We start from the raw sequence: 113,599 nt of genomic DNA on the forward strand, positions 1-113,599 counted from the left end.
GGTTCTTCTCCAAGTTCGCCCGTTCAGTCCTGCGCCATATCCGGGTGGCCTCAAAACACGAACTCAAGGAGCGCATCATGGCTGGCATCGACGACATCAATCGCCATCCCGTCATCCATACCTGGTCCTACAAACTCGCCGACGCCGCCTGATATGATTCGAACCAAGAAAACGCTGAACTAGGCGACCGTGATTTTCAAAGTAAGCCACTGAGACTGACCGCGCATGTGAACGTTTCGTGAAACCAGAACGATGCCCCCACAACGATGAACCGCCTCTACCCGTAGTCTGCCCAACTGGAGCGGCGAGGAACGAAGGCCAACAGATCGGCTTGAGAGTCTTGCCAGCGCGCTGCCGAGCTGGCGGAGCGGCCCCGGCCCTGGCCCAAAAGTCTTCTGAAGCCGCGGCCGTCTCTCCGCCATCCGTGGTCTGAGGATGACTATGACCGTCTTCGTCTACGTGAACACCGCCAAACAGGTCGGCGACGTCGACCACATTAAGGTCTTCTCCACGATCGATGCCGCGGAAACGTGTTTCGAGGAGAACGATCCTGAGGGCGTGGCGTTCGAGTACGACGTGATAGGCACGCCAGTCTGACCACCCGTAAATTTCCCAGCTGGACCGGCGAGGAACGCAGGCCAGCAGATCGGCTTGAGAGTGTTGCCAGCCCGTGCAGAGCTGGCAGAGCGGCCCCGGCCATGCCCCCCAGCCCCCTGAAGCCGGGGCCGTCTCTCTCAGCCTTTGTGTTCGGAATAGCTCATGCGGTCCTCGCCCTCGATTGTACCGGCTGATCGCCTCGATCGTGACGTCTATTTGGTGTTGGAGGACTTTGGAGCGCGCGCCGGCTGCGCTTGGCGGGAGACCGACGAGGAAGATACGGACTTGGAGACCATCGTCCGCGATCTGATCTCTGGACAATACACCTATCCCGTGCGGATCGTGGCCTTTAAGCTATTGAGGGCTGGTCGAGGGACGCGACGTCTGAGGTTGCCACGGCGCTTGCGCAACTCGCAATCGATGAGGCCTTGGAGATCACACCTGCGCTGGATACCTTCATCGCCGCCAATGCGAGCGAAACAAGGCTGCAGTTGGTACTGCCGCTACGCTAATGTCTGAAAGCCCACGAGGTGCTCCACGTCGCGCCAACTAGAGCGACGCGTCGATCGCCACCCGATGTCCGTCGACCATCGCGGCGGCCTTGACCTTGGCTTCTTACTCTGTTGCGCAGTCGCGCTAAGTCTAAACTCAGCGCATTACCAAGTTCGTCGAGCACGCAATTCTATAGATCATCATGATTTCAACCTGCCGAGTTCCAAACGAAAACTAACATAAGCTGGGAATTCGCATTCTTTCCCGGCATTCATCGGATTTACATTGGCAGAAGCAAATCACCTTGGCATAATTTTAGGGCCGGGGCTGGAACGTTCATCTCGCATCTATTTACACCCGGGGCCTGACGTAGCAACAAGGCTACGTCGGCGCTTTCAGCACGATTTTAGATCAGCATAGCGAACAACCTGAGGCCGTCCGAAGGGCGGCCTTTTCTTGTGACGTGCGACGAAAGTTTTGCTGGATTTTCCTGCACTGGACAATCAAGATCGTCCCATTGAGCAGTCAATTTTTCCGGGGACATTGCAATGGCAAAACCGGCCGTTTCCCGTGATGCTTTTCGTGGACTATTCGCTTTCTATGCGGCGAAAGCTCATCACGACCACAAAGCCGAAGGTGAGGAATGCCTTCTGAAGCTGTTCGGGTCCGCGGAAGACATTCCTGATCGTCTATTGCAGCAGTGGTCTGAAAGAGCTGATTTACTCGGCCGCGAAACCGTTGGCAGTATAGTGGAGCCGCGCGCGCATGATATCGCCGGCGGCGGCGCGCGATATGATTGCGCGAGCGACTTTCTCCACACGCTCCTAAGAGATCTTGAGAGAAAAATGCAGTGATCAAGATACGCGCAGATTTTCCGCGCTGCTCTTGCCCCGCCTCTGATCGACTTTGACCTCGTAAGAGACCTTCTGTCCCTCACGCAGGTCCGAGAGACCAGCGCGCTCGACGGCGCTTATGTGCACAAAAACATCTTGGCCGCCATCATCGGGTTGAATGAAGCCGAAACCTTTGGTCGCATTGAACCATTTTACCACGCCGGTTGCCACGTTAGTCTCCTCGCTACGCAATTCCGAAAGAATAAATCAGGTTTGCTGAGCTTTCCACCTTGAACTTACGGCGCAGCTCCCAAAACTCCTCCGGCGGAAGTAGCTCGCGCACCTTGTGTTCGTATACCCGTCAAAATCATCTTCGGCGAGATGCGCGCGATGGGCAGCGCCGGCGGAGGCTCGTTCGGTGCAATCCGCGTCGAGCGCGCAATCACAATTGGCTGCGCAGCCGGGCACGCCGGGCAATTGGTCTATATGCGCGGCGGCCATGGACCACGCTCCGAGGAGGCAACGCCGATCGGCGTCGCATGTCGCGTCTGCCGCCGCCCGAGATGCGCGGCTCGGTCAGCGCTTCCAATTGGTCGCGAACTCCTTCCCGACGACTTCAGGACGTCAAGCGTACCGTTTGGGTTCTCCGGTGACTGATTATACGGGCACCTTCAAAAACACGCCTAGATATCGCGAGCCGATCGCTGGATTACTTTCAGATCCGGCGGGCGTTGGGTGAGCCGACGTATGTTCGACAGCGCGGTCCACTTCGGGAGCCAAGCGAGTATAGCCAGTATCTGAAGAGGTCCGCGCGCGCTTTACGGCTTCTCGCTGCGCGATATAATTGCGCCTCGTAACCCAAAAATTGTACAAATGGCGGGGACACCATGGTTGCCACTCTCAGCAGCGATTTTTCCGTTTTTTCCGTTGGCGCGGCCGGCGGAATCTCGGCGGAGGTTCTTCATTGGTATGGACTTCGACGCGGTGGTCGTGTGCCGATCTACGCAAAGTCGGTTTTTTACTGGATTGTGACGATTGCGATGGTCTTGGTGGGCGCGTTTCTCGCGTGGGTTCGATTCGGCTCTGACGGAGTTCCATTTGACGTCTACTTCGTTGGTCTGGCCGCACCAATAATACTGCAGAAGCTGATTGCCCACGCTCCCGCAGGCGTTAAGGGATCGAGAGGCTCATCGACCGGCATCCGAGATTTTTTCGTTTGGTAGCCGATGGCCCAAGCCCGTTTTGCCTCCCTCGCGATTGGAATCGACGAGTACCCCCAAGGGTTCTACCAAGGGGATGAATTGCCCCTGAAATGTGCTAGCGCAGACGCCCGCCGTGTCCACGCGTGGGTTTCCGACACCTTCCCGCGCGAGCAGTCGAGACATTTCGCATTTTTCAACGCGCAGGCGACTCACCTTACAATTAAATCCTCGCTCGAGACACTCGCGACCCTGCAAAACCTTGATTTCGTGCTGATCTATCTTGCCGGTCACGGTCGTCGTACGGCAAACGGCGCCAACTTCTGCGCGTACGACCATCCGCAGGTTGGCCAAGGCGTCGATGCCCAATTTATCGACGATGCGCTCCGTAGAATGCAAGCAAAGAACGTCCTGATCTTTGTGGATTGCTGCCACGCGGAGGCGGTATTCTGGGGCAGCGAGTTCTTCAGCCGGTTGGAAGGCTCTCGTTGCAGGTTGTTCGTCGCTTCGTGTCAAGCGGATCAACTAGCCTACGAAGACGATCTCCTAAAATCTGCAACTGACGCCAGTGGGTCAAGTTTGCTTGCGCTGGCGTTGTTCGAGAAAATCGACGAAGCGGCGCGGCTTCGCTCGGAGCACGTTAGCCTGGATGAGGCCTTGTTTCCCTACCTAAAGAGAAGAGTACCTGCGCTCGCGTTCAATCTCAAAGGGAGAGCCCCGCAGGAGCCGGTTTCCGGCGGACTGTCACGCGATAGTATCTACCTGCCGATCGCCCCCTCAACTCGCCCACCGCCTGGAACGTTCACCGCGCTATTGGCGCGGTGGCGTTCAGTAGTCACCACTATCTGTGTAATTGCCGCGTTCTCGATCGTGACCATCTATGCCGCGACCTGGCATCTTGAATTCAGCTCCAAGGGCTATTTGGCACTGTTTGCAGGTCCATCCTGGTTACCATCACTGCCGGGAGATCTCCTGCTACGAAGCGAGCTCCCATTTACAGTAGCTGACATCACCGAAGAGCCGTCCCTTAGGGCAGCGGCGTTGAGCCGGAAGATCGAGGGTGTGTGGTGGCAGACCGATCGTTTCGGCCAGCGCCGCTGGCTACAGGTCATAGAAGGCGCTCTGCGACCTGGCATCCGCGCTTACACTAGGGCACTCAATGGCATGCCCGAGGAAGCAGCTCCAGACTTGAACCTTATCAATCCGGAAAGCTTCGATTTCAAGAGGCGCGGAGCTGGCGTATCCAGATACTCAAGCATGCTGTTTGGCCCCCGGCCGATGGACATAGATCATTTAATCGCCATTGGCGCGTCGGCTGTCCTCGATCATCCTACTGACATGGACGGCTTGATTAGACCGGTCGTCCAGCACAAGGATTTGGCTACATTTAATTCCAACGCATGTGCGACAACAATAAGCTACGAGTACCTCGAGTGGGATAAGGGCGATTTTTGGCAATCGTTGTCTCTCTCGGCGGCCAGAGCCGACGCACCCGAGTTTTTTGACTTTCTGATCTTCCAAGCCCGAGTTCTGGATCTCATCCTACGAGCGGAGCCGCCACGACCGGAATCTCCTGAATCCGATCCACTTGACTACATAGTGATTAGCGCCGCCAAACTTCGCCACCTGATTAGATCCTACGCACTTGGACGACGATTGAGAAATGAGACGGCGTTAGCGAAAGGAGATGCCGACAAAGTTTCCGAACTGAAAACGTCGGGATGCGGCACGATGGCGGATATTCTCCTTGCTTGGCTGGAGGAGGAGAAAGCTGATCCAGAGCTGCCAGCGAGGATCCTCGCTGATCTCACGACGCCCCCGGTCAAGTACGGAAAACGTAGCGATACCGTGGTCAAACTGCTTCTCGGAGCTTTCGAGGAAATTTGCCACCGTGAGGCGATCAAAGACACGTCTAAAGGGTGGTCTTTGTTATCGCAGGTGCCACAATCGGTGAGCGCCAAGGACAGGCTCCGAATGGCTGTGCGCTTGGCGGCGGATCGCGGGTTTCCGGGAGAGTTGGAAGACGCCCTTTTTCAAACAGTCGAAAGATGGCCGAATAGAATTGCCGCAGACAAAGTGCCGCCTATGTGGGCGCAACTGTTCTCAGAGGCGCTGTCGCGTCCCGATCGCGCCCTGCAGACTCTGAGTGTTGGCGTTGCAAAGATGTCCTCCGAGTCAAAGCAGCGCTTCCTGCGTCTGGATGAACCAATCGAGAGAATAGCTAAGACAAATGGCATGGAATCTATTGCCCCCGGGCTCGATGCCTATGCGGAAGGTCTATCGTGGCTCGGTCCGCTTAGAAAAGACATATCGGACTATATTTTTCACGGTGAAACGACTGAAGGACGCGACCAAATCAAATCACTTGTCGACCTCAAGCTCGGGATGCTCGCACGCATGGCGTCTCGCGGCTATCAAGACCCCCGAATGAAGGAAGAGCTTTTCGATCTGCCTAATCCAATTCCAGGAATAAACCTCTCTGACTGGCGCGGATTTCTCGCACCGCGCGCATACGTCGATTGGATGTTGGCTGCGCGAGCGGAAATTAGATATCGGCAAGATCCGCCCACCCCGGAAGGCTTGTTAAGATTGGTGTCGAGCCTCCGAGGTGATGCGCGCCGTCGCAGATCCGAGGTCTTGATTGTGCAGGAGTACCTGCGTGATCGCCCTGTTGCGGAAAAAAAGAGGTGGGTCACGGAGCTAAGCGCGCTCGCTGCTACTGAAATCGAACCAGAATTGCGTGCGGACATCGCAAGCTTGGCGGTGAGAGTGTTTGCTTCGATCGAATTGGAGGACCTGAATGAGAAGCGCTGAAGCGCAACGCCCCCCGCCGACGCGCGACGCTGAATCAAGGCGCGATAGGTTGCACAGCCGGCAACGGCTATGATCCGACCGTCTTGCCTGCCGCAGCATCTGCTTTCGGCGCATCCGCAAGGCCGCGCACGAAGTTTATGGCTCGCTCCTGAAGTTCGGCCTCAAGCTTCGTCGCCTTGATGCGCTCGACAACGAGCTCGCGATCGAACGGTCGCGCCTGGTGGTAGCCTTCCACGAACTCCTTGTCCTTGTCGGACAAGCGAGCGAGTTTGGATACGATGATGTCCTCAGGACATGGGGCAACGGCTAGGACCTTTCGATCGTCGACATCGACCGTCTTGGTGATCGCCCGCTTGTTCCAATCTTCAGGAAGCCGCGCGGTGTTCTCGTCGACACCGTCGATATAGAAGCCGTGCTCGCGATGGAATTTAGAGCCCTCGCCATAGAGGGCATTGATCTCTTCTGAAGCCTCTGGATCGTCTTCGGGATCCAGTTCCTTCTGCTGGATCTCCCAAATCTTCGCGTTTTCCGGATAAGCGTCGATTTCGCCAGAGGTGCGTAGGACGATTGGTGCGTCTGGCCATGAAAGCAAGATGCTTTGGCTGCCGATGATGAAGACCTTGTCGGTTTTAAATAGCCGGGCGATCACCCTGACTGTCTCGACAAGGTCTTCAATAGTGCGAACAAACGAGTTTTGTGTCACGCAGCCATCCGCGGAAGTCCCGCGGTCTGATGGATCGCAGATCTCTCGGCAATCCGCTTCGCCGCCTTCCAGATACGACGGCGCAGAGTGTCGTCCTCGAAATTGATGCCTTCCGCCAAAACGAAAGGTGAGGACAGACGCAGACGCGTCATCTCTTCGTCGCGGCTCGTCAGACGGCGGCGGACCGTAGAAGGAGGAAAGCCAAGCATGTCCGACCACTCGCGAACGAAAGCGTAGCCTTCGAAACGCTGGTAGTTATGGGCCAAAGAATCCTTAGCCCTTTCGACCAGCGACGGGTCGCGACCGATCTGCCGCGCAATAAGCCGATGCATGATCAGCTTCGCGGTGTCGTTCACGTATTCCCGGTTGATCCGGACGCTCATGGCTCTCGACCAGTGCCTATCTCAGGGTGGAAAATAGGGCATCGACCCTTAAAAATCCAGCTACCCACCAATCCTCTTGGACGGCGGATGTTCCCTGTCCGTTCAAACTAGCAGTTCCGATAAGCTCGGGCAACGGGGCAAAAACCCGGAAAATCGCCAAGGTCTAAGGAACCTGACCTCCGACCAGCAAGCGTCTTACTCAACTAAATATGGGGATATTGATAAGACAAATCAATATCTTAGCTCGATCTATCGCCTCAAGAGCGATAATCCTCCTTTCAGGCCCAAAACGGGAATGGAGGCCATGCCGGCGATACGAACTGAGATCTTCCAGAGAACCTTTACCCCTCCCCGCGGGAGATCTCCGAGCCCATCCTGGCCCTTTGCCGCGAACTCAGCCCAGACCGACAGCCTGTCTGGATCTCAGTCTTGCCTGAGCCCGGCGCCGTTGCCAGCGAGTGCTTCAGCAACGTTCCCGCAAAGGTTGCGAGAGACGGAGGGACACTGCTTTACGGATGGACGATTTGGGAATGGCCACGAATTTTCGTTGAAGCCGAACATCACGCCATTTGGGAATGCGATGATTCAGAGTCCTCGATCGTCCAATTTGTACTCGGAAGTCGCCGATTGCCGCACCGGCCAAGGCATCAAGCTTCACGAAGGGCAGATTTTGCTTACACGTTGATCAGAACAGCGGAAGCAAAGGTCCCGGGTCCAACACATGCCCAAGCGAAATGCCGACAAGCTTGCGCGCGCGAAAGCACGACCGGATCCCTCCCAATGGAACGAGGATGAAGCGATGACCTTTAGCGAGGCTGTCGCCGTGTTTTTTCCGCAAGGTCCACTGACATTATCATCACTGCGCAGGGCAGCGGCAGTTGGGACTCTTGAAATCGCCAAAGTGGCAGGTAAAGATTTGACGACGCCTCGTGCTATCCGCAAATTGGTAAAGCCATCATGCCGGGCCGCAAAGCCAAGCCGCCGCGACTCTGGTTCCGAGAAGACGACGGATGCTGGGTCATCCTCGATCGATCGGAGGGAAAGCGACGGCAGATCCGCACAGGTTGCAGCCGCGACGACATTGACGGCGCTGCGAAAGCGCTCGAAACCTACATCGGCGGACGGCACCCAACCACAATCGGGGCAAGTGACCCTGGGGTCCTCGCCATAGCCGACGTCCTTACTGCCTACGAGGTATCCAAACGGCCAAAGGATAAGAGTGACGAGCGAGCCTGGGCGCAGCATGATCTACTGCTCATCCGGCTCCTCGATCTGAATGGCTTCTTCGGTGACAAGACAGTGAGCAAGCTCAAGGCCCAGCTGTGCCGCGACTTCGTGGACTGGTCCACGAACACGCCGAATGAAAACAACAGGCAGGCCGGGTTTAAGCCACGTCAAGGCAAAGTTTCCGAGCAAACCGCTAGGCGCCGGCTTGAGGATTTACGTGCTGCCATCAACGCGTACCATGCGGAGCACACGCTGAGCGTCGTTCCGAAGATTACCCTACCTCCCAAGGCGGAAGGCCGCCACCGCTGGCTGACGCGCAACGAAGCCGCGCGCCTGCTCGGTGCCGCGATCGGCTACGTGTGGGATAACGAGCGAAAATCCTGGAAACGAAAGGAAGATGGCAAGCTGTTGCGCCGGGAGCGGTGGATCATCCGGCGACGCTATCCGGCCGCCCGCTTTTGTCTGATTGGCGTTTACAGCGCGCGGCGCGAGGAAACGATTCGGCGCACACAATGGCTCGCCACCACCACGCATCCATGGATGAACCTCGACGGCATGGTCTATCAGGGCAAAGGCGCCCTGGAACGGTCAACTAAGAAACGGCGCCCTCCGGCAAAGATCGCTAGCCGCCTGCGCCCTCACTTGGTCCGCTGGCGCAAGATCGACCAAATGCGATCGAGCGAACTGCGCGCGGCCGGCATTCTGGAGAACGGCGAACAAATCAGATTCGTCGTGAACCGCATTCACGATGGCCAGCCGCTTGCCGGCAAGATCAGGTCAGCTTGGGAAGGTATTCTGCAGGACGCGGGGCTTGGCGAGGATGTTGTCCGGCATTCGCTACGCCATACAGCAGCGACGTGGCTGATGCAGGCCGGCGTCGATATGTGGGAGGCTGCTGGCTGGCTTGGAATGACGGTAGAGCAGCTTGAGGCAAACTACGGTCATCACCATCCTGAATTCCAGGAAGAAGCCGCTGAGGCGTTTGGCGGCCAACGCTAGTCCCGCGCGGGGAACTTGGGATCGATTTCGTTCGCTGCAGCGTCGAGCTCAGATTGAGCGGCCTTCGCCCAAGCCCCGGACTTCTCAGGATCCCTCGGCGAAATCTGCAGAAACCGATCGTTGGCTGTGACAAGCGCGTGCACGGCCTTACTCCAACGCTCGTATGCAGAATCGAGCTCTACAGCCACCACACTGCTCCGATCGAGCCATTTCGTTGCGCATTTCGTTGCGCGCAAAAATCATCGAAAGTATAAGTATTTGAAATAATGGTCGGAGTGGCAGGATTCGAACCTGCGACCCCTGCGTCCCGAACGCAGTGCTCTACCGGGCTGAGCCACACTCCGACAAGAAGGCGGCTTATAGCGTCGGGTTTCACGCACCGCAAGCGGCCGAGCTGAGGAATTTTGTCCCTGTGAAAATGCGTCTTGAAACGTCGATTTTACCAGCCGGCCAGGCCGGCGCGGAAGCCGCCGCCCGGACCTTGGCCGCCGGCGGACTGGTCGCGTTTCCGACCGAGACGGTCTACGGGCTCGGCGCGGACGCGGCGAACGCGACCGCGATCGCCCATCTCTACGCCGCCAAGGGGCGGCCGGCCTTCAATCCGCTGATCGCCCACGTCGCGGACCTCGCGGCTGCACGGCGCATCGGGAGGTTCGATGCGCGCGCCCTGAAGCTCGCCGAGGCGTTCTGGCCGGGGCCGCTGACGCTGGTGGTGCCGAAGACGGATGGTTGTCCGGTCGCCGATCTAGCCACTGCGGGCCTCGACACCGTCGCGATCCGCATTCCCGCCCACCCGGTGGCCGAAGCCATTTTACGCGCCTTTGGCGGGGCCGTGGTGGCGCCGTCGGCAAATATCTCCGGCCATGTCTCCCCGACGCTGGCCGCCCATGTCGAGAGTGACCTTGCGGGGCGGATCGACCTGATCGTGGACGGCGGACCGGTTGCGGTGGGCGTGGAATCGACCATTGTCGGCTGCTTCGAGGCGCCGCTGCTGCTGCGGCCGGGCGGGCTGTCGCGCGAACGGATCGAGGCCGTCCTGGGCGCAGCCCTGGTGCGGCCGCCGGTGGAGGCCGGGAGCGACGACAGCCAGCCGCTGGCGCCGGGCATGATGGCCTCGCATTACGCGCCGCGCGCGGCCGTGCGGCTCGATGCGCGCGAGGTGGCGCCGGGTGAAGCGCTGCTGGCATTCGGCCCCGCGCGCCTGCCCGGCCTTGACGCCGCGTCAGCCGTCATGAATTTGTCGCCCGCCGGCGATCTCGATGAAGCCGCCGCCAATCTGTTCGGCTATCTTCGCGCCCTCGATGCGAAGAGGCCGCGGGCGATTGCCGTGATGACGATCCCCGAAGACGATCTGGGAGAGGCGATCAACGACCGGCTGCGCCGGGCTGCCGTGGCGAGATAAGAGCGAAGCAAGAGACGAAACAATGAACATCAATAAATCGGCCACTCCTCCGCTTGCGCCCGAGCTGATCGAACAATTCCGCAAGATCGTCGGCGAGCGCCACGCGATCACCGATGCGGTCGACATCGAGGCCTACGTCACCGAGGAGCGTAACCTGTTCCACGGTCGTTCGCCGCTGGTGCTGCGGCCAGGTTCGACCGCGGAAGTGTCCGCGATCTGCAAGCTGGCCTCCGAGCATAAAATCGCGCTGGTGCCGCAGGGCGGCAACACCGGGCTCGTCGGCGGGCAGACGCCGCACAACGGCGAGGTGGTGGTGTCGCTGCGCCGGCTCGACAAGATCCGCGAGGTCGACACCGCCTCCAACACCATGACCTGCGAGGCCGGCGTAGTGCTGCAGGTCGCGCAGCAGAAGGCTGCCGACGTGGACCGGCTGTTTCCGTTGTCGCTCGGCGCGGAAGGCAGCTGCACCATCGGCGGCAATCTGTCGACCAATGCCGGCGGCACCGCCGCACTCGCCTATGGCGTGGCGCGCGAGATGGCGCTGGGGCTGGAAGTGGTGCTCGCCGATGGACGCGTGCTCAACGTGCTGTCGAAGCTGAAGAAGGACAACACCGGCTACAATCTGCACAACCTCTTCATCGGCGCGGAAGGCACGCTCGGCATCATCACGGCGGCGACATTAAAACTGTTTCCCAAGCCGCGGGCGGTCGAGACGGCCTATGTCGGGCTGAAATCGCCGGCGGCGGCGCTGAAGCTGCTGACGATCTCGCAGAGCGAGGCCGCCAATGCTTTGACGAGCTTCGAGCTGCTCTCGGAGATGGCGGTGGATTTCTCGGTCCGCCACGGCATCGACGTGCGCGATCCGCTTGCGGAGAAGCATCCCTGGTACGTGCTGATGGAATTGTCCTCTCCCGGCGACGACGCCCGCACGCCGCTGGAGACAATCCTCGCCCGCGCCATGGAGGAGGAAATCGTCGACGATGCCGTGATCGCGGCCAATCTCAGCCAGCGCAGCAACTTCTGGAAGTTGCGCGAGGAGATGTCGTCGGCGCAGAAGCCCGAGGGCGGCTCGATCAAGCACGACATCTCCGTTCCCGTCGCCGCCGTGCCCGCCTTCATCGAGGAGGCCAACGCCGCCGTGGTGAAGCTGATCCCCGGCGCGCGGCCGGTGCCGTTCGGCCATCTCGGCGACGGCAATCTGCACTACAATGTCAGCCAGCCGATCGGCGCCAACACCGCGGACTACCTGGCGTGCTGGCACGAGATGAACGCTGTTGTGTTCGAGATCGTGCTGCGGATGGGCGGCTCGATCTCGGCCGAGCACGGCATCGGCGTGCTCAAGCGCGACGAGCTGCCAGAGGTGAAGGACAAGACCGCGATCGAGCTGATGCGCGCAATCAAGGCGATGCTCGATCCGCACGGCATCATGAACCCGGGGAAAGTGCTGTGAGCGTGTCCGCCCTTACGATCGACGCCATCCAGGATGCCGATGTCGAGCCGGTGGTCGCGCTGTGGCAGCGCTGCGGCCTGACGCGGCCGTGGAACGATCCGCATGCCGATATCGCGCTGGCGCGGCGGCGCGACAACTCGACGATCCTGATCGGCCGCGATGGCGGCGCGATCGTTGCGACCGTCATGGTCGGCCATGATGGCCATCGCGGCTGGGTCTATTACGTCGCGGTCGATCCGGATGGACGCAAGCGCGGCCATGGCCGCGTCATCATGGCGGCGGCCGAGGACTGGCTGCGGCAGGCCGGGATTGTCAAGCTCCAGCTCCTGGTCCGGCGCGAGAATGCGCAGGCGAATGCGTTCTATCAATCGCTCGGCTTCGAGGAATCGACGTCGGTGATGTTCCAGAAGTGGCTCGACGGCCGCGCTCCCACCTAGCTCCTAGCCGGAAGACAGCAATGACCATTTCCGACCGCGTCCGTATCAAGGACGTCCGCGTGCTCTCGGACGGCTGGACGCCCCTGAAGAACACCACGTTCGACTACCGGCGCGCCGATGGCGAGTGGCAGACCCAGCACCGGGAAACCTATGAGCGCGACAATGCCGCCGCCGTGCTGCCCTACAATCGCGCCCGGCGCAGCGTGATCCTGGTGCGCCAGTTCCGCCTGCCGGCGTTCATCCGCGGCTACGACGATCTCCTGATCGAGGCGGCCGCCGGCGTGCTGGACGACGCCTCGCCTGAGGTGCGGATCCGCGCCGAAGCCGAGGAGGAAACCGGCTATCGCCTGCACGACGTCCACAAGGTGTTCGAGGCCTTCATGAGCCCGGGCGCGGTGACCGAAAAATTGCATTTCTTCGTCGCCGAATATGAGCCGGAAATGCGCGTCAGCGATGGCGGCGGCCTCGAGCACGAGGGCGAGGACATCGAGGTGCTGGAGCTTGGCATCGACGAGGCGCTGGCGATGATCGCCAATGGGCGGATCATCGACGCCAAGGCGATCATGCTGCTGCAATACGCCGCGCTGCATATTTTCAGGTAGGTGACGCGGGCTTTCTTCACCTCGCCCCGCTTGCGGGGAGAGGTCGGAATTCAAGCGCAGCTTGAATTCCGGGTGAGGGGGAGCCTCCGCGAATCCCACTGTCGCCGTCCTCGCGGAGACTCCCCCTCACCCCAACCCTCTCCCCGCAAGCGGGGCGAGGGAGCGCAGCTGCCTCGCGGCGAGCCATTGCGCATTGCAATTCTGGCCTGCACAGCCGTGGCGCCTGTTGAGCAAACCGCGGACTATCTCTAGTCTGGCTTCAACAAGAACCAGGAGACGCGCCCATGTCTGCCCCGCGCGACGATGAATTCGGCTTTGCGCCCGACTATGATTCCCCCGTTCCATATATGCAGCGGACGCGCGACTATTACAACGCGATCGGCTACGTCACGCCGTATCGCTGGGCGCACTATACCGAGGCGCCGTTCCAGAAGCTGAAGAAGCCGCTCGCGCAATCGCGCGTCACCATCATCACGACCGCGGCGCCCTACGATCCGGCCAAAGGCGATCAGGGGCCGGGCGCGGCGTATAATGGCAGCGCGAAGTTTTACCAGGTCTATGACGGCGACACCTCAAAGCAGCACGATTTGCGCATCTCGCATATCGGCTACGACCGCAAGCACACCGCGGCGACCGACAACGGCACCTGGTTTCCGCTGCCGCAGCTTTTGAAGGCCAGTGCCGCCGGCCGCATCGGCGAGGTGAGCCGGCGCTTCTTCGGCGCGCCGACCAATCGCAGCCATCGCGTCACGCTGGACACCGATGCGCCGGAGATTTTGGCGCGCTGCATTGCCGACAAGGTCGACGCCGCCGTGCTGGTGCCGAACTGCCCGGTCTGCCACCAGACCACCGCGCTGGTGGCGCGGCATCTCGAGGCAGGCGGCATTCCGACCGTGATCATGGGCTGCGCGAAGGACATCATCGAGCACGCCGCTGTGCCGCGCTTTTTGTTCTCGGACTTCCCGCTCGGCAATTCCGCCGGCAAGCCGCACGACATTGCTTCGCAAGCGCAGACGCTGGAGCTGGCGTTGAAAGTACTGGAGACCGCGAGCGGGCCGCAGACCACGATGCAATCGCCGCTGCGCTGGAGTGAGGACGCCTCCTGGAAGCTCGACTACAACAACGTCGCGCAAATGAGCCCCGAAGAGCTGGCACGCCGCCGCGCCGAGTTCGACAAGCAGAAGGAGATCGCGCGCGGCAATCGCGCCGCCTGACGTCCTCCGACAAAATAGAACAACGAGGGGAGAGAGACGTGACGCGACCGTTCGAGGGCGTGAAGATCCTGGACTTCACGCAAGTGCTGGCCGGCCCCTATGCGAGCTACCAGCTCGCGCTACTGGGCGCCGACGTCATCAAGGTCGAGCGGCGCGAGGGGGAGGACATGCGCCGCACGCCGCTCGCGCGCGAATGGGCGGGGCGCGGGCTGGCGCCGGCCTTCCAGGCCATCAACGGCAACAAGCGCAGCCTGACGCTGGATCTGCAAAAGCCCGACGCCGTCGCGATCGTGAAGAAGCTCGCCGCGACCGTCGACGTCGTCATGGAAAACTTCCGCCCCGGCGTGATGGACAAGCTCGGCATCGGCTACGAGGCGCTCTCGGCGATCAATCCGAAGCTGATCTATTGCGCGGTGTCAGGATTTGGCCAGACCGGCCCGGATCGCCTGCGGCCCGGCTATGACGGCAAGATGCAGGCGCTCTCGGGCATCATGGCGATCACGGGGCATCCGGAAACAGGGCCGACTCGCGCCGGCTTTGCGGTGTGCGACGTTCTCTCGGGCGCAACGGCCGCCTTTGGCGTATCGAGCGCGCTCTACCAGCGCGACCGCACCGGCAAGGGACAGTTCATCGACGTCTCCATGCTGGAGGCGACGATGGCGTTTCTCTCCGGCCAGATCGCGGACTGGTCGGTCGCCGGCCATCGCCAGCAGCTCTCGGGCAACCAGGCGGTGAGCCGCAAGACCACCGCCAATCTGTTCAAGGCGGGCGACGGTTACATCCTGCTCGCCGTCAACAACGAAAAACAATACCGCGCGCTCATGTCTGCACTCGGCCGCGAGGACACGCTGTCCGATCCGCGTTTCGCCGACTGGTTTTCGCGCAACGAGAACGAGCCCGCGCTGCGCGCCATCATCGAGGAGGCGCTTGCCGCAAAGCCTGCGCGCGAATGGGAGACGATCCTGGAGGACGCCGGCGCGCCCTGCGCCAGCATCTGGAAGATCGAGGAGGTCATCGACCATCCGCAGATCAAGGCGCGCGGCGCGATCCAGGAGCTCGACACGCCCTATGGCCGCCTGCGCTTTGCCGGCAGCGGCTTCAAGCTCGCGCACGGCGGCGGCAGACTGGACCGGATGGCGCCGGAATTGGGTGCGGATACGGATTCGGTGCTGGGCGAATTGGGGTTCGATGCGGCGGAGATCGCGGCGTTACGGGCGCGGGAGATTGTGTAGAGGGGGACCGCCTAAAACAACGACCCCTGCCCCTCGTCGGAGGACGCAGCAGCAACCTTCCGCGCGATCTTCCTCGGCTTCGCGGCCTCGGCTTCCATCTCTTCCGCGCTGATCGGCAAGAGCAGCTGTTCGTCGTCATTGGCGACACGGTTGACGCGGGTGGAGACCGGGTGCCAGGCGAATTCGCCGCGGCGCGGGGCCGTCATCAGCGGCAGGATCGCATCGACCTCGTCACTGCTGCAATCGAGCCAGCGTTCGAAATCGCGCGGACTGATGGTGACAGGCACGCGGTCATGCAGCGCGGCCAGATCCTCGCCAGCCGCCGCCGTGACGATCGCCACCGTATCGAGCTCCTCGCCGTTCGGCCCGACCCAGGTCTCGAACACCGCGGCAAAACCGAGCGGCGCACCGTCGGCGTGACGGATGAAGAACGGCTGCTTGCGGCCGTCGATGGACTTCCATTCGTAATAGCCGTCGGCCGGGATCAGCCCGCGCCGCCGGCGTATAGCTCTCTTGAACGCGGGCTTCTCCAGCGCCGTCTCGGAGCGAGCATTAATCAGGAGCGTAAAGCCCTTGGGATCCCTGACCCAGCCCGGCAGCAGACCCCAGCGCATCAGGCGGAAATGGCGCGCGCCATTCTCGACCAGGACGACCGGTACCGGTTGCGTCGGCGCGACATTGTACCGGGGCGGGAAATTCGGCTGCTCGATATAGCCGAACAGCTGCCGCAAAGCCGCGGGGGCCGAAGTTATGACGAAGCGTCCACACATCTTGGGGCGTCCATATAGGGTCCGTTCAGGTCCTTTTAACCCCGAACGTTAACACTGCGGCGGATGAGCTCAACGGCCTCCCAACCCGCGACGCGCGCACAGACGGGCCCCGAAGCCGCGGCCTGGGCCGACCGGCTGCGCGTGGCCAACATCAACCCGCGGACCGGGCTTGCCACAGACTATCTCAACCATTTCAATGAAGCCGTGATGCTGCTCGAGATGGTCCCGGACATGCCGGAATGCGCGGAAGATTTTTTGACCTGGACGCCGCTGTCCTATGCCGAGCATTTCACCGCCTCGAACTTCAAGGCGCGGGATCTTGCGATCGAAGCCTATGAGAAGGCCGAGCCATCCGTACGCGCCCAGTTCGACCACATCACCGACACCATGACCTCGATTCTATCAGCGGTCGGCTCGGCCATGCGCGAGGTCGAGAAGGACACAATCCGCGTCCGGCTCGCCGAGCAGGCCACCCTCTGGGTCAAGCCGCTGATCGCGGCCTGCGGCGGCATCATCAATGGCGGCGCGGAAGCCGACGTCGACACCATCATGGCGATTTGAGCCAAGTAGCTGAAGACAAGTACCTGAAGACAAGTAGCTGAAGACAGGTAGCTGAAGAAATGGCCTCGGTCGCCCAGCCCACCCACCCCCAGATCGCGGTCAGTGCGGCCATCTTCCGCGACGGCAAGGTGCTGCTGACCCGCCGCGCCCGCTCGCCCGCCAAGGGGTTCTATTCGTTGCCTGGCGGCCGGGTCGAATTCGGCGAATCGCTGCACCAGGCGCTGAGCCGCGAGGTCGGCGAGGAGACCGGGCTGGAGATCGAGATCGTCAGCCTTGCCGGCTGGCGCGAGGTGCTGCCGGCCGCACCCGGTGCCGGCCATTATTTGATCATGTCATTTGCCGCCCGCTGGGTGGCCAGGGAACCTGCCCTGAACGACGAGCTCGACGATTACCGCTGGATTGCCCCGGACGCTTTGGGGAGCCTTGGCGGCCTCAAGCTGACCGGGGGGCTGGAGGAGATCATCCAGTCCGCCCACCGGCTGATCGGTCCCTGAGCGCCCCGCCTTGCGTCATCAGCCTTGAGGGGGCATACAGCCCGCCGATGTCGACGCGATTTCTGGCCATTTTTGTCCTGATTCTCGCCTGCGCTTCCGCGCCCGCCCGGGCCCAGGACGTGGCGGCGCCGTTCGACGCCGATTTGCAGCGGCTGGCCGAGATCCTCGGTGGCCTGCACTATCTGCGCGGCATCTGCGGCACCAACGAGGGCAACAAATGGCGCAGCGAGATGCAGGCGTTGATCGATGCCGAAACCCCCGCCGGCGAGCGCCGCACCCGCATGATCGCCGGCTTCAACCGCGGCTATAACGGCTTTCAGCAGACCTACCGGAGCTGCACGCCGGCGGCGACGGTGGCGATCCGCCGCTATATCGAGGAAGGCTCGAATATCTCGCGGAATCTCACGGCGCGTTACGCGAACTGAGTTCGCGGGAACCGTGTCATCGACTTTGTTCACAGCCGTTAACCGTTCCTAAAGATGTGGCCTAGCGGTCGTTAATGCGCGTGCTACACCACTTGCACCAGCGCATCGCCGTGGATCGCGCCCCAGCCCTGATTGAGATTCATGAGCCAGCCGATTTCCTACGCCCCCGCCCGCGCGCCGCTGCCCGATCACGAGCAGAAACAAGCCGCACTGAGCTATCTCAACGAGGCCTGGGCCGAAGCGCGCCATGATGGCGTCGACGGCGATTGCCTGGCGCAGGCGAGCCTGTTTGCGGCGCTTGCCGAGCTCGTCGGCACCTATGGCGAGGACGCGGTGGCGAAATTCGTCGAGGGCTTTCCTGCGCGCATCCGCAACGGCGAATTTTCGGTCTGCCTCGCAAGGCAGTAAAGACCGCCAGCAACGCCCTGCCACACAAGCGCGCCCTCCCTTACGGCTCGATCTTGAGCGTCGCTCTCATGTTGGGATGGTAGCGGCAGTAATAATCGACGGTTCCTGCCTTCTTCAGAACTGACGTCGCCGACTTCCCCGGCGGCAGCGTGACGTCGAAATCACCGTTCTTCGCGGTGGCGGTGTGGGCGAAGACGTCCTTGTTGATCCATGCGATGGTGTCGCCAACCTTCGCTGACACCTTAGCCGGTGAGATCACGAGATTCTCCATCGTGATCTCTATCGTCGCGGCGCGCGCCGGAACGACCATCGCCGCGAAGACAAGCGCCACAGCGATCGAAGACAGCCGTCCCGACATCAACGCAAGCTCCCTATTTCAGCTCGGCCGCGACGTGCTCGGCATGCTGCTGATGGCCCTGAAAGATCTTCAGGCCGGTCTGGAGCAGGCTCTTCAGCTCGGCATTGCTCGCGGACGGAATGAGCTGGGTCTCCAGCGCGCCGTTGACCGTCTTGTGATAGGCGACCTCGTTCGCGACATAGGCCTTGTCGAACGCAGCGCCGTCGAGCTTGTCGAGCTCGGCCAGCTTGTCGCTCGCCTGCTTCGACAGCGCCTTGCTAGTGTCGTTATCCTCCGGCGTGACGTTCAGCTTCTTGACCAGCGCGAGCGCCTGCTTGTTGACCGCCTCGTGGTCGCGCAGCATGTCCTCGGCAAACGCCTTGACGTCCTTGTTCCTGGCTTTTTTCTCCGCCTGCTTGGCAGCGTTGATGTCGATCACGCCGGCGGTGTAGGCGATGTGGGCGATCTGCGGATCGGTGAGCTTGTCGGCAGCGCTCGCGCCTTGCAGCAGCACGGGGCTGGACAACAGAATGGCTGCGGCGATCGCCGCGCTCCAACGAACGAACATGGTTTGACACTCCTGTGCTGCCGGACGTTTTTCCGGCGTTGCTTCACAGGAATTGGATGGGAGTTTCGCGCAAACGTTCCCGAAAAAATTCAGCCGCCGATCCCGAGACGCTTCAGCACCGACACGGTCAGGCGCTCGCAACGCCAGCCGGCAAACGGGAAAGCGTCCATCATCACCGGGCCGATCTCCTTCTCGACATTTTCGCGCAGCATGGTGCGGGCGCGGTGCAATCGCGTCTTCACCGTCTCGGGTTTGACGCCGAGCAGATCGGCGGTCTCCTCGATGTTCATGCCCTCCATGACGCGTGCGACGAACACCATGCGGAAGACGTCCGGCAACTCGTCGATGGCGCGTTCGACGACGCGCTGGATTTCACGTTGGGCCATGGTCCTTTCCGGATCGCCTGCGGGAGAAACGGGAAATTTGATGATCTGCGCCTCGAGCGCGGCTTCGGGCACCGAACCGAGCTCGACATGCGGCCTGGCGCTGCGCGCCCGGCCAAGCGCCTCGTTGATGGCGATGCGGGACAGCCAGGTCGACAATCCGGACTCGCCCCTGAAGCCGTCGAGATGGGTGAAGGCGCGGACATAGGTTTCCTGCACCACGTCCTCGGCTTCGCTGTCGTTGCGCAGGATGCCGCGCGCGAGCCGGTAAAGCCTGCGGTTGTTGGCCTGCATGATCTCGCGGAGCGCGGCCTCGTCACGGCCCCGCGCGCGGTCGATCAGCTCGGCTTCCGATGATCTGGCGCCGGCGGACAGGCCGGCTGCAGTCCGTTGCATGGCGGTCACCTGCTCGTTTCCGTTAGTTCCAGACATTGGATGCAGGCTGGCAGGGAAGGTTCCCAATTTTCTTACCCTGGAGGGCAAGATTCGCCGCCTAATCCGTCTCGATCGGCAGCGCCGGGTCCCTCGCCCACTCGCCCATGGAGGCATCGTAGAGCGTCAGCTTGTTGTAGCCGAGCTGCGTCAGCAGAAACAGGTCGATCGTCGCCGAGATGCCGCCGCCGCAATACAGGATCACGTTCTTGTCGCGCGTGACGCCCTGGGCGGCGAATTTCGCCTCGGCATCAGCGAGCGTCGTCAGGGTCTTGTCAGCATTCACGAGCGTTGCAGCCGACACGTTGACGCTGCCCGGCACGCGGCCGGGCCGGCCGTAGCGGCTCGGCTCAAGACCTTTATGAAACTGCGGCCCGAGTGCGTTGACGGTGACGGCCGAGGGATCGCCGATACGCGCCTTCACGGTCGTCTTGTCGACGAAGAATCCGGCGCGCGGCGCGGCCTTGAAGATCGTCGCCGGATAGCCCTTCGGTGCGCCTGTCACGACAGGCCGCCCCTCTTGCTTCCATTTGTCGAAGCCGCCGTCGAGCACCTGTGCGTCGACGCCGAGCGAGCGCAGCATCCACCAGAACCGCGTCGACCACATCACGGTGCCGATGCTGTAGAGCACGATGGTCTTGCTTGCATCTGCGCCGTGGCGACCGAACGCAGCTTCGAGCTGGGCCACGCCAGGCATCATGAAGAATTGTTGCGCGGAGGTGTCTGAGAACTCGCCCTGCAGGTCGAGGAAATCGGCGCCCGGGATGTGGCCGGCCGCGAACGTCTTGTCACCGGCGACGGCGCGATACGGCACGTCGCTGCCGGGTGGGACAGGTTCGTTGTAGGTCGTGCAGTCGTAGAGGCGGAGGTTCGGATCGCTGAGAATGACGGCGAGCTGCTCGGTGGTGATGAGGGCGTTTGGCTGGGACATTGTGTGCTCTCCCAATTTGAGCTTGCGCTTCGAGGCACACTGTCATTGCCCGCGAAAGCGGGCAATCCAGTATTCCAGAGGCTGCAGTCGTATCAGCCAACTCTCTCCGCGGCGTACTGGATGCCCCGGTCAAGCCGTGGCATGACAGCGGAGCGAGAAGCCCCTACTGCTTCAGCGTCTCCAGGAATCGCACCGGCTCGCCCTGCGAGGCCGTCACCAGCTCGCCCTGCCACATCACGCGGCGGCCGCGGATGAAGGTGCCGACGGGCCAACCCGTGACGCGGACGCCATCATAGGGTGTCCAGCCGGCCTTGGATGCCACCCATTTGTTGGTGATGGTCTCGTTGCGCTTTAGATCGACAATCGTGAAGTCGGCATCGTAACCGGCGGCGATGCGGCCCTTGCAGGCCATGTTGTAGAGGCGCGCGGGACCGGCGCTGGTGAGATCGACGAACCTTGCGAGCGACAGCCGGCCGGCGTTGACATGGTCGAGCATCAGCGGCACCAGCGTCTGCACGCCGGTCATGCCGGAGGGCGACGCCGGATAGGTCTTCTGCTTCTCCTCCAGCGTATGCGGGGCGTGGTCGGAGCCGAGCACGTCGATGATGCCCTGCTCGATGCCGCGCCAGATGCCGGCGCGGTGATCGGCGCCGCGCACCGGCGGGTTCATCTGCGCCAGCGTGCCGAGCCGCTCGTAGCATTCGGGTGCAACCAGCGTGAGATGATGCGGCGTCGCCTCGCAGGAGGCGACATCCTTGTGGTCGCGCAAATATTCGATCTCTTCCTTGGTCGAGATGTGCAGCACGTGGATGCGTTTGCCGGTCTCGTGCGCGAGCTTGACGAGGCGCTGCGTCGCCATCAGCGCCGCGGTCTCGTCGCGCCAGACCGGATGCGAACGCGGATCGCCCTCGATGCGGAGCGCCTTGCGATCGTTGAGGCGATACTCGTCCTCGGCATGGAACGCCGCGCGGCGGCGGATCACCTGAAAGATGCGGCGCAGGCTCTCGTCGTCCTCCACCAGCAGCGCGCCGGTCGAGGAGCCGATGAACACTTTCACGCCGGCACAGCCGGGCGCGCGCTCGAGCACAGGCAGATCCTGCACGTTCTCGCGGGTGCCGCCGATGAAGAAGGCGAAATCGCAATGCATGCGGTGATGGGCGCGCTTCACCTTGTCGCTGAAAGCCGCCTCCGTCACAGTGAGCGGCGAGGTGTTCGGCATCTCGAACACGGCGGTGACGCCGCCCATCACGGCGCTGCGCGAGCCGGTCTCGAGGTCTTCCTTCTGCTCCAGCCCGGGCTCGCGGAAATGCACCTGCGTGTCCATCACGCCGGGCAGGATGTGCAGGCCCTTGCAGTCGATCACCTCGGCGGCGGAGCCTTGCGACAGCGGGCCAAGCTCGGCGATGCGACCGCCTGCGATGCCGATATCGCGAACAGCCTCGCCGTCCTGGTTGACGACGGTGCCGCCCTTGAGGATCACATCGAAACGCTGGGTCATGGCTGGAGACCTCTCTCATCCCCAAGCGCAGGGCTCGAGGTCTTGTCGTTTATGCCTTGCGGGCTTACGTTCCGGAGGACCATGTCGCAAGAGATTTTCGCATGAAATCAGCGTTTCTTCCGGACCGGGGCGTGATCAAGGTCGCGGGCGAGGATGCGCGCAACTTCCTCAACGGCCTCATCACGACCGATATCGACAAGCTCAAGCCGGGCCTGGGGCGATTCGGCGCGCTGCTGACGCCGCAGGGCAAGATCATCGTGGACTTCCTGATCACGGAAGTCCCCGCCGGCCATGGCGGCGGGTTCCTGATCGACTGCCCGAAGGCGCTGGCCGACGGCCTCGCCACCAAGCTGAAATTCTACAAGCTGCGCGCCAAGGTGACGGTGGACATCCTCTCCGACGATCTCGGCGTGCTCGCGGCCTGGGACGGCCAGCTGGCGGCTCAGCCTGATCTCGCCTTTGCCGATCCACGCAACGAGCATCTCGGCACTCGCATCCTGATCCCCGAGGATCTCAAGCAGAAACTCTCAGACCTGATCGGCGCCGAGCTGGTCGATGCCGCCGACTACGAGGCGCATCGCATCGCACTCGGCGTGCCGCGCGGCGGGCTCGATTTCATGTACAGCGATGCGTTCCCGCACGAGACCAATATGGACCGCCTCGCCGGTGTCGATTTCGACAAGGGCTGCTATGTCGGCCAGGAGGTCGTCTCGCGCATGCAGCATCGCGGCACCGCGCGCACCCGCAGCGTGAAGGTACTGCTCGAGGGCTCCTCGCCCGAGGCTGGTGTCAGTGTCATGGCCGGCGACAAGTCCGTCGGCACCATGGGCTCGTCGGCGCAAGGCAAGGGCATTGCGCTGGTGCGCATCGACCGCGTTGCGGACGCGCTCGACGCCGGGCAGCCGCTGACCGCTGGCGGCCTCGCGTTGAAGCTGGCAGAACCTGATGTCGTCCGCATTCCTGCAAAGCAGCCCACCGCATGAGCCGTGCTCCCCGCCTGCATCCCGACGGAAAGACCCGCTGCCCATGGCCCGGCGAAGATCCGCTCTATGTCGCCTATCACGACATCGAATGGGGCGTGCCCGAGTATGACGACCGCGCGCTCTATGAAAAGCTGATCCTCGACGGCTTTCAGGCCGGCCTCTCCTGGATCACGATTTTGCGCAAGCGCGACAATTTCCGCAAAGCGTTCGACGATTTCAAGCCGGAGAAGATCGCGCGCTACAACGACAAGAAGGTGCACGCGTTGATGAACGACGTCGGCATCGTGCGCAACCGCGCCAAGATCGACGGCGCGATCCTCAGCGCAAAATCCTATCTCGACATCATGGAGAAGGGTCCCGGCTTTTCGAAGCTGTTGTGGAATTTCATGGACGGCCGGCCCAAGGTCAACAATTTCAAGACCACGGCAAGCGTGCCGGCCTCGACACCTTTGTCGGTGCAGGTCTCCAAGGAGCTGTCCTCGCGCGGCTTCAAGTTCGTCGGGCCGACCATCGTCTATGCCTTCATGGAGGCGACAGGCATGGTCAACGACCATCTCGTCGACTGCCACTGCCACGCGACCTGCAGCAAGATGCAGCGCAAGCCGCGCCTCAAGGCCAAATGACGGCCGGGAAGACTTCACGCGACGTGGCTTCCCGCGCCTGGCAGCGCATGCTGTCGGGCCGGCGGCTCGATCTGCTCGATCCCTCTCCGCTCGATGTCGAGATCGGCGACATCGCGCATGGGCTCGCGCGCGTCGCCCGCTGGAACGGGCAGACCATTGGCGCACATATCTTCTCGGTGGCGCAGCACACACTGCTGGTGGAGACCGTGCTGCGGCACGAGATGCCGCGCGTCGATCAGCGCATGCGCCTCGCCGCGCTGCTGCACGACGCGCCCGAGTACGTGATCGGCGACATGATCTCGCCGTTCAAGGCGGTGCTCGACGGCCATTACAAGGCCGTGGAGAAGCGCCTGCTCGGCGCCATCCACGTCCGCTTCGGCCTGCCGCCCGTTCTCGCGGACGAGATCACGCTGGCGATCAAGGCCGCCGATCGCGGCGCGGCCTATCTGGAGGCGACCGAGCTCGCCGGCTTCAGCGAGAGCGAGGCGAAGCGCCTGTTCGGGAGGGATCCGGGCCTCTCCGACAACGTCCGACGCGACTATCTGACGCCCTGGACGGCGGCGCGGGCCGAGAAGCAGTTTCTGGAGCGGTTTGGCGCCGTGTTTGCGTAGGTGCTGTCATGGGTCGATGGCGCTACTAATTCCGTCGTCGTCCCGGCGAAGGCCGGGATCCATAACCCAAGGGAGAAGTTGCGGTGCGAAACTGACAACCACGAGTCTTCGCAAAACCCGATCCTGTGGTTATGGGTCCCGGACTGCACTCCGCTTCGCTGCGTTTGTCCGGGACGACGGTGAGGCTTTGCCCACTCTACGGTCGCGGCTATAATCAAGAAAAAGGTCCCCCCATGATCCACGTCTGTTCGCTCGCCGCACTTCCCGAAACCGTCCGCCGCACCGGGGCCAGCCATGTGCTGACGGTGATGGCGAATGTCGAGCAGGTGGCGCGGCCGGTGTCGGTGCTCCCTGCCAACCATCTCAAGGTGTCGATGGACGACATCACCGAGGAGATGGACGGTTTCGTCGCGCCCTCGGAGACGCATGTCGAGCAGGTGCTGAATTTCGTTCGCGGCTGGGACCGCAGCGCACCGCTGGTGGTGCATTGCTATGCCGGCATCAGCCGCTCCACCGCAAGCGCGTTCGCCACGGCGTGCGCGCTCAATCCGAATCGCGACGAGATCGAGATCGCCAAGAAAATCCGCGCGGCCTCCCCGATCGCCTCGCCGAACCGGCGCATCGTCAGCCTGGCTGACCGCGCGCTGGGGCGCAACGGCCGCATGTTGCGCGCGCTCGACGAGATGGGCCCGGGCGCCATGATGGTCGAGGGCCACCCCTTCGTGATCGAGCTCGAATGACATCAGCGATCGTCACCGAATGAGCGACAAGCTGCTGACGCCGATCGAGATCGGCCTGACCGCCGCGATCGTCGCGATCGAGGAGCATGAGCCGCTGGTGCTGACCGCGCGCGGCGGCGACGGCTTGACCGGACTGCCGTTCGGTCCGTTCGATGCGCCGAGCCATCGCACCTTCGAGATCGGCCTGCGCGCCTGGGTCGAGGAACAGGCGGGCTTGCGGCTGGGCTATGTCGAGCAGCTCTACACTTTTGGAGATCGCGGCCGCCATGCGGAGACAGGCGACACCGGCGCGCATATGGTGTCGATCGGCTATCTCGCGCTGACGCGCGCCGCCGAAGGCACTGCGAACGCGGCGAGCTTCGAGCCCTGGTATCGTTTCTTCCCCTGGGAAGACTGGCGCGAGGCGCCGCCTGCGATCATTGCCCGCGACATCATCCCGGCGCTGACCGCATGGGCCGAGGAAGAAACGCCGGAAACCACACGCGCGCTGCCGCGAAAACATCGCGTACGCTTCTATTTCGGCCTCGAGGGTGCTTCTTGGGACGAGGAGCGCGTGCTCGATCGCTATGAACTCCTGTACGAGGCAGGCTTGGTCGAGGAGGCGCGGCGCGACGGCCGGCCGGCGGCATTGGCGCGCAGGACGCTCCCCGCGCTCGGCACCTCCATGCGGTTCGACCACCGCAGAATCCTCGCCACGGGAATCGCGCGGCTGCGCGCGAAGTTGAAGTATCGTCCTGTGGTATTTGAACTTTTGCCCGCCGAGTTCACACTCACTGAGTTGCAGTATACGGTGGAGGCGATCTCCGGCCGGCACCTGCACAAGCAGAATTTCCGCCGTCTGGTCGAAACCGAAGCCCTGGTCGAACCGACCGGCGTGATGTCGACACAGACCGGCGGGAGACCGGCGGCGCTCTATCGCTTCCGCCGCGACGTGCTCCAGGAGCGGCCGGCGCCCGGCTTGCGCGTGCGCTCCCGGCGCTAGATCCAAGATTTGCGATCGGCCCCCGCCCGCCGATTGCCTGGAGGCCTTAATGTTCGACGCCCCGTTCGACGACTTTGCGATTCTCATTGCGATCGTCGCCTTCCTGATCGCGATCAAGGCCACCAGCCAGGCGACTGAACTGCGCCGGCGGATGAACTCGCTCGAGGCAATGCTGTACGCGCAACGGCAGGTGCAGCCGCCACCGCTGATGCCCACGCCGGCGCCCGAAGCGCCCGCGACAATTGCCGCGGAGCCACCGCCGCTCGCGCCCGAAACCGAGCTGGCGCCGCCGGTCACCGAACAAGTTACGCCGCCTCCGTTCGAGGCGAGCACCGACAATATCGCGCCTCCCGTGCCCGCCGCAGAACCGGGCTTCGAAGAACGGCTCGGCACCCGCTGGGTAGTGTGGATCGGCGGACTTGCGCTCGCACTCGGCGGCTTCTTCATGGTGCGCTATTCGATCGAGGCCGGCCTGGTCGGCCCCGGCGTGCGCGTGTTCCTCGGCGGCCTGTTCGCGCTCGCTTTGCTGGGCGCCGGCGAATGGACGCGGCGCAGGGAGAGCATCTCGACGATCGCGGCGTTGCCGATCGCCAACATCCCCGCGATCCTCACCGCGGCCGGAACCGCGGTCGCGTTCGCAACGGTGTATGCGGCCTACGCGCTCTATGACTTCCTGGTGCCCGCCACGGCCTTCGTGCTGCTCGGCCTCGTCGCGCTCGGCACGCTCGCGGCAGCCCTGCTGCACGGGCCGGCGCTCGCGGGCCTCGGCGTGGTCGGCGCCTTCGCGACGCCGGTGCTCGTCTCTAGCGGCAAGCCGGACTATTGGGAGCTCTACATCTATCTGGCCATCGTCACCGCCGCGAGCTTTGGCCTCGCTCGTATCAGGCTGTGGCGCTGGCTCGCGGTCACCACCATTGTCTTCGCCGTGCTCTGGATATTCCCGGGACTCGAAGCGAGCGATTTGCAGGTCGCGCCGCATGCGTTCCATGTGATCGCCGGCTTCGTGCTCGCCGCGCTGCTCGTCGTCTGCGGCTTCATATTCGGCCCTACCATCGAGGACGGGCAGATCGAGCCGGTCTCGTCGAGCGCTCTCGGCGCCTATCTGTTCGGCGCGATGCTGATCGTGCTGTCGAGCGCGCATGCCGATCTCGCGCTGATCGCCTTCACGTTGCTCGTTGCGGCGACGTTCTTCGTCGCCTGGCGGGCAGAGGCTGCCGTCGGCGCGCTGGGTGCAGCCGCTGCGACCGTGTTCATCGTGTTCGCCGAATGGGCCGTGCGCGCCAATCCCGACATGTTGGTGCTGCCGGGCGGCCCCATGCCCGGCATCACGCCGACCGCCACCGACAGCGCAGTGACGCTGCACCTCGTGATGGCCGCGATCTTCGCCGCCGGCTTCGGCATCGCGGGCTTCTTCGCGCAGGGGCGCTCGAGCTCAGCGATCATTCCCGTAGTGTGGTCGGCGGCGGGTGTCGCCACGCCGATCGCGATCCTGGTCGCGCTCTATGCCCGCATCGCCCATCTCGACCGCTCGATCCCGTTTGCGATCCTCGCGGTGCTGCTCGCTGCTGCCTTCGCGGCGGCGACCGAAACGCTCACGCGCCGCGAGACCCGGCCGGGCGTTGCGATCTCCACTGCGCTGTTTGCGACCGGCACGCTCGGCGCACTGGCGCTGGCGCTGACCTTCGCGCTGGAGAAGGGCTGGCTCACCATCGCGCTGGCGCTGATGTCGCTCGGCACCGCCTGGATTGCGATGCAGCGACCGATCCCGTTCCTGCGCTGGCTCGCCGCCATCTTCGCCAGCATCGTCACCGCGCGCATCCTTTACGACCCCCGCATCGTCGGCGATGCCGTCGGCACCACGCCGATCTTCAACTGGCTGCTGTGGGGCTATGGCCTGCCGGCCGCCTCGTTCTGGGCTGCGAGCATCTTCCTGCGACGACGCGGTGACGACGCGCCGCTGCGCATGGTGGAGGCGGCCGCGATCCTGTTCACCGCGCTGCTCGCCTTCATGGAGGTTCGCCATCTCGCAACCAGCGGCGACATGATCGCAGCGCCGTCACTGCTCGAAGCAGGCCTCCAGGTCTGCGTGTCATTGGCCATGGCGATCGGGCTGGAGCGATTGCGGCTGCGCAGCCACAGCATCGTGCACAACGTCGGCGCGGTCGTGCTCACGGCAATCGCCGGCTTCATCAGCGTGTTCGGCTTGCTGTTCCTGGAGAACCCGCTGCTGTGGCGCATCGATGTCGGCGGCGCCGTGTTCAACCTGCTGCTGCTTTGCTACGCGCTGCCGGCGGTGCTGATGCTACTGCTCGCCTATGCGGTCGCCGGTGCGCGCGGCAAAGTCTATGCGAACACCATCGCGGGTGCCGCCCTTGTGTTTGCGCTGTCGTACCTGACGCTGGAGATCCGCCGCTTCTATCACGGCCCGTTGCTCACCAGCGGCGAGACCACGGGGGCGGAGCAATACAGCTATTCGATCGGCTGGCTCGCCTTCGGCGTCGTGCTGCTCGGCATCGGCCTAACAGTGAACTCCGAGCGGGCGCGGCTGGCGTCGGCCGCCGTCATCGCGCTGACGATCCTGAAGGCCTTCGTGATCGACATGTCGACGCTGACCGGCGTCTACCGCGCGCTGTCGTTCATGTGTCTCGGCATCGTGCTGGTCGCGATCGGCTGGCTGTACCAGCGCATCCTGTTCCGGCGGCAGGCTCCGCCGGTTCAACAAACAGGCAGTTGAGGATCAGGCCGCGCGGACCGATTCAAGGAACTGCGCGACCTCGACCTTGAGGCGCGTACTGTCGGTCGCGAGCGATTTCGCCGCCGACAGCACCTGCGTCGAGGCCGAGCCGGTCTCGATCGCACCGCGCTGCACGTCGGTGATGTTCATCGAGACTTCCTGCGTGCCGAGCGAGGCCTGCTGCACGTTGCGCGAGATCTCCTGCGTGGCCGCGCCCTGCTCCTCGACCGCGGCGGCGATCGCGGAGGATACTTCCGACAACCGCTCGATGGTACCGCCGATCTCCTGGATCGCGCTGACCGATTCCTGCGTCGCCGCCTGGATGCCTGCGACCTGCGCCCCGATTTCGCCGGTCGCCTTCGCGGTCTGCTCCGCCAGCGCCTTGACCTCGGAGGCGACGACGGCGAAGCCGCGGCCGGCTTCGCCTGCGCGCGCCGCTTCGATGGTGGCGTTCAGCGCCAGCAGATTGGTCTGGCCCGCGATGGTGTTGATGAGCTCGACGACGTCACCGATGCGGGAAGCCGCCTGCGACAGCTCGTTGACGCGCGCATTGGTGCGCGCCGCCTGGTCGACCGCTTCCGCGGCCATGCGCGCCGAATCCTGCACGCGACGGCTGATCTCGGTGACGGAGGACGACAGCTCTTCCGAGGCTGACGCAACCGACTGCACGTTGGTCGATGCTTCCTCGGACGCCGCGGCGACCGCCGTCGCGAGCTCCTGACCGCGCTGCGCGGTATTGGTCAACGTCGTTGCGGACGCCTCGAGCTCGGTCGAGGCCGAAGAGACGGTACCGACGACTTCGCCGATCATGGCCTCGAACTTGCGGGTGATGGCATCGACGCGGCGTCCGCGTTCGATCTTGGCCTCGGCATCGCGCGCGGCCGCCTCGTCGGCGGCCCTCTTGGCGATCAGCGCTTCCTTGAAGATCTGGAGCGCATCCGCCATCGAACCGATCTCGGTCTTGTCGCCACGGTGCGGCACCTCGGCCGAGAGGTCGCCCTCGCCGAGCGACTGCATCGGCTTGATGATCGAGGCAATGCCGCGCGAAACGTCGCGGACGAGATAATAGGCCGCGCCGATCGCGATCGCGACGGAAGCGATGATGATGCCGACCAGCACGCGGAAGATCGTGGCGTAGCTGTCGGCCGCCTGCTTGGTCTCCAATTCGGCGCCGCGGTTGTTGAGCTCGATGTCCTTCGTCAACAACGGATCGGCGGCCTGGGCCATCTTCGCGACCTTGGTCTGCAGCAGCTCGTTGGCGTCGGCCGGGAACTTGCCGGGGCTCTTGCGCGATAGCGCCATCACGTCCTGCACACCGTTCAGATACTCGCCCCAAGCCGTCGTCCATTGTCCGTAGATGGAGCGCTCCTCGGCGGTCGTGATGAGCGCCTCGTAGGTCTTGCGGGTCTGCTCGATGCGTTCGCGCAGCGAGGCGAGGCGCTTTTCGGCCGCTTCCTTGCCCTCGGCGGTGTCCTGCATCAGGTGCAGACGGAGCGCGACGCGCAGCTCATTGACATCAGCGCGGATCGAGCCCAGCGCACGGACGCTCGGCAGCCAGCTTTGCGCGATCTCGACGGTGTGGGAATTGATGTTCTGCATGGTGCCGATCGCCACGACGCCGACGCCGGCGAGCGAGAGCACGAGGACCGACAACACGGTCAGAAGCTTGAAGACGATCGACAACTTCGACATCACGACAATCCCGATGATACGTAAACGCACAAGTCGCCCGCGCCGCGACCGTCGCGGCGGACGGGGCGGTGGTCATTCCAACGATGCTGGCTGGTTCTTATCCGGTAGGATTGCGCTCATAGTTGCAAACAGGCGTTAACAAGAACCTAGGGGAACCACTGATTTGCCGATTTCCGACACTTAGCCCGACTGCAATCATTTTGTTGCGGCCGCACCGATACCCCGTCACGCCACACCCCCGCACCGGTGCAATACAGCATTGGGATGTGACGACCTGCGCCGTCAGGCCGCCCGCACCGAATCCAGGAAGCGCGCGACCTCGCTCTTCAGCCGGCTGCTCTCCTGCGACAGCGATTGCGCCGCCGAATGGACCTGGGCCGACGCAGCCCCGGTCTCGCCCGCGCCGCGCTGGACTTCGCCGATATTGGCCGATACGTCCGAGGTACCCTGCGCGGCATGCTGGATATTGCGAGAGATCTCCTGCGTGGCGGCGCCCTGCTCCTCGACAGCGGCGGCAATGGTCGAGGAGATTTCCGACATCCGCGCGATGGTGTCGCCGATCTCCTTGATCGCGCTGACGGAGTCCTCCGTCGCGGTCTGGATCGCGCCGATGTGCTGGCCGATTTCGCCGGTTGCTTTCGCGGTCTGCTCGGCCAGCGCCTTCACCTCGCTCGCCACCACGGCAAACCCCCGGCCCGCCTCACCGGCGCGCGCCGCCTCGATCGTGGCGTTGAGAGCCAGCAGATTGGTCTGGCCGGCAATAGTGTTGATCAGATCGACCACGTCACCAATGCGCCCCGCGGCCTTGGTCAACTCGCCGATCCGCGCATTGGTGCGCTGCGCCTGCTCGACAGCGACGTCGGCGACGCGCGCCGATTCCTGCACCTGACGGCTGATCTCGGAGATCGACGACGTCATCTCCTCGCTCGCTGACGACACCGACTGCACATTCGCGGACGCTTCCTCCGAGGCCGATGCTACCGAGGTGGCAAGCCCGTTGGAGCGCTCTGCCGCGCGCGTCAGCGTATTGGAAGAGGCTTCGAGCTCGGTTGCCGCCGATGAGACGGTCTCGATGATCTCGCCGACTGCGCCTTCGAAATCATCGGCGAGCCGCTTCATGTCCGCCTTGCGCTGCGCTCGCCGTCGCGTGTCGGCTTCCGCCTGCTCGGCGCGCAGCCGCTCGGCTTCCGTCATGTTGGTTCGGAACACCTCGACCGCACCGGCCATCTCGCCGATCTCGTCCTGGCGTCCGACGCCGGGTACGGCAACCGAGAGTTCGCCGCGCGCAAGCCGCGTCATCGCGTCGACCATGCCGGACAATGTCTTCGAGATCGAGCGTCCGAGCAGGAAGCCGACCACGGTGAGCACCGCTACGGTGACGAGGAACGCGATCATCATCCACATGCGCACCGCGTCGCGGGTCGCCGCTTCGGCGGCGTCGGCCTGCTTGTCGAGACGCTCGACCGCGGCTCGCACCTCCCGCATCCCGGGCTCGAGCTCGCGGAACGTCTGCATCATGCTGGCATCCAGGGCCGCACTCTGCTGCGCGGTCTCCGCCCAGGCCGCGAACTCGGACAGGTATTTCTGGAGCTTGGCCGTGACGTCGTTCATCACCGTCGTCGGGACTGCGACGACCTCGATCGCCTTGGCGAATTCAGCGGCGGCCTTCTTCACCTCGGCAATGTATTTTGGGTCCCGCCGCAACATGAAGTCCTTCTCGTGCCGGCGCATCATCAGCATCCAGCTCGTCGTCCTGGGATCGTCGATCTCCTTCAGCTTCGCCTCGATGTCATGCACCGCGGCGCGTAGCGAACCGGACAGGCCGAGCGTCTCGTTCAACCCGAGCCTGGTTTCGGCAGCGACCAGCGCGTTGAAATCCGCAGTGTAGCGCTTGAAGCCCTCCTGGGCCTGCTTCGTCTTCTCGGACAGGGCGCCCATACCGCCTGCCGACATCAGCTGTTCGACCTCGTCGAAATCGCGGTTGATCGGGCCGATAAGCTCGGCATGCGACTTGCCATAGCTCTCGTTGCGGCGCTGCTGAAAATTCTTCTCGTTGCGGCGAGCCTCCAGCATCTCGATCGAGAGCTGCTTGTTGAGGTCGGCGATCGCGCGGGCGCGGTTGGCAATTTCGCGGGAGGCGTCCTGGGAGAGGCTGCCGATTTCATAGATCGCACCGAAGGCGACGAGACCGACGAGGCCGAAGAGTCCGATCGCCATCACCTTATGGGTCAGGCGGATGGAAAGGCCGCTCATGAATGTGCTCCAAAGCGCTATGACGTAATAGAGAAGGGCGACTCAACGCCCGGAATATTGCGGGTATCATGCCTGCGTCGCTTTTCCGGAAGGTTAACCCTGCATCTCATTCGTCGCAGCGCCGCAACATGCGCGCGAGCAAACGCCACGCAATTGCGCGCGGCGGTTGCTAGCTTGAGTCTGTTGAGATGGCGCCGTCAGGCTGCGCGAACGGTGCCCAGGAACTTGCTGACCTCGACCTTGAGACGGGTGCTGTCGCCGGACAGCATCTGCGCAGCCGATAGCACCTGTGACGACGCCGAGCCCGTCTCGCTCGCCCCACGCTGTACTTCGGTGATATTGGACGACACCTGCTGGGTACCCTGAGCCGCCTGCGCCACGTTGCGGGAAATCTCCTGCGTGGCTGCGCCCTGCTCCTCGACGGCCGCGGCAATGGTCGAGGAAATCTCGGACAGTCTTTCGATGGTGTCGCTGATGTCCTTGATGGCACTAACCGATTGCTCGGTCGCGGCCTGGATGCCGGCGATCTGCTGCCCGATCTCGCCGGTCGCTTTCGCCGTCTGCTCGGCCAGTGCCTTGACCTCGGAGGCGACCACGGCAAAGCCGCGTCCGGCTTCACCGGCGCGCGCCGCCTCGATCGTGGCGTTGAGCGCCAGGAGATTGGTCTGGCCCGCAATCGTGTTGATCAACTCGACCACGTCGCCGATCCGCGCTGCCGCCTTGGACAACTCGCCGACGCGCTCGGTCGTGTTGCGGGCCTGACCTACGGCCTCGCTCGCCACGCGCGCGGATTCCTGCACCTGACGGCTGATCTCGGTGATCGAGGACGATAGTTCCTCGGTCGCCGACGCGACCGACTGCACATTAGTGGAGGCTTCCTCCGAGGCCGCCGCAACGACGGTGGTGAGCTGTTGCGTGCGCTCCGCGGTCGAGGTCAGCGTCGTGGCGGACGCTTCGAGCTCGGTCGAAGCCGACGATACAGTGCCGACAATTTCGCCGACGGCGCCTTCGAAGCTGTCAGCGAGCCTGCGCATCTCCAGCTTGCGCTGCTCGGTCGCGATCTGATCCTGCCGCATCTTGGCTTCCGCTTCCGCGCGCGCCTTCTGCTCGGACACGATCTTGAATTTCTCGACGGCGCCGGCGACCTCGCCGACCTCGTCCTTGCGGCCAAGTCCCGGCAGCACGACAGAGAAGTCGCCGTCGGCGAGCTTTTCCATCGCAACCGTCAGTGCCCGCATGGGACGCGCGATGCTGAAGACCGAGAAGATGCACGCAGCGATCAGGAGCAGCGCGACCAGCACGCCCGTGATGAACGACGTCCGCGCGACGGACGCGGCTTCCGCTTCTGCTTCCGCGCGAGTTTCGGTGGCCCTCTGCTTGGCAAAATTGGTGATCTGGTCGGCCAGCACGGAGATCTCTTCGTTGATCGGCGCCAGCGTTTCCCTACGGACGCGGTCGACGTCGGCGGTCAGCTTGGCGAATTGCGCCGCCGCTTCGCCGTCCTTCTTCCCGTCGATCGCGAGCTGCTGGTTGCGGATCGATTCGATCTGCTGCTGTCCTTGGCCGAACCGGCCGACCAGCATCGTCAGGCGATCAATCCGGTTGCGATTTTCGGGCGAGCGCGAGAGCTTGGCCATCTCGCCTGCGAATTTGAGGGCGGACGTCTGGCGATCGTTGAAATAGGTGACGGCCTTCTGCATCTCGGCCGGCGAGCTCGACGTCAGGATGTCGCGAATTCCAATCTGCATCCCGCGCACCGAGGCCTTCGCCTCGGCGGCATTTTGCGCGATCGTCTGCTGTCCGGATGCTTCATTGCCGAGCTTCCGGACCTCGGCACCTCCGCTCATCTGGAGGACGATCATCAGCGCCACAAGGCCGATGGTCAGCACCGAGGTGACGGCGAGCTTGGTGCCAATTCGCAGGTTCTGAATGAACATCATTGCAATATCCCCGGGGTGCGCATTGCCGCAGCGAAGCGTGTAAACAGCCAAGGCTAACCGGCAGGTTGCTCATTAACGTTAAGCGCGGGCGCTCGCCGCGTGGGTAGAAGTACGGAAATACTGCTCAAGTTACCGAATCTGCACAGCTTTCACGTGCAAGCAATTGCCATTTCGCGGAATCGCAGAGGCCGCGTTCGTTAACGTCCGCCCGCATTTGCGCGCGTGTCGGCGCGGCACAAGGCCTCGCCGACCAGGCTGATACGGAACACCGGCTCCTTGTTCTCGTCGAGCAGCTCCATGCTCCACTTTGCATTCGGCTTCAGATTTCGCGAGATGCTGCCGAGCAGATTGGCACAGACCTCGGTCATCTCGGTCCAGGCGGCGGTGGAATCCTCGAACTCGTACGGCTGATCGGCGGCGCCGGAATAACGTCCGGTGCTGATGCGGAAGAAATACAGCGACATTTTTTTGAACCCTTGGTTAGGGCCGCGCCCCGGCCGTCACGCAGGCTGGGGCGCCAGTCGCTACCAAGGCATAAAAACCGCGGGCCGTATGACTACGGCGCGGCGGCTTCGTATCCGATGCATTCGTCAAAGGCGGGTGAATTGCGCTCGCAGTTTCGCGCTAGAGGTCACTCGGTCGAGCGCCGCAGTTCCAGCGGACCTTCGTTCTTCGAATCCGACTTGGGCTCGGACTTCACCGGCTCGATCCGGCTGCTCTCGACCCGCGGAGTCTCGACGCGCGCAGCGACCTCGGTGCTCGATGTGTTCACCGAACCGGTCTGCTCCGGTGCACGCAGCGAGCGCGGCCGCGCGACGGCGCGCGCCATCAGCATCTGGTTGCCGCCCTGGTGGTGGAAGTCGCAATAGGCAAAGCCCATGCCCGAGACCGAGCCGCGGAAGCTGCGGTCGTCGGTCTTTTCGAGGTTGAAGCAAGGCTCGAACGGAATGCCCTTGATCGAGGCGCAAACGTTCTGGCCGCGGATCTGGAGCGTGTTGCCGGGCAGGCGGAGATGCTTGACCGGGCCAGAGCCCGAAAACTGCACCGCGCCGGCGGCGCCGAGATCGTCGAGGATACGGCCTGCACCGCGGGTGCCGTCGAAACAGGTGAAGGCGAACACCTTGCCGGCGACGAAGCGGCGCGCCTCATCCGCGTTCATACTCCCGGCCAAGGCGATGGCCGGCGCAAACGTCACGACTGCCGTGACAGCCCCCAACACAATACGCGCAAGCATGCTCAACTCCGAACTAACCCCCGCAGCGGGCGATGCCTTATCTCTTTACCCGCTGCTTACCATACCAACCATGGCGACATTGAAGCAGCTTGGTTGGTAAAGTCTGAACGTCGTTAGACAATTTTTACCACGATGCGACCGCGGACTTGGCCGGCCAGGATCTTCGCGCCCCATTCCGGAACTTCGGCAAGCGGAATTTCCGTTGTGATTTCAGACAGTTTTGACCGATCCAGATCGGAGGCGAGGCGCTGCCAGGCGGCTTTTCGGGGGTCGATCGGACACATCACGGAATCGATGCCGAGAAGGCACACTCCGCGCAAAATGAAGGGTGCGACAGAAGACGGCAGGTCCATGCCGGCGGCAAGTCCGCAGGCGGCGATGGCGCCGCCGTACCTGGTCATCGACAGAAGATTCGCGAGCGTGGTCGAACCGACGCTATCGACGCCACCCGCCCAGCGCTCCTTGGCCAGGGGCTTTGGCGGTGCCGACAATTCATTGCGGTCGATCACCTCGGCGGCGCCGAGGCTCTTCAGGTAATCGGCCTCCGAGGCACGGCCGGTCGAGGCGATGACGTGGTAGCCGAGCCAGGACAGCACGGCGATCGCGACCGAGCCGACACCGCCGGCCGCGCCGGTGACCACCACCGGACCGCTCTTGGGCGAGACGCCGTGCTTCTCCAGCGCGAGCACGGAGAGCATCGCGGTGAAGCCTGCGGTGCCGATCGCCATGGCGTCGCGGGCAGAGAGGCCCTGCGGCAGAGCGACCAGCCAGTCGCCCTTCACCCGCGCCTTCTCGGCGTAGGCGCCGAGATGAGTCTCGCCCATGCCCCAGCCGGTGCAGACGACCTTGTCGCCCGCCTTCCATTGCGGATGCGATGAGGCTTCGACGGTGCCGGCAAAGTCTATGCCGGCGATCATCGGGAAGCGGCGCACAACCGGCGCCTTGCCCGTCAGCGCGAGGCCGTCCTTGTAGTTCAGCGTCGACCATTCCACGCGGACGGTGACGTCGCCGTCCATCAGCTCGGCTTCGTCGAACTGGGTAAGTGCGGCAGTGGTGCCCTTGTCGGCCTTGTCGATCCGGATCGCCTTGAAAGTGGCCACAGCAAAACTCCCTGGCTTGTTTCAGGCGATGTTTAGCCGATCAGGCAGGCTGCGCAACCGCCCGCTGAACCGGCTTCTCCACGATCGGAACATTTATCAGCGCCGAGAGCACGCCGAACAGGATCGAGAGCCACCAGATCGGCGTGTAGGAACCGAAGCGCTCGAACACGATGCCGCCGAGCCAGACGCCGAGGAAGCCGCCGACCTGATGGCTGACGAAGGCAAAGCCGTAGAGCGTGGCGAGCCAGCGCGTGCCGAACATCAGCGCCACCAGCGCCGAGGTCGGCGGCACCGTCGACAGCCAGGTCAGGCCGGAGACCGCGCCGAACGCGATCGCCGAGAACGGCGTGATCGGGAACGAGATGAAGGCGAGCGTCGCGAGCGCACGGGTGAAATAGATCGTCGAGAGGATGTAGCGCTTCGGCAGCGAATTCTGGAGATAGCCGACGCTGAGCGAGCCCATGATGTTGAACAGGCCGATCGCCGCGATCACCCAGCCGCCGGTTTGCGTCGAGATGCCGCGGTCGACCAGGAATGCCGGCAGATGCACGGTGATGAAGGCGAGCTGGAAGCCGCAGGTGAAGAAGCCGAGCACCAGCAGCACGTAAGAGCGATGGCCGAAGGCCTCCGCGAGCGCCTTGGTAATGGTTTGCTCATCCGCAGGCGCCGCATTGGCCGTAGCTGCGACCGGCGGCGTCGAGATCGCCAGCGCCAGCGGGATGATCAGCAGCATCAGGAAGCCGAACACGGTGAGCGCCTGCTGCCAGCCGAAATTGTCGATCAACGCGACACCAATGGGCGCGAACAGGAACTGACCGAGCGAGCCCGCCGCAGTGCCGGCGCCGAGCGCAAGGCCGCGCTTCTCGGCCGGCAGCAGCTTTGTGAAGGCCGACAGCACCAGGTTGAACGAGCAGCCGGCGAGACCGAAGCCGACCATCACGCCCGCGCCGATGTTGAGCGACATCGGCGTCGAGGAATAGCGCATCAGCAGAAGGCCGCCGGCATAGAGCAGCGCGCCGACGCACATCACCCGGAACAGGCCGAAGCGATCGCCAATTGCGCCTGCAAGCGGCTGGCCCAATCCCCACAGCAAATTCTGGAAGGCGATGGCGAGGCCGAACACGTCGCGGCCCCAGGCGAATTCATGGCTCATCGGCTGCACGAAGAAGCCCAGCGCCGAGCGCGGTCCGAAGCCGAGCATGCCGATCGCACAGCCGCAGAGGATGATGACGGCCGGGGTGCGCCAGTTGGAGGAGCGTGAGGTCGAACCGAGCTCGCCAGCTTGTGTCGCCATGGTTTTCTTCCTCGCCATTGGCGGATCTGCAAATCGGCAGCCGCGACCAAGGCGTTTAATGCAAATGCATGAAAACCCAAAGCCAAAAGTGATTGCGTTCCACGAGGGGCTGGTTCGGGAGCATTGCATTTCATCGCGGCCTTGCCGGGCGCGACGAGACTGGACTTGACGAGAATGTGTGCGGCGGGACCTAGCGATCCCCGGATCGACGTGCTATCTATGATCTACTCAAATTGAGTATATGTTAGCTTTGGCGAGACCCACCGGCCCTCTCGGCCGGATTTCTCAGGCTCCATATATACTCTCAATGAGCATAATTGACATGCACGGGAGGCTTCGATGCCGATCACTGGAATTTACGGCCCCGACGATTTCGCCAATCGGCCGCAAGGCCAAGCCATCTCCGCCCGGTTCGCGCCGGCGCGAACCGGCCCTGCGCTGCCGCGGCCCTCGCTGGAATGGACGAACGAGATCGAACGCGCCACCGCGCCGATCTACGAGCGCGTCAAGCATGTGATCCCACCGATCGAATGGCCGTTGATGGCGCCGACGATTCACGCGATCAATGAACTGAAGCGGGCGCGCAACGCGGTGATCCTCGCCCACAACTACCAGACGCCGGAGATCTTTCATGGCGTCGCCGACATCGGCGGCGATTCGCTTCAGCTCGCCGTCGAGGCCACCAAGGTGAAGGCCGATGTCATCGTCCAATGCGGCGTGCACTTCATGGCGGAGACATCAAAGCTGCTCAATCCGGACAAGACGGTGCTGATCCCGGACTCCCGCGCCGGCTGCTCGCTCGCCGCCAGCATCACCGGCGCCGACGTGCGGCTGCTCCGCGAGAGATTTCCCGGGGTACCGGTCGTCGCCTATGTCAACACCTCCGCCGAGGTGAAGGCCGAGGTCGATATCTGCTGCACCTCGTCGAACGCGGTGCAGGTGGTGGAGAGCCTCAACGCGCCAAGCGTGATCTTCCTGCCCGACCGTTATCTCGCGACCTATGTCGCCTCGAAGACCGACGTGAAGATCATCGCCTGGAAGGGCGCGTGTGAAGTGCATGAACGCTTCACCGGCGACGAGCTGCGCGCCCTCCGCGACGCCGATCCGTCCGTGCAGATCATCGCCCATCCCGAATGCCCGCCGGACGTGCTGGCGGAGGCCGACTTTACCGGCTCGACCGCACACATGATCAATTGGGTGCGCGCAAGGCGCCCGAAGCGGCTGGTGATGATCACGGAATGCTCGATGGCCGACAATATCCGCGCCGAGCTGCCCGATGTGGAAATGCTGCGCCCCTGCAATCTCTGCCCGCACATGAAGCGCATCACGCTGTCCAACATCCTGGAGAGCCTGCTGACGCTCGGCGAGGAAGTCACGATCGATCCCGCGTTGGCCGTGCGCGCCCGGCGGTCGGTCGAGCGGATGATCAATCTGAAGAATTGAAGGCGTGACATGACAAACAATATCCACAACCTCACCCGCGCCACCGACGACGTGGTCATCGTCGGCGGCGGTCTCGCCGGTCTGTTCTGCGCGCTCAAGCTCGCGCCGCGGCCGGTGACGTTAATCTCGGCCGCGCCGCTTGGACAAGGTGCATCATCGGCATGGGCGCAAGGCGGCATCGCAGCTGCCGTGGCGGAAGGCGACAGCCCCGAAGCGCATGCGGCGGATACGATCGCGGTCGGCGGCGGCCTCGTCGATGAAGCGGTCGCGCTCAGCATCGCGCGCGAAGCCGCGCCGCGGATCCATGATCTGCTCGCCTACGGCGTGCCGTTCGATCGCGATCTCGAAGGCCGGCTCGCCGTGGGACGCGAAGCTGCGCATTCGGCGCGGCGAATCGTCCACGTCCGCGGCGACGCGGCCGGCGCGGCGATCATCGCGGCGCTGAGCGAGGCCGTGCGCCGCACGCCGTCGATCCGCCTGATCGAAGGCTTTGTCGCCGAAGGACTGCTCACCGAGGACGGCGCCGTCACCGGTCTTCAGTTGCGCGAGGCCGGCAATTTCGCAGCGAGGCCCACGATGATCGCCTCGCGCACGATCGTGCTGGCGACCGGCGGCATCGGCCATCTCTATGCCGTCACCACCAATCCGGCCGAGGCCCACGGATCGGGCCTTGCGATTGCCGCGCGCGCCGGCGCTGACATCGCCGATCCTGAGTTCGTGCAGTTCCACCCGACCGCCATCATGATCGGCCGCGATCCCGCGCCGCTTGCGACCGAGGCGCTGCGCGGTGAAGGCGCGACGCTGATCAACGGCCAGGGCGAGCGCTTTATGGCGGCACTCCATCCGCTCGCTGAGCTCGCCCCACGCGACATCGTGGCCCGCGGTGTGTTCGCCGAGATCGCAGGCGGTCGCGGCGCCTTCCTCGATGCGCGAGAAGCACTGGGCGAGCGCTTCGCCGACAAATTCCCGACCGTGCATGCGAGCTGCATCGCCGCCGGGATCGATCCGGCGACGCAAGCCATCCCGATCGCGCCGGCCGTGCACTATCACATGGGCGGCATTGCAGTCGACGCATGCGGCCGCAGCTCGATCGACGGGCTGTGGGCCGGCGGCGAGGTGTCGTCCACCGGTGCGCATGGCGCCAACCGGCTTGCCTCGAATTCGTTGCTCGAGGCCGTGGTCTATGCCGCACGCATTGCCGACGACATCACCGGTCACGCAATCCCTTCACCCGCCAGCCTCCCCGAGGCGCTGGTGACGCCGCGCGGCGGTGCGCCGGATGAGGCTCGAGTGAAGCAGTTGCGCACGACGATGAGCACGCATGTCGGTGTGATCCGCGAGCGCAACGGACTTGCGGACGCCGTGCGCAGTTTTGCTGCGCTCGAGCAAACGGCCACGAGCATCGCTGTCCGCAACATGGCGACAGCGGCCCTGCTCGTAGCCGCCGCAGCCTGGAGCCGTCGCGAGAGCCGCGGCGCGCATTTCCGCTCCGACCATCCTGCAGAAGTGCCCGCGCTGGCCCAGAGAACGATGACCACGCTCACCGCGGTGCGCGAGATCGCGGACGGCCTCACCGAGCATTCAACGCCGCGCATCGCGCAATCCATGATCGCCTGACGGAGTTAGTCATGATCGCCCCAACCTCCCTGCTCTATCCCGACGCGTTTCTCTCTCCGCTCGCCATCGACGCGGCCGTGCATCGCGCGCTCGACGAGGACCTTGGCCGCGCCGGCGACGTCACCTCGCTCGCGACGATCCCGGAGGCGACCAAGGCGCAGGCAATCCTCGTCGCGCGGCAATCCGGCGTCATCGCCGGTCTGCCGCTCGCGCTGGCGACGCTGCAAAAGCTCTCGCCCGACCTCGAGGTGCGCGCGCATGTCCGCGACGCCGCGCGCGTCGCTCGCGGCCAGCAGGTGCTGACGATCTCCGGCCCGGCCCGCGCCATTCTCACCGCAGAGCGGACCGCGCTAAATTTCGTCGGCCGGCTGTCGGGCATAGCGACGCTCACGGCCGACTACGTCGCGCGCACCGAAGGTACCAAAATGCGCATCTGCTGCACGCGAAAGACTACGCCGGGATTGCGGGCGCTGGAGAAGTATGCGGTGCGCTGCGGCGGCGGCTTCAACCACCGCTTCGGGCTCGACGATGCGATCCTGATCAAGGACAATCACATTGCGGTCGCCGGCGGCATCCGTCCTGTGCTGGAGCGCGCCCGCGCGCATGCCGGCCATCTCGTCAAGATCGAGATCGAGGTCGATACGCTGGCGCAATTGCGCGAGGTGCTCAACGCCGGTCTTGCCGACGCCGTGCTGCTCGACAACATGGATCTTGCGACGTTGCGCGAGGCGGTGCGGATGACGGACGGTGGCCTGAAGCTGGAGGCATCCGGCGGCGTCACGCCGGACTCGATTCCCGCGATCGCGGCGACCGGCGTCGACTACGCGTCATCTGGCGCGCTGACGCATTCAGCGCCGAATTTCGACTGCGCACTGGATATCGAGACGTGAGGCGGTCTACTCCCTCTCCCCGTTCTTACGGGGAGAGGGTTGGGGTGAGGGGCCTCTCTCCACATGCGCGACCGTCGAGAGACCTGCACCCCCTCACCCGGATCGCAGGAGCGATCCGACCTCTCCCCGCAAGCGGGGCGAGGTAAGAAAGGCTACCTTCGCTCGCTCACACCCATCTCGGCGGAGCTCTTGGCTTCCTGGGCGAGCTCGGCCGACAGTGCCGCGGTCTGTGCCGGGGTACCCCAGCTCGGCTCCTCGCTGCCGTCGCCCCAATTGCGCGGCCGATAGAAGGTGTGCACGCCAAACTTGTACATCTTCTTCATCTCGGCGACCCAGGACGGACGCACCCAATAGGCGTGGTAATGCGTCGACTTGCCGACTTCGGGCAGCCAGATCTGGCCGTCGAGCATCGCCTTGGAAATCTTCCTGGCGCGCTCCCACATCTCGGGCTCGCGGATCACGTCGGGATTGTTATCGCAGGCAAATGTGAACTGGCAGGCGAAGTGCCGGTACTTGTTCTGGTAGACCACGCCGCACACAGTGTCCGGATATTTGCCGGAGAACACGCGGTTCATAACCACTTGAGCGACCGCGATCTGGCCGCGCACGGCTTCGCCGCGGGATTCGAAATAGACGGCTTCGGCGAGACACTTTTCCGATTTCGCGCGTGACTTCTCGTCAAGCGCGAGCCGCTCCGCCGGCGACTTGGCGCGCTGGTTGTCCGCGTTGACTTCGCCCTTCGGCGCGACGCTCTCGCCGCTCTCGATCGCGTTTGCGACGTCCTCGTTCGGCGGCGATAGCGAGGCCAGCTTCATATCGGGGTCGGGCATCACGATCAGCGGCTCGGCGCCGGGCTGCCAGCTCGCGATGCTCTCGACATTGCCGCCGAGCGAGGAGCTGCCGAAAAACAGATTCGAGGTCTTCACGCTGAAGGGATCGCGCGGCGGGGTAGCGACCGTCGCCTGCTTCAACGCGGCGAGCGGCTGCGCCGCAAAGGACAGCGCGTTGTCGCCGGCCTTCGGTGGATTGGCATATTGCGGCAAGGGCGGCGCGCGCATCGCCTCCTGGAGCTCGGGATCGAGCGCGGCAGCGGACTCCGGCGACATCGCTTGCGGCAACGCGGCCGGCAACTGAACCGTCTTGGCGCCAATCACCGAGCTGTTGGAGGTCGCGGGATCTTGCTCAGCAGGTACGGCGGACGGTACGACCGCCTCCGGAGTCGCAGCAGGTGTCACGGTGGCGAGGCGATCACCCTTCAGGGCGCGATCGACCTTGGGGAAATCGGAGGCCTGGTAACGCGGCGGCGCCTGCAGCACCGGATTGCGCGTGATGGTGCCGGTGACGTCGCGACCATCGAGGCTCGCGAGGCGAACCATTGCGCTCTGTGGAACCGACGTTCCGATCGGGCGCGAGAAACTGTAAGTGGCGAGCTGAATCGATGAGGCTGCAGAGAACACCTGCTTCTGCCAGCGCTCGGCGACGCCGGGCTGACGCGCCAGCAGAGATGCAATGTCTTGATAGCCGGTCTCTCTCGGCATCAATGCGAAGATGCAGAGACCGATTCCGAAGGATGCGAACCGCGCACCCTTCGGATGGTTACGCAACACTGACATCGATACGCTCACGCTACGCTTACACTAGAGAGATCGAGCCGCAGTACATCCGTGCAATTCGATCTTTATCGTGAGTATCTAATTTAGGTTGCCGGGGCGTTAATCGACGTTGCGCGACCGACACACTCAAGCAATGTCAGGCGTTTTCGCGGGGCGATTGCGTGCGTGGTAAATGCGGGCCCACTTGAAGCGGTAAACATCCGGTCAACGCGAATGGTGAAGGAACTCTTGCGTGTGGGTATCATTACGGGACGCGCGGTCCCGTTGTTGCCAGGAGCCTTTCCAGACCACCGCTGTCATGCCCGCGAAGGCGGGCATCCAGTACGCCGCGGCCTCTCCGCTCAATCACGATTGCCTCGGTGTACTGGATCGCCCGCCTTCTTCGCGGGCGATGACAGCGAGTGTGTGATGTGAATTGCTTGCTATGCTCGCAATGACGAGTGGATGGAGTATGGCCTTAAATGAAAGAGGCGGGGTTTGGCCCCGCCTCTTTCGCATCTCATATTCAGTCTTCGACTTACGCCTGGCTCGCAACCGCCTTGCCAAGCGCAGCCTGCGCGGCGGCAAGCCGCGCGATCGGCACGCGGTAGGGCGAGCAGGAGACGTAGTCGAGACCGATATTGTGGCAGAAGGCGACGGAGGCGGGATCGCCGCCGTGCTCGCCGCAAATACCGACCTTGAGCTTCGGACGCGTCTTGCGGCCGCGCGCGACGCCGATCTTGACGAGCTCACCGACGCCTTCCTGGTCGAGGGCGACGAAGGGGTCGACCGCGAGGATGCCCTTGCTCACGTAGGGACCGAGGAAGCTCGCCGCGTCGTCACGGCTGATGCCGTAGGTCGTCTGCGTCAGGTCGTTGGTGCCGAACGAGAAGAACTCGGCACTCTCCGCGATCTCACCGGCAAGCAGGCAGGCGCGCGGCAGCTCGATCATGGTGCCGACCTGGTAGGTGAGCTTGGTGTTGGTGTCGCGCATCACGGCTTTCGCGGTGGAGTCGATGCGGGCCTTGACGAGATCGAGCTCCATCTTGGTGGCGATCAGCGGCACCATCACCTCGAGGCCGACGGCCTTGCCGGTACGCTTCTCGGCTTCGACCGCCGCTTCGAAGATCGCGCGTGCCTGCATCTCGGCGATCTCGGGGTAGGCGATCGCGATGCGGCAGCCGCGGAAGCCGAGCATCGGATTGAACTCCGACAGCTCGCGCGCGCGATCGGCCAGACGCCGCGGGTCGGTGTTCATGGCACGCGCCACTTCCTCGACCTCGGCATGGGTGTGCGGCAAGAATTCATGGAGGGGAGGATCCAAAAGCCGGATCGTGACGGGCAGGCCCTTCATGATCTCGAACAGCTCGACGAAGTCGGCGCGCTGCATCGGCAGGAGTTTTGCGAGCGCGGCACGGCGCGACTGCTCGTCCTCGGAGAGAATCATCTCGCGCACCGTGCGGATGCGCGTCTCCTCGAAGAACATGTGCTCGGTGCGGCAGAGGCCGATGCCTTCGGCGCCGAACTTGATCGCAGTGCGGGCGTCCTCCGGCGTATCGCCATTGACGCGGACGCCGATCTTGCGGACCTGGTCGGCCCATTTCATCAGCGTGCCGAACTCGCCGGAGAGTTCCGGCTCGATCATCGGCATGCGGCCGGCCAGCACCTGGCCGAGCGAGCCGTCGATTGTGATGACGTCGCCGGCCTTAAAGGTGCGCGAACCGATGCTCATGGTGCCGCGGCCGTAATCGACGCGGATGGTGCCGCAGCCGGAGACGCAGGGCTTGCCCATGCCGCGCGCGACCACGGCGGCGTGCGAGGTCATGCCGCCACGGGTGGTCAAGATGCCTTCGGCGGCGTGCATGCCGTGGATGTCCTCGGGGCTGGTCTCGATACGGACCAGAACGACCTTGCGTCCGTCGCCCTGGAGCTTGGCCGCTTCATCCGACGAGAACACGATCTCGCCGGAGGCCGCACCGGGCGACGCCGGCAGGCCGGTCGCGATCACGTCGCGCTTGGCGTTGGGATCGATGGTCGGATGCAGGAGCTGGTCGAGCGAGGCGGGATCGATCCGCATCACCGCTTCCTTCTTGGTGATCAGGCCTTCATTGGCGAGCTCGACCGCGATGCGCAGCGCCGCCTTCGCGGTGCGCTTGCCGCCGCGGGTCTGCAGCATCCACAGCTTGCCCTGCTCGACCGTGAACTCCATGTCCTGCATGTCGCGGTAGTGCTTTTCGAGCAGCGTATAGATCCGCGTCAGCTCCTTGAAGGCCTCCGGCATCGCCGCTTCCATCGACGCCTTGTCGGAGCCTGATTCCTTACGTGCCTCTTCGGTGATGTCCTGCGGCGTGCGGATGCCCGCCACCACGTCCTCGCCCTGCGCGTTGATCAGGAACTCGCCGTAGAGCTTGCTCTCGCCGGTCGAGGGGTTGCGGGTGAACGCCACGCCGGTCGCCGAGGTCTCGCCCATGTTGCCGAACACCATGGCCTGCACGTTGACCGCGGTGCCCCAGGATTCCGGAATGTCGTGCAGCTTGCGGTAAGTCACCGCGCGCGCATTCATCCAGGATGAAAATACCGCGCCGAGCGCGCCCCAGAGCTGGTCATGCGGATCCTGCGGGAAATCCTTGCCGGTTTCGCGCGCGACCGCGTCCTTGTACTTGCCGACCAGATCGACCCAGTCATCTGCGGTGAGGTCGGTGTCGAGCGTATAGCCCTGGCCGTCCTTGAAGGTGTCGAGGATCTCCTCGAAGTGATGATGCTCGAAGCCGAGCACCACGTCGGAATACATGGTGATGAAGCGGCGATAGCTGTCATAGGCAAAACGACGATCGCCCGAGAGCTCCGACAGCGCTTCCACGGTCTCGTCGTTGAGGCCGAGATTGAGCACGGTGTCCATCATGCCCGGCATCGAGGCGCGCGCGCCGGAGCGTACGGAGACAAGCAGCGGGTTCTTGGTGTCACCGAACACCTTGCCGGTCAACTTGCCGACATGGTCCAGCGCCTTCTCAACCTGCGACTGCAGCTCCTTCGGATAGGATTTGCCGTGGGCGTAGAAATAGGTGCAGACCGAGGCCGGGATGGTGAAGCCCGGAGGCACCGGCAGACCGAGATTGGCCATCTCGGCGAGGTTGGCGCCCTTGCCGCCGAGCAGGTCGCGCATCTCCGAGCGGCCCTCGGCCTTGCCGTCGCCGAACGTGTAGACCCACTTGCCGGCCTTGGCCGCAGCCGGCGCCGCCTTGGCGGCAGCCTTCGGCGCGGCCGGCTTGGTCACAGCCTTCGCAGCGGGCTTCGCCGCCGGTTTGGCTGCGGCCTTTGCCTGGGCCTTGGCGACTGGCTTCGGGGCCGTCTTCGGCAGCGCCTTTCGGGCCGCTGGAACGGTCTTCACCTTGGTGGAAGGCTTTGATTTCGCTGGGAGTTTCTTAGGCTTCGAGGCGGCTTTGGCCATAGCTTGCACACAACCTGCGAGAGGAATGGGAAATCGCGCGCCTTACACCACTTTGGGCAGGCCCGCGCAAGTCGAAGAGTTCCGGAAAATGAAGGCCTAGAGATGGAGCCACTTCAACAATCCGAGCCCAATCGCACCGTTGATGATGAGAAAGATCGCGACGATCAGGTTGAGAAGGCGCGGCATGATCAAAATGAGCACACCCGCGATCAGCGATAGGATCGGCGAGATGTGGGCGATGGTGAGATGCATGAAGAGTGTTCCTGTGGCGTGAGGCGAATCGCGGGCGGATCATACCGGATCGGGTTCCGCGGGAAGAGACGCGCGAGGCCGCAACGGGTTCCCCGCTTCGCGAAAACTGCCTGAAATTGCCGCGTATGCGGCAGGCCTTTTCCGGAACATCACGCGCGCCGCAGCATTGGCAACCAGTCGCGCCACTGGCGCCGGCTGAAATCAATTCGAAGGAGTTGCCCATGCGGAACAGGATTCTCGCCCTCGCAGCGCTTGGCGTCGCGCTCGGCTCGCCGATCGCGGCGTCCGCGCAATCCAATGTCACCGTTGGCCGCGCGCCCGCCGTGGTCGACAGCGGCCCGACCATCCCGGTCGAACAGCGGCCGGCCTTCCGCGATTATGTCGTCGAACAACGTGTGCCGGCCTTCAGCATTCCCGATCGCGTGGTGGTCGGTGCCACCTTACCTGACACCGGCGTTACCTATTATGACGTACCGCAACGTTTCGGCGCGACGACCTATCGCTACACCGTCGTGAACGGCGAGACCGTGCTGGTCGAGCCGCGCTCGCGGCGCATCGTCGAGGTGCTGGACTAGCGCAGTTCAACTCGATGTCCGGCGCGTCACATCAATCAGGCTGACGCGCATCGCGTAGGCGGACATCAGGCCCCGCCCGGTCTTCCCCCCGCCGGGTGGGGCTTTTTGTCTCGTGTCCCGGGCAAGCGAAGCGCGACCCGGGACCAAGAAGCTACGAGCAGACGGCAGGCATGGGCCCCGGCTCTGCAGCGCACCGCCAAGAAGCGCTACGCTGCGTCCGGGGCACGAGAGCCTAATCCTGGATCTTCGAGAAATCCGCCACCGCGCGCGTGGCGCTACGGATCTCGTTCAGCAGCTTCAGGCGGTTCTCGCGCACCTTGGCATCGTCGTCGTTGACGCGGACCTTGTCGAAGAACGCATCGACCGGCGGACGCAGCTTTGCCATCGCACTCATCGCGGCGGCAAAGTCTTCCTTGGCGACCGCTGCGCTCGCTTCCGCCTTCACCTCGCCGATCGCCTTGGCCAGCGCCTTCTCCTCGCCGAGGCTGTAGAGCGCGGCATCCGGCGCGCCGTCGAACGTGCGCTTGTCCTTCTTCTCCTCGATACCAAGGATGTTGCTGGCGCGCTTGATGCCGGCGAGCAGATTCTTGCCGTCGTCGGATTCGAGGAATTTGCCGAGCGCCTCGACGCGGCGGACGATCATCAGGAGATCGTCCTGGCCGCCGAGCGCGAACACGGCATCGACCAGATCGTGACGCGCACCCTGCTCGCGAAGCTGGACTTTCAGGCGGTCGGCGAAGAAGGCGAGGAGATCGCTCGGGAGCTTCTGCGCATCCGTAGGGTTCACCGACAAGCCGGCGAGTGCGGACGCAGCCACCTTCATCAGCGACAGCCGAAGCGCGTTCTCGGCAATCAGCCTGATCACGCCCAGCGCCGCGCGACGCAGCGCATACGGATCCTTCGATCCCGTCGGCTTCTCGTCGATCGCCCAGAAGCCAACCAGCGTGTCGATCTTGTCGGCGAGCGCCACCGCAACGCTGACTGGATCAGTCGGCACGCGATCGGCAGGCCCTTGCGGCTTGTAATGCTCCTCGCAGGCTGCTGCCACGGAAGCATCTTCGCCCTGGGCCAGCGCGTAGTACTTGCCCATCAGGCCCTGCACCTCGGGGAATTCGCCGACGACCTCGGTCAGCAAATCCGCCTTGGCCAGATGCGCGGCGCGCGTCGCCTTCGCGACATCGGCGCCAAGCAGCGGCGCAATCTCGGCAGCGAGCCGCTCAATGCGCTTGATGCGCGCGGCCTGCGTCCCCAGCTTCGCGTGAAACACGATCTGATCGAACTTCGGAAGACGGTCTTCCAGCTTCGTCTTCAGGTCCGTCTCATAGAAGAACTTCGCGTCCGACAAACGCGGACGGATGACGCGCTCGTTACCGGCGACGATGGTCTTGCCACCGTCGGTCGCCTCGATATTGGCGGTGAGGACGAACTTGTTGGTCAGCTTCCCGGTCTTGGGATCCTTGACCACAAAACACTTCTGGTTGTTGCGGATGGTGGCGCGGATCACCTCGTCCGGGATCGCGAGATACTCTGCCTCGAACGATCCCATCATCACGACGGGCCATTCGACAAGGCCCGAGACCTCGTCCAGCAGCACCTGGTCCTCGACCAGTTCGAGTCCCTGCGCGAAGGTCAGCTCTTTGGCGTCAGCGAAGATGATGTCCTTGCGCGCCTGCGGATCGAGGATGACCTTTGCAGCCTTCAGCTTCGCTTCGTAGTCCTCGAAACGGCGCACGGAGATCGCGCTAGGTGCCATGAAGCGGTGGCCGTAGGTGGTCTGGCCGGTCTCGATGCCGTCGACCGAGAATTTTACGATATCTGGCTCTTCGGTCTCGGGCCCGAAGGTCGCGGTGATTGCGTGCAGCGGACGCACCCAACTCAGCGAGCCGGGCTTGCCCGAGCGCGCGCCCCAGCGCATCGATTTCGGCCAGGGGAAGGTGCGGATGATGACGGGCAGGATTTCCGCGAGCACGTCGATCGCGTCGCGCCCGGCCTTCTCGATCAGCGCGATGTAAAAATCGCCCTTGGGGTCGCGCTGGATCTTGGCCTCGTCCAGCGACTTCAAGCCTGTCGCTTTCAAAAAACCCTGCACGGCCGCATCGGGCCCGCCGACCTTCGGTCCGCGACGCTCGGTCTTCAGGTCAGGCTGCCGCGCAGGGATGCCGTGCACGGTGAGCGCGAGACGGCGCGGCGTCGCGAACGCCCTTGCGCCCTCGTAGACGAGGCCTTCGGCGACGAGCTTGTCGGTGACGAGGCGGCGCAGATCGTCGGCCGCCTTGGCCTGCATGCGCGCAGGGATTTCTTCCGAGAACAGTTCAAGCAAAAGATCGGGCATCAGGCCGCTCCGCCCGCTTCAGTGTGGATCCAGGCCTCGCCGCAGGCCTTGGCCAGCTCGCGCACGCGAAGAATGTAGCTCTGCCGCTCGGTGACGGAGATCACGCCGCGCGCGTCGAGCAGGTTGAAGACATGGCTCGCCTTGATGCACTGGTCATAGGCCGGCAGCGCCATCAGATGCGCCTTGCGCTTGCCGGACTCAGAGTTTTTTTGCCAGCCTGCGTCGAGATATTTCCGGCAGGCCGCTTCCGCCATCTTGAACTGCTCGAACAGCATCGCGGTGTCGGCGACTTCGAAATTGTGCTTCGAATATTCCCGCTCGGCCTGCAGGAAGACGTCGCCATAGGTGACTTTGGCATCGCCTTCGCGGCCGTTGAAGTTGAGGTCGTAGACGCGGTCGACGCCCTGCACATACATCGCGAGGCGCTCGAGCCCGTAGGTGAGCTCGCCCGCGACCGGCGCGCATTCAAAACCCGCGACCTGCTGGAAATAGGTGAACTGGCTGACCTCCATGCCGTCGCACCAGCACTCCCAACCGAGGCCCCAGGCGCCCAGCGTCGGGCTCTCCCAATCGTCCTCGACGAAGCGGATGTCGTGCACGGCGGAATCGATGCCGATCGCTGCGAGCGACTTCAGGTACAGCTCCTGAAGGTTCGGCGGCGACGGCTTCATGATGACCTGGAACTGGTAGTAGTGCTGCATCCGGTTCGGATTCTCGCCATAGCGGCCGTCCTTGGGCCGGCGCGAGGGCTGCACATAGGCCGCGTTCCAGGGCTTTGGCCCGAGCGCGCGCAAAGTGGTCGCCGGATGGAAGGTGCCCGCGCCCATCTCCATGTCGTAGGGCTGCAGGATCACGCAGCCCTGCTCGGCCCAGAACCGCTGAAGCGCGAGGATGAAGCCCTGGAACGAGCGTTCCGGGCGCATATGGGCGGGCAATGAGGCGTCCATCGTCAGATCAGGCTCTCGCGGGGGGTTTTGAATCGCGCGGGACCGTATCGACGGCGGGGGTGGGAATCAAGGCAAAGGGGGCGGATTCGGGACGATCAGTCCCTCATCCCGGAAGGTGCGGTAGGGTGGGCAAAGCGGAAGCGTGCCCACCATCGTCACCACGATTGCGGACGGGATGGTGGGCACGGCGTAAGAACGCCTTTGCCCACCCTACCGCACCAGCTAACCCGGCCGGTAGGCTCCGGTCACGGGGTCACGCTTCAGCGTCTGGATATTCCCCATATGGGCGGCCTCGGCGACGCGCGACAGGCGCATCTCCTCCAGCTCCTGGTTGATCCGGACAGCGGTCTTGTAGGCCCAGCGGACCACGGCAAGCCCGCCCAGGACGCCCGCGAAAGCGACGAACGGCGGCATCGGTCGTTCCTTGTTCACAATGCTCAGCCCCCACGCACATTCTTGCGCAGACCGGGCTGCGCCGCAATTGGCTCAGCCCGGACCAAATGGCGCGGCAGAGCTCGGCCTAGAACCCGAATTTCGCCCAGATCGCGCGGGTCTCAATCGCAGAGATCAACTCGTCCGGCAGCCCGGCCATTGATTCCATGGCTGAAAGCTGGCCCGCGCCGGGCGATTTCCGCCCCAACAGGCCCGACAGCAAGCCGCTCGGCTGCGCGATCACAGGGGTGAGAACCTTCTCGCCGTAGCGGGCACGAAGAGTTGAGCGGAGATCGCCGATGCCGTCGGCCAGTCCCAGCGCGATCGAGCTCTCGCCGGCCCAGTATTCGCCGGTGAACAGGGTGTCGTCGGCGCCCTTCAGTCGCGCGCCACGGCTTTCCCTCACCAGCGCGATGAAGATCTGGTGGATCTCGCGCTGGAGCGCCTTCAGCTTGGCGACGTCGTCGGGATTTTCGGGCAGGAACGGATCGAGCATCGCCTTGTGCGCGCCGGCCGTGTAAAGGCGCCGCTCGATGCCGAGCCGCCTGATCGCCTCCTGGAAACCAAAACTGCCGCCGACCACGCCGATCGAGCCGAGGATCGAGGATGGATCGCAAAAGATCTCGTCGCCGGCGCAGGCGATCATGTAGCCGCCGGAAGCCGCGACGTCCTCGACGAACACAAGCACCTTCAGCTTCTTCTCCGCAGCAAGCTGCTTGATGCGCAGGTAGATCTGGCGTGACTGCACCGGCGAGCCGCCGGGCGAGTTGATCACCAGCGCCACCGCCTTGGCGTTGCGGACCGAAAACGCCCGCTCAAGGACCCGCGCGAGGCCCGCCAGCGTCATGCCCGGACGCAGCGGCGTCACTGCGCCGATGACGCCGGACAGCCGCACCACCGGCACCACCGCCGTGCCCGGGCGGAAGCGCGCCGGCAGATATTGCATGAGCTTGTCGGCCAGGCCGGAATTTTCGCGATCGTTCAATTGTTCGGCCATGCCGTTACCTCTGGTTAACCATTTCTTATCACGCGACTGTCATTGAAGTTGCCTGGAACGTGTTTTGCAGTTTGCCCGTTGGCAAGCTGCAATGAAGCAGCGGAGGAAACGTCATGAAGATCTATCTGCTGTTGATGCTGATCGGTGCTCTTTTCACGGCGATTCGCTTTACGGCCCCGCAGGAGCAGCAGTCGGAATCGCTTCCCCAGTAAGCCGTCACGGCTCCGCCAGCGGCAAGACCGCTCTCCCCTCCAGAATATTCCTCACCTCTTTTTTAGGCACGCGTGACTCATTGTTAAGCATGAGGCCCGGCAGCAATCGCGTCGGGGCCCGGCCGCCTTTGACCGCGCGGACCAGCACACGGATTGCAGGCCTTCCCGCTTCGCCATGAACCGGCAGGATCGACACGCTGCCGAAGCCGCGTGACAGCGCTGCCAAAACGTCCGCGATTCCGTCCGCACGCCAGATCAGGGTCAGCACGCCGTTCGATCGAAGGATGCGCTGCGCTGCATGCACCCACGCATTTAGCGTCTCCCCGGTCGCGACATGCGCGGTGTGGCGCGCCTGGTCCGGCGAGCCGCGGTGCCGGGTGGAATCGTTGAAGGGCGGGTTCATCAACACGCAGTCGGCGCCGTCGGGCATGAGCCCGTGTGCCGCAAAAGCCTGCGCATCGGCCGTGACGTCGAGCACAATCACCTCCGCGGCAATCGCATTCGCGGCCGCATTGGCACGCGCGAGCCCGGCCAGTTCCGGATCAATCTCGATGAGGCAAAGATCGACCCCGGCCACGCGCCGGGCCAGCGCCAGCCCGGCCGTGCCGACGCCGGCGCCGAGATCGACCACACGATCGCCAGCGCGGGCCTCGGTCGCGGCTGCAAGCAATATGGCATCGTGTCCGGCGCGATGGCCGGATCGCTTCTGCCTCAACAGCAGCTGCCCGCCGAGAAAGGCGTCCTCGGTGAGATCTGTGACGACGTCAATCATCGCCGCGCAGTTCGTGGCTGAGGCCGGCCTCGGTCAGCAGTTGCCGGGCCTCGATGGCGTCGTCCTCATGGACCAGGATCCGCCGAGGCAGGACGCCGAGCGAGCCCTCGATGATGCTCATGTTCTGGTCCAACACCAGATGATGGATGTTGGCGCCGTCGAGCAGCGCGCCGATCGCCGACACCAGCACGATATCGTTGGTCCGAACCAGTTCACGCAAACGAGCCTCCTGCCTGAAAGGCAAATGTCAATGGTTCCACAGGCCTTGCCGCATCCCCGTCCAGTTTCTATTGTCTTTCCATCAGAATAGCCCCTCCGGGGCAAATATTGGAGACCGGCGTGGCCGTCATCGTACCTTTCGAAACTCCCGGCGCGTCGATCGAAGAGCTGGTTGCCCTTGTCGCCCCTGATATGGAGCGCGTCAACGCCACGATCCTCTCGCGGACCGGCTCGGACGTGACGATGATCCCGGAGGTGGCCAATCATCTGATCTCCTCCGGCGGCAAGCGGCTGCGGCCGATGCTGACGCTCGCCATGGCCAATCTGGCCGGCTACGCCGGCGACGGCCACATCAAGTTGGCTGCCTCCGTCGAGTTCATGCACACCGCGACCCTGCTCCACGACGATGTCGTAGACGAGAGCGAGATGCGCCGCGGCAAGCTCTCCGCGCGCATGCTCTGGGGCAATGAGGCCAGCGTGCTGGTCGGCGACTTCCTGCTCGGCCAGGCCTTCCGCATGATGGTCGAGGTTGGCTCGCTGCGCGCGCTCGACATCCTGTCAGCGGCTGCCGCCACCATCGCCGAGGGCGAGGTGATGCAGCTTGCCGCCGCCAAGAACACCGCGACCACCGAGGACGAATATCTCGCCGTGATCCGCGGCAAGACCGCCGAGCTGTTCGCAGCCGCCTGCGAGGTCGGGCCCGTGATCGCCAACCGCCCGAAGGCCGAGCAGACCGCCTGCCGCTCGGTCGGCATGAATCTCGGCATCGCCTTCCAGCTCGTCGACGACGTGCTCGACTATGGGGGCAAGAGTGCAAAACTCGGCAAGAACACCGGCGACGACTTTCGCGAGGGTAAGATCACACTCCCCGTCGTGCTGGCCTTCCGCCGCGGCAACGACACCGAGCGCGCTTTCTGGATCAAGGCGCTCGAGCGCGGCGAGATCGGCGACAGCGATCTCGACCACGCGATCGGGTTGATGAACAAGCACCGCGCGCTCGAGGACACGCTCGTCCGCGCCCAGCATTACGGCGCCATGGCGGTCGATGCGCTGGCGCTGTTCCCGTCCTCGCCGATGAAGAGCGCGCTGGAGCAGGTGGTGGCGTTCTGTCTGGCACGGTCGCATTAAGCGCGACGGTCCGCCTCTCTTTCAATTTCGTCATTGTGAGCGCAGCGAAGCAATCCAGTCTGCCTCCGCGGACAGACTCTGGATTGCTTCGCTGCGCTCGCAATGACGGAGTATGGCGCACGGCCATCGCTCGCCAACGTGCACTTCAAATCGCAGCGACGGCTCAACGGCTACAGCTTCGCGGTCTCCTCGGCTCCGTCCACCAGATCTGCCACTGCCCGCAGTGACTTGCATTTTGCAAGCTACTCACCTACCCTCCCGTCATGCAGCCAAAGTCCCCCTCGATCCTGGAATGCCCGGTCGGCCGCGCCGTGGAGACGGTTGGCGAGTGGTGGAGCATCCTGATCCTGCGGGATGCGTTTCAGGGCTCGACGCGGTTTGACGAGTTCGAGCGCAATCTCGGCATCGCGCCGAACATCCTGTCGCGGCGTCTCGCCCATCTCACCAAGACCGGCATGTTCGTCCGCCGCCGCTATCACGAGCGGCCGCCGCGTTACGAATATCTGCTGACGGACAAGGCGCGGGATTTCTTCCCCGTGATCGCCACACTGCTCGCCTGGGGCAATAAGCATCTCGCGCCGAAAGGGGAATCCATCCTGCTGGCGAACCGGGGCGATCGCCGGCCGCTCGATCCGGTCGTGGTCGATGCCGCCGGCATGCAGCCAATCACGCTCGCCAATGCGGTGGTGATCGCAGGCCCCGGCGCGAGCCGCCTGATGCGGCGGCGGCTCACTACGCTCAAAGCCATGAACCCGGCCGTCGCGCCGGCTGGAGACTGACATGCGTCGTATCGTCGTGACGGGAATGGGCGCGGTGTCGCCGCTCGGCTGTGGTGTCGAATTGTCCTGGCGCCGGCTGCTCGCCGGTCAAAGCGGGTTGCGCCCGCTGCCTCAATGGTCGCAGGCGCTGCCCGCGCGCATTGCCGGTCTCGTGCCAGACAAGGCCGACGATGCCGATGGCGGTTTCGATCCGGCGCAGGCCGCCGCGCCAAAAGATCAGCGCAAGATGGACCGCTTCATCCTGTTTGCGCTGCTCGCCACTGCAGAGGCGGTCGCACAGGCCAAATGGGCGCCGCAGGACGCAGCGTCACTGGAGCGGACCGCGACCATCATCGCTTCCGGCGTCGGCGGCTTTCCGGCGATGGCGGAGGCGGTGCGCATCACCGAGCAACGCGGCCCGCGCCGTCTGTCACCATTCACGATCCCCTCGTTTCTCGCCAATCTCGCCGCCGGTCACGTCTCGATCAAATACGGCTACAAGGGCGCGCTGGGCACGCCGGTCACGGCGTGTGCCGCCGGCGTACAGGCGATCGGCGATGCCGCGCGCATGATCCGCGCAGGCGAGGCCGACGTCGCGATCTGCGGCGGCGCCGAGGCCTGCATCGATATCGTCAGCCTCGGCGGCTTTGCAGCAGCACGCGCGCTGTCGAGCTCCTTCAACGACGAGCCCGCGCGCGCCTCGCGCCCGTTCGATCGCGACCGCGACGGTTTTGTCATGGGCGAAGGCGCCGGCATTCTGGTGATCGAGGAACTGGAACATGCGCTCGCGCGCGGCGCCACGCCGGTCGCCGAAATTCTCGGATATGGCACCACCGCGGATGCCTATCACATGACGTCGGGCCCACCCGACGGCGATGGCGCCCGCCGTGCCATGGAGATCGCACTGCGGCAGGCGAACCTTGCGCCCGCCGATCTGCAGCATCTCAACGCACATGCGACCTCGACGCCGGCCGGCGACGAAGGCGAGCTCGGCGCGATCGCTGCGCTGTTCGGCCGCAACAACGCCATCGCGGTGAGCGCGACCAAATCGGCCACCGGCCATCTGCTCGGTGCCGCCGGCGGCCTGGAGGCGATTTTCACCGTGCTTGCCTTGCGTGACCAGATCGCGCCGCCGACACTCAATTTCGAAACCCCCGACGCAAACGCCGATGGTATCGACATTGTTGCAGGCCGCGCGCGGCCGATGCCGATGCTCAACGCCATCTCCAACGGCTTTGGCTTCGGCGGCGTGAATGCCAGCGCGATCTTCCGCCGCATGGTCTAACGACAGGCCTTGCAATCGCGGCACGCTGCGCTACGAAAATGGAATGATTGAAACGAATTTCTGGCTGTTCCTCGCCGCCGCCCTCGTCATTGCCGCCATTCCCGGCCCCGGCATCTTCTACGTCGCGGCGCGAACCGTGTCGGAAGGGCGCGCCAGCGGCTTTGCCTCGACCGCCGGCACGGCGCTGGGCGGCCTGGTTCACGTGGTCGCCGGCGGCCTCGGCATCTCCGCGATCATCCTGGCCAGCGCCGAGCTTTTTGCCATCGTGAAATTCATCGGCGCGCTGTATCTGGTCTGGCTCGGCATCAAGACGTTTCGCAGCGCCGGCCGGGCTCTGTCGCTCGCGAGCGAGCCTGTCGGCGACAAGCGCGCGTTCCGCGACGGCGTGCTGGTCGAGGCGTTGAATCCGAAGACCGCGGCGTTCTTCCTCGCCTTCATTCCGCAATTCCTCGATCCCGCAGGAGCGAGCCCCCCACTGCAATTCGTCGCGCTCGGCACCATCTCGGTGACACTGAACACGCTCGCCGATGTCGTCGTGGTGCTGATGGCGTCCGCGACGCGTACACAGCTGATCGGAAGGCCGCGTCTGATGCGCCGCCTCACCCAAGGCTCCGGCGTCTTCATTGCCGGCCTCGGCCTGTCGCTCGCGCTGGCGCGGCGTCCGGTGAACGGGTAGCCCGCGATGCTCGCCCCGCAAAGTCGCACCTACGAGTCCCACGGCCTGCGGCTGCATTATGCGGACTGGGGCAACGAGGACGCACCGCCACTCATCCTGGTCCATGGCGGCCGCGATCATTGCCGCAGCTGGGACGCCATCGCACGCTCGCTGCAACCGCATTTTCATGTGATCGCGCCCGACCTGCGCGGCCACGGCGATTCCGACTGGACCAAGGGCGGCAGCTACGCGCTGACGGAGTATGTCTACGATCTTGCCCAGCTTGTCCGTCACACCGCAGCGCCTCAAGTGACCCTCATCGGCCATTCGATGGGCGGCATGGTGAGCCTTATCTTTTCAGGCTCGTTCCCCGAGCAGGTCACCAAGCTCGTGGTTCTCGACGGCGTGACGGTGTTGCCTGATGCGCCGAAGGCTCCGACGCATGAGCGCATCGGCAAATGGGTCGGCCAGCTCGACAGGCTGCACCACCGCACTCCGCGCCGCTATGCGACCCTTGAGGACGCGGCCGCGCAGATGGTGCTTCACAACAAGCGGCTGTCCCGCGACCTCGCGCTTCACCTGGCAACACATGGCGCACGGCAGAACGAGGATGGCACCTATAGCTGGAAGTTCGACCCGTACCAGCGCGCCTCCGCGCCGCACCGGCTCTGGCCGGACGACCACGTCGCGCTGTGGTCGCGCATCGCCTGCCCCACGCTGTTGCTGAATGCCGGCGAAAGCTTTCTCGCCGGCGCCAGGGCCGCAGGCCTGGAGCGCTATTTCCAGCAGGCGCGCATCGAGATCATCGCCGGCGCCGGGCACTGGCTGCAGCATGACAAGCCGGAGGAGGTGCTGGGTGAGATCCGGCAATTTCTTGGGCTCGGCGAGCTATCGTAGGGTGGGGCAAAGCGAAGCGTGCCCACCACGCATCCAGATCGTACGATAGAAGTGGTGGGCACGCTGCGCTTTGCCCCCTACGACACTTTCGCCTTAGCTCAACGTCCCCGCATGCAACCACCAGCCGGGGTGACCCCTGCGGATCTTCTCGGCGGCGGCATGCGCCTCAGCCGGCGCGCCATAGATCGCAAAGCAGGTCGCGCCCGAACCGGACATTCGCGCAAGCTTGACGCCCGCGGAGTCGCGCAGCGCCTCCAGCACGTCGCCGATCACCGGCTCGATGCGCAGCGCAGGCGCTTCGAGATCGTTGGGGACGGTCTCGAGAACATCGACCCAGTCGGCGATGGAGGCGCCCTCGTCGGGCCAAGCCGTGGCGTCGAGGACGGAGGTCGCGCCGACCAGCAGTTCGCCGTTGCGCAGGCCCAACTCCTGGAACACGTCCTTTGTCGCAACCGGCACGCGCGGATTGACCATCACGCAGGGCATGCTCGGCAACGCCAGCGGCAGCAACTGCTCACCGACGCCGGTCATGTCGCAGGCGCGCGAGAACAGGCACACCGGCACGTCGGCGCCGGTCGCAAGTGCGACCTCTTGCAGGCGGGCATCATCGAGCGGCAAATTGTTGAGGCGCGCGAGCAGGCGCAGCGCCGCCGCCGCATCGGCCGAACCGCCGCCGATCCCGGCTGCAACCGGCAAGACCTTGTCGAGCGCGAAGGCGCCGAGCTTCAAGTTCGGCACCGCGTCGGCCAACAGTTTTGCGGCCTTGAACACGAGATTGTCTGATGTCTCGCCGCAGGCCGCGGCAAGCGGCCCCGTGGTCGCAAGCCTGAGCCCGCCACCCGGCTCCAGCGTGAGCCGGTCGGCACAATCGGCAAACGCAACCACGCTCTCGAGGTCATGATAGCCGTCAGCACGACGGCCCACCACACGAAGGCTCAGATTGACCTTCGCGCGCCCTTCTTCAACCAACGCCGGCATCGGCGATACGCCCCCAGTTGCTTATTTTGCTTTGCGCATGATCTGGTCGGAAAACCGCTGCACACTTTTCCGGATCATGCGCAGCCTCAACCGCCCTTGCCGTCGTCTTTCTTCTTGTCCGCCTGCGCGGCCGAAGAGTTCGAATTCTCATCCGTCATGCCATTGGCGATCTTGGCCTCGATCTTCGGCAGATCGTCCGGCTCGGGCTTGAGATCGCGAGCATGCGCCCACTGGAATTTTGCCTCCAGCGTGCGCCCGACGCGCCAATAGGCGTCGCCGAGATGGTCGTTGATGGTGGGATCCTCGGGCTTGAGGTCGATCGCGCGCTCGAGGTTCTTCACCGCCTCTTCGTAGTTGCCGATGCGGTAATAGGCCCAGCCGAGGGAATCGACGATGTAGCCGTCGTCGGGCCGCTGCTCGACGGCACGCTTGATCATCTTCATGCCTTCGTCGAGGTTCACGCCCTGGTCGATCCAGGAATAGCCGAGATAGTTGAGGACATGCGGCTGATCGGGCTGCAGCTCGAGCGCCTTCTTCATGTCGGCTTCGGCCTTGCCCCACTCCTTGGTGCGTTCCTCGCAAATGCCGCGATAGTAGTACCAGACGCTGTTGGCCTTGTCGTTGCCGGCCGGCAGCGCGTCGATGCCGCGCGAATAGGTCGCGCCGCAGTCGCCGAACTTCTTGCGGCCGCGCTCGATATTGCCGAGCGCCATAACGGCCTCAATATCCTTGGAGTCCTCGGCGGTCACACCCTTGAGGATCTTGATCGCCTCGTCGGTGCGGTCGGCCGAATCCAGATCGATGGCGAGCTGGATCTGCGCGTTACGCCTCAAGGGCGAGCTCGACGGGACCCGCTCATAGATCTTGATCGCCATCTGCGGCCGCTTCACCGATTCATAGAGGTCGGCGAGCGAGAGCAGGGCCAGCGGATGACTGGGCTGGAGATAGAGTGCGAGCTGGAGATAGACCAGCGCGAGATCTTCGCCGCCGCGACGGGTCAACGTGGCGCCGATGCCGTAGAGCGCCTCGGCAGCACCAGCCTGTGCGGAATCGACCAGCGACGGCATCTTCTTGCCGGCCTTGGTCTCGCGCAGGCCTTCCACGATCAGCGGATGGCGGGCGAGCTTCTTGTCGAATGCTTCATAGATCGCGGTCGCCGAGGCCGCGTCCTTGTTGCGCGACAGCCAGCGCGCATAGGCCTCGCTGACGCGCAGCATGGAATCGTCGAGTTTGTAGGCGCGCTCGAAGCGGGCGCCTGCGTCCTTCTCCTTACCGGCGTTCTCGAGAATCATGCCGGCGTGCAGGTCCTTGAACAGCGGATACCATTCCGGGCCCGCCAGCTTATCGATGGTCGCGACCGCGCCCTTGGCATCGCCCGCACCATAGGCGGCCCAGCCGGACAGCAGCGTTGCGACGAGATCGGTGATCGGCCCGCGAACCGACTGGTTGATGTTGCTCTGCGCGCTCGGATACTTCTTCAGCTTCAAATCATGCACGCCGACCACGAGGCGCGCGACGCGATTGGTCTTGTCGATGGCCAGGATGCGCTCGGCGAGCTTCACCGCTTCCTCGATGTCGCCATCGCCGAGCGAGGAAATGAAAGCGCGGTCGAGCAGCTCGTTGTTCTTGGGGTCGGTCCGCAGCGCGGAGCGGTAAAAGGCGGCGGCCGAGGTCGCGTCGCGCTCGACGCTGGCGTGACGGGCGGCGAGATAGCTGCCGGCGGTGGTGAGCGACTTCAGATCGTTTCGGGTCGGAAACTGCGCCGCCGTGTCGGCCGGATGATCCGGCGTCTGCGCCAGCACCCCGCCTGGGACCGCCACGATCGCAGAGCCGGCAAGGGCGATGGCAGCAGCAGTCCAGCGGTTGAAACGATTTGAAAACATCAGGGCTCGCCTTGAGTTGGTAGTGCCTGGGTTTGAAGCAAATGGCCGTCTCGCACGCGAACGCCGCCGGCGACACGGGACCCGGAACCGTCTGGGCCGGACAATGCCGCTTTTGGCGCTTCACCGCAAGGATTCGGGCCGGGCGATCCCTTCCGCACGCCCCAAATCGGCCAAGTGACGGTCAAGAGCGCCCCAAGACGCTGTCACTATGGCCTTATCGTGGCCGGGGGCACCCGTGGTGCTCCCGTTCTCACGCGAACGTGCGTTACATCACCCTTCGGACCTATTTGGTCGCCTGGCGCACCGTTACATCGCCTCGTAGTTCGGACCGCCGCCTCCCTCCGGAGGAACCCAGGTGATGTTGCCGTTGGGGTCCTTCACGTCGCAGGTTTTGCAGTGGACGCAGTTCTGGGCGTTGATCTGGAAGCGCGGGCCCGAACCTTCCTCGATCCACTCATAGACGCCGGCCGGGCAATAGCGATTCGACGGACCGGCGAACACGTCGTGCTCGGAAGTCTTCTGCAGGTTCATGTCGGCCACCAGGAGGTGGACCGGCTGATCCTCCTCGTGATTGGTGTTGGACAGGAACACCGAGGACAGCTTGTCGAAGGAGATCTTGCCGTCCGGCTTCGGATAGTTCTTCGGCGCGTGTTGCTTGGCCGGATCGAGCGTCGCGCGATCGGGCTTGGCATGGGACTGCGTGCCGAACAGCGAGGTGCCGAACAGCGTGTTGAACCACATGTCGAAGCCGCCGAGCGCGACGCCAAGCACGGTGCCGAACTTCGACCACAGTGGCTTGACGTTGCGGACCAGGAACAGATCCTTTCCGACCGACGAGGACCGCCACGCGTTCTCGTAGTCGACGATCTCGTCGTTGGCGCGATCGGCCGCGAGCGCGGCTGCAACATGCTCAGCGGCAAGCATGCCGGTGCCCATCGCATTGTGCACGCCCTTGATGCGCGGCACGTTGACGAAGCCGGCCGCACAGCCGACCAGCGCGCCGCCGGGGAAAGTCAGCTTTGGCACCGACTGGTAGCCGCCTTCGGTGATGGCACGCGCACCATAGGCAAGGCGCTTGGCACCTTCGAAGGTGCCGCGGATCGACGGATGAGTCTTGAAGCGCTGGAATTCGTCGAACGGCGACAGATACGGATCGTCGTAGTTCAGATGCACGACGAAGCCGACCGCGACGAGATTATCGTCGTAGTGATAGAGGAACGACCCGCCGCCGGTCTTCAGGTCGAGTGGCCAGCCGAACGAATGCTGGATCATGCCCTTCTGGTGCTTGGCGGGATCGATCTGCCAGACTTCCTTGAGGCCGATGCCGAACTTCGCCGGCTCGCTGTTGGAATCGAGCGCGAACTTGGCGATCAGCTGCTTGGTCAGGCTGCCGCGCGCGCCTTCGGCGAACAGCGTGTACTTGCCGAGCAACTCCATGCCGCGGGTGAAGGAGTCTTTCGGCTTGCCGTCGCGGCCGATGCCCATGTCGCCAGTAGCGATGCCCCTCACCGCGCCCTGTTCGTCATAGAGCACTTCGGCGGCGGCAAAGCCCGGGTAGATCTCGACGCCGAGCGCCTCGGCCTTGCGCGCCAGCCAGCGGCAGACATTGCCGAGCGAGCCGATATAGCAGTGATGGTTGTCCATCAGCGGCGGCATCATGAAGTTCGGCAGCTTGATCGCGCCTCCGGCCGTCATCCAGTAGAAGCGGTCGTCCTTCACCTGGGTCTTCAGCGGGCAGTCGGAATCCTCGCGCCAGTCCGGGATCAGCTTGTCGAGCCCGGCCGGATCGATCACGGCGCCGGAGAGAATGTGCGCACCGACCTCGGAGCCCTTCTCCACCACCACGACGTTGAGATCGGCATTGATCTGCTTCAGCCGGATCGCCGCAGCCAGGCCCGAGGGGCCGGCGCCGACGATGACGACGTCGAATTCCATGGATTCCCGCGGGGGAAGTTCTTCGGTGCTCATCTGATCTCAGCCCTTGAGACGGTTCCTCGTCATTTGCGCTCCCTTGTTTCCGATTTTTCCGGGTAGGACAACCACGGAAATGCGTTCCGTTGGGATGCAAGGCGCCTTAAGATGAACTAATAGTCTGACTTTCCAAATGATCCCCGAGCCCGCACCCACCGTCCGAGAGCTTCTCGCCTTCTATCTGGAGGCCGGTGTCGATTGTGCGCTCGCCGAGGAACCGGTCGACCGCCTGGCGGAATTGGACGCCCCGCCGCCGGCCCCGCGCGCGGTGCCGGTCGAGGCACCGCGGCCTGTCGCCGCGCCTGCGGCGATGCGCGGCGAGGCCGCACCGGCGCCCGACGTCGCTATCGCCTCGGCCCGCGAGGCCGCGCGCACTGCGCCAACACTCGAGGCGCTGCGAGAGCTCATGCAAAACTTCGAGGGCTGCGCGCTCAAGCACACCGCGACGCGGCTGGTGTTCGCCGACGGCAATCCGCAGGCGCGCATCATGTTCGTCGGCGAGGCGCCGGGTCGCGACGAGGATATCGAGGGACTTCCGTTTGTGGGACGCAGCGGCAAGCTGCTCGACCTCATGATCGGCGCGATCGGGCTCAACCGCACCACGGCCTACATCACCAACGTCATTCCCTGGCGGCCACCCGGCAACCGTACGCCGACGCCGCAGGAGACGCAGATCTGCCTGCCCTTCATCCAGCGTCATATCGAGCTGGTGAACCCAGATGTGCTGGTGACGCTCGGCAATCCCTCGACGCAGACGCTGCTCTCGACCCGCGAGGGCATCATGCGGACGCGCGGCCGCTGGTTCGACTACGACACGGGTAGCCGCACCATCCGCGCGCTGCCGACCTTTCACCCGGCCTACCTCTTGCGCTCGCCGTCCTACAAGCGGCTTGCCTGGCAGGATCTGCGCGCGATCGCGAAGTTGCTGGCGGGCGCGTGAGGGACGGGACACTCCCTCTCCGTCATTGCGAGAGCCTTACGTCCCCTTCGGCCGCACGATGGCCCAGCCGATCCGCAGCAACTGCTGGCGGCCGGTCACCAGCCATTCGAAGGCGCGTGGCACTTCCGGCACGATGCCGGGAAAGCGCGCGAGGATTTCGGGCGGCGGAGTGCCGGCAGTATCTGAGGCGCGCCAGACCACGACGCCGCCGGTCTCGCTGAATTTTGCCTGTGACATCCAGGGCGTACGCACGGGCGCGCCTTCGATGAACAGATGCGGCCGGCCGGAGTGCATCGCAATCAAGCTCGCAAGCTCGGTTTCGCCTGCGACCGCGCGCAGGCGATGGTTGGTGCGGCGGGCAAAGCTGTCGTCGAAGAAGTCCGAGATCGCGCGCGCCGGCATCGATGTCGCGATCTCACCGGTGCCGCTCCAGGGCAGGAACAGCACGGCCAGCACGACGCCGGCCGCGGGCGCCACGATGGCCGCTATCCACACCGTGCGCAGCATCCGGGCGCGGCGCATCGCAATGAGATCGCCGGCCACGACGACCATGGCGAGGCCCGACACGACCAGCACCACGCCGGCACCGCCGACGACGGCATCGAGCCCGAACAGGCCGGAGATCAGGACCGCACCGAGCGCGGGCGCCAGCGTGAAGAAATGGACGAAGTTGCGCGCGAGCGGCTCGACGGGTGGCCGGTAGATGATCGGCGCCTCCTCGGGCTTGCCGGCGAACAGGGGTGAGTTGAGGAAGGTCAGCACAGGGACCGCCGCTGCGCCGAGCACGAGCCCGCCGAGCAGCCAGACGGCGTGGATCGCGCGGGCGCCGAGGTCGGCAATTTGCGGCAGGGCCGGCAGCACAAGGGTCTCGGCGCGCATCAGCCAGACCGCATAGGGCAGCGCCAGCACGGCGACGACGACGAGCGCGAACAGCGGATCGAGCGCGCGCAATGTCCGGCGGCCTGCGGCGGTCGAGAGCGCGAAGACGACGAGCAATGCGAGCAGGAAGATCGCGGCCGGCGTGGTCAGCAGGAGCAGGCCGGCCTCGATCGACCAGGCGAACCAGGCATTGCCGCGGCGCTGGCCGATGATCTGCCAGGAATGCAGCAGCAACAGCGCCCAGATCGGCCGCGCGAGAACCAGGGGACCGAAGTCGAGCGCGGACGAGGAGAAAGCCAGCACCGTCATGGTCAGGAGCACAGCGAGCACCGCCTGCTGCGTGCCGACCACGGCGCGCGCCAGATGATAGAGCGTGATGAAGGTCGCGATCTCGCAGAGCTCGGCCAGGACGTAAACGCCGAACATATGTCCGCCGACGGCGCGATAGGCGATATCGGCGAGCCAGACCGACAGCGGCGGGCCGAGATCAGTGCCGACCTGGTACTCGCGACCGAAGGCCAGCAGGGTCGCGAGGCTGCCGGGCGGAGTGCGATAGAACAAGAGCGCCACCAGCAGCCACATCGCGGCCTGCAACAGCACGGCGATCCAGACGATCAGCCGCGGCCGGGCGCGAATGAGCTCGATGACCAGGGAGGTAAACCGCATGCAACGCCCGCAAGATGCAGCCAACCCGTCCAGCCGGCCCTATTCGCTCACGCCTGTTTTGATAAAGGGCGCTGCGCGTCGTGGCAACGACAGTCTACGCTAGAGGCCTGCCGAAGCATCGATTTCAACTGTGGTCTCAACCTGCACCTCGACCTCGGTGACCGCAAACAGATCCCGCACCGGCTCGACGGTCCAGGGCATGTGCTTGGCGCGGGCGGTGGCGACCGGGGCGAAGAAGCTGCGGTGGTGCGCGGTGGGGCCGAGACGGTCGAGCGCGTCGAGATGCTCGGGGACGGCGTAGCCCTTGTGCTGCTCGAAACCGTAGCCCGGGCAGTCCTGCGCCAGCGCGCACATCAGCCGGTCGCGCGTCACCTTGGCGACGATCGAGGCGGCCGCAATCGACAGCACGATGCCGTCGCCGCCGATCACGGCCTCGCAGTCGCATGCAGTATCGAGCCGGTCGCGGCCGTCGACGAAGACGTGCTTCGGCGTCTCCGGCAGCGCGATCACCGCGCGCTTCAACGCCCAGAGCGAGGCGCGCAGGATGTTGTCGCGGTCGATGCGGAAGCGCGAGGCGACCGCGACCGAGACCTGGGCGGTGGCACAGATCTTGTCGAAAAGCTTCTCGCGCTCCTCCGCCGTCAGCCGCTTGGAATCGTCGATGCCGCGCGGAATGCGGTCGGGGTCGAGAATCACCGCAGCCGCCACCACGGGGCCGGCGAGCGGCCCGCGACCGGCCTCGTCGCAGCCAGCCACCGGCCAGATGCCGCGCTTGATCAGCGCGCGCTCACGACGGAAGCTCGCTTTCGCTGGCGCGGCATTCCTGGCAGCGTCGTTCTTTGACGCCTCTTTGGCTGGTGTCTTGGTGGACTTGTCCCGAATCATGGCCGGGATCGTGCGCAAGCGATCCGGCCTGCGCAACAGGGAACCCCAACAATTCCCGTTATTCAGACAGGTTGTTGCTCCGCGCCTCAGAACAGGCTGAGCTGCTCGCCGTTCTGCTTTGGCCGGGCAAAATGATCCGTGGTCAGCTTGGCACGGCGCTTGTTCAGGCCGAGCCGGTCGCAGGCGATCTCGAAGCGGCGGCCGATGGTCCAGGCCATCGGTCCGGTGCCCTTCATCCGCTCGCCCCATTTGGCGTCGTAGTCGCGCCCGCCCCGCATGTCGCGGATCAGCGTGAAGACGTGGCGGTAGCGATCCGGATAGTTCGCCATCAGCCATTCGCGGAAGAGATCGCGCACCTCGAGCGGCAGCCGCAGCAGCACATAGGAGGCTTCCTTGACGCCGGCGTGCGCCGCGGCATCGAGGATGCGCTCGATCTCGGAATCGTTCAGCGCGGGGATCACGGGGGCAACCATCACCGTGGTCGGAATGCCGGCGTCCGAGAGCTGCTTCAGCGCCTCAAGCCGCTTCGGCGGCGTCGAGGCGCGCGGCTCCATCGTGCGCGCGAGTTTTGGGTCCAGTGATGTCACCGATATCGCGACCTTGGCGAGGTTGCGCTTGGCCATGCGGGCGAGAATGTCGATGTCGCGCACCACCAGCGCCGACTTGGTGACGATGCCGACGGGATGGCCGGCGCGCTCCAGCACCTCGAGAATGCCGCGCATGATTTTGCGCTCGCGCTCGATCGGCTGATAGGGATCGGTGTTGGTGCCGATCGCGATCATCCGCGGCTCGTAGCCGGCGGCCGCGAGCTCCTTCTCGAGCAGCGCCGGCGCCTCGGGTTTCACGAACAGCTTTGACTCGAAGTCGAGGCCCGGCGACAGGCCGAGATAGGCATGCGTCGGCCGCGCGAAGCAATAGACGCAGCCATGCTCGCAGCCGCGGTAGGGATTGATCGACCGATCGAAGCCGATGTCGGGGGAATCGTTGCGGGTGATCACCTTGCGCGAGGTGTCGACACCGACCGTGGTCTTGAACGGCGGCAGCTCTTCCAGGCTCTGCCAGCCGTCGTCGAAGGCGACGCGTGCCTCGGCCTCGTAGCGGCCGCTGGCGTTGGATTGCGCGCCCCGCCCACGCTTGCGCGCACGGTCGATGGCGACGCCAAGCTCGGGGAAATCAGAAGGCGCACCCGCCGGCTCGGAGGGCGCCGTGACCGGCGGGTGCTTGAGAGCAGAAGAAGAAGCTGGACTCATGAAGCCACGATAGCACGTCGAGGGAACAAATCAAGAACATAAAGGAAAAACGCGAAAACAACCCCATGCACAGTAGAGGTGCCCAAACCTCGCGCGCTGACTATTGGCCTCACGCAACAACGCGTGACCTCGATCCCGCTTGATGCGGCTGAAGGATCGATCTCGCCGGAACTCGGTTGGTGACGGTCCCGGGTGAAAGTCGGCAGGAACATGACAAATCAACGACAATCGGCCGCGGCGAGCAGCGACCTCGATCTCCTCGATCGCTACTGGCGCGCCGCGAACTACCTCTCGGTCGGGCAGATTTATCTCCTCGACAATCCGCTGCTTCGCGAGCCGTTGCGGCCCGAGCACATCAAGCCGCGCTTGCTCGGCCATTGGGGCACGACGCCGGGGCTGAACTTCATCTACGCCCACCTCAACCGCGTCATCCGCGCGCAGGACCTCGATATGATCTATGTCTGCGGTCCCGGTCATGGCGGCCCGGGCATGGTCGCCAACACCTATCTGGAAGGCAGCTACAGCGAGATCTATCCAGACATCCCGCGCGATGCGGACGGATTGCGAAAACTTTTCAGGCAGTTCTCCTTCCCCGGCGGCATTCCGAGCCACGCCGCGCCGGAAACGCCCGGCTCGATCCACGAAGGTGGCGAGCTCGGCTATGCGCTGGTGCACGCCTATGGCGCGGCATTCGACAATCCCGACCTCATCGTCGCCTGCGTCGTCGGCGACGGCGAAGCCGAGACCGGCCCGCTTGCCGCGTCCTGGCACTCCAACAAGTTCCTGAATCCCGCCCATGATGGCGCGGTGCTGCCGATCCTGCATCTCAACGGCTACAAGATCGCGAACCCAACCGTGCTCGGCCGGATGCCCGACAGCGAGATCCGCGATCTCTTCCGCGGATTCGGCCACGAGCCGCTGTTCGTCGAGGGCGATGATCCCAAGCTGATGCACCGGGCCATGGCGGATGCGCTCGACGTCGCGCTCGCCAGCATCCGTTCTATCCAGCAGCACGCGCGCGACGGGCGCACAAGCGTCGAACGGCCGCGCTGGCCGATGATCGTGCTGCGCAGCCCGAAGGGCTGGACAGGCCCGAAGGAGGTCGACGGCAAGAAGGTCGAAGGATTTTGGCGTGCGCATCAGGTGCCCGTTGCTAGCTGTCGCGAGAACCCTGCGCATTTGAAGATTCTCGATGACTGGATGCGCAGCTACCAGCCGGAAAAGCTGTTCGACGCCAGCGGCGCGCTCATTCCCGAGCTTCAGTCGCTGGCGCCCGAAGGTAACAGGCGTATGGGAGCCAATCCGCACGCCAATGGCGGGCTGCTGAAGAAGGAGCTGAAGCTGCCGGACTTCCGCAGTTTTGGCGTCGACGTGCCGCAGCCCGGCGGCGTCACGGGAGAAGCGACGCGTGAGCTTGGCAAGTTTTTGCGCGACGTCATCCGCCTCAACGCGCAAGAGCGCAACTTCCGCCTCATGGGTCCGGACGAGACCGCATCAAACCGTCTCGATGCCGTGTTCGACGCCACCGAACGGGTCTGGATGGAGCCGGTCGAATCCTACGACGTGCATCTCGCCCAGGACGGCCGCGTGATGGAGGTGCTGAGCGAGCATCTCTGCCAGGGCTGGCTCGAGGGCTACCTGCTCACCGGCCGCCACGGCTTCTTCTCCTGCTACGAGGCCTTCATCCACATCGTGGATTCCATGTTCAACCAGCACGCCAAATGGCTGAAGGTGACGCGGCACCTGCCGTGGCGGCGTCCGATCGCCTCGCTGAACTACCTGCTGACCTCGCATGTCTGGCGGCAGGACCATAACGGCTTCAGCCATCAGGATCCCGGCTTCGTCGACCTCGTCGCCAACAAGAAGGCCGACATCGTCCGCATCTATTTCCCGCCGGACGCCAACACCCTGCTGTGGATCGCCGACCACTGCCTGCGCACTTACAATCGCATCAACGTGATTGTCGCCGGCAAGCAGCCGGCGCCGCAATGGCTCTCGATGCAGGATGCCGCTAACCATTGCGACGCCGGCATTGGCATCTGGACGTGGGCCGGCAACGAGGACGCGGTTGGCGAGCCCGATGTGGTGATGGCCTGCGCCGGTGACGTGCCGACCTTGGAGACGCTCGCGGCCGTCGATCTCCTGCGCAAGGCGCTCCCGGACATCAAGATCCGTGTCGTCAACGTCGTCGACCTGATGACGCTGCAACCGAAAGAGCAGCATCCGCATGGGCTGTCCGATCGCGACTTCGACAGCCTGTTCACGCACGACAAGCCTGTCATCTTCGCCTATCACGGCTATCCTTATCTGATCCACCGGCTGACCTATAACCGCACCAACCATGATGGCCTACATGTGCGCGGTTTTGCCGAGGAAGGCACCACGACGACGCCGTTCGACATGGTCGTGCTCAACGGGCTCGACCGCTACCACCTCGCGATCGAGGCGATCGAGCGTGTGCCGGGACTTGCGACCAAGGCTGCGCAGGTGAAGCAACAGTTCCGCGACAAGTTGATCGAGCATTCGCGTTACGTGCGCGAGCACGGCGAGGACATGCCGGAGATCCGCGATTGGGTCTGGCCGGGCAAGTCGGGCTGACATCATGGCGGCCTCCAACGCGGTCCTCGTCCTCAACGCAGGCTCGTCGAGCATCAAGTTCGGCCTGTTCGAGATCTCGGGCAGCGAACCCGCCATGCTCTGCAAGGGCCTGCTCGACGAGCACGAGGCCAAGCCCAGGCTGGTGGCAAAGAGCCCATCGGGCGAGACGCTGTTCGAGACGCAGAGGGAGACCTCGGACGCGGATGGTGGCCATCTGTTCGCCGATGTGCTCGGCTTCATCGAGGACCGTTTTGGCCAAGGCCGCCTGCGCGCCGTGGGTCACCGGATCGTCCATGGCGGTCCGGATTATTCCGGCCCGATCTCGCTGACGGACGACGTCTATGCGAAGCTGGAAGCACTCACACCGTTAGCGCCGCTGCATCAGCCCCGTTGCCTGGCGCCGGTCCGCGCCGTCAGGGCGTTCCGTCCTGCACTGACGCAGATCGCCTGCTTCGACACCGCCTTCCATCACGGCCTGACGCCGCCAGCGAACCGCTTCGCCATTCCGAGACGCTACGAGGCACAGGGCCTCCGGCGCTACGGCTTTCACGGCCTCTCATTCGAATATGTCGCGGGGCGACTCGCCGTGATCGCGCCCGAGCTTGCAGCCAGACGCACCGTCATCGCCCATCTCGGCAATGGCGCGAGCCTCTGCGCCTTGCGCGACGGCCGCAGCGTCGACACCACGATGGGGCTGACGCCGCTCGACGGCCTGGTCATGGGCACGCGCTGCGGCACCATCGATCCCGGCGTGCTGCTCTACCTGTTGCAGCACGACACGATGACAGTCGAGGATTTGCAGCACCTGCTCTATCACGAGTCCGGCCTGCTCGGCGTTTCCGGCATCTCCGCGGATATGCGGACGCTGCTGGCGAGCGGCGAGGCTTCGGCGCGCGAGGCGGTCGATCTCTTCGCCTTCCGTGCGGCACAGGAGGTGACGGTGATGGCGAACACGCTTGAAGGACTGGAGTGCCTCGTTTTCACCGGCGGCATCGGCGAGCACGCCAAGCAAATCCGCAGCGCCATTGGCGAGCGGCTCGCCTGGCTCGGTGTGCGTATCGATGCCGCGGCGAATGATGCCGCGCGCGAGCGCATCAATGCCGACGACAGCGCCGTGGATGTGCTCGTCATCCCGACCAACGAGGAACTGACGATCGCACGGCACTGCGCCGCGGTGCTGCAGCGGGGCTGCCTCCCTTGAGAAAGCATGGGAGGTTGTGGCCATCCTTCGAGACGCCCGCTTGGCGGGCTCCTCAGGATGAGGTCGAGTATGTGGCACCAACAGGTTTTAATCGATGGACAGTCGTCCGATAGCCAAGAGTCTTTTCGGCACTTGCACCAAAACACGCATGCCGGTTAGCCTCATCCTGAGGAGCGCGCCCTTGCGCGCGTCTCGAAGGATGGGGCGGGCACGATGACAGAAGGCGCATACCTCTACATTCTCAAATGTGCCGATGGCAGCTACTACATCGGGACGACGCGAACCGAGCTTGAGCTCCGGATTGCGCAGCACAACGCCGGCACGTTCGCCGGCTACACAAGGTCGCGCAGACCCGTGACCCTCGTCTTCTCGCAATGGTTCGACAGGGTGACCGACGCGATCGAATGCGAACGCAAACTCAAGAAATGGAGTCGCGCCAAGAAGGAAGCTTTCATGCGCGGCGACTTTGCTGAGCTCCATGAATTGGCGAAGCGCGGACCTCATCATCCTTCGAGACGCCCGCCTATTGCGGGCTCCTCAGGATGAGGGCTGAACTTGCGGCTTTCAGCTCAATGAACCCCGGTATAAATCTGAAAACACCCGATTGCGACCTCGATCACGATCAGCACCACCACCGCGATCTCGAGTCGCAGCGAGCGCTGGGTGTCGATGATGTCGGTCAGCGCATCGGCGGTCTCCGCGACCACCGTGAGCTTGCGCTCGAGCGTGTCGAGACGCTCCTTCAGCTCGTACTCGTCTTCGAGACGCGCATAGAGCCGGTCGAGCTGCGGCTTTTCCCAGAGCGCATCGGGTTTTTCGGCAACCGCGACGCGGCCGGCGACGCGCTGCTGGACCAGCAGCGCGTTGCCGATGAGCTGCAGGATGCCCTTGCGCGGCCGCGACGTACGGCCTTTCTCGGCGAGCTCGCGTGCAAAAGGCTCGATGACGTCGAAGACCGCAGCGACGCGACGCTCGTCGCGCGCCAGCGACGTGCTCTTGGCGAGCGCGTCCGCGATCAGCAGCAGCCGCTCGTCGGAAAATTTCGAGAGGCAGATCGGCCCGCCGGGCTGGATCGCCTCGGCGTTTTCGTCGTGACAGAGCTGCGCCTGCGCGGTCTCCTCCTCATAGGGGCTGAATTCGCCGGTCACGCGCGACTTGAGACTGTCGATGAGGACCTTCTCCTCCGATGGCAACAGCCCGATCAGCACCACGACGCCGTAGCGGAAGATCACGGCCAGGCCGCCATGGACCCGGAAGGCAGCCGGCGTCGAGGATACCAGCGTGCCGATCTCGAGCCCCGACGGATTGATGCGTTCGCCCAGCATCACGGCGCGGATCCGCAAGGTCGGCGCGGCCTCCGGCTTCGGCAATGGCGGCGTCGCGCCAATGGGAAGTTGATCGGCGTTCATTGGACACATCTCGCTTTGCGCAATGGCGATTGCACGTTTTTCCCGTCCGCACGGGAACAGCGCCGTTTCCCGGACGATATCGGCGGAGAAAAGCCTCGTTTGAAGATCACGAGACCGAAAATCGCCGAAACATTCGGCAATTTGACCACCCGTGCACGACATATTCGGCCGGGACGGGCGCACGCCGGTTTACCATTGCACGCCGAACGGCTTGCGAAAAGTTGCACTCGGCAGCGCAGCATGTTTATGACAACATCATAACGCGTTGCGCTTCTCCCGAATTGCGGACATCGAAGTCTCAATCATGCTGAGCGTCATCATTCCGACCGAAGGCGTCGAGCAGACCGCGGTCGCAACACTGGCCGCGCTGGTCCCCGGTGCCGCGGCAGGCATCATCAAGGAAGTCCTGCTGGTCGACGGCACAAGCAACGGCGTCATCGAGCGCGTTGCCGACGTCGCCGGCTGCCGCTTCGTCGGCTGCGAGGGATCTTCGCAAGGCGCAGCACTGGCCGCCGGCGCGCTCCAGGCCCGTTCGCCCTGGCTGATGTTCCTCCCTGCCGGCGCGGTGCTGGACACCGGCTGGATCGAGGAGACCACCCAATTCATCCAGGCCGTCGCGGCCAGTGGCCGGGATCGTGCGGCCGTGTTCCGCTACGCCCGTTCGCCTTACGCCGATACCGGCTTCCGCGACGTCCTGTGGTCCGTCGCTCGCAAGGTGGTCGGCCCCCTCGGCGATCAGGGGCTTTTGATCGCGCGAGATCATTACGACCGGATCGGCGGCTATCCGCCCCAGGCCCGCCGGTCCGAGGCGCGGCTACTGCGGCGGCTCGGCCGCTCCTCCCGGACAATGTTGCGCAGCCGGATCGTCATGGTCGCTTGAGGCACCCGATACTTGCCAAAGTCAATTAATTATTTGACAATGGCAATTATTGAGGTGTCCCATGCCAATTAACGGTACCGACGACCAGACCGCAGCGGTTCGCGCCTTCAACCGCTTCTATACCCGCAAGCTCGGCGTGCTCGACCAGCACCTGGGAGATAGCCCGTTCTCGCTCAGCGAGGCTCGCGTGCTCTATGAGCTCGCGCATCGCGACGACCTCGCGGCAAAAGAGATCGGAAACGAGCTCGGCCTTGACGCCGGCTACCTCAGCCGCATCGTCCAGAGCTTTGACGAAAAGGGGCTGATCACGCGGAAGCCCCTGCCGGCAGATCGCCGGCAATACCAGCTCTGCCTCACCGCCAAGGGCCGCCAGAGCTTCGCCAAGCTGAACCTGAGCTCGCAAAACGAGGTTGCCGCAATGCTGGCGCAGCTTTCGGCCGGCGATGCAACGCGGCTAACGCAGGCGATGGCGACCATTCAGGCCGTGCTGGAGCAACGTCAAAGCCAGCCCGCTTCCGTCGTGCTGCGCAGCCACCGCGTCGGTGACATGGGCTGGGTCATCTCCAAGCAAGCCGCCGCTTATGCCGCGGACTACAACTGGGACATCAGCTACGAGGCGCTGGTCGCCGAGATCTGCGCTCAGTTCATCAAGAATTACGACGCCGCGCGCGAGCATTGCTGGATCGCGGAAGTCGATGGCGAGCCGGTCGGCTCGATCTTTCTGGTCAAGGCCACGGACGAGATCGCCAAGCTCCGCCTGTTGCAGGTGGAGAAGAAAGCCCGTGGGCTCGGCGTCGGCCGTGCGCTTGTGGAGCAATGCATCCAGGGCGCGCGCGAGCGGGGCTACAGCCGGATGACGCTGTGGACGCAAAGCATTCTGGTCGCCGCACGCGGCATCTATCAGAGCGCCGGCTTCAAGCTGGTCGCCACCGAGCCGCATCGCAGCTTCGGTGCCGATCTGGTCGGCGAGACCTGGGAGCGGGATCTGTAGCTGCGCGATGCGCATGAATGCGCCCTCGCCCCTTGTTGTGGGAGAGGGCAGCGACGCCGGCGGACACAGGCCCACTTGGGGGTATCTCTCCGCGAGTCTGGAATCGTAGGGTGGGCAAAGGCGCGTTAGCGCCGTGCCCACCGATCCAGCATCGCGATAGAAGTGGTGGGCACGCTTCGCTTTGCCCACCCTACGATACTGTCCGCGCTCACACCGTTGCGCCCTGCGCCTTTGGCCTGCGCAGGTGCTCGTCCAGCCGCGGCATGATCTCGACGAAATTGCAGGGGCGCGTGCGGTAGTCGAGTTGAGCAGCGAGGATGCCGTCCCAACCGTCGCGGCAGGCGCCGGGCGAGCCTGGCAGGCAGAAGATGTAGGTTGCGCCCGCAACGCCCGCGGTGGCGCGGCTCTGGATAGTCGACGCGCCGATCTTGGCGTGGCTCAGCATGTGGAAGGCGATCGAGAAACCATCCATGCGCTTCTCGAGCAGCGGCTCGATCGCCTCCGGCGTGACGTCGCGCCCGGTAAAACCTGTGCCGCCGGTGGTGATGACGACGTCGACGCCGGCGTCTGCGACCCAGCGCCGGATCACGGCGCGGATGGCCTCGACGTCATCGGTGACGATCTCGCGCGCGGCGAGATGATGGCCGGCGGCCGTGAGACGGTCGACAAGCGTCTGGCCGGACTTGTCATCGGCGAGCGCCCGCGTGTCGGAGACGGTGAGCACCGCGATGTTGAGCGGGATGAACTGTTTGGTTTCGTCGATGGAGGCCATTGCTCATTCCTCTCGTGTCCCGGACGCGCTGCAGCGTGAAACGCTGCTGCGCAGAGCCGGGACCCAATTGGAGATTTGAGCGACCGGCAATTTGGGCCCCGGCTCTGCAGCGCACCGCTGAAGAAGCGCTGCGCTGCGTCCGGGGCACGGGCACCTGTGTCTACGGCCCGCCGCCGCCGAACGTGTTGCAGGCCTGCAGCGTGCCCTGCTGATAGCCGGTCATGAACCACTGCTTGCGCTGCGCGGCCGAGCCGTGGGTGAAGGAATCAGGCACGACGCGCCCGGTGGCCTGACGCTGCAGCGTATCGTCGCCGATCGCGCTCGCCGTGGTCAGCGCGGCGTCGATGTCGCCGGATTCGAGGAAGTTCGGGCGCTTCTTCGCCTCGCGATTGACCCAGACGCCGGACAGACAGTCGGCCTGCAATTCGACCTTCACCTGGAGCGCATTGGCCTCGGCCTTGCTGCCGGCCTGCTGCTGCAGTCGCGTCACCTTCGGGATGATGCCGAGCAGGTTCTGGATGTGGTGGCCGGCTTCATGCGCGATGATATAGGCGGTGGTGAAATTGCACGCGGACTTGCCGGAGCAGCCGCGGAAACGTGTCTCGACCTCTCGGAAGAAACCGGTGTCGAGGAAGATGGTGCGGTCCGGCGGGCAGTAGAACGGACCCATCGCCGACTCCGCCCGGCCGCAACGGCCGCCATTGGTGGCGTTGCGGAACAGCACGACCTTTGGGCCGGTGTAGGACTGGCCGCTGGCCTGGAAGATCTCGCTCCAGCGATCGTCGATCTCGCCGAGGATGCCGGAGATCATGCTGCCCATCTCGTCGGTCGGCGCGCCGCGCTTGGCCTGACTCGAGGGACGGTCGCTCTGGTAGCTCGGCGCCTGGCCGCCACCGGTGAGGATCTCGGCGCCGCCGATCAGGATGCGCGGATCGATGCCGAAGGCATAGCCGACCAGGCCAAGCACGATGATGGTGCCGATGCCGAGGCCGCCACCGCCCATCGGCAGGCCGAATCCGCCTCCTCCACCGCCGCCAAATCCTCCACCACCATCGTCGCGACGATCCTCGACGTCGTCGCTGCGGCGGAAATCATCGTAGCGCATGGCGGGCTTCCCTCAGGTCGGCGATTGCAGGGCGTGGGCACGCGGGAAACGCGAAACCCTCACCGCGCCACAGACGTAGAATTTCCATTGCGTTAATCAATATCCCGCTCGGCAATTATTGCCTAGTGCGACAGCGTGCGACGCCAGCAATTTTTTCCGAGGGCCAAGCATTTTTTTCCGAGAGAAATTTGGAGTCTTTTGCAGCTTCAGCCACTCCCGCAACGCGAAGAAACGCGAAACACACTGCAAAACACGGCAAATATACGCAACGACTCGCGCGCGACGCGCGATGCGGGGTCTGCTCACGAAAGCGGCGGGTTAAGTCGATTTTTACTTTGCCGCTTCATTGTAACGGTCAGTCGGTTGTTTGGTCCCGCGTCGCCGACAGCGTCGCCTGAGTCAGAGTTCTTGAGTCATGGTAGTGTCGCGTCGCGGGGCGTCTGCAAGGGCGCCCCGCACAAATTTTGAGTCCGCCTCGCACAGCATCGTCCTCGGCGATTGCGTCGCCGAGATGTCGAAGCTTCAGGCTGGTTCGGTCGACCTCGTGTTCGCCGATCCGCCCTACAATCTGCAGCTCAAGGGCGATCTCAAGCGCCCCGACGAATCCCATGTCGATGCCGTCAACGACGACTGGGACAAGTTCGATTCATTCTCCGCCTATGACGATTTCACCCGCGCCTGGCTGCTGGCCGCGCGCCGCGCGATGAAGCCGTCGGCGACGATCTGGGTGATCGGCTCCTATCACAACATCTTCCGCGTCGGCGCGATCATGCAGGACCTCGGCTTCTGGCTCCTGAACGACATCGTCTGGCGCAAGACCAACCCGATGCCGAATTTCCGCGGCCGCCGCTTCACCAATGCGCACGAGACCATGATCTGGGCCGCGCGCGATGAGAAGGCCAAGGGCTATACCTTCAACTACGAAACGCTGAAGGCCGCCAACGAGGACGTGCAGGCACGTTCCGACTGGCTGATCCCGCTCTGCACCGGCGAGGAGCGCCTCAAGGGCGCCGACGGCAAGAAGGTGCATCCGACGCAGAAGCCGGAAGGCCTGCTCGCGCGCGTGCTGCTGTCGTCGTCGAAGCCCGGCGATCTCGTGATCGATCCCTTCAACGGCACCGGCACCACCGGCGCCGTCGCCAAGCGCCTCGGCCGCTCCTATATCGGCTTCGAGCGCGACAAGACCTACGCCAAGGCGGCCGCCGCGCGGATCGCCGCGGTCGAGCCGCTGCCGGAAGAGAGCCTCGCCCCGTTCATGACCGCGCGCGAAGCACCTCGCGTGGCGTTCTCCGAGCTGATCGAGCGCGGCATGATCATGCCCGGCACAAAGCTGTTCGACGCCAAGAAGAAGCTTGGCGCGCTGGTCCGTGCCGACGGCGCCATCATGTTCGGCGACAAGGTCGGCTCGATCCACCGCATGGGCGCGGTGGCCCAGGGCGCGCAGGCCTGCAACGGCTGGACCTTCTGGCACGTCGAGACCAAGAAGGGTCTCAAGCTGATCGATGAGCTCCGCGCCGAGATCCGCGCCGGCATGGCGGCGGAATAGCCGAGCCCTTGGTCATTCCGGGGCTCGCGAAGCGAGAACCCGGAATCCATCGAACCACGTCACAAACCGCCTGATGGATTCCGGGCTCGCGCCAAGAGGCGCGCCCCGGAATGACCGCCGTGGGTTGTCGGGGCGACCGCAGCCCTTACGGCCGCGAACAGCCTTTGTTACGCTGGCCGGTCTGCGCGGAGCGCAGGCACCACCTGTCAATCTCATCCCTTGTGCGACCAGCTTCACTTCAGGCAAGAGAAAGCCGCCGCGCGGCAATGATGCTGCGTCCGCTCTCAGCCACCAAAGCTTGCACCAACCCTTGCGCCAAAACTTGGGAGACGCCCGATGCTCAAATTCTATTTCAACGGATCGCCGAACCCGACCAAGGTCGCGCTGTTCCTCGAAGAGACTGGCCTGGCCTACGAGCCCGTGAAGATCGATACCCGCACGGGCGAGCAGTTCACGCAGGACTATCTGAAGATCAATCCGAACGCCAAGGTGCCGGCGATCGACGACAACGGCACGATCGTGTTCGACTCGAACGCCATCCTGCTCTATCTCGCCGAGAAGACCGGACAATTCCTGCCCGCGAACCGCGCCGAATTGCTGTCCTGGCTGATGTTCGTGGCCACCGGCGTCGGGCCGTATTCGGGTCAGGCCGTGCACTTCAAGCATTTTGCGCCGAAGGACCAGAACCACGACTACGCCCACAACCGCTACCAGTACGAGACCGATCGCCACTACAGGATCCTCGACGGCCACCTCAAAGGCCGCCGCTATATGGTCGGCGACGATTATTCGATCGTCGACATGGCGCTGTGGGGCTGGGCGCGGATGGTGCCGTTCAAGCTCGGCGACGACGCCTTCGCGCGCTACCCGAACGTGAAGCGACTGATCGACGAGATCGCGGCGCGCCCGGCGGCGGCGCGCGCGATCGCGCTGAAGGACAAGTTCACCTTCAAGGCCGAGATGGACGACGAGGCCCGCCGCAACATGTTCGGGCACATGACGACGAAAGTGGCCTGATCAGATCTTGCCACGATCAAGGGCCACGCGCATGCGCGTGGCCCTTTGCTTTCAGGCGGCGTGGACCGAGCCCAGGAACCTGGCGACTTCCTGCTTCAGCCGGTTGCTGTCGGCCGACAGCGAGCGCGCCGCCGAGAGCACCTGCGAGGACGCCGAGCCGGTGTCGGAGGCGCCGCGCTGGACATCGCCGATATTGGTCGAGACGCGCTGGGTGCCGTGCGCGGCCTGCTGGACGTTGCGGGAGATCTCTTGCGTGGCCGCGCCCTGCTGTTCCACGGCGGCGGCAACCGTCGAGGAGATTTCCGACAGCCGCTCGATGGTGCCGCTGATCTCCCTGATGGAGCCGGCCGATTCTTCCGTCGCGGCCTGGATGCCGGAGACCTGCTGGGCGATCTCGCCGGTGGCCTTTGCGGTCTGCTCGGCCAGCGCCTTGACCTCGGAAGCGACCACGGCAAAGCCGCGGCCGGCTTCGCCCGCGCGCGCCGCCTCGATGGTGGCGTTCAGCGCCAGCAGATTGGTCTGGCCGGCGATGGTGCTGATCAGCTCGACCACGTCGCCAATGCGGGCAGCCGCCTTGGAGAGCTCGCTGACGCGGGCGTTGGTCCTGGTCGCCTGCCCGACCGCCTCGCTAGCGATGCGGGCGGATTCCTGGACCTGACGCGCGATCTCGGAAACCGAGGAGGACAGCTCTTCGGTGGCAGACGCGACGGCCTGGACGTTGGCGCTGGCTTCCTGCGAGGCGGAGGCGACTTCCGTCGACAGATCCTGGGCGCGGGTCGCGGTCGCGGTCAGCGTGCCGGCGGAGGCCTCGAGCTCGCTCGAGGCCGACGACACGGTATCGACGATCTCGCCGACGGCCTGCTCGAACCGGTCGGCGAGCCGGACCATGTCTTTCTTGCGATCCTCGGCCTGCCGCGCCTCGGTCTCGGTCTGCTCGTGGCGCATGCGCTCGGTGTCGATCATGTTGTCCTTGAACACCTGGATCGCCTTGGCCATGTCGCCGATCTCGTCGGCCTTGCCGCGCGAGGGGATCTCGACCTCGAGATCGCCGCCGGCGAGCAGGCCCATCGCCCGCGTCATCGCGGTCAGCGGCCCGACGATGCTGCGGGCGATCAGGACGGCGACGATCAAGCCAAGGAGAGTGGCAATACCGCCCGCGACCGCCTGCACGGATGTCGTGCCGTCGATCACGGCTTCGGCCTGGCTGCGCGAGTCCTTGTAGTCCTTCTTGAGGGCGGTCTCGGCGACCTTGAGCTTGGCGATGCTGTCGACGATGAGGGGCGCGAGGCTCTTGTGGTAGATCTCGTCGGCCTGGAGCATCGCGGCCGACGTGGTCTCGAATGCGGATTTGTAGATTCCGAGCGAGGACTTCACCGGCGCGAGCGTGGCGCGCAATTCGCTCGCCTGCGGGCTCTTTTCGAGCGCGGCGAGCCGTTGCGACGCCCTGTCCACATTGGTTCTGAAATTGGCGGGCCCCTTGGTGTCGCGCAGCGCCAGGAAGCGCCAGTTTGCGATCTGAACCAGCAGCAGCCGGGACTCGAGGTCTGCGACGAGCGAGGCGGTGTCCTCATCGACGGCCGCGCGCGCCACGTCGACCAGCTTGTTCATCTTGACGGTCAGCTCGTCGCCACTCGGCAGCAGCGTCGCCTTGCCGGTCCGCGCCTCGTTGACGGCGTCGCCGAGATTGTCGCGCAGGCTTTTCATCTTCGCGATATCGGCGATCAGATCGTTGTAGAGCTTGCGCCGCTCCCCGGAGGCCGTGCCCTTGGCGCCGACCTGAAGCAACTCGGTCGCCGCGGTCTCCCGCTCGGACGCCTCCCGCATCGCGGTCTCATTGGCGTCGTAGATGTAGCGCAGATTGGCGCGCTGGATCGCCTGGAGATGGGTCGATATCTCCAGGACCCGCGCCGTGCTGTCCGAAAATGCCGAGGCCTTTGCGACCTGGTCCTGCACCGACCGCAAATTCCAGATGGCCACCACCGCCATCACGAGACCAACCACGACCAGCGCCATGAAGCCGGCATAGAGACGGCCCCTGATCCGCAAACGAAAGCTCGGCATTCCCAGTGTCCACCCGGAAGCATGTGAATTCAGGCGGACGCACAACTCCGGCGATCGTCACGGCCACCCCAGCAGCCGCGCGTCACCTCATGGCCGACTCACGCTGCACCGCGACACAATGCGGGACACTTCTTAATTGAACCTTCTAATTTTTCGCGCATCTCGCCAAAGCCCCGCACAAAACCTGCTGATATTAACGGCATCTGCGCAAGGTTTTGGCGCACGGCCCGCAAGCGTATGCAGATCGTTGCAAAGGGCGCGGCGACGGACGTTTGTCAGGCCGTCGCCTGCTACAATCAGCTCGCGGCCCTCGCACCCGTTTGCGGGAATGGGCCCAACGCCTTCTCGGTCAGGACCGAGTCACAGTACTCGCGGATTTCCTTGATCTTGCCGCCCTCGAGCCGAAAGACCAGGCAATAGTCGTTGTCGTAGCGCACGCCCTCGGGCGTGACATTGTCGCCCTTGGCCTCCACCACGACAAGGTCGCCGTCGGCGATGAAGCGCTCGGCGACCGTGCGCGTCCGGTCGCGCAGGCGGGTCCGCACATAGCCGTGCAAATCATTCATGATCGCATCCCTGCCAGAGAAGGTGCGCGACCAGGAATACTGGCCGGTGACGATCCATCTGGCGTCGTCGGCAAGGCTTGCGGCGAATAGCGCGCGGTCGCGCACCGCCGGATCGGGGTTGGCGGCGGCGGCGAAAATATCCTGCATCAGTTTCTTGTTGGCGCTCGCGCTCATGGCGGCATCTCCGTTTGGTGACAACAGGGAGAGCATCGCTGCCCGACGGCAATTCTTCAAATCGATGGTGAATATGATATCTATTCACCTCATGAATTTGAATTCGCTCGACCTCAATCTATTGACCGCGCTCGACGCGCTGCTGCGCGAGGCCAATGTCAGCCGGGCAGCCATGCGCATCGGCCTGTCGCAGCCGGCCACCAGCCACGCGCTGCAACGCCTGCGCGATATCTTTGGCGACCCGCTGCTGGTGCGCACCGGCGCGCGGATGGAGCTGACGCCGCGAGCACAAGCGCTGCGCGCGCCGCTTGTGCAGGCGCTGGACCAGGTGCGCGGGCTGTTCGTGCCGGATGAATTCGACGCAGCGCGCAGCGAGCGGCCATTCCGCCTGATGATGCCGGACCTCGCGGTCGAGCTGCTGATGCCGCCCCTGATGGAGAAGGTGACGCGCCTTGCGCCCAACGTCCGCATCGACGTCGTGCCGTGGCGGGGTCCGGCGATCTTCCACGCCGAGTTCGCCCGCACCATCGATCTCGTGATCTCGATCGGCAACGCCTTCAAGGGTTTTCACCGCCAATTGCTCTACACCGACAGCGACGCGCTGGCGGTGCGCCGCGGCCATCCCATGGCCGCAAAGCTGAAGCGGCGCGAGACGTTCCTCGCCGCACGCCACGTCGGCGTGATCATCCGCGGCAACAGCGAGGATCTGATCGACACCTGGCTCCGCACCAAGGGCATCGAGCGGCACATCTCGCTGGTGGTGTCGGGCTATCTCGAAGCGCTGCACGTGGCCGCGCGCACCGACCTCGTCGCGTTCGTGCCGCGCCGGCTGATCGCGGCGCTGTCAAAACAGCTCGCTCTCGTCACGGTGACGCCGCCGCTCGATCCCGGGATCGACGAGCAGTTCATGTTCTATCCGACGCGGGCGCAGATGGATCCGGGCTCGATCTGGCTGCGGCGGCTGATGCTGGAGACCGGACGGGAGTTGGAGAGACACAAACGCTGAGCACCACGGCGGCGTCGCAAGGCGCTCGACTTGAAACAAACCCTCAGGGCCTTTAATGAGCCAGCCATAGGAACCGAAGGGGATCGACAGCATGCTGGGCCCGCACCAACCACTTGGATGGTTGATCCGTCTTCCGTTCAAGCTGGTTTCGCCATCGTCGATCATGCCGGTGCTGACCGGACCGAACCGAGGCCTGAAATGGGTCGCCGGAGCCGGCAACCAGAGTTGCTGGCTCGGAACATATGAAAGCGATCATGCCAAGGCGATCGCGGCCCGGGTGAAACCAGGCATGACGGTTTTTGATGTCGGCGCACACGCCGGATATTACACCTTGATGCTATCCAGGCGCGTTGGACCGCAAGGCCGTGTTCTTGCGTTCGAAGCAAACCCCGCCAACGCGACAAAGCTCCGCAAACATCTGGATATCAACAACATCAAGAATGCCGAAGTGATCGAGGCTGCGGTCACCGACAGGGCGGGAGAGACCTTTTTTCACACCAACGAGAGTGCCAGCGAATACGGTTACATGGGGAAGATTTCAGGATCGGGCACGCCGGTCAGGACGGTCCGCCTCGACGACTTTCCGACCCCGGACCTGATCAAGATGGACATCGAGGGCGCCGAGACGCTGGCTCTCACGGGTGCGACGCGGCTCTTGTCCGAGCACAAGAGCACGATCTTCCTCGCCCTGCACGACGGCGCCTTCGAACAGGCGCCGTCCATTTTGAAACAGCATGGCTATCGGATCGAGCCGGCCGGAGAGCGTGAACTATGGGCCACTCCGACCTAGCTTCGTAAGGCCGGTCAGCCGGCCTGCTATCCCCAAGCCTGCGACCCTCGAGACCTCACGCCTTCTGCGCGTCCATCACCTTGCGCACGGCGGGGCGGTCCGACATGCGCTTGAAGTGATCGGCGATCTTTGGCGTGGCATTGATGTCGACGCTGTCGCCTTCGAGCCAGTGCGAGAGCGTGTGGAGGTAGGGATCGCAGATCGTGAACTGGTCGCCCATCACCCAGGGGCCTTTGAACATCTTCTGCTCGATCAAGGCGAAGCAGGCTCCCATGGTCTTCGGGACCATCGCCTTCATGTCGGCGAACGAGCTCTCCTGCGTCGCCCAGCGCGCCCCGCGCACCTTGTGGGCATGGTTGATGTGCGCGGTCGAGCAGAGATAGGAGTTGAACGACTGTACCTGGGCGAAGTCGAAGGGATCGTCGAGCGGTGCGAGCTTCGCCTTGGGGAAGGTCTGCGCGATGTAGGCCAGCATCGCAGGCGTCTCGGTGAGGACGCCGCGATCGGTCACCAGCGCCGGCACGCGGCCCTTCGGGTTGATCGCGAGATAATCCGGGCTGTTCTGCTGATTATCCTTGAAGCTCAGGCGTTCAGCCGTGTAGTCGGCGCCGGCCTCCTCCAGGGTCATGTAGGTGGCGAGCGCGCAGGTGCCGGTGGCGTAGTAGAGCTTGAGCATGTCGGACCTCATGGGAGATTTGGAAACTAGCGGCTGTCGTCCCTCAGGTCTATAGCACGACATTCTCTTCGCAGTTGCCCACATCCGCCCGCCTGTGCCAAGACGCCCGCACCTGGAGGGGTTTGTCATGACGGTACTCATCGCCGGTGGCGGCATCGGCGGGCTGACGCTTGCGCTCAGCCTGCACGGAATCGGCGTTCCCGTGAAAGTGTTCGAGAGCGTCGCGGAACTGAAGCCGCTTGGCGTCGGCATCAACGTGCTGCCGCATGCGGTGCGCGAGCTGATCGAGCTCGGGCTGATGGACAAGCTCGATGCCAGCGGCGTGCGCACTCGCGAGCTCGCTTATTTCTCCAAGCACGGCAAGCCGATCTGGAGCGAACCGCGCGGGCTGGAAGCCGGCTACAAATGGCCGCAGTTCTCGATCCATCGCGGTACCCTCCAGCAACTCCTGCTCGACACCGCAATCGCGCGGCTCGGCCGCGACAACATTTTGACCAGCCATCATTTGGCCCGCTGGACCGAGACGGCCGCCAACGGCGTCCGCGCCGAGTTCATCGACAGAGCTACCGGCAAACCGGCCGGGACTTACGAAGGTGCCATCATGATCGCCGCCGACGGGATCCATTCCGCCGCGCGAGAAAAGCTCTATCCGCATGAAGGCGCGCCGATCTGGAACGGCCGCATTCTCTGGCGCGGCGTGACGCCATCAAAGGCCTTCTTGACCGGCCGCACCATGATCATGGCCGGCCACGAGATCCTGAAATTCGTCTGCTATCCGATCTCGAAAGAACCGGATGCGGCGGGCAATCATCTGATCAACTGGGTCGCCGAGCGCCATATGCCGCCGACCTATCAGTGGCGGCGCGAAGACTATAACCGCACCGCGCGGCTGGAAGAGTTCTTGCCATGGTTCGAAAGCTGGCAGTTCGACTGGCTCGACGTGCCCGGCTTGATTAAAAACTGCCCGCACGCCTACGAATATCCGCTGGTGGATCGCGATCCCGTGTCGCAATGGACTTTCGGCAAGGTCACGCTGATGGGCGATGCCGCACACCCGATGTACCCGATCGGCTCGAACGGCGCCTCGCAGGCGATCCTCGATGCCCGCACCATCACCCGCGAGATTTTGGCCCATGGCCCGACGCAAGCCGCGCTGCTCGCCTATGAAGCCGAGCGGCGGCCTGCGACCACCGACCTCGTGCTGCTCAACCGCAAGAATGGCCCCGAGCAGGTGATGCAGCTCGTCGAGGAACGCGCGCCGGATGGCTACAAGGTTGTCACGGACGTGCTGTCGCAAAAGGAGCTGGAAGACATCGCCGCGAACTACAAGCGCGTTGCGGGCTTCCAGGTCGAGGCGCTGAACGCGAAGCCGCCGATCGTGAGCGGAGACGCGCGGGCGACGATATGAATTTTCGCACGAAGCGAGATGCGCATTGATGCGCCCTCGCCCCTTGTGGGAGAGGGCCGCGACGCCGGTGGACGCGGACTCACTTGGGCGAGGGGTATCTCTCCGCGCGTTCACTTCACACAATAGAATTCGCGGATAGATACCCCTCATCCGGCGCTTTGCGCCACCTTCTCCCACAAGGGGAGAAGGGGTATCGCATGCCGTCAGACTATTTTTCCGACCACCCTCGCCGCCTCCAGCAACCGTTCGCTCGCGCTCGCCGTCGCCAGCACCGTGCCATCCTCCGCCATCAGCTTGGCCTCGACGAACGCTATCGTCTTGCCGAGCTGCGTCACCGTTGCCTCGGCAATGATCGGCCCGGGCTTTGCGGGACTCAGAAAATTCACGGTCATGCTGATCGTGGTGGTGTAGAGCCGACCTTCGCTCATCACGAGGACCGCCGGGCCCATGGTGTCGTCGAGCATGGCGGAGAGCAGGCCGCCCTGGATGAAGCCGGCAGGATTGCAGAACTCAGGCTTGCCCTCGAAGCCGAGCTTGATCCATCCGTCCGCTGGACGGGCATCGAGCAGCCGCCATCCCAACAGCTCGGCGCAGGGCGGCCTCTTGAAGTTGTCGAGCGCGGTCTTGACCATGCGAACCTCCGTGAGCGTCAAGACCTAGCGTAGACCTGCTGACACCCTCATGGCAGCAGGCGCGCCGCCTGAGCCTCAGTCCAGCGCGTGCGCAATCACCTTGCGCATGACGTTGGGCAGCGCCTCGTCGGCCAGCGTCGCGATCGGAACCCAGCGCATGCCTTCGGGCGCGCGCGTGCGAGCCTCTGCCTTCGCGGTGTAGACCACGAGCTCCAGCGGGAAATGCGTGAAGACGTGGGTGACCACGCCGACCTTGCGCTGCCAGCGCGACAGCCCCTTCAAGCCCGGCGCCTGCTGTTTTGCCGTCGCGTCCTCCTGTCCGGCGCGCCAGTCGGAACCCGGCACCTCGGTCATGCCGCCGAGCAGGCCCTTTTCAGGTCGGCTGCGGACGAGCAGATCATCACCGCGCGTGACGACGAAGGCGGCACCACGCCGCAGCGTTCCGCTCTTCTTCGGCGCCTTGCGCGGAAACCTCTCCTGCGTTCCAAGCGCACGCGCCGTGCAATCCTCATTCAACGGGCACAGCGAGCAGGCCGGCTTTTTCGGCGTGCAGATCGAGGCGCCGAGATCCATCAGCGCCTGCGCACTATCGCCGGCGCGGGAGTTGGCCAGCAGCGTCGCTGCCAGTTGCTGGATCAGCGGCTTCGCCTGCGGCAGCTCCTCCTCGACCGCAAACAGGCGTGACACCACCCGCTCGATATTGCCGTCGACCGGCATGGTGTGGCGATCGAACGCGATCGCGGCAATCGCAGCCGAGGTGTAGGGCCCGATTCCCGGCAGAGTTCGCAGCCCCTCCTCGGTGTCTGGAAAGGCGCCGCCATGCTCGCGCGTCACCGCCACCGCACAGGCATAGAGATTGCGTGCGCGCGAATAATAGCCAAGCCCGGCCCACATCCGCAGCACGTCATCCTGCGAGGCGTTTCCCAATGCCGTGACGTCAGGCCAGCGCGCGACGAACTTCTCGAAATAGGGCCCAACCGCCTTCACCGTGGTCTGCTGGAGCATGATTTCCGACAGCCAGATGCGGTAGGGATCCGAGGTCTCGCCGGGCGCGGCGCGCCAGGGCAGCCTGCGGCGGTGGCGGTCGTACCAGGCGAGCAGCGCGACCGGGCGCGACACGGTCTCCGGCTGTCTGGGTTCCGATTTCGCCTTCAGGGCGGATTTGGGGCTCATGTCCTTACTGTAACGACAATGCACCGGCCTCTCCACGTCATGCCCGCGCTCGTCGCAGGCATCCACGTCTTTCTTCGCTGCGAGGAGTTCTGCGGCTCGCGCACCGAGGTGCTATAAGGCCGCATGTCCAAATTCCCTCCCAAACCCGGCCCCATCAGCGCCAAGCCGCTCGGGATCCTGCTCAACGACGTCTTTGCCGAGGCCTATGCCAAGCAGGGTTTTGCGGCGCGCGAGCTGGTGACGAGGTGGGCGCAGATCGCCGGACCTGAGATCGCCGCCCATGCCGAGCCGCTCAAGATGCAATGGCCGCGGCCGGTCGAGGGCCAGCCGCAGGAGGCCGCGACGCTGGTGCTGCGGGTCGAGGGCCCGATGGCGCTGGAGATCCAGCACTCGGCCGACGTGATCCTGGAGCGGGTCAACCGCTTCTTCGGCTGGAGCGCGGTCGGCAAGCTCGCCTTCCGCCAGGCCCCCCTGTCGCGCCCACGGCGCCCGGTGCGGCCCGCCCCGCCGGACCCCAAGGCCGTCGCCAAGGTGGCGGAGAGCCTGGGGGATATCGAAGACGAAGAATTGAAGACGGCGCTGGCGCGGCTCGGGGCCGCCATCAAGCGAAATTGAGCCCCATTTCGCGGCCAATCTGGACCCCTCCCTGCTGCTCGCCATTGCCTCAAACCACGTTTCAAGCTAGCGACAGGCCGCCCGGGAACCTTCTTATGAGCCTTAGGGCGCGAGACCATGCCAATTCGGGAGCCGACCTTGATCATCACCCGCCGCGCCTTCACCACGATGCTGTCGCTGACCGGGCTTGCCGCGCTCGCCGGGCTCTCGCCGCTGCGGTTGATCTCTGAAGCCATGATCCCTGAAGCAATGGCTCAGGCCGCCGGCGATGTCGCCAAGCCCGTGTCGCTGCCCGATATGGCGCTCGGCCCGAAGGATGCCCCCGTCACCATCACCGAATACGCCTCGATGACCTGCCCGCATTGCGCGGCCTTCAACGAGCAGGTGTTCCCCAAGATCAAGTCGGAATACATCGACACCGGCAAGATCCGTTACATCTTCCGCGAGTTCCCGCTCGACATCAAAGCCGCCGCCGGCTCGATGCTGTCGCGCTGTATCGCTAATGGCGACGCGCCGAAATACTTCGCGGTCACCGACATGCTGTTCCGCCAGCAGAACGACTGGGTGACGAAGAACACCACGGAGACGCTGACGCGGATCGGCAAGCAGGCCGGCCTCACCCAGCAGCAGGTGGAAGCCTGCCTGAAGGACCAGGCGCTGCTCGACAAGATCGCCGCCGACCAGAAATATGCCAGCGACGTTCTGAAGGTCGATTCGACGCCGACGTTCTTCATCAACGGCGAGAAGATCAAGGGCGAGACCTCGTTCGAGGAATTCGCCAAGAAGATCAATCCGCTGCTGAAGAGCTGATTCGCTCGTCAAGATCCTGATCCGCATCTCAAGAGCCGTATCTTTCCCGGCATAAATCCCTTGGGAAAAGCGGCTTTCGCAGGTTGCCCTCGCGGCACACCGCGGCCATTGTCCGCCGCATGAGGCGCCCCGCGCGACTCGCCCAGACAGCGACATTGCCTTCCATGCTATTGTCCGGGCAGGGGGATTCGCGCCTGCCAACAGAGATGCGTGCTTATGAAGATCACCCGCCTGCGCCTACACGGATTCAAGTCCTTCGTTGAGCCCACGGACTTCGTCATCGAGCCCGGCCTGACCGGCGTGGTCGGACCGAATGGCTGCGGCAAGTCGAATCTCGTCGAGGCGCTGCGCTGGGCGATGGGCGAGACCTCGTACAAGTCGCTGCGCGCCGCCGACATGGACGCGGTGATCTTCGCCGGCTCCGGCAACCGTCCCGCGCGCAACCACGCCGAAGTGACGATGACGATCGACAATGCCGATCGCACCGCGCCGGCAGCGATGAACGACAGCCAGCTGCTCGAAATCTCCCGCCGCATCGAGCGCGAGGCCGGCTCGGTCTATCGGATCAACGGCCGCGACGTCCGCGCCCGCGACGTGCAGATTCTGTTCGCGGATGCCGCCACCGGCGCGCGTTCGCCGGCCCTCGTCCACCAGGGCAAGATCGGCGAAATCATTCAGGCCAAGCCCGAGCAGCGCCGCCGCGTGCTGGAAGACGCCGCCGGCGTCGCCGGCCTGCACGCCCGTCGCCACGAGGCCGAGCTGCGGCTGAAGGCGGCCGAAACCAACCTCACCCGCGTCGAGGACGTGATCGGCCAGCTCGCCGGCCAGATGGAAGGCCTGAAGAAGCAGGCCCGCCAGGCCGTGCGCTATCGCGAAGTCGCGGCCAAGGTCCGCAAGGCCGAAGCCACGCTGTTCCATCTGCGCTGGATCGGCGCTCACGCCGACGTCAACGAATCCGGCCACACCCACGATCTCGCCGTGCGCGAGATGGCCGAGCGCACCCAGCACCAGGCCGAAGCCGCCCGCATCCAGGCGATCCGTGCCGCCGAAATGCCGGCGCTGCGCGATGCCGAAGCACGCGCCGCGGCGGGCCTCCAGCGCCTGACCAATGCCCGCGAGCTGCTCGATCGCGAGGAAGAGCGTGCCAAGGAGCGCGTCGCCGAGCTCGAGCGCCGCCTCGCGCAGTTCGAGGGCGACATCTCCCGCGCTCAGCAGCAGACCATGGATGCCGAGATCGCGCTGCAGCGGCTCGACACCGAAGATGCCGAGCTGAAGGAAGAGATCAAGTCGCGCGTCGAGAAGCGCTCCGGCGTCGACGAGCGCGTCGGCGAAGCCGAGGCCGTGCTGACCGAAACCGAGCGGCAGTTCGCCGAGCTCACCACCGCGCTCGCCGACCTCACCGCCAAGCGCAACCAGTTAGAGGCCAACGTCCGCACCCACCGCGACAAGCTCGCCCGTCTCGACCAGGAGATCGCGAATGTCGCCGCCGAAGAGCAGAAGCTTGCCGCCGAAACCGGCGGTTTCGGCGATCTCGACGAGCTGACCGCAACGGTCGAAACCGCCGAGCAGACGCTGGCCGCTTCGGAAGCCGCCGCGCAAGCGAGCGAAGCCGCACATGTCGCCGCGCGCCAGACGCTGGAATCCTCGCGCTCGCCGCTCAATGAGGCCGACAAGCGCGTGCAGCGGCTCGATACCGAGGCGCGCACCATCTCGAAAATCGTCAACGGCGAAACCAAGAATCTGTGGCCGCCGATCATCGACGGCATCACTGTCGATAAGGGCTTTGAAAAGGCGATCGGCGCCGCGCTCGGCGACGATCTCGATGCGCCGGTCGATCCCTCGGCGCCGATGCGCTGGACCAATGCCGGCGTCACCGACGGCGATCCGGAGCTGCCCGAAGGCGTCACCCCGCTCGCCAACCACGTTCAGGCGCCGGCCGAGCTGACGCGCCGCCTGGCGCAGATCGGCGTGGTGCCGCGCGAGCGCGGCGCCGAGCTGGTGTCGCAGCTCAAGACCGGCCAGCGGCTGGTCTCGCCCGAAGGCGACGTCTGGCGCTGGGACGGCTTTGTCGCCGCCGCTCACGCCCCGACCGGCGCTGCGCGGCGCCTTGCCGAGCGCGCCCGCCTCGTCGATATCGAGAACGAGCTGGAGCAGGCTCGCATCGACGCGCAGATCAAGCGTCAGGCGCTGGAGAACGCCGAGTCCGAGCTGCAGATGGCGGCCAGTACCGAAGGTGCCAGCCGCGAGGCCTGGCGTGCCGCGCAGCGCGAGCTGAACGTCGCGCGCGAGCGCCACGCCGCAGCCGAGCGCGAGATCAGCCGCCACGCCGCGCGCAAAGCGACGCTGTCGGAAGCGCACAGCCGTCTCGCCGCCGACCGCGCCGAGGCCGAAGCCGCGTACGAATACGCCGAGGCCGGCATCAGTGAGCTGCCGTCGAGTGAGGACACCGAGACCCGTCTCGCCGCCGTCCGCAGCGACATCGAAGGCCAACGCCGCATGGCCGCGCAGGTCCGCGCCGAGGCGCAGGCACTGGCGCGCGAGGCCGAGCTGGCCGACCGCCGCGTCCAGGCGATCCTCGCCGAGCGCACCGAATGGCAGAACCGCAAGGAGAGCGCGGCCTCCCATATCGACACCATCCAGACCCGCATCACCGAGGTCTCGATCGAGCGCAGCGATCTCGAAAACGCGCCCGCCGTGTTCGCCGAGAAGCGCAGCGCGCTGATCACCGAGATCGAATATGCGGAGAACGACCGCCGCCTGGCCGCCGATGCGCTCGCCGCCGCGGAGACCGCGATGGCCGAGACCGATCGCGTCGCCAAGCTGACGCTCGAAACGCTCTCCAGCTCGCGCGAGGCCACCGCCCGCGCCGAGGAGCGCATGGAAGGTTCGAGGCGCCGGCTCGAGGACATCGAGCGCGAGATCCGCGACATGCTCGAAGTGGAGCCCCATGCCGTCGCCGGCCTCGCCGAGCTCGAGCCCGGCGCCGAGCTGCCGCCGCTGCACGACATCGAGGAAGATCTCGAAAAGATGCGCCGCGATCGCGAGCGCCTGGGCGCCGTGAACCTGCGCGCCGAGGAAGAGCTGCGCGAGGTCGAGACCCAGCACACGGGTCTGGTCACCGAGCGCGACGACCTGGTCGAAGCCATCAAGCGGCTGCGCCAGGGCATCCAGAGCCTCAACAAGGAAGCACGCGAGCGCCTCCTGACCTCGTTCGAGGTCGTCAACAACCACTTCAAGCGCCTGTTCGTCGAGCTGTTCGGCGGCGGCGAAGCCGCGCTGCACCTGATCGAGAGCGACGACCCGCTGGAAGCTGGTCTTGAAATCATCGCCAAGCCGCCGGGCAAGAAGCCGCAGACGCTGTCGCTGCTCTCGGGCGGCGAGCAGGCGCTGACCGCGATGGCGCTGATCTTCGCGGTGTTCTTGACCAACCCCTCACCGATCTGCGTGCTGGACGAAGTCGACGCACCGCTCGACGACCACAACGTCGAACGGTACTGCAACCTGCTGCACGAGATGACCGCCTCGACCGACACGCGCTTCGTCATCATCACGCACAATCCGATCACGATGGCACGGATGAACCGCCTGTTCGGCGTCACCATGGCCGAGCGCGGCGTCTCCCAGCTCGTCTCGGTGAACCTGCAAGAGGCCGTGGACATTCTCGACCAGAACGTGGCGTGAGGCTGCGCGCGTTCCAAACCCATTGACGTCATCATCCGCCTTGTGCGCAATTGCGCACCGGGGCGGATGCTCCAGTACGCCGCGGCTTCTCGGCTGACGGCACTCTCTCGGATTACTGGATGCCCCGCCTGCGCGGGGCATGACGGATGATGATCTCACCCACCTTCCCCGCTGAACTCAAGGCCGCCCTCGACGCCAGGCTGCAGGGCTTCTCCCGCACCGACGCTGCACAGCGGTCGCAGAAGATCTCGACGACCTATCGCGCCGGCGGTGGCTCCGGCACGATCAAGTCCGAGGCTGATGCGCTCGCCTATGCGCTCGCGCGCATGCCGGCGACTTACGCTGCCGTCGCCGCAAGCCTGAGCGCGCTCACCGAGATCGCGCCGGACCTCGCACCTGAATCATTGCTCGACGTCGGCGCAGGCCCGGGCACCGCGAGCTGGGCCGCGGCGGAGGCCTTTTCGTCATTGCAAGGTTTTACGCTGCTCGACGCCAACGCCACGCTGAGCCGGCTCGCGCTCGAGCTGGCGCGCGACAGCTCGCGCCTCTCGGATTGCCGCTATCTGCCGGGCGATGCCGCCGCCAACCTCGCCGAAGTCTCGCAAGCCGATCTTGTCGTCGCGAGCTATGTCATCGGCGAGCTCGGCGAGAGCGATCAGCGCAAGCTTGCCGAGACAATGTGGGCCAAAGCGCGCCACGCGCTAGTCGTGATCGAGCCCGGCACCCCCGCCGGCTATGCCCGCATCCTCGCGCTGCGCCAGCAACTGACCGCGGCCGGCGCCTTTGTCGCCGCGCCCTGCCCGCACGAAAAGCCCTGCCCGCTCATCGCGCCCGACTGGTGCCATTTCAACCAGCGCCTGCCGCGCTCGCAAGCGCACCGCCAGATCAAGGGCGCGGAGGTGCCGTTCGAGGACGAGCGCTTCATCTACGTCGCCCTGACCCGCGCGCCGCCCGCGGCCCGCGGCCCGCGCGTGCTGGCGCCGCCGGATGTCGGCAAGGCCGAGATCGCGGCCAAGCTTTGCACCGAGGACGGCGTCGCACTCGCCAAGGTGCCGCGGCGGAACAAGGCTGCTTATGCGGACGCGAGACGTTGGCGCTGGGGTGATACCGTTCTGTCCGAAAGTTAACCCCGTTCGGCGCTTTTGCCTTGAACGCGGATGGTTCCCGATCCGACCAAGTCTTATCTTCCTGCGCGCGGGGCTCTCCCCAGCCCCATTTTGGTTTACGCTGCCCGCCTCAATTCCCTTCAGGAGTTTTCCATGTCGACCGGCTGGATCGTTCTCGGCGTCATCGTCGTCCTCGTGCTGTTCGCCTTCAGCGCCTACAACCGGCTGGTGGCGCTCGGCCAGCGCGTCAGCCAGGCCTTTGCCGATATCGACGTGCAGCTCAAGCAGCGCCACGATCTGGTCCCGAACCTGGTCGAGACGGTGAAGGGCTATGCCTCGCATGAGCGCGGCACGCTCGACGATGTCATCAAGGCGCGCAATTCGGCGATGTCGGCGCAGGGGCCCGCGCAGGTGTCCGCCGCCGAGAACCAGCTCTCCGGCGCGCTCGGCCGGCTGATCGCGCTCTCCGAGGCGTATCCCGACCTCAAGGCCAACACCAATTTCCAGCAGCTCGCCAGCGAGCTCTCCGATCTCGAGAACAAGATCGCGGCGAGCCGCCGCTTCTTCAACAACGCGGTCCAGGAATACAATACCGGCATCCAGCAGATGCCCGCCGCTCTGTTCGCCGGCATGTTCGGCTTCACCAAGAAGGACTTCTTCGATCTCGGCGCCAGCCGCACCGAGGTCGAGGCGGCGCCTCAGGTGAAGTTCTGATCTGAGCCGACAGGCCGGCAGGGCAACGCGTCATGGCCGCGTATGGTCTCTACACGCACATCGCCTCGAACAAGTTTCGTTCGATGCTGCTGCTCGCCGGCCTGTTCGCGCTGGTCTATGTGCTGGTCTATGCCGGCGCGCTGGTCGCCGAAGTCGTCATCAACGGCAATGAGACCGTCGCCTATTATCTGAACCGGGCCTTCGCCGACCTGCTCAAGGCCGCGCCCTTCGCGACCGTCGCGGCATTTGCCTGGATCATTATCGCCTATTTCTTTCATCAATCGATGATCGATGCCGTCACCGGCGGCCATGACGTCACCCGGCAGGAGGAGCCGCGACTCTACAATCTGCTGGAAAATCTCTGCATCTCGCGCGGCATCACCATGCCGAAGTTGAAGATCATGGAGAGCCCGGCGCTCAACGCGTTCGCGACCGGCCTCAACCCGCGGCAATATGCTGTTACCGTCACCACCGGTCTGCTGAAGGCGCTGAACGACCGGGAGATCGAGGCGGTGCTGGGCCACGAGCTCACCCACATCAAGAACGGCGATGTGCAGCTGATGATCGTCGCCGTGATCATTGCCGGCGTGGTCGGCTTCTTCGGCGAATTGTTCTTCCGGCTGTTCACGAATCTGAGCTGGAGCTCCGGCGGCTCGTGGTCGTCGGGTTCCTCCTCCTCGTCGCGATCGTCCTCGTCGTCGAGCGACAGCAAGAGCTCCGGCGGCGGCGCAATCGTGGTCATCATCATCGCGGTCGTGCTGATCGTGGTGGCCTGGCTGGTGTCGCAGGTGGTCAAGCTCGCACTGTCGCGCTCGCGCGAATATCTGGCCGACGCCGGCTCGGTCGAGCTGACGAAAAACCCTGACGCCATGATCTCGGCGCTGCGCAAGATCGAGAACCGCGGCGAGCTGCCGGGTGCGACCTCGGCGGTGATGGAGCTGTGCCTCGACAATCCGCGCGAGGGCTTTGCCGATTTGTTCGCGACCCACCCGTCGGTGCAGTCCCGGGTCGATGCGCTGGTGAAGTTTGCCGGCGGCCACGATCCCGGTCCGCTGCCGCCGCCCGCCGACGAGACGGAAGAGCCGGAGGCGCAAGCCGACCGGCAAGACGCCCCGCCGCCGCTGCCGCAAGGCCCCTGGAACGATGCAGGCAGCCGGACCAGTCCGCCGCCCGTGCCCGCGCCAGCCCCCTCCGGAACCGCAGCCGGCAATCCGATCGGGAATCCCATGGGTCCTTGGGGCCGTCATTGAACACATGATTTGCCGCAACTTGCGGCGGGTTTCCCGGCGATTGGGAAAAACCTCGGGAATTGCCGCAACGGCGGCCTGCGGATTTGAATTCTCCCTTGTTTCTGCCATGTTCGCGCCCAACAGCAGACTTGGGACATCCTTGGGACATCGATTTGGGGCCCGGCCGATTGCGACCTCGCGATCGGGGGCGCGCGTTAGGGGACAGCAATGGCAAAGCCGGCAGTGGTTGTGGTGGGCGCGGACAAGGGCGGGGTTGGCAAGACCACGGTGTCGCGCACCTTGCTCGATTATTTTTCCGCCAACAACGTGCCGACCCGCGCCTTCGACACGGAATCCCCGCGCGGCACGCTGAAGCGCTTCCATCCTGACATCACCGAAATCGTCGACATGACGACGACGGCCGATCAAATGAAGATCTTCGATACGCTCAATGCGACCAGCCCATCGGTCACCGTGATCGACGTTCGCGCCGGCCTGCTCTCGCCGGCTCTGGCCTCGCTGCGCGATATCGGTTTCCTCGACGCCGCCAAGGCCGGCCAGATCACCTTCGCGGTGTTCCACATCCTGGGACCCTCGATCGCCTCGCTGGACGAGATCGCCGAGACGGCCGGTTTCATGACCGGCGCCAAGTATTTCCTGGTGAAGAACTTCATCAACGACACCCAGTTCTTCCAGTGGGACCAGTCGACCTACAATTCCTACTTCCACCGCATCAAGGATGCGACCGAGCTGACCATCCCCAAGCTCAACGAAATGGCCTATGAGCAGGTCGAGGTCTCCTCTGTCCCGTTCCTGAAATTCGTCGCCAACAAAGGCATCAACGACGATGCCGCGAACTATTCGTTCGTGCTGCGCGGTTATGTCCGGCACTGGCTGGCGAACGTCTGGAGCGAGTTCGACCGGATCCGCCTGACCGACATCGTCGGCTCCAAGCCGGGCGGCCGCAGCAGCGAAAAATAGTTGCAGAGTATGGGTGGATACGGCTGGATTGAGCGGTGAGTTCGCTCAGATAATAGCTCGTGATGCCCGCGACGCCCCTTTACATCATCTGCTCGCCCCGCCCGCAGGTCGGCAAGACCTTGCTGGCGCGGCTGCTCGCCGAATTCTTGCTGCTCAAGAACGGCAATGTCGCGGCCTTCGACGTCAATCTGAAGGAGCCGTCGCTGCTCGATTACCTGCCGAAGGTGACCGAGACCGCCGACGTGATCGACACTTACGGCAAGATGCAGCTGATGGACCGCGTCATCGTCGATGACGGGCTCGCCAAGGTCATCGACCTCGGCTTCCACGCCTTCGACGAATTCTTCAAGATGGCCGACGAGATCGGCCTGCTCAAGGAAGCGGCGCGCCGGCATGTCGCACCACAGATCCTGTTCGTCGCCGACACCGACCGCGTCTCCGCCCGCGCCCATGAGATGCTGCGCCTGCAGATCCCGCGGATGAACCTGATCACCGTCGACAACGAGTTCATCCTCCGCGGCGAGCTGCCGCCCGCGATGGCCGGCGGCCGGCTATTCCGGCTGCCGGCGCTGCCCGGCTTCCTCAAGACCTATATCGACCGGCTGAACTTCTCCTTCACCGGCTATTTGCGCCAGGAGAAGGACTCCTCGACCGAGCTGCACCAGTGGACCCGGCGCAATTACCTCGCCTTCCGCGAGCTCGAGCTCAGCCTGATCCTGCAGCGATCTTAGGTTACAAATTATACCCGGATAATATTGACTGCCGGCCGCGTTGGGCTTAGTGAGGCGATTATCAACGTCCCCTTCATCCAGAGCGCAGCCGTGAGCATCGACCGGAAAGCAGCCATCGCCGCCTACAAGGAGCGGAAGACCATTGCGGGCATCTACGTGATCCGCTGTGCGGCTTCGGGCGAGGCCTGGGTCGGCCAGGCCCCAAACCTGGAGACGATCCGGAACCGCATCTGGTTCTCACTGCGCCAGGGCGGCCACCCCTGCCGGAGCCTCCAGGCCGCCTGGAACGCGCACGGTGAGGCCGGCCTGACGTTCGACGAATGCGAGCGTCTGGAGGACGAAGAGACCGCCTATGTCAGGGACGCACTGCTGAAGGAGCGCGGGACGCACTGGCGGGCCGAGCTGAAGGCGGAGGCGATCTGACGATCGCAGCGATCGCTCAGTGCCCCTCGAACGTCATCAGCGTGCGCACCGGAACGTCCATGGCGCGGAGCTTGGCGGCGCCGCCGAGCTCGGGCAGGTCGATGATGAAGCAGGCGGCGACGACGTTGGCGCCGATCTGGCGCAGCAGCTTCACCGCGCCTTCCGCGGTGCCGCCGGTGGCGATGAGGTCGTCGACGAGGATGACGCGCTCGCCGGGCGAGATGGCGTCGACATGCATCTCCATCTCGTCGATGCCGTATTCCAGCGAGTACGCGATCCGCACGGTGGTGTGCGGCAGCTTGCCCTTCTTGCGGATCGGCACGAAGCCGGCCGAGAGCTGATGCGCAACCGCGCCGCCGATGATGAAGCCGCGCGCCTCCATGCCGGCGACCTTGTCGATCTTGTTGCCCGCCCAGGGGTTGACGAGCTCGTCGACCGCACGGCGGAAGGCCCGCGCATCCGCGAGCAAGGTCGTGATGTCGCGGAACATGATCCCCGGCTTGGGATAGTCGGGAATGGTGCGGACGCTCGCCTTCAGATCGTGGTCAAAGGTCATTGGTGCCTCTCAATTGACCGGCGCATCCAGCCGGAACGCATTCTCGACAATACGCAATCCCACCTCGTTGCTGAGCGACATCAGCGATTCCGGGTGAAATTGCACGCCGGCGACCGGCAAGGTCTTGTGCTCCAGCGCCATGGCGACGCCGTCCTCGGTGCTGGCGGTGACGCTCAGAACTTCGGGCATGCTGTCGCGCTCGACGAAGAGCGAATGATAGCGGCCGATCACGATCTCGTTCGGCAGATTGCGCATCAAGCGCCCGCCGCGGACCTGCACACGCGAGGGCCGGCCGTGCGCGGGATGGGTGAGCTGGCCGAGCTCACCGCCGAAATATTCGCCGATCGCCTGGACGCCAAGGCAGACGCCGAACACCGGCAGCTTGTTCTCCAGCGCCGCGTCGATGGTTGTCTTGATCCCGAAATCTTCCGGGCGGCCCGGGCCGGGCGACAGCACCAGCAAATCCCACCTCTTCTGCTTGAGCATGTCGAGCGCATGCACATAGCGGACCACGGTGACGCTGGCGCCGACCTGGCGGAAATAATCGGCGAGCATGTGCACGAAGCTGTCGTCGTGGTCGATCAGCAGCACGCGCTTGCCCGAACCGGTGGCATCGGGCGCAAACGCCGACAGCGGCTTCGGCGGATCGCCTCGCAGCGCCTGGAAAAGGGCTGCGGCCTTGACCTGGCATTCGCGGTCTTCCGCGGCCGGATCAGAATCGAAAAGACACGTGGCGCCGACGCGGACCTCGGCGAGACCATCCTTCATGCGGATGGTGCGGATGGTGAGACCGGTGTTGATGCTGCCATCGAAGTTCACCGCGCCGATCGCGCCGGCGTACCAACGCCGCGGCGAGCGCTCATGATCCTCGACGAACTGCATCGCCCATAGCTTTGGCGCACCGGTCACGGTGACAGCCCAGGCATGGGTGAGGAAGGCGTCGAGCGCATCGAATCCGGGACGCAGCATGCCCTCGACATGATCGACGGTGTGGAACAGCTTTGAGTACGTCTCGATCTGCCGGCGCGCCAAGACCTTGATCGTGCCGGGGACGCAGACGCGCGCCTTGTCGTTGCGATCGACATCGGTGCACATGTTGAGCTCGAACTCGTCCTTCTCCGAGTTCAGGAGCTGGCGGATCTGCTCGGCATCGCCGATCGCATCGGTGCCGCGCGCGATGGTGCCGGAAATCGGGCAGGTCTCGACGCGGCGGCCGTCGGAGCGCACGAACATTTCCGGCGAGGCCGACACCAGAAATTCTCCGTCGCCGAGATTCATCAGCGCGCCGTAGGGCGACGGGTTGATGACGCAGAGGCGCTGGAACACTTCCGCCGGCGAGCGGTCGCAGGGCTCGGCGAAGAGCTGGCCCGGCACCGCCTCGAACAGATCGCCGCGCGCAAAGGCAGCGCGGGCCGTTTCCACCGTGGCCTGATATTCGCCGGGCGCGTGATCGGCAAAACCCTGGCGCGGCGTCTTCTGATACGGGCTCTCGGCAGTCTCGTGCGGCAGGCCCTCGGTGGATTTGCCCTTCCACGCAAAATCGTAACTGATCACGACGCCGCGGCCAGTGGCGCGGTCATAGGCAAGCAGACGATCCGGGACGTAGAGCACGATGTCGCGCTGGTCTTTTTCGCGCGCGCGCTTCTGGACGAGGTCCTCGATCTGGAAGACGAGATCGTAGGCGAAGGCGCCGAACAGGCCGAGCAGCCCGTCGTCATTGGCGGAGAAGCCTGCGACGAGATCGCGTATCAGCGACATGACGCTGGCGCGCCGCGTGCGCTGGTCCTCCTCGATCGGCGCATCGCCGCGGATGATGTGGCCGGCAAGGCGCGAAGCGGTCTTCTCGGAGACCACGACGCAGGGCTCGCGCAGGACGTCAGCGAGGAAGGCGATCAGCACCTCGCCACGTGCGTTGAGCGCTTCGAGCTTGAAATTGACGCCAGTGGTTTCGAGCTTGAGCGGCGGATCGGAAAAGCCGAGGTCGAAGCTCTCGTAGCGGCCGGGCACGGTCGTGCCCGACGACAGCACCACGCCGCGGCGGCGGTCGAGCAGGCTGACGAGATCGTCGAGCCGGTTGGCGCCGCCGGTAAACTGCTCCGCCACGCGCGTGATCGCGAGACCTGCACGGGTCACATAGTCGCTTCTGGCCGGGAGGGCAAAGACGGTCCTGTTCATGGGGTCCTCTTACGAAACTTGCCGAGGGAACGCCACACAGGACAAACGATCAGGCCGCCGCGCTGTGCTGGCGACCTTCGACGATTTTGGGAAAAGAAATCGCACCGGCCACCTCTTAGGAGGTGCGCCACCAACGACGGGATGGGCGGGCTGCGGTGCTCATGCGCCGATACTCACCATGGCGCGGGGACGGCGTCAAGGGTGGGGCCGGAGCGGCAGCCCGGATGGAGTGCAACGCAATCCGGGATTCGCACCGCGATGAGAGCGCCCCGGATTACGCTGCGCTCCGTCCGGGCTACAACTCAGAGGCCGCACCGCTTCCAAAGGGCTGCCATTTCAGCCTCGCTGGCGAACTCGCCGCGTTCGGCTTGCTCAAGGCCTTCAACAATCGCGGCCCGATGCTCAGCCGGGACCTTGAAGACCTCTCGCTCGTGGCCCCTTTCCTCTTCGGATCGGTCTGGCACCGCCCTTACCCCAGATGCTTCCGGAAAAACTCCGTCGCCCTGCCCCAGGCGAGCTCGGCGGCTTCGCGGTCGTGCACGGCCTGGCGCTGCTCGTTGACGAAGGCGTGCTCGGCGTCATAGCGGAACAGCTCCAGCGACTTGCCGGCGGCCTTCATGGCCTTCTCGAAGCCGTTGACCAACTCCGGCGTGCACCAATCGTCCTTGTTGGCGAAATGGGCCTGCAGCGGGATCTTGACGTCGGCGGGCTTGGCCGCCTGCTCCGGCGGGATGCCGTAGAACACGACGCCGGCGGCGAGCTCCGGCACATGCACCGAGCCAATAATGGTGACGGCGCCGCCGAGGCAGAAGCCTGTTAGCCCGACCTTGACGCCGTTGCGCGACAGATATTGCGTAGCGCCGCGCACCGTCTGCGTGGTGGCGTCCATGAAGTCGAGCGAGTTCATCTCTTTGCCGGCCGCGTCAGTGTCGTGATACGGCACGACCTTGCCCTTGTAGAGATCGGGCGCCAGCGCATCGAAGCCCGCGAGCGCAAAGCGGTCGCACAGGCCCTTGATCTGGTCCGACAGTCCCCACCATTCCTGGATCACCACCACGCCCGGCGCATTGCCGCGTGCGGCATTGGCGAGATAGCCCGATGCGTCCTTGCCGTCCGGGCGCTTGAAGGTGATCGCGGTTCCCATGGTGTCCTCCGACGAGTTTCTGGGGGAATGTTGGGGTATTTTGGCCGCTGGAAGCGCGATAGGCAATCGCGCCAAACAACACACGCTCGTGTCCAACAAAAAGGCCCCCTTTTCGGGGGCCTTTTCATTCTCGTCTCGCGTGCGCGGCTCAGTGCGAGTCGGCCCAGACCTTCTTCTTGGTGAAGTACATCAGGAACGCGAAGATGATCAGGAACACGAACACCTGGAGGCCGAGGCGCTTGCGCGCTTCCATGTGCGGCTCGGCGGTCCACATCAGGAACGTGGTGACGTCCTTGGCATACTGCGCAACCGTCGCCGGCGAGCCGTCGTCATAGGTCACCTGGCCGTCGCTGAGCGGCTTCGGCATCTTGATGGCGTGGCCCGGGAAGTACTTGTTGTAGTAGGAGCCTTCCGGGATGGCCACGCCTTCCGGCGCCTTGTCCTCGAAGCCCTGGAGCACCGCCGCGACATAGTCCGGACCCTGCTCCTGGTACTGGCTGAAGAAGTCGATGATGAACATCGGGAAGCCGCGGCCATAGGAGCGCGCCTTGGTGATCAGCGACAAATCGGGCGGCGCTGCGCCGCCGTTCGCCGCGCGGGCTGCCTGCTCGTTCGGGAACGGCGAGGGAAAGTAGTCGGCCGGCCGGCCCGGACGCTCGAACATTTCGCCCTGGTCGTTCGGACCGTCCTTGATCTTGTAGTCGGAGGCAAACGCTGCCGCCTGCGCCACCGAATAGCCAGGGCCACCGGCTTCCGCGAGGTTGCGGAAGGCGATGTAGGACAGGCCGTGACAGTTGGAGCAGACCTCCTTGTAAACCTTCAGGCCGCGCTGGAGCGCACCGCGGTCATAGGTGCCCAAAGGGCCTGCGAACGACCACTTGTTGCCCGGCGGCTTGGTGCCGCCTTCCTCTGCGCGGACATCCTGCAAGGTGCCGACGAACAGCGCGCCGGCAGCGACGAGCGCGACCATGATAGAGGCCACGGCCTTGCCGCTCTTGGCGAGGATCGCCTCCGAGATCGAGTTCGGCACCGGCCGCGGCGTCTCGATGCGCGCGAGCAGCGGCAGCACGATCAGGAAGTAGGCAAAGTAGCAGACCGTCAGGACCCGGCCGGCGATCACGTAGATGCCTTCCGGCGGCTGCGCGCCGAGATAGCCGAGCAGGATGCAGACCACAACGAAGATCCAGAAGAACTGCTTGGCCAGCGGACGGTACTTCGACGACCGGGTCTTGGCGGCATCGAGCCAGGGCAGGAAGCACAGGATGATGATCGCCGAGAACATCGCGATCACGCCCGCGAGCTTGTTCGGGATCGAGCGCAGGATCGCGTAGAACGGCAGGTAATACCATTCCGGCACGATGTGCGGCGGCGTCACGCCCGGGTTCGCCGGAATGTAGTTGTCGGCGTCGCCGAGATAGTTCGGCATGTAGAAGATGAACCAGGCGTAGAGCAGCAGGAAGCAGGCAACGCCGAAGCCGTCCTTGATGGTCGCATGCGGCGTGAACGGCACAGTGTCCTTTTCCGTCTTCGGCTCGACGCCGTCAGGATTGTTCTGGCCGGCCACGTGCAGCGCCCAGACGTGGAGCACGACAACGCCCGCGATCAGGAACGGCAGCAGGTAATGCAGCGAGAAGAAGCGGTTCAGCGTCGGGTTGCCGACCGAATAGCCGCCCCACAGCAGCGTCACGATGCTCTCGCCGACATAGGGAATGGCGGAGAACAAATTGGTGATGACGGTGGCGCCCCAGAAGCTCATCTGACCCCACGGCAGCACGTAGCCCATGAAGCCTGTCGCCATCATCAGGAGGTAGATGATGACGCCGAGGATCCAGAGCACCTCACGCGGCTCCTTGTAGGAGCCGTAATAGATGCCACGGAACATATGGACGTAGACCGCGACAAAGAACATCGATGCGCCGACCGCGTGCATGTTGCGGAGCAGCCAGCCGTAATTGACGTCACGGACGATCAGCTCGACCGACTTGAAGGCGAAATCGGCGTGCGGCGTGTAGTGCATCGCCAGGATCACGCCGGTCAGGATCTGCACCCCGAGCATGAAGGAGAGGATGGCGCCGAAGGTCCACCAGTAGTTCAGGTTGCGCGGGGTGGGATAGACGACGAAGGAGGAATGGACGAGACCCAGGATCGGCAGGCGCCGCTCGATCCATTGCAGGGCCGGATTGCTCGGCTGGTAGTCGGATGGTCCGCTCATGATGCGATCCTGAGGAAATAATACGACAAGACGGTTCGAGGCTTCGGACGCGAGTCCGAAGCTCAGCCGATCTGGATTTTGGTGTCGGAAACGAACTGGTACGGCGGCACCGGCAGGTTCGCAGGCGCGGGCCCCTGGCGGATGCGGCCGGACGAATCGTACTGCGAACCATGGCAGGGGCAGAAGAACCCGTCGTAATTGCCTTCATGGGCGATCGGGATGCAGCCGAGATGGGTGCAGATGCCGATCACGACCAGCCACTGGTCATGGCCGGACTTGACCCGGGCCTCGTCGGACTGCGGGTCGGGCAGGCTCGCCACGGGAACGGCGCGCGCCTCGTCGATCTGCTTCTTGGTGCGGTGGCTGATGTAGATCGGCTTGCCGCGCCAGAACACCTTGATGTCCTGCCCCTCAGCGACCGGGCTCAGATCGACCTCGATCGGCGCACCGGCGGCGATGGTCGAGGCGTCAGGATTCATTTGGGAGATAAAGGGCCAGAGCGCGGCCGCGCCCCCTACTGCTGCAGCTGCCCCCGTTGCAACGAATAAGAAATCACGGCGTGTCGGATGGTCCGCCGAAGACGCTGTCGTCACGATTCCAACCCTTTCTTCTTATGCTGCCGACGGAACCGCTCCGGGAGCCCCCAAGGTCCCCGGAACAGCCTGCCGGCGCCCGCGGCCCCCCGCGGCGGCAGAACTTGGCTAGTCCCCACCAAAACAAGGCGAAAACAGCAGTCCAGAATCGTTCTATTGGCACCCTTGCAGGACGAGCGCAAGCCCGCTAACCGCGCAGGAGCGTGCAATGCACGAATTCCGCGGCTGGCGATGTTTTATTGAAACATTTCCGACCCACAACCGACCGACCGCTGCTCATGCAGATCGCACTTTTCCAACCCGACATCCCCCAGAACACCGGCACGATTCTGCGCCTGTGCGCCTGTCTGGGCATCGCCGCCCACATCATCGAGCCGGCCGGCTTCCCGGTCTCCGACCGGCATTTCCGCCGGGCAGGAATGGACTACCTCGACCATGTCAGCATCGTCAGGCACGATTCCTGGTCGAAATTCGAGGAGTGGCGCGTGGGCCAAGGCAACCGCCTGCTGCTGTTCACCACCAAAGCCGCCACCGACTACCGCGATTTCCGTTACCAGACGTCTGACATCCTGCTATTCGGGCGCGAGAGCGCCGGTGTCACCGATGCGGTGGTCGAGGCCGCGGACGCGCGGCTGGTGATCCCGATCACGCCCGGGCTGCGGTCGCTCAATGTCGCCATGAGCGCGGCGATGGCCGCAGGCGAAGCGCTGCGGCAGGTCCGGAACCCGCTCGATTGATATGACGAGGAGAGACCAGTGAGTTACGCGGTCAAGGAAATCTTCCTGACCCTGCAAGGCGAAGGCGCCCATGCCGGGCGCGCGTCCGTGTTCTGCCGTTTTGCCGGCTGCAACCTCTGGAGCGGCCGCGAGGCCGACCGCGGCGAGGCCACATGTCAGTTCTGCGACACGGATTTCGTCGGCACCGACGGCACGCTCGGCGGCCGTTACGGCTCGGCTGCGGAACTCGCCGACACCATCGCGGCGCAATGGACCGGAGCGGCCTCCAACCGCTACGTGGTGCTGACCGGCGGTGAGCCCCTGCTGCAGGTCGATGACGCGCTAGTCGCGGCGCTCCATGCCCGCGGCTTCGAGATCGGCGTCGAGACCAACGGCACGGTCGCGCCGCCGGAGGGACTCGACTGGATCTGCGTCAGCCCCAAGGGCGGCAGCGAGCTGCTGCTGCGCCAGGGGCACGAGCTGAAGCTGGTCTATCCGCAGGCCCTCGCCGCACCCGAGAGTTTCGAGAGCCTCGCCTTCGAGCGCTTCTCGCTGCAGCCGATGGACGGGCCCGAAATCGCAGAGAACACCGCGCGCGCGATCGACTATTGCCTGCGCCATCCGCAATGGCGGCTGAGCGTGCAGACGCATAAATCGCTCGGCATCAGATAGGATGGGTTGACGGACAGATGTGGGAATTGACGAAATCGTTCCGCTTCGAGGCGGCGCATTCGCTGCCGGGAACGACCTTTGGTGCGGCGAGCGAAGAGATCCACGGTCACTCCTTCCGCGCCGAGGTGACCGTGCGCGGCACGCCCGACCCTGCGACCGGCATGGTGGTCGATCTCGGCCTGCTCCAGCGCGCCATCGAGGAGGTGCGGCTAACGCTCGACCACAAGTTCCTCAACAAGATCGAGGCGCTGGGCACCCCGACGCTGGAAAACCTGTCGCGCTTCGTCTGGGAGCGGCTCGCTCATGTCGGCAAGCTCAGCCGCGTCAGCATCCATCGCGACAGTTGCAACGAGAGCTGCACCTATTACGGTCCGCAGGGCTGACGGCATGACATCCACATTGGACCCGAGCTTGATCGAAGACCGCAAGGCCCGCGCCCGCATCTGGTTCGAGCGCCTGCGCGACGACATCTGCGAAAACTTCGAACGGCTCGAGGATGACGCGCCGCAAAGCCTCTATCCCGGCGAGGCCGGCCGCTTCGTGCGCACGCCCTGGCAGCGCACCGATCACAGCGGGGCGGCCGGCGGCGGCGGCGTGATGTCGGTGATGTCGGGCCGCCTGTTCGAGAAGGTCGGCGTGCATTGCTCGACCGTGCATGGCGAGTTCGCGCCCGAGTTTCGCGCGCAGATTCCGGGCGCGGCTGAAGACCCGCGCTTCTGGGCCTCCGGCATCTCGCTGATCGCGCACATGCGCAATCCGCACGTGCCGGCGGTGCACATGAACACGCGCTTCGTCGTCACCACCAAGGCGTGGTTCGGCGGCGGCGCCGATCTCACGCCGGTGCTCGACCGCCGACGCACGCAGGAGGACGCGGACACAATCGCCTTCCACGCCGCGATGAAGCAGGCCTGCGACCAGCCCAGCGGCGTTGCCGATTACGACAAGTACAAGAAGTGGTGCGACGAGTATTTTTATCTGCCGCACCGGAAAGAGGCGCGCGGCATCGGCGGCATCTTCTACGACTGGCACGACAGCGGCGACTGGGACGCCGACCTCGCCTTCACCCAAGACGTCGGCCGCGCGTTCCTCAAGATCTATCCCGACATCGTCAGGCGCAATTTCGCTAGCACCTGGACCACCGAGGATCGCGAGGAGCAGCTGATCCGCCGCGGACGCTATGTCGAGTTCAACCTGCTCTACGACCGCGGCACCATCTTCGGCCTCAAGACCGGCGGCAATGTGGATTCGATCCTGTCGTCGCTGCCGCCGGAGGTGAAGTGGCCATGACGACGATCAAGCCCGCAATCAAGCCGCTGCCGCGCGCCATGCTGATCGACATGGACGACACCATCCTGTCGGCCTATGGCCGGCCCGAGATCGCCTGGAACACGATCGCGGAAGAATTCGCCGAGGAGCTCGCACCGCTGCCGCCGCGAGAGGTCGCCACGGCCGTGCTGGCCTATGCGCGGCAGTTCTGGTCGAGCGCGGAAGCTGCGTGGCGGATGAAGCTCGGCGAGGCGCGGCGGCTCACGGTGCGCGGCGGCTTCGCCGCGCTCGCCGCTAACGGCCATCGCGCCCTCTCCGACGATCTTGCCGCGCGCCTCGCCGACCGCTTCACCACCTATCGCGAGGAAGCGATCTTCGTTTTCCCGGGCGCGCATGATGCGATCGACGCGTTGAAGGCGCACGGCGTCAAGCTCGCGCTGGTCACCAACGGCGCCGCCGACATGCAGCGCGCCAAGGTCGAGCGCTTCGAGCTGACCCATCGCTTCGATCACATCCAGATCGAGGGCGAGCACGGCTTCGGCAAGCCGGAGGAGCGCGCCTATCTGCACGCGATGGAGGCGCTCGGCGTCGCCGCCGAGGACACCTGGATGATCGGCGACAATCTGGAATGGGAGGTCGTGACGCCGCAGCGGCTCGGCATCTATGCGATCTGGATCGACGTGCACGGCGACGGTCTGCCCGCAGGCTCGACCGTCAGGCCCGACCGCATCATCCGCTCGCTGAGCGAGCTGGTGCCGGGCTGAAATCTCGAAAACAACCCCATGCACAGTAGGACGTGGCTCGCGAATTCAACAGCTTGCCGCAAAACAGAACGCAGCTGCTGATTTTACGAAATCAGTTGACGCGTCGGGCAAAACAGGCGCATGATGCCATCATCGCCGCGCCTGGGACGGAATAATCCTGAAGCGAATATCGAGCGATCTCCCACGCGAACTCTGCCATCGACGTTTCGCAGTCCACGCAAGCCGGCGCACTTCACGGGTCCATAGCCCGTGATCGGCGTGTCATCACGGCTTGCTAGGCTCCGCTCCCGTCGATCAACCCGAAAGGACCATCCATGGAACTGAAAACCGGCGACGTTGTGATGCTGAAATCCGGCGGCCAGCCGCTGACCGTCGCAGAGGTGAAGGGCGACGACATCGTCTGTCTCTGGATGGGCTCGGAGGGCGATCTGTTCCGCGAGACGCTGCCGCTGGCCACGCTCGAGCGTCTGGAAATCGACGACGAGGACGACGAAGACGAGGAAGAAGACGACGAGGACGACGAGTAGGCGCGCCTAGGATCTTATCCTCGTTAGGTCGGAGCGCTTCGCTCCCGCCCCGATGTCCGCTTCTCTGCCAGCAACGGCGAAGAGCGGACATCGCTGGATGTCGCGGAAGGGCATCTGCTGATATGGCCTGCTATTCGATCACCTCGTCGGCGCGAGCGATCAGCACCGCTGGAATTTCGAGCCCGAGCGCCTTTGAGGTCTTGAGATTTATGACCATCTCAAACTTTACAGGTTGTTCAACCGGGATGTCGGCGGGCTTTGCGCCCCCGATAATTTTTGCCACGTAGCCGGCCGACCGGCGGTACATATCCGGAAAGCTCGGACCGTACGATAGCAGCCCTCCCTCTCTGACGAAGGCAGCGCCATACCAAATCGATGCCAATCGATAGCGTCCTGCCAACTCGATCAGTCGCTTGCGATTATAGTTCAGGAAGGGAGATGCCATCGTTACAAGCGCATCCGCGCCTTGTTCCTTCGCGTGCGCGAATGCACCGTCAAATTCGCCGGGATCAGCGACCTGTACGATCATTGGTTCAAGCTTGAGCGCACGCGCAGTCGCCTGTACTTCAGCCACTCCGGCCTGCCCTACCTTCGGGTCGTGCAGGACCATGATCCTTGTAGCTGCTGGTACAGCCTCCTTCAGCACTTCCACCCGTTTGGCTTCCAAATCTGTGCCAGACATCGCCAAGCCGGTGACATTGCCGCCCGGTCGGCTGAGGCTCTGAACGACTCCCGTCCCAATCGGATCACTGATGATTGCAAATACGATGGGCGTCTTGGTTCCAGTGGCCATGAGCGCAAGTGTCGCCTCTGAGCCGGCAGTGATGATGACGTCGAGATCGCGCTGTCCGAGAGCTGCTGCCAGCTCTTTGACGCGGTTTGGATCGCCTTCGCCCCACAGGTAATCAACCTCAATCGTTCTGCCCTCGACGAGGCCATTCTCGAGCAGACCTTGTTTGAACCCTGCGATCTGCCGAGGATCGAAGGCGCCCGGGCTCCCAACGCCTAAGTATGCGACGCGGGCGATATGATCGTTCTTTGATTGAGCGCACGCCGGTAAAGGCAACACTGCGGCGCCAAGGCCGGCTACGAAATCGCGTCGTCTCATGTTAACCCCGCGGAATAAAGGCCTCGCGAAACGCCTATCGCAGCCCAGGTGCTGGGGCAACCATCCATGGCTCTCAGCTCAGGCGCTGACAGGGTCCGATGTCCGAATGGGTCAAAATGCGAAATACTCGACCTGCGCAAATCTAGTCCGCCATGCCTCACTCAGCGGACCTCGACGAGGTGCGCCGCTACTTCGCTGATGGGCCAGAAGCGGACTAACGGTGCCATGCACAGTCTATTGCTGCGATGTGCTTTCAAGCAGCCGGTCGCGAACCTCCTCCGATACAAAGCGCTCCACCCGCTGCCATGCCTCGTCGTTGTCGCCGCGGAACTGGAAGTATTTCCTAAACAGGATGCGCTGGGATTTTGTATCGATAGCAACGGTCTGCGCAAACTGCACCAGCGTGCTCATCTTATGAAAGCCGCCGATGATCAGGATCTGTGCGCCGTCCTGTGACGCCGCGCGCAGCCGATCGCGCAACGTCGGTCCATCGGTCGGACAATTTGAAGCGCAGGAGGACGGCACAAGCTCAAAACGGTGGTCCGCCGTGACATCGTCCCGCAGCGCGGTCATGAAGACCCGCAATCGCTTTTCATGCACGGCCGTCTGATCGGTTGGCTCGTTCGACGTGTCTTTATATTTGAAATCGTCGACGGAGACAGCCAGGGCGTGGCCGGGGGTCTCGGCGGATGCTTCCGAGATGAGGCTGGATCCCAGGAACAGAGCGGCTGCGGAAACAGCGTGCAGGATTGAGCTGCGGCGCATAGCGATGCTCCTCCGCCGAATCCATCTTAGCAGATCGTTTCTTTCCGTCTCCCGTCGAAGAAATTAATCCTTGGTAACGCTACGCGGCCGTCCATGGCAGCGCGGCGGTCTGCGACGGCGAGCAATGGGCAAAGCTTTTCTTAGGCGCGCGCCCGGATTTTGGGCTGAACGGGCAACCGATTGGAGGCCATTCCGATTGATCAAGCCGCTACTATTGCCTTCTTCGGGAACTCGATTGAGTGGTCGTGGCGCGGCAGCCGGATTTGTCGTAGAACGTGCAGGTCGAAAGGTCTGTATTCATGGCGCAAGAGCGGCCGTCGCGGGTCGAGCGCAGATTGTCGGCGATTTTGGCCGCCGACGTGGCGGGCTATTCGCGGCTCATGCACCATGACGAGGAGGGTACGCATGCCAAACTAATGACGCTCCTAATGGAGGCTGTATACCCAGCAATCGCCGAGCACGGTGGCCGCGTCGTGAAGAACACAGGCGATGGGTTTTTGGCGGAGTTCGCCAGCGCGGTAGAGGCGGTTAGAGCTGCGATGCAGTTCCAGACCCGGACTCACGAACTTACGATCGACGAGGCCAAAGACGATCGCATTGCCTTTCGGGCGGGGATCAATATAGGCGACGTAATAGTTGAGCCGCATGACATTTTTGGGGACGGTGTGAACATTGCGGCGCGGCTTGAAAGCATCGCAGAGCCAGGTGGTATCTGCATCTCGTCTTCCGTGCATGATCACGTCAGAGGTAAAATCGGCGTTGAGTTCGCTGATTTGGGCGAGCAGAACCTCAAAAACATCGCCCTTCCGGTCCGGACTTATGCAGTGGTCCGGGATGGGCCAAGCTCCGCGACACAGGTTGAACGCGCAAGCCAGGGCCCGCTTTCAACGCCGCGTCTTTCAATCGTCGTGCTGCCTTTCGTCAACCTCAGTGGTGACCCCGAGCAGGATTACTTTGTCGATGGTGTAACCGAGAGTTTGACCACGGACTTGTCGCGCATCAGTGGTTCATTTGTAATCGCAGGCGACAGTGCCGTCTCATACAAGGGTAGACCAGTCGATGTACGGCAAGTCGGCCGCGAATTAAACGTTCGCTACGTATTCGAAGGTTCAGTGCAACGCAGTGGCAAGCGGCTTCGGATGAACGTGCAGTTGATCGATGCCAGGAGCGGCCAGCATCTTTGGGCCGAGCGCTTCGAGAAACCTGTCGTCAACCTGTTCGACATGCAGGACGAAATCGTATCGAGGCTCGCCAATACATTAGGTGCGCAGCTCATCGTGGCTGAGGCGCGACGAGCCGAGCGTACGCTGCATCCCGATGCGATGGACTTGTACTTCCAGGGCCGGGCCTGGTTGATGAAGGGGTTTAGCCCTGAAGACGTAACGCAGGCGCGGAGTCTCTTCGAACGCGCTCTGGAGTTCGACCCCGGCAACGTCGAAGCAATGATTGGCCTGGCGACTGTTGATACGGCAATTGGGTCCAGCTTTACCACGGATGATGGGCCTGCGCGGTTTGCAGCGGCTGAGGCGATGGTGAATAAGGCATTGTCGATCAGGCCGAACTATACTTCAGCCCACTCGGCGCGGGGTTGGGTCCAGATCTTTACGAACCGGGCCGCCCAAGGCATCCGTGAATTCGAGCATGCGTTGGCGCTGGACTCGAATAGGGCCAACTCTCATGCCGCCCTTGGTTTTGCCAAATTCTATTTGGGTCGCGCTGCCGAGACCGAAGGCCATATACGCGAGGCTTTACGTCTCTCCCCTCGCGACGTTGAAGCCTACCAGTGGACGTGTTTTGTGGGCGTGGCGAAGCTACAGCTTGTTTTGGACGTCGAAGCCGTCAATTGGCTACGACAAAGCACTGAGGCGAACCGCAACTTTCCTATCGCTCATTTGTCGCTCGCCGCAGCGTTGGGCCTGACCGGCGCGCTCGATGAGGCGCGAACTGCTGCGAGAACGGGACTTGCGCTCAACTCAGGTTTCACCATCCGTCGTTTTGTCGCTGCTCAACAAAGTGACAACCCGGCTTTTCTTGCCGGGCTCAAGCGCACGTGTGAAGGCTTTCGCCTCGCTGGCGTGCCGGAAGGGTGATGGGCGCTTCCGGTCAGAAGCCGACTTCAGCGCGTTCCTGCCCTACGCCCGCTTTGGGTCAAAATGCGAAGAACTCAACGTGAGCAAATCTAGTCCGCCATGCCTCAACAAGCGGACCTCAACAAGGTGCGCCGCTACTTCGCTGATGGGCCATCGGACTTGCGCAGCCCGACGCGCGTCAAACATCGGCCGAGCCTAGGCGCTCTGCCTGCCGGCATCGAGAATGTCGAGCACCG

At 64.3% G+C, this 113,599-nt stretch carries 104 protein-coding genes, 1 tRNA gene and 3 pseudogenes (1 of these 108 cut by a window edge); 60 read left to right on the forward strand and 48 right to left on the reverse strand.

The window, feature by feature from the left end:
- The 4 genes and pseudogenes from ABID58_RS17675 to ABID58_RS17690 form a co-directional block, all read left to right on the forward strand.
- Nucleotides 1-152 (forward strand): annotated as a pseudogene (locus ABID58_RS17675) (IS630 family transposase); the annotation flags it as partial.
- 283 nt (nt 153-435) lie between these two features.
- On the forward strand, nt 436-597 hold the full coding sequence (locus tag ABID58_RS17680) for a hypothetical protein (protein ID WP_354033580.1): 162 nt from the start codon (nt 436-438) through the stop codon (nt 595-597).
- Between the two features lie 162 nt (nt 598-759).
- A pseudogene (locus ABID58_RS17685) lies at nt 760-1,109 on the forward strand (hypothetical protein).
- Nucleotides 1,110-1,637: 528 nt separating this feature from the next.
- Nucleotides 1,638-1,943, forward strand: coding sequence for a hypothetical protein (locus ABID58_RS17690; RefSeq protein WP_148771925.1), 306 nt, complete (start codon nt 1,638-1,640; stop codon nt 1,941-1,943).
- Here the strand turns inward: ABID58_RS17690 and ABID58_RS17695 are convergent, their stop codons facing one another.
- Nucleotides 1,944-2,153, reverse strand: coding sequence for a cold-shock protein (locus tag ABID58_RS17695; protein ID WP_085398462.1), 210 nt, complete (start codon nt 2,151-2,153; stop codon nt 1,944-1,946). It lies immediately after the preceding gene.
- 165 nt (nt 2,154-2,318) lie between these two features.
- On the opposite strand from ABID58_RS17695, the pseudogene ABID58_RS17700 reads away from it, so the two are divergent.
- From ABID58_RS17700 to ABID58_RS17710, 3 genes and pseudogenes are all read left to right on the forward strand, one after another.
- Nucleotides 2,319-2,579 (forward strand): annotated as a pseudogene (locus ABID58_RS17700) (short-chain fatty acyl-CoA regulator family protein); the annotation flags it as partial.
- A 230-nt stretch (nt 2,580-2,809) separates the two neighbouring features.
- Nucleotides 2,810-3,145 carry a hypothetical protein gene (locus tag ABID58_RS17705; protein ID WP_085398452.1) on the forward strand — a complete coding sequence of 112 codons (336 nt, stop codon included), beginning with the start codon at nt 2,810-2,812 and terminating at the stop codon, nt 3,143-3,145.
- Nucleotides 3,146-3,148: 3 nt separating this feature from the next.
- A complete protein-coding gene (locus ABID58_RS17710) occupies nt 3,149-5,935 on the forward strand; it encodes a caspase family protein (RefSeq protein ID WP_354033581.1) in 2,787 nt (928 codons plus the stop codon).
- A 67-nt stretch (nt 5,936-6,002) separates the two neighbouring features.
- Here ABID58_RS17710 and ABID58_RS17715 read toward each other — a convergent pair whose 3' ends face one another.
- Together ABID58_RS17715 and ABID58_RS17720 are read right to left on the reverse strand one after the other, a co-directional pair.
- Entirely contained in the window at nt 6,003-6,638 is a 636-nt protein-coding gene (locus ABID58_RS17715) for a DUF6036 family nucleotidyltransferase (RefSeq protein ID WP_085398454.1), read from the reverse strand.
- Nucleotides 6,635-7,021 carry a hypothetical protein gene (locus ABID58_RS17720; protein WP_085398455.1) on the reverse strand — a complete coding sequence of 129 codons (387 nt, stop codon included), beginning with the start codon at nt 7,019-7,021 and terminating at the stop codon, nt 6,635-6,637. Before ABID58_RS17720 ends, ABID58_RS17715 begins: the two co-directional genes overlap by 4 nt.
- 957 nt (nt 7,022-7,978) lie before the next feature.
- Here ABID58_RS17720 and ABID58_RS17725 point away from each other — a divergent pair.
- The gene (locus ABID58_RS17725; RefSeq protein WP_148771923.1) at nt 7,979-9,247 is read left to right on the forward strand and encodes a site-specific integrase; all 1,269 of its coding nucleotides are present in this window, start codon (nt 7,979-7,981) and stop codon (nt 9,245-9,247) included.
- A gap of 267 nt (nt 9,248-9,514) precedes the next feature.
- Here ABID58_RS17725 and ABID58_RS17730 read toward each other — a convergent pair.
- A tRNA-Pro gene (locus ABID58_RS17730) sits at nt 9,515-9,591 on the reverse strand.
- 74 nt (nt 9,592-9,665) lie between these two features.
- On the opposite strand from ABID58_RS17730, the gene ABID58_RS17735 reads away from it, so the two are divergent.
- From ABID58_RS17735 to ABID58_RS17760, 6 genes are all read left to right on the forward strand, one after another.
- Nucleotides 9,666-10,649 carry an L-threonylcarbamoyladenylate synthase gene (locus ABID58_RS17735; RefSeq protein WP_354033808.1) on the forward strand — a complete coding sequence of 328 codons (984 nt, stop codon included), beginning with the start codon at nt 9,666-9,668 and terminating at the stop codon, nt 10,647-10,649.
- Nucleotides 10,650-10,671: 22 nt separating this feature from the next.
- On the forward strand, nt 10,672-12,099 hold the full coding sequence (locus tag ABID58_RS17740; protein WP_354033583.1) for an FAD-binding oxidoreductase: 1,428 nt from the start codon (nt 10,672-10,674) through the stop codon (nt 12,097-12,099).
- A 2-nt stretch (nt 12,100-12,101) separates the two neighbouring features.
- Entirely contained in the window at nt 12,102-12,536 is a 435-nt protein-coding gene (locus tag ABID58_RS17745) for a GNAT family acetyltransferase (RefSeq protein ID WP_354033810.1), read from the forward strand.
- Between the two features lie 20 nt (nt 12,537-12,556).
- Nucleotides 12,557-13,138 carry an NUDIX hydrolase gene (locus ABID58_RS17750; RefSeq protein ID WP_354033584.1) on the forward strand — a complete coding sequence of 194 codons (582 nt, stop codon included), beginning with the start codon at nt 12,557-12,559 and terminating at the stop codon, nt 13,136-13,138.
- 284 nt (nt 13,139-13,422) lie between these two features.
- Nucleotides 13,423-14,352 (forward strand): glycine/sarcosine/betaine reductase selenoprotein B family protein, encoded by a 930-nt coding sequence (locus ABID58_RS17755; RefSeq protein WP_354033586.1) that lies wholly within the window; start codon nt 13,423-13,425, stop codon nt 14,350-14,352.
- A gap of 38 nt (nt 14,353-14,390) precedes the next feature.
- Nucleotides 14,391-15,584 (forward strand): CaiB/BaiF CoA transferase family protein, encoded by a 1,194-nt coding sequence (locus tag ABID58_RS17760; RefSeq protein WP_354033588.1) that lies wholly within the window; start codon nt 14,391-14,393, stop codon nt 15,582-15,584.
- Nucleotides 15,585-15,595: 11 nt separating this feature from the next.
- Here the strand turns inward: ABID58_RS17760 and ABID58_RS17765 are convergent, their stop codons facing one another.
- Nucleotides 15,596-16,354 carry an SOS response-associated peptidase gene (locus tag ABID58_RS17765; protein ID WP_354033590.1) on the reverse strand — a complete coding sequence of 253 codons (759 nt, stop codon included), beginning with the start codon at nt 16,352-16,354 and terminating at the stop codon, nt 15,596-15,598.
- 63 nt (nt 16,355-16,417) lie between these two features.
- Between ABID58_RS17765 and ABID58_RS17770 the strand changes: the two genes are divergently transcribed.
- The 4 genes from ABID58_RS17770 (at nt 16,418) to ABID58_RS17785 (ending at nt 18,242) form a co-directional block, all read left to right on the forward strand.
- The gene (locus ABID58_RS17770) at nt 16,418-16,915 is read left to right on the forward strand and encodes a hypothetical protein (protein WP_354033592.1); all 498 of its coding nucleotides are present in this window, start codon (nt 16,418-16,420) and stop codon (nt 16,913-16,915) included.
- A gap of 59 nt (nt 16,916-16,974) precedes the next feature.
- Complete coding sequence (locus tag ABID58_RS17775) at nt 16,975-17,409, forward strand: NUDIX hydrolase (protein WP_354033594.1); 435 nt, start codon at nt 16,975-16,977, stop codon at nt 17,407-17,409.
- 47 nt (nt 17,410-17,456) lie between these two features.
- Nucleotides 17,457-17,834 carry a TIGR02301 family protein gene (locus tag ABID58_RS17780; protein ID WP_148752141.1) on the forward strand — a complete coding sequence of 126 codons (378 nt, stop codon included), beginning with the start codon at nt 17,457-17,459 and terminating at the stop codon, nt 17,832-17,834.
- 141 nt (nt 17,835-17,975) lie between these two features.
- On the forward strand, nt 17,976-18,242 hold the full coding sequence (locus ABID58_RS17785) for a hypothetical protein (protein ID WP_092227477.1): 267 nt from the start codon (nt 17,976-17,978) through the stop codon (nt 18,240-18,242).
- A 40-nt stretch (nt 18,243-18,282) separates the two neighbouring features.
- Here ABID58_RS17785 and ABID58_RS17790 read toward each other — a convergent pair whose 3' ends face one another.
- The 5 genes from ABID58_RS17790 to ABID58_RS17810 form a co-directional block, all read right to left on the reverse strand.
- Nucleotides 18,283-18,600 (reverse strand): cupredoxin domain-containing protein, encoded by a 318-nt coding sequence (locus ABID58_RS17790; protein WP_187434952.1) that lies wholly within the window; start codon nt 18,598-18,600, stop codon nt 18,283-18,285.
- 13 nt (nt 18,601-18,613) lie between these two features.
- A complete protein-coding gene (locus ABID58_RS17795) occupies nt 18,614-19,147 on the reverse strand; it encodes a DUF4142 domain-containing protein (protein WP_148752139.1) in 534 nt (177 codons plus the stop codon).
- An 89-nt stretch (nt 19,148-19,236) separates the two neighbouring features.
- Complete coding sequence (locus tag ABID58_RS17800; protein ID WP_354033596.1) at nt 19,237-19,926, reverse strand: RNA polymerase sigma factor; 690 nt, start codon at nt 19,924-19,926, stop codon at nt 19,237-19,239.
- A 97-nt stretch (nt 19,927-20,023) separates the two neighbouring features.
- A complete protein-coding gene (locus ABID58_RS17805) occupies nt 20,024-20,893 on the reverse strand; it encodes a sulfurtransferase (protein ID WP_354033598.1) in 870 nt (289 codons plus the stop codon).
- Between the two features lie 163 nt (nt 20,894-21,056).
- On the reverse strand, nt 21,057-22,391 hold the full coding sequence (locus tag ABID58_RS17810) for a dihydroorotase (RefSeq protein ID WP_354033599.1): 1,335 nt from the start codon (nt 22,389-22,391) through the stop codon (nt 21,057-21,059).
- A gap of 101 nt (nt 22,392-22,492) precedes the next feature.
- Between ABID58_RS17810 and ygfZ the strand changes: the two genes are divergently transcribed.
- From ygfZ to ABID58_RS17840, 6 genes are all read left to right on the forward strand, one after another.
- Nucleotides 22,493-23,374, forward strand: coding sequence for a CAF17-like 4Fe-4S cluster assembly/insertion protein YgfZ (gene ygfZ, locus ABID58_RS17815; RefSeq protein WP_354033601.1), 882 nt, complete (start codon nt 22,493-22,495; stop codon nt 23,372-23,374).
- On the forward strand, nt 23,371-23,997 hold the full coding sequence (locus tag ABID58_RS17820; RefSeq protein ID WP_354033603.1) for a DNA-3-methyladenine glycosylase I: 627 nt from the start codon (nt 23,371-23,373) through the stop codon (nt 23,995-23,997). The genes ygfZ and ABID58_RS17820 overlap by 4 nt, the downstream gene beginning before the upstream one ends.
- The gene (locus ABID58_RS17825) at nt 23,994-24,608 is read left to right on the forward strand and encodes a YfbR-like 5'-deoxynucleotidase (protein WP_354033604.1); all 615 of its coding nucleotides are present in this window, start codon (nt 23,994-23,996) and stop codon (nt 24,606-24,608) included. Before ABID58_RS17820 ends, ABID58_RS17825 begins: the two co-directional genes overlap by 4 nt.
- 233 nt (nt 24,609-24,841) lie before the next feature.
- Nucleotides 24,842-25,348: a tyrosine phosphatase family protein gene (locus tag ABID58_RS17830; RefSeq protein WP_148750000.1), complete on the forward strand. Its 507-nt coding sequence runs from the start codon at nt 24,842-24,844 to the stop codon at nt 25,346-25,348.
- Nucleotides 25,349-25,367: 19 nt separating this feature from the next.
- Nucleotides 25,368-26,330 carry an NUDIX hydrolase gene (locus ABID58_RS17835; RefSeq protein WP_354033606.1) on the forward strand — a complete coding sequence of 321 codons (963 nt, stop codon included), beginning with the start codon at nt 25,368-25,370 and terminating at the stop codon, nt 26,328-26,330.
- 49 nt (nt 26,331-26,379) lie between these two features.
- The gene (locus ABID58_RS17840; RefSeq protein ID WP_354033607.1) at nt 26,380-29,064 is read left to right on the forward strand and encodes a DUF2339 domain-containing protein; all 2,685 of its coding nucleotides are present in this window, start codon (nt 26,380-26,382) and stop codon (nt 29,062-29,064) included.
- A 3-nt stretch (nt 29,065-29,067) separates the two neighbouring features.
- Here the strand turns inward: ABID58_RS17840 and ABID58_RS17845 are convergent, their stop codons facing one another.
- The 7 genes from ABID58_RS17845 to ABID58_RS17875 all read right to left on the reverse strand — a co-directional run bounded on the left by ABID58_RS17845 (nt 29,068) and on the right by ABID58_RS17875 (nt 38,577).
- Nucleotides 29,068-30,756: a methyl-accepting chemotaxis protein gene (locus ABID58_RS17845; RefSeq protein WP_187434706.1), complete on the reverse strand. Its 1,689-nt coding sequence runs from the start codon at nt 30,754-30,756 to the stop codon at nt 29,068-29,070.
- A gap of 282 nt (nt 30,757-31,038) precedes the next feature.
- Nucleotides 31,039-33,009, reverse strand: coding sequence for a methyl-accepting chemotaxis protein (locus tag ABID58_RS17850; RefSeq protein ID WP_354033609.1), 1,971 nt, complete (start codon nt 33,007-33,009; stop codon nt 31,039-31,041).
- Nucleotides 33,010-33,206: 197 nt separating this feature from the next.
- Entirely contained in the window at nt 33,207-34,949 is a 1,743-nt protein-coding gene (locus ABID58_RS17855) for a methyl-accepting chemotaxis protein (protein ID WP_354033611.1), read from the reverse strand.
- Nucleotides 34,950-35,146: 197 nt separating this feature from the next.
- Complete coding sequence (locus tag ABID58_RS17860; RefSeq protein ID WP_148750006.1) at nt 35,147-35,413, reverse strand: DUF6894 family protein; 267 nt, start codon at nt 35,411-35,413, stop codon at nt 35,147-35,149.
- Nucleotides 35,414-35,580: 167 nt separating this feature from the next.
- Nucleotides 35,581-36,183, reverse strand: a complete 603-nt coding sequence (locus ABID58_RS17865) for a hypothetical protein (RefSeq protein ID WP_148750007.1) — start codon at nt 36,181-36,183, stop codon at nt 35,581-35,583.
- A 113-nt stretch (nt 36,184-36,296) separates the two neighbouring features.
- On the reverse strand, nt 36,297-37,283 hold the full coding sequence (gene acuI, locus ABID58_RS17870) for an acrylyl-CoA reductase (NADPH) (protein ID WP_354033612.1): 987 nt from the start codon (nt 37,281-37,283) through the stop codon (nt 36,297-36,299).
- Nucleotides 37,284-37,323: 40 nt separating this feature from the next.
- A complete protein-coding gene (locus ABID58_RS17875; protein WP_354033614.1) occupies nt 37,324-38,577 on the reverse strand; it encodes an MFS transporter in 1,254 nt (417 codons plus the stop codon).
- A 339-nt stretch (nt 38,578-38,916) separates the two neighbouring features.
- Between ABID58_RS17875 and nadA the strand changes: the two genes are divergently transcribed.
- Genes nadA through nadC form a run of 3 tightly spaced genes read left to right on the forward strand, consistent with a single transcriptional unit; the run spans nt 38,917 to nt 42,527 of the window.
- A complete protein-coding gene (nadA, locus tag ABID58_RS17880; protein WP_354033615.1) occupies nt 38,917-40,020 on the forward strand; it encodes a quinolinate synthase NadA in 1,104 nt (367 codons plus the stop codon).
- Between the two features lie 9 nt (nt 40,021-40,029).
- Entirely contained in the window at nt 40,030-41,637 is a 1,608-nt protein-coding gene (locus tag ABID58_RS17885; RefSeq protein WP_354033617.1) for an L-aspartate oxidase, read from the forward strand.
- A gap of 11 nt (nt 41,638-41,648) precedes the next feature.
- Nucleotides 41,649-42,527, forward strand: a complete 879-nt coding sequence (nadC, locus tag ABID58_RS17890) for a carboxylating nicotinate-nucleotide diphosphorylase (RefSeq protein ID WP_354033618.1) — start codon at nt 41,649-41,651, stop codon at nt 42,525-42,527.
- Between the two features lie 152 nt (nt 42,528-42,679).
- Here the strand turns inward: nadC and ABID58_RS17895 are convergent, their stop codons facing one another.
- The 3 genes from ABID58_RS17895 to ABID58_RS17905 form a co-directional block, all read right to left on the reverse strand.
- Nucleotides 42,680-44,140 carry a cell wall hydrolase gene (locus tag ABID58_RS17895; RefSeq protein WP_354033620.1) on the reverse strand — a complete coding sequence of 487 codons (1,461 nt, stop codon included), beginning with the start codon at nt 44,138-44,140 and terminating at the stop codon, nt 42,680-42,682.
- Between the two features lie 517 nt (nt 44,141-44,657).
- Complete coding sequence (gene ppdK / locus ABID58_RS17900) at nt 44,658-47,567, reverse strand: pyruvate, phosphate dikinase (protein ID WP_354033622.1); 2,910 nt, start codon at nt 47,565-47,567, stop codon at nt 44,658-44,660.
- 96 nt (nt 47,568-47,663) lie between these two features.
- The gene (locus ABID58_RS17905; protein WP_084291949.1) at nt 47,664-47,819 is read right to left on the reverse strand and encodes a DUF3096 domain-containing protein; all 156 of its coding nucleotides are present in this window, start codon (nt 47,817-47,819) and stop codon (nt 47,664-47,666) included.
- A 221-nt stretch (nt 47,820-48,040) separates the two neighbouring features.
- Between ABID58_RS17905 and ABID58_RS17910 the strand changes: the two genes are divergently transcribed.
- Complete coding sequence (locus ABID58_RS17910) at nt 48,041-48,394, forward strand: DUF1236 domain-containing protein (RefSeq protein WP_354033624.1); 354 nt, start codon at nt 48,041-48,043, stop codon at nt 48,392-48,394.
- A gap of 232 nt (nt 48,395-48,626) precedes the next feature.
- Here ABID58_RS17910 and glyS read toward each other — a convergent pair whose 3' ends face one another.
- The 6 genes from glyS to ABID58_RS17940 all read right to left on the reverse strand — a co-directional run bounded on the left by glyS (nt 48,627) and on the right by ABID58_RS17940 (nt 54,306).
- Nucleotides 48,627-50,726, reverse strand: coding sequence for a glycine--tRNA ligase subunit beta (gene glyS / locus ABID58_RS17915; RefSeq protein WP_354033625.1), 2,100 nt, complete (start codon nt 50,724-50,726; stop codon nt 48,627-48,629).
- Complete coding sequence (locus tag ABID58_RS17920) at nt 50,726-51,673, reverse strand: glycine--tRNA ligase subunit alpha (RefSeq protein ID WP_148750021.1); 948 nt, start codon at nt 51,671-51,673, stop codon at nt 50,726-50,728. The genes glyS and ABID58_RS17920 overlap by 1 nt, the downstream gene beginning before the upstream one ends.
- Nucleotides 51,674-51,895: 222 nt before the next feature.
- Nucleotides 51,896-52,087, reverse strand: a complete 192-nt coding sequence (locus ABID58_RS17925) for a hypothetical protein (RefSeq protein ID WP_008131462.1) — start codon at nt 52,085-52,087, stop codon at nt 51,896-51,898.
- Between the two features lie 106 nt (nt 52,088-52,193).
- Nucleotides 52,194-53,102 (reverse strand): S49 family peptidase, encoded by a 909-nt coding sequence (locus ABID58_RS17930; RefSeq protein WP_148750023.1) that lies wholly within the window; start codon nt 53,100-53,102, stop codon nt 52,194-52,196.
- Between the two features lie 216 nt (nt 53,103-53,318).
- Nucleotides 53,319-54,086: a tRNA1(Val) (adenine(37)-N6)-methyltransferase gene (locus ABID58_RS17935; protein WP_354033626.1), complete on the reverse strand. Its 768-nt coding sequence runs from the start codon at nt 54,084-54,086 to the stop codon at nt 53,319-53,321.
- The gene (locus ABID58_RS17940) at nt 54,079-54,306 is read right to left on the reverse strand and encodes a putative signal transducing protein (protein WP_027529147.1); all 228 of its coding nucleotides are present in this window, start codon (nt 54,304-54,306) and stop codon (nt 54,079-54,081) included. The genes ABID58_RS17935 and ABID58_RS17940 overlap by 8 nt, the downstream gene beginning before the upstream one ends.
- A gap of 119 nt (nt 54,307-54,425) precedes the next feature.
- Here ABID58_RS17940 and ABID58_RS17945 point away from each other — a divergent pair, with 119 nt between their 5' ends.
- The 5 genes from ABID58_RS17945 (at nt 54,426) to ABID58_RS17965 (ending at nt 59,028) form a co-directional block, all read left to right on the forward strand.
- Nucleotides 54,426-55,433, forward strand: coding sequence for a polyprenyl synthetase family protein (locus tag ABID58_RS17945; protein WP_148750027.1), 1,008 nt, complete (start codon nt 54,426-54,428; stop codon nt 55,431-55,433).
- 263 nt (nt 55,434-55,696) lie between these two features.
- On the forward strand, nt 55,697-56,212 hold the full coding sequence (locus ABID58_RS17950) for a winged helix-turn-helix transcriptional regulator (protein ID WP_148750028.1): 516 nt from the start codon (nt 55,697-55,699) through the stop codon (nt 56,210-56,212).
- 1 nt (nt 56,213) lies between these two features.
- Nucleotides 56,214-57,476 carry a beta-ketoacyl-ACP synthase II gene (fabF, locus tag ABID58_RS17955; RefSeq protein WP_354033628.1) on the forward strand — a complete coding sequence of 421 codons (1,263 nt, stop codon included), beginning with the start codon at nt 56,214-56,216 and terminating at the stop codon, nt 57,474-57,476.
- A gap of 43 nt (nt 57,477-57,519) precedes the next feature.
- Complete coding sequence (locus ABID58_RS17960) at nt 57,520-58,152, forward strand: LysE family translocator (RefSeq protein WP_354033629.1); 633 nt, start codon at nt 57,520-57,522, stop codon at nt 58,150-58,152.
- A gap of 6 nt (nt 58,153-58,158) precedes the next feature.
- Nucleotides 58,159-59,028, forward strand: a complete 870-nt coding sequence (locus tag ABID58_RS17965) for an alpha/beta fold hydrolase (protein ID WP_354033630.1) — start codon at nt 58,159-58,161, stop codon at nt 59,026-59,028.
- 93 nt (nt 59,029-59,121) lie between these two features.
- Here the strand turns inward: ABID58_RS17965 and ABID58_RS17970 are convergent, their stop codons facing one another.
- The 3 genes from ABID58_RS17970 to ABID58_RS17980 all read right to left on the reverse strand — a co-directional run bounded on the left by ABID58_RS17970 (nt 59,122) and on the right by ABID58_RS17980 (nt 63,857).
- Nucleotides 59,122-60,006: a 4-(cytidine 5'-diphospho)-2-C-methyl-D-erythritol kinase gene (locus ABID58_RS17970; RefSeq protein WP_354033631.1), complete on the reverse strand. Its 885-nt coding sequence runs from the start codon at nt 60,004-60,006 to the stop codon at nt 59,122-59,124.
- An 86-nt stretch (nt 60,007-60,092) separates the two neighbouring features.
- Nucleotides 60,093-61,889, reverse strand: a complete 1,797-nt coding sequence (locus ABID58_RS17975; protein WP_354033632.1) for a tetratricopeptide repeat protein — start codon at nt 61,887-61,889, stop codon at nt 60,093-60,095.
- 306 nt (nt 61,890-62,195) lie between these two features.
- Complete coding sequence (locus ABID58_RS17980) at nt 62,196-63,857, reverse strand: electron transfer flavoprotein-ubiquinone oxidoreductase (RefSeq protein ID WP_354033634.1); 1,662 nt, start codon at nt 63,855-63,857, stop codon at nt 62,196-62,198.
- Nucleotides 63,858-63,993: 136 nt separating this feature from the next.
- On the opposite strand from ABID58_RS17980, the gene ABID58_RS17985 reads away from it, so the two are divergent.
- Complete coding sequence (locus ABID58_RS17985) at nt 63,994-64,800, forward strand: uracil-DNA glycosylase (RefSeq protein ID WP_354033635.1); 807 nt, start codon at nt 63,994-63,996, stop codon at nt 64,798-64,800.
- Between the two features lie 36 nt (nt 64,801-64,836).
- Here ABID58_RS17985 and ABID58_RS17990 read toward each other — a convergent pair whose 3' ends face one another.
- The 3 genes from ABID58_RS17990 to ABID58_RS18000 form a co-directional block, all read right to left on the reverse strand.
- Nucleotides 64,837-66,345 (reverse strand): glycosyltransferase family 39 protein, encoded by a 1,509-nt coding sequence (locus ABID58_RS17990; protein ID WP_354033637.1) that lies wholly within the window; start codon nt 66,343-66,345, stop codon nt 64,837-64,839.
- A 99-nt stretch (nt 66,346-66,444) separates the two neighbouring features.
- Nucleotides 66,445-67,230, reverse strand: coding sequence for a ribonuclease HII (gene rnhB / locus ABID58_RS17995; RefSeq protein WP_354033638.1), 786 nt, complete (start codon nt 67,228-67,230; stop codon nt 66,445-66,447).
- Nucleotides 67,231-67,316: 86 nt separating this feature from the next.
- The gene (locus ABID58_RS18000) at nt 67,317-68,480 is read right to left on the reverse strand and encodes a PA0069 family radical SAM protein (RefSeq protein WP_148750046.1); all 1,164 of its coding nucleotides are present in this window, start codon (nt 68,478-68,480) and stop codon (nt 67,317-67,319) included.
- A gap of 210 nt (nt 68,481-68,690) precedes the next feature.
- Between ABID58_RS18000 and ABID58_RS18005 the strand changes: the two genes are divergently transcribed.
- From ABID58_RS18005 to ABID58_RS18015, 3 genes are all read left to right on the forward strand, one after another.
- Nucleotides 68,691-71,078, forward strand: coding sequence for a phosphoketolase family protein (locus ABID58_RS18005; protein WP_354033640.1), 2,388 nt, complete (start codon nt 68,691-68,693; stop codon nt 71,076-71,078).
- Between the two features lie 4 nt (nt 71,079-71,082).
- Entirely contained in the window at nt 71,083-72,279 is a 1,197-nt protein-coding gene (locus tag ABID58_RS18010) for an acetate/propionate family kinase (RefSeq protein ID WP_354033641.1), read from the forward strand.
- A gap of 213 nt (nt 72,280-72,492) precedes the next feature.
- The gene (locus tag ABID58_RS18015) at nt 72,493-72,825 is read left to right on the forward strand and encodes a GIY-YIG nuclease family protein (RefSeq protein WP_354033643.1); all 333 of its coding nucleotides are present in this window, start codon (nt 72,493-72,495) and stop codon (nt 72,823-72,825) included.
- A gap of 23 nt (nt 72,826-72,848) precedes the next feature.
- Here ABID58_RS18015 and ABID58_RS18020 read toward each other — a convergent pair whose 3' ends face one another.
- Complete coding sequence (locus ABID58_RS18020) at nt 72,849-73,688, reverse strand: RMD1 family protein (RefSeq protein WP_354033644.1); 840 nt, start codon at nt 73,686-73,688, stop codon at nt 72,849-72,851.
- 304 nt (nt 73,689-73,992) lie between these two features.
- Between ABID58_RS18020 and ABID58_RS18025 the strand changes: the two genes are divergently transcribed.
- On the forward strand, nt 73,993-74,568 hold the full coding sequence (locus ABID58_RS18025; protein ID WP_148750056.1) for a glycosyltransferase family protein: 576 nt from the start codon (nt 73,993-73,995) through the stop codon (nt 74,566-74,568).
- A gap of 61 nt (nt 74,569-74,629) precedes the next feature.
- Nucleotides 74,630-75,559, forward strand: a complete 930-nt coding sequence (locus ABID58_RS18030; protein WP_354033645.1) for a bifunctional helix-turn-helix transcriptional regulator/GNAT family N-acetyltransferase — start codon at nt 74,630-74,632, stop codon at nt 75,557-75,559.
- 208 nt (nt 75,560-75,767) lie between these two features.
- Here the strand turns inward: ABID58_RS18030 and moaB are convergent, their stop codons facing one another.
- Entirely contained in the window at nt 75,768-76,331 is a 564-nt protein-coding gene (gene moaB, locus ABID58_RS18035; protein ID WP_354033646.1) for a molybdenum cofactor biosynthesis protein B, read from the reverse strand.
- 160 nt (nt 76,332-76,491) lie between these two features.
- Entirely contained in the window at nt 76,492-77,436 is a 945-nt protein-coding gene (ypfJ, locus tag ABID58_RS18040) for a KPN_02809 family neutral zinc metallopeptidase (RefSeq protein ID WP_354033647.1), read from the reverse strand.
- Nucleotides 77,437-77,851: 415 nt separating this feature from the next.
- On the opposite strand from ypfJ, the gene ABID58_RS18045 reads away from it, so the two are divergent.
- Together ABID58_RS18045 and ABID58_RS18050 are read left to right on the forward strand one after the other, a co-directional pair.
- Nucleotides 77,852-78,982, forward strand: coding sequence for a site-specific DNA-methyltransferase (locus ABID58_RS18045; protein WP_354033648.1), 1,131 nt, complete (start codon nt 77,852-77,854; stop codon nt 78,980-78,982).
- 336 nt (nt 78,983-79,318) lie between these two features.
- Complete coding sequence (locus ABID58_RS18050) at nt 79,319-79,999, forward strand: glutathione S-transferase family protein (RefSeq protein WP_148750065.1); 681 nt, start codon at nt 79,319-79,321, stop codon at nt 79,997-79,999.
- Nucleotides 80,000-80,050: 51 nt separating this feature from the next.
- Here ABID58_RS18050 and ABID58_RS18055 read toward each other — a convergent pair whose 3' ends face one another.
- Both ABID58_RS18055 and ABID58_RS18060 read right to left on the reverse strand, forming a co-directional pair.
- On the reverse strand, nt 80,051-82,060 hold the full coding sequence (locus tag ABID58_RS18055) for a methyl-accepting chemotaxis protein (protein ID WP_354033649.1): 2,010 nt from the start codon (nt 82,058-82,060) through the stop codon (nt 80,051-80,053).
- A 296-nt stretch (nt 82,061-82,356) separates the two neighbouring features.
- Nucleotides 82,357-82,800: a nuclear transport factor 2 family protein gene (locus ABID58_RS18060; protein ID WP_354033651.1), complete on the reverse strand. Its 444-nt coding sequence runs from the start codon at nt 82,798-82,800 to the stop codon at nt 82,357-82,359.
- Nucleotides 82,801-82,891: 91 nt separating this feature from the next.
- Between ABID58_RS18060 and ABID58_RS18065 the strand changes: the two genes are divergently transcribed.
- Both ABID58_RS18065 and ABID58_RS18070 read left to right on the forward strand, forming a co-directional pair.
- Complete coding sequence (locus ABID58_RS18065) at nt 82,892-83,806, forward strand: LysR family transcriptional regulator (protein ID WP_148750069.1); 915 nt, start codon at nt 82,892-82,894, stop codon at nt 83,804-83,806.
- 163 nt (nt 83,807-83,969) lie between these two features.
- Nucleotides 83,970-84,596, forward strand: a complete 627-nt coding sequence (locus tag ABID58_RS18070) for an FkbM family methyltransferase (protein ID WP_354033652.1) — start codon at nt 83,970-83,972, stop codon at nt 84,594-84,596.
- Nucleotides 84,597-84,651: 55 nt separating this feature from the next.
- Here the strand turns inward: ABID58_RS18070 and ABID58_RS18075 are convergent, their stop codons facing one another.
- Entirely contained in the window at nt 84,652-85,272 is a 621-nt protein-coding gene (locus tag ABID58_RS18075; protein WP_354033654.1) for a glutathione S-transferase family protein, read from the reverse strand.
- Between the two features lie 127 nt (nt 85,273-85,399).
- Between ABID58_RS18075 and ABID58_RS18080 the strand changes: the two genes are divergently transcribed.
- Complete coding sequence (locus ABID58_RS18080) at nt 85,400-86,680, forward strand: flavin-dependent oxidoreductase (RefSeq protein WP_354033655.1); 1,281 nt, start codon at nt 85,400-85,402, stop codon at nt 86,678-86,680.
- A gap of 203 nt (nt 86,681-86,883) precedes the next feature.
- Here the strand turns inward: ABID58_RS18080 and ABID58_RS18085 are convergent, their stop codons facing one another.
- Both ABID58_RS18085 and mutY read right to left on the reverse strand, forming a co-directional pair.
- Entirely contained in the window at nt 86,884-87,312 is a 429-nt protein-coding gene (locus tag ABID58_RS18085) for a PaaI family thioesterase (RefSeq protein WP_148750077.1), read from the reverse strand.
- Between the two features lie 75 nt (nt 87,313-87,387).
- Nucleotides 87,388-88,485 carry an A/G-specific adenine glycosylase gene (gene mutY / locus ABID58_RS18090; RefSeq protein ID WP_354033656.1) on the reverse strand — a complete coding sequence of 366 codons (1,098 nt, stop codon included), beginning with the start codon at nt 88,483-88,485 and terminating at the stop codon, nt 87,388-87,390.
- Nucleotides 88,486-88,608: 123 nt separating this feature from the next.
- Between mutY and ABID58_RS18095 the strand changes: the two genes are divergently transcribed.
- The 9 genes from ABID58_RS18095 to ABID58_RS18135 all read left to right on the forward strand — a co-directional run bounded on the left by ABID58_RS18095 (nt 88,609) and on the right by ABID58_RS18135 (nt 98,775).
- Nucleotides 88,609-89,100 carry a DUF721 domain-containing protein gene (locus ABID58_RS18095; protein ID WP_354033658.1) on the forward strand — a complete coding sequence of 164 codons (492 nt, stop codon included), beginning with the start codon at nt 88,609-88,611 and terminating at the stop codon, nt 89,098-89,100.
- A gap of 138 nt (nt 89,101-89,238) precedes the next feature.
- Nucleotides 89,239-89,910: a DsbA family protein gene (locus ABID58_RS18100; protein ID WP_148750082.1), complete on the forward strand. Its 672-nt coding sequence runs from the start codon at nt 89,239-89,241 to the stop codon at nt 89,908-89,910.
- A gap of 216 nt (nt 89,911-90,126) precedes the next feature.
- Nucleotides 90,127-93,591 carry a chromosome segregation protein SMC gene (gene smc, locus ABID58_RS18105; protein ID WP_354033659.1) on the forward strand — a complete coding sequence of 1,155 codons (3,465 nt, stop codon included), beginning with the start codon at nt 90,127-90,129 and terminating at the stop codon, nt 93,589-93,591.
- A 146-nt stretch (nt 93,592-93,737) separates the two neighbouring features.
- Nucleotides 93,738-94,718 (forward strand): small ribosomal subunit Rsm22 family protein, encoded by a 981-nt coding sequence (locus ABID58_RS18110; RefSeq protein WP_354033661.1) that lies wholly within the window; start codon nt 93,738-93,740, stop codon nt 94,716-94,718.
- Between the two features lie 132 nt (nt 94,719-94,850).
- Nucleotides 94,851-95,411, forward strand: coding sequence for a LemA family protein (locus ABID58_RS18115; RefSeq protein ID WP_354033662.1), 561 nt, complete (start codon nt 94,851-94,853; stop codon nt 95,409-95,411).
- A gap of 32 nt (nt 95,412-95,443) precedes the next feature.
- Nucleotides 95,444-96,661: a M48 family metallopeptidase gene (locus ABID58_RS18120; RefSeq protein WP_354033663.1), complete on the forward strand. Its 1,218-nt coding sequence runs from the start codon at nt 95,444-95,446 to the stop codon at nt 96,659-96,661.
- A gap of 207 nt (nt 96,662-96,868) precedes the next feature.
- On the forward strand, nt 96,869-97,621 hold the full coding sequence (locus ABID58_RS18125) for a P-loop NTPase family protein (protein ID WP_148750091.1): 753 nt from the start codon (nt 96,869-96,871) through the stop codon (nt 97,619-97,621).
- Nucleotides 97,622-97,683: 62 nt separating this feature from the next.
- A complete protein-coding gene (locus ABID58_RS18130) occupies nt 97,684-98,352 on the forward strand; it encodes a P-loop NTPase family protein (RefSeq protein ID WP_187434715.1) in 669 nt (222 codons plus the stop codon).
- Nucleotides 98,353-98,442: 90 nt separating this feature from the next.
- The gene (locus ABID58_RS18135) at nt 98,443-98,775 is read left to right on the forward strand and encodes a GIY-YIG nuclease family protein (protein WP_354033664.1); all 333 of its coding nucleotides are present in this window, start codon (nt 98,443-98,445) and stop codon (nt 98,773-98,775) included.
- A 16-nt stretch (nt 98,776-98,791) separates the two neighbouring features.
- Here the strand turns inward: ABID58_RS18135 and ABID58_RS18140 are convergent, their stop codons facing one another.
- From ABID58_RS18140 to petA, 5 genes are all read right to left on the reverse strand, one after another.
- Nucleotides 98,792-99,331, reverse strand: coding sequence for an adenine phosphoribosyltransferase (locus tag ABID58_RS18140; RefSeq protein WP_027529190.1), 540 nt, complete (start codon nt 99,329-99,331; stop codon nt 98,792-98,794).
- 9 nt (nt 99,332-99,340) lie between these two features.
- Nucleotides 99,341-101,506 (reverse strand): anthranilate synthase component I, encoded by a 2,166-nt coding sequence (locus ABID58_RS18145; RefSeq protein ID WP_354033665.1) that lies wholly within the window; start codon nt 101,504-101,506, stop codon nt 99,341-99,343.
- 469 nt (nt 101,507-101,975) lie between these two features.
- On the reverse strand, nt 101,976-102,650 hold the full coding sequence (locus ABID58_RS18150) for a dienelactone hydrolase family protein (protein WP_354033666.1): 675 nt from the start codon (nt 102,648-102,650) through the stop codon (nt 101,976-101,978).
- Nucleotides 102,651-102,798: 148 nt separating this feature from the next.
- A complete protein-coding gene (fbcH, locus tag ABID58_RS18155) occupies nt 102,799-104,862 on the reverse strand; it encodes a cytochrome b/c1 (RefSeq protein WP_354033667.1) in 2,064 nt (687 codons plus the stop codon).
- A 62-nt stretch (nt 104,863-104,924) separates the two neighbouring features.
- Nucleotides 104,925-105,455: a ubiquinol-cytochrome c reductase iron-sulfur subunit gene (petA, locus tag ABID58_RS18160; RefSeq protein ID WP_148750101.1), complete on the reverse strand. Its 531-nt coding sequence runs from the start codon at nt 105,453-105,455 to the stop codon at nt 104,925-104,927.
- Nucleotides 105,456-105,733: 278 nt separating this feature from the next.
- Here petA and ABID58_RS18165 point away from each other — a divergent pair, with 278 nt between their 5' ends.
- The 6 genes from ABID58_RS18165 (at nt 105,734) to ABID58_RS18190 (ending at nt 109,400) form a co-directional block, all read left to right on the forward strand.
- Nucleotides 105,734-106,192 carry a tRNA (cytidine(34)-2'-O)-methyltransferase gene (locus ABID58_RS18165; protein WP_354033668.1) on the forward strand — a complete coding sequence of 153 codons (459 nt, stop codon included), beginning with the start codon at nt 105,734-105,736 and terminating at the stop codon, nt 106,190-106,192.
- 18 nt (nt 106,193-106,210) lie between these two features.
- Complete coding sequence (gene queE / locus ABID58_RS18170; protein WP_354033669.1) at nt 106,211-106,843, forward strand: 7-carboxy-7-deazaguanine synthase; 633 nt, start codon at nt 106,211-106,213, stop codon at nt 106,841-106,843.
- A gap of 17 nt (nt 106,844-106,860) precedes the next feature.
- Nucleotides 106,861-107,226: a 6-pyruvoyl trahydropterin synthase family protein gene (locus ABID58_RS18175; protein ID WP_148750108.1), complete on the forward strand. Its 366-nt coding sequence runs from the start codon at nt 106,861-106,863 to the stop codon at nt 107,224-107,226.
- Nucleotides 107,227-107,230: 4 nt separating this feature from the next.
- Entirely contained in the window at nt 107,231-108,130 is a 900-nt protein-coding gene (gene hemF / locus ABID58_RS18180) for an oxygen-dependent coproporphyrinogen oxidase (RefSeq protein ID WP_354033670.1), read from the forward strand.
- Nucleotides 108,127-108,873 (forward strand): HAD family hydrolase, encoded by a 747-nt coding sequence (locus ABID58_RS18185; protein ID WP_354033671.1) that lies wholly within the window; start codon nt 108,127-108,129, stop codon nt 108,871-108,873. Before hemF ends, ABID58_RS18185 begins: the two co-directional genes overlap by 4 nt.
- Nucleotides 108,874-109,187: 314 nt before the next feature.
- Nucleotides 109,188-109,400 (forward strand): YodC family protein, encoded by a 213-nt coding sequence (locus ABID58_RS18190; RefSeq protein ID WP_354033672.1) that lies wholly within the window; start codon nt 109,188-109,190, stop codon nt 109,398-109,400.
- Nucleotides 109,401-109,530: 130 nt separating this feature from the next.
- Here the strand turns inward: ABID58_RS18190 and ABID58_RS18195 are convergent, their stop codons facing one another.
- Both ABID58_RS18195 and ABID58_RS18200 read right to left on the reverse strand, forming a co-directional pair.
- Nucleotides 109,531-110,508, reverse strand: a complete 978-nt coding sequence (locus tag ABID58_RS18195) for an ABC transporter substrate-binding protein (RefSeq protein ID WP_354033673.1) — start codon at nt 110,506-110,508, stop codon at nt 109,531-109,533.
- A gap of 234 nt (nt 110,509-110,742) precedes the next feature.
- Entirely contained in the window at nt 110,743-111,273 is a 531-nt protein-coding gene (locus ABID58_RS18200) for a DUF2380 domain-containing protein (protein WP_354033674.1), read from the reverse strand.
- 299 nt (nt 111,274-111,572) lie between these two features.
- On the opposite strand from ABID58_RS18200, the gene ABID58_RS18205 reads away from it, so the two are divergent.
- Nucleotides 111,573-113,363, forward strand: coding sequence for an adenylate/guanylate cyclase domain-containing protein (locus tag ABID58_RS18205; protein WP_354033675.1), 1,791 nt, complete (start codon nt 111,573-111,575; stop codon nt 113,361-113,363).
- A gap of 195 nt (nt 113,364-113,558) precedes the next feature.
- Here the strand turns inward: ABID58_RS18205 and ABID58_RS18210 are convergent, their stop codons facing one another.
- Nucleotides 113,559-113,599, reverse strand: the end of a protein-coding gene (locus ABID58_RS18210) for a MerR family transcriptional regulator (protein WP_354033676.1). 394 nt of this gene lie beyond the right edge of the window; the window shows 41 of its 435 coding nt (coding positions 395-435); its start codon lies beyond the right edge, outside the window; its stop codon occupies nt 113,559-113,561.

Source organism: Bradyrhizobium sp. S3.2.6 (genome assembly GCF_040546885.1).
GTDB lineage: Bacteria > Pseudomonadota > Alphaproteobacteria > Rhizobiales > Xanthobacteraceae > Bradyrhizobium > Bradyrhizobium cytisi.

Bases quoted from the DNA above. Each gene is read 5' to 3' on its own strand.
- ABID58_RS18130 (WP_187434715.1), top strand. From the start codon at position 97,684: ATGCCCGCGACGCCCCTTTACATCATCTGCTCGCCCCGCCCGCAGGTC.
- ABID58_RS17795 (WP_148752139.1), bottom strand. From the start codon at position 19,147: ATGTTCGTTCGTTGGAGCGCGGCGATCGCCGCAGCCATTCTGTTGTCC.
- ABID58_RS17735 (WP_354033808.1), top strand. From the start codon at position 9,666: ATGCGTCTTGAAACGTCGATTTTACCAGCCGGCCAGGCCGGCGCGGAA.
- ABID58_RS18120 (WP_354033663.1), top strand. From the start codon at position 95,444: ATGGCCGCGTATGGTCTCTACACGCACATCGCCTCGAACAAGTTTCGT.
- ABID58_RS17990 (WP_354033637.1), bottom strand. From the start codon at position 66,345: ATGCGGTTTACCTCCCTGGTCATCGAGCTCATTCGCGCCCGGCCGCGG.
- ygfZ (WP_354033601.1), top strand. From the start codon at position 22,493: ATGAAATCAGCGTTTCTTCCGGACCGGGGCGTGATCAAGGTCGCGGGC.
- ABID58_RS17755 (WP_354033586.1), top strand. From the start codon at position 13,423: ATGTCTGCCCCGCGCGACGATGAATTCGGCTTTGCGCCCGACTATGAT.
- ABID58_RS18115 (WP_354033662.1), top strand. From the start codon at position 94,851: ATGTCGACCGGCTGGATCGTTCTCGGCGTCATCGTCGTCCTCGTGCTG.
- ABID58_RS17725 (WP_148771923.1), top strand. From the start codon at position 7,979: ATGCCGGGCCGCAAAGCCAAGCCGCCGCGACTCTGGTTCCGAGAAGAC.
- ABID58_RS18020 (WP_354033644.1), bottom strand. From the start codon at position 73,688: ATGAACGCCGATCAACTTCCCATTGGCGCGACGCCGCCATTGCCGAAG.
- ypfJ (WP_354033647.1), bottom strand. From the start codon at position 77,436: ATGCGCTACGATGATTTCCGCCGCAGCGACGACGTCGAGGATCGTCGC.
- ABID58_RS17765 (WP_354033590.1), bottom strand. From the start codon at position 16,354: ATGTGTGGACGCTTCGTCATAACTTCGGCCCCCGCGGCTTTGCGGCAG.
- ABID58_RS18150 (WP_354033666.1), bottom strand. From the start codon at position 102,650: ATGGGAACCGCGATCACCTTCAAGCGCCCGGACGGCAAGGACGCATCG.
- ABID58_RS17935 (WP_354033626.1), bottom strand. From the start codon at position 54,086: ATGATTGACGTCGTCACAGATCTCACCGAGGACGCCTTTCTCGGCGGG.
- ABID58_RS17910 (WP_354033624.1), top strand. From the start codon at position 48,041: ATGCGGAACAGGATTCTCGCCCTCGCAGCGCTTGGCGTCGCGCTCGGC.
- ABID58_RS17820 (WP_354033603.1), top strand. From the start codon at position 23,371: ATGAGCCGTGCTCCCCGCCTGCATCCCGACGGAAAGACCCGCTGCCCA.
- ABID58_RS17860 (WP_148750006.1), bottom strand. From the start codon at position 35,413: ATGTCGCTGTATTTCTTCCGCATCAGCACCGGACGTTATTCCGGCGCC.
- ABID58_RS17690 (WP_148771925.1), top strand. From the start codon at position 1,638: ATGGCAAAACCGGCCGTTTCCCGTGATGCTTTTCGTGGACTATTCGCT.
- ABID58_RS17985 (WP_354033635.1), top strand. From the start codon at position 63,994: ATGATCCCCGAGCCCGCACCCACCGTCCGAGAGCTTCTCGCCTTCTAT.
- ABID58_RS18190 (WP_354033672.1), top strand. From the start codon at position 109,188: ATGGAACTGAAAACCGGCGACGTTGTGATGCTGAAATCCGGCGGCCAG.
- ABID58_RS18025 (WP_148750056.1), top strand. From the start codon at position 73,993: ATGCTGAGCGTCATCATTCCGACCGAAGGCGTCGAGCAGACCGCGGTC.
- ABID58_RS17800 (WP_354033596.1), bottom strand. From the start codon at position 19,926: ATGCAACGGACTGCAGCCGGCCTGTCCGCCGGCGCCAGATCATCGGAA.
- ABID58_RS18075 (WP_354033654.1), bottom strand. From the start codon at position 85,272: ATGCTCAAGCTCTACTACGCCACCGGCACCTGCGCGCTCGCCACCTAC.
- fbcH (WP_354033667.1), bottom strand. From the start codon at position 104,862: ATGAGCGGACCATCCGACTACCAGCCGAGCAATCCGGCCCTGCAATGG.
- ppdK (WP_354033622.1), bottom strand. From the start codon at position 47,567: ATGGCCAAAGCCGCCTCGAAGCCTAAGAAACTCCCAGCGAAATCAAAG.
- ABID58_RS17825 (WP_354033604.1), top strand. From the start codon at position 23,994: ATGACGGCCGGGAAGACTTCACGCGACGTGGCTTCCCGCGCCTGGCAG.
- ABID58_RS18205 (WP_354033675.1), top strand. From the start codon at position 111,573: ATGGCGCAAGAGCGGCCGTCGCGGGTCGAGCGCAGATTGTCGGCGATT.
- smc (WP_354033659.1), top strand. From the start codon at position 90,127: ATGAAGATCACCCGCCTGCGCCTACACGGATTCAAGTCCTTCGTTGAG.
- ABID58_RS17950 (WP_148750028.1), top strand. From the start codon at position 55,697: ATGCAGCCAAAGTCCCCCTCGATCCTGGAATGCCCGGTCGGCCGCGCC.
- ABID58_RS17750 (WP_354033584.1), top strand. From the start codon at position 12,557: ATGACCATTTCCGACCGCGTCCGTATCAAGGACGTCCGCGTGCTCTCG.
- ABID58_RS17790 (WP_187434952.1), bottom strand. From the start codon at position 18,600: ATGTCGGGACGGCTGTCTTCGATCGCTGTGGCGCTTGTCTTCGCGGCG.
- ABID58_RS17785 (WP_092227477.1), top strand. From the start codon at position 17,976: ATGAGCCAGCCGATTTCCTACGCCCCCGCCCGCGCGCCGCTGCCCGAT.
- ABID58_RS18185 (WP_354033671.1), top strand. From the start codon at position 108,127: ATGACGACGATCAAGCCCGCAATCAAGCCGCTGCCGCGCGCCATGCTG.
- ABID58_RS17965 (WP_354033630.1), top strand. From the start codon at position 58,159: ATGCTCGCCCCGCAAAGTCGCACCTACGAGTCCCACGGCCTGCGGCTG.
- ABID58_RS18165 (WP_354033668.1), top strand. From the start codon at position 105,734: ATGCAGATCGCACTTTTCCAACCCGACATCCCCCAGAACACCGGCACG.
- ABID58_RS17780 (WP_148752141.1), top strand. From the start codon at position 17,457: ATGTCGACGCGATTTCTGGCCATTTTTGTCCTGATTCTCGCCTGCGCT.
- ABID58_RS18045 (WP_354033648.1), top strand. From the start codon at position 77,852: ATGGTAGTGTCGCGTCGCGGGGCGTCTGCAAGGGCGCCCCGCACAAAT.
- ABID58_RS17960 (WP_354033629.1), top strand. From the start codon at position 57,520: ATGATTGAAACGAATTTCTGGCTGTTCCTCGCCGCCGCCCTCGTCATT.
- ABID58_RS17840 (WP_354033607.1), top strand. From the start codon at position 26,380: ATGTTCGACGCCCCGTTCGACGACTTTGCGATTCTCATTGCGATCGTC.
- nadA (WP_354033615.1), top strand. From the start codon at position 38,917: ATGCCGATCACTGGAATTTACGGCCCCGACGATTTCGCCAATCGGCCG.
- ABID58_RS18195 (WP_354033673.1), bottom strand. From the start codon at position 110,508: ATGAGACGACGCGATTTCGTAGCCGGCCTTGGCGCCGCAGTGTTGCCT.
- ABID58_RS17850 (WP_354033609.1), bottom strand. From the start codon at position 33,009: ATGAGCGGCCTTTCCATCCGCCTGACCCATAAGGTGATGGCGATCGGA.
- ABID58_RS18055 (WP_354033649.1), bottom strand. From the start codon at position 82,060: ATGCCGAGCTTTCGTTTGCGGATCAGGGGCCGTCTCTATGCCGGCTTC.
- ABID58_RS18110 (WP_354033661.1), top strand. From the start codon at position 93,738: ATGATGATCTCACCCACCTTCCCCGCTGAACTCAAGGCCGCCCTCGAC.
- ABID58_RS18060 (WP_354033651.1), bottom strand. From the start codon at position 82,800: ATGAGCGCGAGCGCCAACAAGAAACTGATGCAGGATATTTTCGCCGCC.
- nadC (WP_354033618.1), top strand. From the start codon at position 41,649: ATGATCGCCCCAACCTCCCTGCTCTATCCCGACGCGTTTCTCTCTCCG.
- ABID58_RS17705 (WP_085398452.1), top strand. From the start codon at position 2,810: ATGGTTGCCACTCTCAGCAGCGATTTTTCCGTTTTTTCCGTTGGCGCG.
- ABID58_RS17810 (WP_354033599.1), bottom strand. From the start codon at position 22,391: ATGACCCAGCGTTTCGATGTGATCCTCAAGGGCGGCACCGTCGTCAAC.
- ABID58_RS18005 (WP_354033640.1), top strand. From the start codon at position 68,691: ATGACAAATCAACGACAATCGGCCGCGGCGAGCAGCGACCTCGATCTC.
- mutY (WP_354033656.1), bottom strand. From the start codon at position 88,485: ATGAGCCCCAAATCCGCCCTGAAGGCGAAATCGGAACCCAGACAGCCG.
- rnhB (WP_354033638.1), bottom strand. From the start codon at position 67,230: ATGATTCGGGACAAGTCCACCAAGACACCAGCCAAAGAGGCGTCAAAG.
- ABID58_RS17710 (WP_354033581.1), top strand. From the start codon at position 3,149: ATGGCCCAAGCCCGTTTTGCCTCCCTCGCGATTGGAATCGACGAGTAC.
- ABID58_RS18070 (WP_354033652.1), top strand. From the start codon at position 83,970: ATGCCGGTGCTGACCGGACCGAACCGAGGCCTGAAATGGGTCGCCGGA.
- ABID58_RS18050 (WP_148750065.1), top strand. From the start codon at position 79,319: ATGCTCAAATTCTATTTCAACGGATCGCCGAACCCGACCAAGGTCGCG.
- ABID58_RS18125 (WP_148750091.1), top strand. From the start codon at position 96,869: ATGGCAAAGCCGGCAGTGGTTGTGGTGGGCGCGGACAAGGGCGGGGTT.
- hemF (WP_354033670.1), top strand. From the start codon at position 107,231: ATGACATCCACATTGGACCCGAGCTTGATCGAAGACCGCAAGGCCCGC.
- ABID58_RS17895 (WP_354033620.1), bottom strand. From the start codon at position 44,140: ATGTCAGTGTTGCGTAACCATCCGAAGGGTGCGCGGTTCGCATCCTTC.
- ABID58_RS17770 (WP_354033592.1), top strand. From the start codon at position 16,418: ATGAGCTCAACGGCCTCCCAACCCGCGACGCGCGCACAGACGGGCCCC.
- ABID58_RS18145 (WP_354033665.1), bottom strand. From the start codon at position 101,506: ATGAACAGGACCGTCTTTGCCCTCCCGGCCAGAAGCGACTATGTGACC.
- ABID58_RS17925 (WP_008131462.1), bottom strand. From the start codon at position 52,087: ATGCCGCCGTTCGTCGCTTTCGCGGGCGTCCTGGGCGGGCTTGCCGTG.
- ABID58_RS18015 (WP_354033643.1), top strand. From the start codon at position 72,493: ATGACAGAAGGCGCATACCTCTACATTCTCAAATGTGCCGATGGCAGC.
- ABID58_RS17980 (WP_354033634.1), bottom strand. From the start codon at position 63,857: ATGAGCACCGAAGAACTTCCCCCGCGGGAATCCATGGAATTCGACGTC.
- ABID58_RS18030 (WP_354033645.1), top strand. From the start codon at position 74,630: ATGCCAATTAACGGTACCGACGACCAGACCGCAGCGGTTCGCGCCTTC.
- glyS (WP_354033625.1), bottom strand. From the start codon at position 50,726: ATGCCCGATCTTTTGCTTGAACTGTTCTCGGAAGAAATCCCTGCGCGC.
- ABID58_RS17740 (WP_354033583.1), top strand. From the start codon at position 10,672: ATGAACATCAATAAATCGGCCACTCCTCCGCTTGCGCCCGAGCTGATC.
- ABID58_RS18200 (WP_354033674.1), bottom strand. From the start codon at position 111,273: ATGCGCCGCAGCTCAATCCTGCACGCTGTTTCCGCAGCCGCTCTGTTC.
- moaB (WP_354033646.1), bottom strand. From the start codon at position 76,331: ATGGCCTCCATCGACGAAACCAAACAGTTCATCCCGCTCAACATCGCG.
- ABID58_RS18140 (WP_027529190.1), bottom strand. From the start codon at position 99,331: ATGACCTTTGACCACGATCTGAAGGCGAGCGTCCGCACCATTCCCGAC.
- ABID58_RS18000 (WP_148750046.1), bottom strand. From the start codon at position 68,480: ATGAGTCCAGCTTCTTCTTCTGCTCTCAAGCACCCGCCGGTCACGGCG.
- ABID58_RS17680 (WP_354033580.1), top strand. From the start codon at position 436: ATGACTATGACCGTCTTCGTCTACGTGAACACCGCCAAACAGGTCGGC.
- ABID58_RS17885 (WP_354033617.1), top strand. From the start codon at position 40,030: ATGACAAACAATATCCACAACCTCACCCGCGCCACCGACGACGTGGTC.
- ABID58_RS18085 (WP_148750077.1), bottom strand. From the start codon at position 87,312: ATGGTCAAGACCGCGCTCGACAACTTCAAGAGGCCGCCCTGCGCCGAG.
- ABID58_RS17775 (WP_354033594.1), top strand. From the start codon at position 16,975: ATGGCCTCGGTCGCCCAGCCCACCCACCCCCAGATCGCGGTCAGTGCG.
- ABID58_RS17920 (WP_148750021.1), bottom strand. From the start codon at position 51,673: ATGGACGCCTCATTGCCCGCCCATATGCGCCCGGAACGCTCGTTCCAG.
- ABID58_RS17865 (WP_148750007.1), bottom strand. From the start codon at position 36,183: ATGCTTGCGCGTATTGTGTTGGGGGCTGTCACGGCAGTCGTGACGTTT.
- ABID58_RS17930 (WP_148750023.1), bottom strand. From the start codon at position 53,102: ATGGCCGAACAATTGAACGATCGCGAAAATTCCGGCCTGGCCGACAAG.
- ABID58_RS17830 (WP_148750000.1), top strand. From the start codon at position 24,842: ATGATCCACGTCTGTTCGCTCGCCGCACTTCCCGAAACCGTCCGCCGC.
- ABID58_RS17835 (WP_354033606.1), top strand. From the start codon at position 25,368: ATGAGCGACAAGCTGCTGACGCCGATCGAGATCGGCCTGACCGCCGCG.
- ABID58_RS18010 (WP_354033641.1), top strand. From the start codon at position 71,083: ATGGCGGCCTCCAACGCGGTCCTCGTCCTCAACGCAGGCTCGTCGAGC.
- ABID58_RS17975 (WP_354033632.1), bottom strand. From the start codon at position 61,889: ATGTTTTCAAATCGTTTCAACCGCTGGACTGCTGCTGCCATCGCCCTT.
- ABID58_RS17805 (WP_354033598.1), bottom strand. From the start codon at position 20,893: ATGTCCCAGCCAAACGCCCTCATCACCACCGAGCAGCTCGCCGTCATT.
- ABID58_RS18095 (WP_354033658.1), top strand. From the start codon at position 88,609: ATGTCCAAATTCCCTCCCAAACCCGGCCCCATCAGCGCCAAGCCGCTC.
- ABID58_RS17970 (WP_354033631.1), bottom strand. From the start codon at position 60,006: ATGCCGGCGTTGGTTGAAGAAGGGCGCGCGAAGGTCAATCTGAGCCTT.
- ABID58_RS17720 (WP_085398455.1), bottom strand. From the start codon at position 7,021: ATGAGCGTCCGGATCAACCGGGAATACGTGAACGACACCGCGAAGCTG.
- fabF (WP_354033628.1), top strand. From the start codon at position 56,214: ATGCGTCGTATCGTCGTGACGGGAATGGGCGCGGTGTCGCCGCTCGGC.
- ABID58_RS17855 (WP_354033611.1), bottom strand. From the start codon at position 34,949: ATGATGTTCATTCAGAACCTGCGAATTGGCACCAAGCTCGCCGTCACC.
- ABID58_RS17875 (WP_354033614.1), bottom strand. From the start codon at position 38,577: ATGGCGACACAAGCTGGCGAGCTCGGTTCGACCTCACGCTCCTCCAAC.
- ABID58_RS18175 (WP_148750108.1), top strand. From the start codon at position 106,861: ATGTGGGAATTGACGAAATCGTTCCGCTTCGAGGCGGCGCATTCGCTG.
- ABID58_RS17845 (WP_187434706.1), bottom strand. From the start codon at position 30,756: ATGTCGAAGTTGTCGATCGTCTTCAAGCTTCTGACCGTGTTGTCGGTC.
- ABID58_RS17905 (WP_084291949.1), bottom strand. From the start codon at position 47,819: ATGCATCTCACCATCGCCCACATCTCGCCGATCCTATCGCTGATCGCG.
- ABID58_RS18065 (WP_148750069.1), top strand. From the start codon at position 82,892: ATGAATTTGAATTCGCTCGACCTCAATCTATTGACCGCGCTCGACGCG.
- ABID58_RS18080 (WP_354033655.1), top strand. From the start codon at position 85,400: ATGACGGTACTCATCGCCGGTGGCGGCATCGGCGGGCTGACGCTTGCG.